This window comes from Frigoribacterium sp. CG_9.8 (assembly GCF_015751965.1).
In the GTDB taxonomy this organism is placed as follows: Bacteria; Actinomycetota; Actinomycetes; order Actinomycetales; family Microbacteriaceae; genus Lacisediminihabitans.
The window spans coordinates 1-115,343 of sequence record NZ_JADOVH010000002.1 but is presented as its reverse complement, the minus strand read 5'-3'; the positions used below and the strand labels follow the sequence as shown (position 1 = coordinate 115,343).

General features: G+C 61.9%; 102 protein-coding genes, 1 pseudogene and 1 riboswitch (1 of these 104 running past the window's edge). Of the genes and pseudogenes, 39 read left to right on the top strand and 64 right to left on the bottom strand.

The window, feature by feature from the left end; all coding sequences use genetic code 11:
* From IWX88_RS05425 to IWX88_RS05415, 3 genes are all read right to left on the bottom strand, one after another.
* A protein-coding gene (locus IWX88_RS05425; RefSeq protein WP_196828080.1) for a PIG-L family deacetylase crosses the window boundary here: on the bottom strand, positions 1-582 show its start. It extends 627 nt beyond the left edge of the window; 582 of the gene's 1,209 nt are visible here — the first part of the coding sequence; its start codon is at positions 580-582; the stop codon falls past the left edge of the window.
* Between the two features lie 124 nt (positions 583-706).
* Entirely contained in the window at positions 707-2,614 is a 1,908-nt protein-coding gene (gene typA / locus IWX88_RS05420) for a translational GTPase TypA (protein ID WP_196828078.1), read from the bottom strand.
* Between the two features lie 224 nt (positions 2,615-2,838).
* Positions 2,839-4,545, bottom strand: a complete 1,707-nt coding sequence (locus IWX88_RS05415; protein WP_196828075.1) for an ABC transporter family substrate-binding protein — start codon at positions 4,543-4,545, stop codon at positions 2,839-2,841.
* A 298-nt stretch (positions 4,546-4,843) separates the two neighbouring features.
* Here IWX88_RS05415 and IWX88_RS05410 point away from each other — a divergent pair, with 298 nt between their 5' ends.
* The 4 genes from IWX88_RS05410 (at position 4,844) to IWX88_RS05395 (ending at position 9,599) form a co-directional block, all read left to right on the top strand.
* Positions 4,844-5,827 (top strand): ABC transporter permease, encoded by a 984-nt coding sequence (locus tag IWX88_RS05410; protein WP_196828073.1) that lies wholly within the window; start codon positions 4,844-4,846, stop codon positions 5,825-5,827.
* Between the two features lie 3 nt (positions 5,828-5,830).
* Positions 5,831-6,754, top strand: a complete 924-nt coding sequence (locus IWX88_RS05405) for an ABC transporter permease (protein WP_196828071.1) — start codon at positions 5,831-5,833, stop codon at positions 6,752-6,754.
* On the top strand, positions 6,747-8,816 hold the full coding sequence (locus tag IWX88_RS05400; protein WP_196828069.1) for an ABC transporter ATP-binding protein: 2,070 nt from the start codon (positions 6,747-6,749) through the stop codon (positions 8,814-8,816). The genes IWX88_RS05405 and IWX88_RS05400 overlap by 8 nt, the downstream gene beginning before the upstream one ends.
* Positions 8,817-8,885: 69 nt before the next feature.
* A complete protein-coding gene (locus tag IWX88_RS05395; RefSeq protein WP_196828067.1) occupies positions 8,886-9,599 on the top strand; it encodes a PH domain-containing protein in 714 nt (237 codons plus the stop codon).
* Between the two features lie 50 nt (positions 9,600-9,649).
* Here the strand turns inward: IWX88_RS05395 and IWX88_RS05390 are convergent, their stop codons facing one another.
* From IWX88_RS05390 to IWX88_RS05370, 5 genes are all read right to left on the bottom strand, one after another.
* Positions 9,650-10,741 (bottom strand): ABC transporter ATP-binding protein, encoded by a 1,092-nt coding sequence (locus IWX88_RS05390; protein WP_370568188.1) that lies wholly within the window; start codon positions 10,739-10,741, stop codon positions 9,650-9,652.
* Between the two features lie 48 nt (positions 10,742-10,789).
* Positions 10,790-11,860 carry an ABC transporter ATP-binding protein gene (locus IWX88_RS05385; RefSeq protein ID WP_196828065.1) on the bottom strand — a complete coding sequence of 357 codons (1,071 nt, stop codon included), beginning with the start codon at positions 11,858-11,860 and terminating at the stop codon, positions 10,790-10,792.
* 55 nt (positions 11,861-11,915) lie between these two features.
* Complete coding sequence (locus IWX88_RS05380; RefSeq protein ID WP_196828064.1) at positions 11,916-12,926, bottom strand: ABC transporter permease; 1,011 nt, start codon at positions 12,924-12,926, stop codon at positions 11,916-11,918.
* Between the two features lie 75 nt (positions 12,927-13,001).
* Entirely contained in the window at positions 13,002-14,750 is a 1,749-nt protein-coding gene (locus IWX88_RS05375; protein ID WP_196828062.1) for an ABC transporter substrate-binding protein, read from the bottom strand.
* Between the two features lie 127 nt (positions 14,751-14,877).
* The gene (locus IWX88_RS05370; RefSeq protein ID WP_231368911.1) at positions 14,878-15,879 is read right to left on the bottom strand and encodes an ABC transporter permease; all 1,002 of its coding nucleotides are present in this window, start codon (positions 15,877-15,879) and stop codon (positions 14,878-14,880) included.
* Positions 15,880-16,223: 344 nt separating this feature from the next.
* On the opposite strand from IWX88_RS05370, the gene IWX88_RS05365 reads away from it, so the two are divergent.
* Complete coding sequence (locus IWX88_RS05365) at positions 16,224-17,009, top strand: CPBP family intramembrane glutamic endopeptidase (RefSeq protein ID WP_196828060.1); 786 nt, start codon at positions 16,224-16,226, stop codon at positions 17,007-17,009.
* A 6-nt stretch (positions 17,010-17,015) separates the two neighbouring features.
* On the opposite strand, the gene gcvP is transcribed toward IWX88_RS05365, so the two are convergent.
* From gcvP to IWX88_RS05340, 5 genes are all read right to left on the bottom strand, one after another.
* Entirely contained in the window at positions 17,016-19,907 is a 2,892-nt protein-coding gene (gcvP, locus tag IWX88_RS05360) for an aminomethyl-transferring glycine dehydrogenase (RefSeq protein ID WP_196828058.1), read from the bottom strand.
* Positions 19,907-20,293 (bottom strand): glycine cleavage system protein GcvH, encoded by a 387-nt coding sequence (gene gcvH / locus IWX88_RS05355; protein WP_196828056.1) that lies wholly within the window; start codon positions 20,291-20,293, stop codon positions 19,907-19,909. Before gcvH ends, gcvP begins: the two co-directional genes overlap by 1 nt.
* 2 nt (positions 20,294-20,295) lie before the next feature.
* Complete coding sequence (gene gcvT, locus IWX88_RS05350) at positions 20,296-21,459, bottom strand: glycine cleavage system aminomethyltransferase GcvT (RefSeq protein WP_196828054.1); 1,164 nt, start codon at positions 21,457-21,459, stop codon at positions 20,296-20,298.
* A gap of 130 nt (positions 21,460-21,589) precedes the next feature.
* A riboswitch (glycine riboswitch) is annotated at positions 21,590-21,715 on the bottom strand.
* 282 nt (positions 21,716-21,997) lie between these two features.
* Positions 21,998-23,008 carry an aldo/keto reductase family protein gene (locus IWX88_RS05345; RefSeq protein WP_196828052.1) on the bottom strand — a complete coding sequence of 337 codons (1,011 nt, stop codon included), beginning with the start codon at positions 23,006-23,008 and terminating at the stop codon, positions 21,998-22,000.
* A 33-nt stretch (positions 23,009-23,041) separates the two neighbouring features.
* Positions 23,042-23,659, bottom strand: coding sequence for an LON peptidase substrate-binding domain-containing protein (locus IWX88_RS05340; protein ID WP_196828049.1), 618 nt, complete (start codon positions 23,657-23,659; stop codon positions 23,042-23,044).
* Between the two features lie 253 nt (positions 23,660-23,912).
* Here IWX88_RS05340 and IWX88_RS05335 point away from each other — a divergent pair, with 253 nt between their 5' ends.
* Positions 23,913-25,544 (top strand): SulP family inorganic anion transporter, encoded by a 1,632-nt coding sequence (locus IWX88_RS05335; protein ID WP_196828047.1) that lies wholly within the window; start codon positions 23,913-23,915, stop codon positions 25,542-25,544.
* Positions 25,545-25,682: 138 nt separating this feature from the next.
* Positions 25,683-26,129, top strand: coding sequence for a hypothetical protein (locus tag IWX88_RS05330; RefSeq protein WP_231368958.1), 447 nt, complete (start codon positions 25,683-25,685; stop codon positions 26,127-26,129).
* A 122-nt stretch (positions 26,130-26,251) separates the two neighbouring features.
* Here the strand turns inward: IWX88_RS05330 and IWX88_RS05325 are convergent, their stop codons facing one another.
* From IWX88_RS05325 to IWX88_RS05315, 3 genes are all read right to left on the bottom strand, one after another.
* Positions 26,252-27,877 carry an ABC-F family ATP-binding cassette domain-containing protein gene (locus tag IWX88_RS05325; RefSeq protein WP_196828045.1) on the bottom strand — a complete coding sequence of 542 codons (1,626 nt, stop codon included), beginning with the start codon at positions 27,875-27,877 and terminating at the stop codon, positions 26,252-26,254.
* A gap of 124 nt (positions 27,878-28,001) precedes the next feature.
* The gene (gene ychF / locus IWX88_RS05320; RefSeq protein ID WP_196828043.1) at positions 28,002-29,075 is read right to left on the bottom strand and encodes a redox-regulated ATPase YchF; all 1,074 of its coding nucleotides are present in this window, start codon (positions 29,073-29,075) and stop codon (positions 28,002-28,004) included.
* Between the two features lie 136 nt (positions 29,076-29,211).
* Positions 29,212-29,610, bottom strand: a complete 399-nt coding sequence (locus IWX88_RS05315) for an SseB family protein (protein WP_196828041.1) — start codon at positions 29,608-29,610, stop codon at positions 29,212-29,214.
* A gap of 144 nt (positions 29,611-29,754) precedes the next feature.
* Here IWX88_RS05315 and IWX88_RS05310 point away from each other — a divergent pair, with 144 nt between their 5' ends.
* Complete coding sequence (locus IWX88_RS05310) at positions 29,755-30,375, top strand: exonuclease domain-containing protein (protein ID WP_196828039.1); 621 nt, start codon at positions 29,755-29,757, stop codon at positions 30,373-30,375.
* On the opposite strand, the gene IWX88_RS05305 is transcribed toward IWX88_RS05310, so the two are convergent.
* Positions 30,372-31,859 carry a CoA-acylating methylmalonate-semialdehyde dehydrogenase gene (locus tag IWX88_RS05305; protein ID WP_196828037.1) on the bottom strand — a complete coding sequence of 496 codons (1,488 nt, stop codon included), beginning with the start codon at positions 31,857-31,859 and terminating at the stop codon, positions 30,372-30,374. The two genes, IWX88_RS05310 and IWX88_RS05305, sit on opposite strands and share 4 nt — an antisense overlap.
* Positions 31,860-31,983: 124 nt before the next feature.
* On the opposite strand from IWX88_RS05305, the gene IWX88_RS05300 reads away from it, so the two are divergent.
* On the top strand, positions 31,984-33,318 hold the full coding sequence (locus tag IWX88_RS05300) for a DNA recombination protein RmuC (RefSeq protein WP_196828035.1): 1,335 nt from the start codon (positions 31,984-31,986) through the stop codon (positions 33,316-33,318).
* Positions 33,319-33,335: 17 nt separating this feature from the next.
* Here IWX88_RS05300 and glpX read toward each other — a convergent pair whose 3' ends face one another.
* Positions 33,336-34,319 carry a class II fructose-bisphosphatase gene (glpX, locus tag IWX88_RS05295; protein WP_196828032.1) on the bottom strand — a complete coding sequence of 328 codons (984 nt, stop codon included), beginning with the start codon at positions 34,317-34,319 and terminating at the stop codon, positions 33,336-33,338.
* Positions 34,320-34,445: 126 nt separating this feature from the next.
* On the opposite strand from glpX, the gene fbaA reads away from it, so the two are divergent.
* Entirely contained in the window at positions 34,446-35,471 is a 1,026-nt protein-coding gene (fbaA, locus tag IWX88_RS05290) for a class II fructose-bisphosphate aldolase (protein ID WP_196828030.1), read from the top strand.
* A gap of 173 nt (positions 35,472-35,644) precedes the next feature.
* Here the strand turns inward: fbaA and IWX88_RS05285 are convergent, their stop codons facing one another.
* Both IWX88_RS05285 and IWX88_RS05280 read right to left on the bottom strand, forming a co-directional pair.
* Positions 35,645-36,262 (bottom strand): DUF6264 family protein, encoded by a 618-nt coding sequence (locus IWX88_RS05285; RefSeq protein ID WP_196828028.1) that lies wholly within the window; start codon positions 36,260-36,262, stop codon positions 35,645-35,647.
* Positions 36,259-37,311, bottom strand: a complete 1,053-nt coding sequence (locus IWX88_RS05280) for a 4-hydroxy-3-methylbut-2-enyl diphosphate reductase (protein ID WP_196828866.1) — start codon at positions 37,309-37,311, stop codon at positions 36,259-36,261. Before IWX88_RS05280 ends, IWX88_RS05285 begins: the two co-directional genes overlap by 4 nt.
* A gap of 88 nt (positions 37,312-37,399) precedes the next feature.
* Here IWX88_RS05280 and xseA point away from each other — a divergent pair, with 88 nt between their 5' ends.
* From xseA to IWX88_RS05255, 5 genes are all read left to right on the top strand, one after another.
* On the top strand, positions 37,400-38,638 hold the full coding sequence (gene xseA / locus IWX88_RS05275) for an exodeoxyribonuclease VII large subunit (RefSeq protein ID WP_370568187.1): 1,239 nt from the start codon (positions 37,400-37,402) through the stop codon (positions 38,636-38,638).
* A gap of 10 nt (positions 38,639-38,648) precedes the next feature.
* Positions 38,649-38,900 (top strand): exodeoxyribonuclease VII small subunit, encoded by a 252-nt coding sequence (locus IWX88_RS13800; protein WP_370568186.1) that lies wholly within the window; start codon positions 38,649-38,651, stop codon positions 38,898-38,900.
* Positions 38,901-38,945: 45 nt separating this feature from the next.
* Positions 38,946-39,593 (top strand): DUF4245 domain-containing protein, encoded by a 648-nt coding sequence (locus IWX88_RS05265; RefSeq protein WP_196828024.1) that lies wholly within the window; start codon positions 38,946-38,948, stop codon positions 39,591-39,593.
* Entirely contained in the window at positions 39,590-40,309 is a 720-nt protein-coding gene (locus tag IWX88_RS05260; RefSeq protein WP_231368909.1) for a carbonic anhydrase, read from the top strand. Before IWX88_RS05265 ends, IWX88_RS05260 begins: the two co-directional genes overlap by 4 nt.
* Positions 40,310-40,395: 86 nt before the next feature.
* On the top strand, positions 40,396-41,799 hold the full coding sequence (locus tag IWX88_RS05255; RefSeq protein WP_196828022.1) for a class II fumarate hydratase: 1,404 nt from the start codon (positions 40,396-40,398) through the stop codon (positions 41,797-41,799).
* A gap of 54 nt (positions 41,800-41,853) precedes the next feature.
* Here IWX88_RS05255 and IWX88_RS05250 read toward each other — a convergent pair whose 3' ends face one another.
* The 4 genes from IWX88_RS05250 to IWX88_RS05235 all read right to left on the bottom strand — a co-directional run bounded on the left by IWX88_RS05250 (position 41,854) and on the right by IWX88_RS05235 (position 46,279).
* Entirely contained in the window at positions 41,854-42,669 is an 816-nt protein-coding gene (locus IWX88_RS05250; protein WP_196828020.1) for a hypothetical protein, read from the bottom strand.
* Between the two features lie 64 nt (positions 42,670-42,733).
* Positions 42,734-44,110 carry a PhoH family protein gene (locus tag IWX88_RS05245; RefSeq protein ID WP_370568185.1) on the bottom strand — a complete coding sequence of 459 codons (1,377 nt, stop codon included), beginning with the start codon at positions 44,108-44,110 and terminating at the stop codon, positions 42,734-42,736.
* A 222-nt stretch (positions 44,111-44,332) separates the two neighbouring features.
* On the bottom strand, positions 44,333-45,487 hold the full coding sequence (locus IWX88_RS05240) for an aminotransferase class V-fold PLP-dependent enzyme (RefSeq protein WP_196828016.1): 1,155 nt from the start codon (positions 45,485-45,487) through the stop codon (positions 44,333-44,335).
* Between the two features lie 6 nt (positions 45,488-45,493).
* Positions 45,494-46,279, bottom strand: coding sequence for an isoprenyl transferase (locus tag IWX88_RS05235; RefSeq protein ID WP_196828014.1), 786 nt, complete (start codon positions 46,277-46,279; stop codon positions 45,494-45,496).
* 87 nt (positions 46,280-46,366) lie between these two features.
* On the opposite strand from IWX88_RS05235, the gene IWX88_RS05230 reads away from it, so the two are divergent.
* The gene (locus IWX88_RS05230) at positions 46,367-47,071 is read left to right on the top strand and encodes a hemolysin III family protein (RefSeq protein WP_196828012.1); all 705 of its coding nucleotides are present in this window, start codon (positions 46,367-46,369) and stop codon (positions 47,069-47,071) included.
* A 10-nt stretch (positions 47,072-47,081) separates the two neighbouring features.
* On the opposite strand, the gene IWX88_RS05225 is transcribed toward IWX88_RS05230, so the two are convergent.
* Together IWX88_RS05225 and mca are read right to left on the bottom strand one after the other, a co-directional pair.
* Positions 47,082-47,345: a hypothetical protein gene (locus tag IWX88_RS05225; protein ID WP_231368908.1), complete on the bottom strand. Its 264-nt coding sequence runs from the start codon at positions 47,343-47,345 to the stop codon at positions 47,082-47,084.
* Positions 47,342-48,217 carry a mycothiol conjugate amidase Mca gene (gene mca / locus IWX88_RS05220; protein ID WP_196828010.1) on the bottom strand — a complete coding sequence of 292 codons (876 nt, stop codon included), beginning with the start codon at positions 48,215-48,217 and terminating at the stop codon, positions 47,342-47,344. Before mca ends, IWX88_RS05225 begins: the two co-directional genes overlap by 4 nt.
* 97 nt (positions 48,218-48,314) lie before the next feature.
* Between mca and IWX88_RS13795 the strand changes: the two genes are divergently transcribed.
* A complete protein-coding gene (locus IWX88_RS13795; RefSeq protein WP_196828008.1) occupies positions 48,315-48,761 on the top strand; it encodes a DUF4307 domain-containing protein in 447 nt (148 codons plus the stop codon).
* Positions 48,762-48,828: 67 nt separating this feature from the next.
* Positions 48,829-49,320, top strand: coding sequence for a transcription elongation factor GreA (gene greA / locus IWX88_RS05210; protein WP_196828006.1), 492 nt, complete (start codon positions 48,829-48,831; stop codon positions 49,318-49,320).
* 35 nt (positions 49,321-49,355) lie between these two features.
* Here the strand turns inward: greA and ilvA are convergent, their stop codons facing one another.
* The 6 genes from ilvA to IWX88_RS05180 all read right to left on the bottom strand — a co-directional run bounded on the left by ilvA (position 49,356) and on the right by IWX88_RS05180 (position 55,775).
* Positions 49,356-50,594: a threonine ammonia-lyase gene (ilvA, locus tag IWX88_RS05205; RefSeq protein WP_196828004.1), complete on the bottom strand. Its 1,239-nt coding sequence runs from the start codon at positions 50,592-50,594 to the stop codon at positions 49,356-49,358.
* Complete coding sequence (locus IWX88_RS05200; RefSeq protein WP_196828002.1) at positions 50,587-51,753, bottom strand: AI-2E family transporter; 1,167 nt, start codon at positions 51,751-51,753, stop codon at positions 50,587-50,589. Before IWX88_RS05200 ends, ilvA begins: the two co-directional genes overlap by 8 nt.
* A 63-nt stretch (positions 51,754-51,816) precedes the next feature.
* Entirely contained in the window at positions 51,817-52,899 is a 1,083-nt protein-coding gene (locus IWX88_RS05195) for an ABC transporter ATP-binding protein (protein WP_196828000.1), read from the bottom strand.
* Positions 52,896-53,717: an ABC transporter permease gene (locus IWX88_RS05190; RefSeq protein ID WP_370568184.1), complete on the bottom strand. Its 822-nt coding sequence runs from the start codon at positions 53,715-53,717 to the stop codon at positions 52,896-52,898. The genes IWX88_RS05195 and IWX88_RS05190 overlap by 4 nt, the downstream gene beginning before the upstream one ends.
* The gene (locus IWX88_RS05185) at positions 53,714-54,601 is read right to left on the bottom strand and encodes an ABC transporter permease (RefSeq protein WP_370568183.1); all 888 of its coding nucleotides are present in this window, start codon (positions 54,599-54,601) and stop codon (positions 53,714-53,716) included. The genes IWX88_RS05190 and IWX88_RS05185 overlap by 4 nt, the downstream gene beginning before the upstream one ends.
* A 46-nt stretch (positions 54,602-54,647) precedes the next feature.
* Positions 54,648-55,775 (bottom strand): ABC transporter substrate-binding protein, encoded by a 1,128-nt coding sequence (locus IWX88_RS05180; RefSeq protein ID WP_196827998.1) that lies wholly within the window; start codon positions 55,773-55,775, stop codon positions 54,648-54,650.
* A gap of 192 nt (positions 55,776-55,967) precedes the next feature.
* Here IWX88_RS05180 and IWX88_RS05175 point away from each other — a divergent pair, with 192 nt between their 5' ends.
* Entirely contained in the window at positions 55,968-57,227 is a 1,260-nt protein-coding gene (locus IWX88_RS05175) for a winged helix-turn-helix domain-containing protein (protein ID WP_196827996.1), read from the top strand.
* Positions 57,228-57,232: 5 nt separating this feature from the next.
* On the opposite strand, the gene IWX88_RS05170 is transcribed toward IWX88_RS05175, so the two are convergent.
* Positions 57,233-58,126: a M48 family metallopeptidase gene (locus IWX88_RS05170; RefSeq protein WP_196827994.1), complete on the bottom strand. Its 894-nt coding sequence runs from the start codon at positions 58,124-58,126 to the stop codon at positions 57,233-57,235.
* A gap of 10 nt (positions 58,127-58,136) precedes the next feature.
* Positions 58,137-58,703 carry a LemA family protein gene (locus IWX88_RS05165; RefSeq protein ID WP_196827992.1) on the bottom strand — a complete coding sequence of 189 codons (567 nt, stop codon included), beginning with the start codon at positions 58,701-58,703 and terminating at the stop codon, positions 58,137-58,139.
* A gap of 262 nt (positions 58,704-58,965) precedes the next feature.
* Here IWX88_RS05165 and IWX88_RS05160 point away from each other — a divergent pair, with 262 nt between their 5' ends.
* Together IWX88_RS05160 and IWX88_RS05155 are read left to right on the top strand one after the other, a co-directional pair.
* Positions 58,966-60,924, top strand: a complete 1,959-nt coding sequence (locus IWX88_RS05160; RefSeq protein WP_196827990.1) for an amino acid transporter — start codon at positions 58,966-58,968, stop codon at positions 60,922-60,924.
* Positions 60,925-61,267: 343 nt separating this feature from the next.
* Complete coding sequence (locus tag IWX88_RS05155) at positions 61,268-63,337, top strand: hypothetical protein (RefSeq protein ID WP_196827988.1); 2,070 nt, start codon at positions 61,268-61,270, stop codon at positions 63,335-63,337.
* A gap of 24 nt (positions 63,338-63,361) precedes the next feature.
* Here IWX88_RS05155 and IWX88_RS05150 read toward each other — a convergent pair whose 3' ends face one another.
* The 12 genes from IWX88_RS05150 to IWX88_RS05095 form a co-directional block, all read right to left on the bottom strand.
* A complete protein-coding gene (locus IWX88_RS05150; RefSeq protein WP_196827986.1) occupies positions 63,362-64,345 on the bottom strand; it encodes a carbohydrate kinase in 984 nt (327 codons plus the stop codon).
* Positions 64,345-65,607, bottom strand: coding sequence for a D-arabinono-1,4-lactone oxidase (locus tag IWX88_RS05145; protein WP_196827984.1), 1,263 nt, complete (start codon positions 65,605-65,607; stop codon positions 64,345-64,347). The genes IWX88_RS05150 and IWX88_RS05145 overlap by 1 nt, the downstream gene beginning before the upstream one ends.
* Positions 65,608-65,611: 4 nt before the next feature.
* On the bottom strand, positions 65,612-67,384 hold the full coding sequence (gene aspS, locus IWX88_RS05140; RefSeq protein WP_196827982.1) for an aspartate--tRNA ligase: 1,773 nt from the start codon (positions 67,382-67,384) through the stop codon (positions 65,612-65,614).
* Between the two features lie 113 nt (positions 67,385-67,497).
* A complete protein-coding gene (locus tag IWX88_RS05135; RefSeq protein ID WP_196827980.1) occupies positions 67,498-68,109 on the bottom strand; it encodes a VTT domain-containing protein in 612 nt (203 codons plus the stop codon).
* A 92-nt stretch (positions 68,110-68,201) separates the two neighbouring features.
* Positions 68,202-69,335, bottom strand: coding sequence for a glycosyltransferase family 1 protein (locus IWX88_RS05130; RefSeq protein ID WP_196827978.1), 1,134 nt, complete (start codon positions 69,333-69,335; stop codon positions 68,202-68,204).
* 85 nt (positions 69,336-69,420) lie between these two features.
* Positions 69,421-71,082 carry a CDP-alcohol phosphatidyltransferase gene (locus IWX88_RS05125; protein ID WP_196827976.1) on the bottom strand — a complete coding sequence of 554 codons (1,662 nt, stop codon included), beginning with the start codon at positions 71,080-71,082 and terminating at the stop codon, positions 69,421-69,423.
* Positions 71,079-71,825: a RibD family protein gene (locus tag IWX88_RS05120; protein WP_196827974.1), complete on the bottom strand. Its 747-nt coding sequence runs from the start codon at positions 71,823-71,825 to the stop codon at positions 71,079-71,081. The genes IWX88_RS05125 and IWX88_RS05120 overlap by 4 nt, the downstream gene beginning before the upstream one ends.
* Positions 71,822-72,820 carry a lysylphosphatidylglycerol synthase transmembrane domain-containing protein gene (locus IWX88_RS05115; protein ID WP_196827972.1) on the bottom strand — a complete coding sequence of 333 codons (999 nt, stop codon included), beginning with the start codon at positions 72,818-72,820 and terminating at the stop codon, positions 71,822-71,824. Before IWX88_RS05115 ends, IWX88_RS05120 begins: the two co-directional genes overlap by 4 nt.
* The gene (locus IWX88_RS05110) at positions 72,817-73,656 is read right to left on the bottom strand and encodes an SAM-dependent methyltransferase (protein ID WP_196827970.1); all 840 of its coding nucleotides are present in this window, start codon (positions 73,654-73,656) and stop codon (positions 72,817-72,819) included. The genes IWX88_RS05115 and IWX88_RS05110 overlap by 4 nt, the downstream gene beginning before the upstream one ends.
* Positions 73,653-74,726 (bottom strand): glycosyltransferase family 4 protein, encoded by a 1,074-nt coding sequence (locus IWX88_RS14185; RefSeq protein ID WP_196827968.1) that lies wholly within the window; start codon positions 74,724-74,726, stop codon positions 73,653-73,655. Before IWX88_RS14185 ends, IWX88_RS05110 begins: the two co-directional genes overlap by 4 nt.
* Positions 74,723-75,121 carry a 6-carboxytetrahydropterin synthase gene (locus IWX88_RS05100; RefSeq protein ID WP_196827966.1) on the bottom strand — a complete coding sequence of 133 codons (399 nt, stop codon included), beginning with the start codon at positions 75,119-75,121 and terminating at the stop codon, positions 74,723-74,725. The genes IWX88_RS14185 and IWX88_RS05100 overlap by 4 nt, the downstream gene beginning before the upstream one ends.
* A complete protein-coding gene (locus IWX88_RS05095; protein ID WP_196827964.1) occupies positions 75,118-76,098 on the bottom strand; it encodes a zinc-binding alcohol dehydrogenase in 981 nt (326 codons plus the stop codon). Before IWX88_RS05095 ends, IWX88_RS05100 begins: the two co-directional genes overlap by 4 nt.
* A gap of 81 nt (positions 76,099-76,179) precedes the next feature.
* On the opposite strand from IWX88_RS05095, the gene IWX88_RS14180 reads away from it, so the two are divergent.
* Positions 76,180-76,959 carry a CDP-alcohol phosphatidyltransferase family protein gene (locus IWX88_RS14180; protein WP_196827962.1) on the top strand — a complete coding sequence of 260 codons (780 nt, stop codon included), beginning with the start codon at positions 76,180-76,182 and terminating at the stop codon, positions 76,957-76,959.
* A gap of 604 nt (positions 76,960-77,563) precedes the next feature.
* Here the strand turns inward: IWX88_RS14180 and IWX88_RS05085 are convergent.
* From IWX88_RS05085 to IWX88_RS05075, 5 genes and pseudogenes are all read right to left on the bottom strand, one after another.
* Positions 77,564-78,802, bottom strand: a complete 1,239-nt coding sequence (locus tag IWX88_RS05085; protein ID WP_196827960.1) for an IS256 family transposase — start codon at positions 78,800-78,802, stop codon at positions 77,564-77,566.
* Positions 78,803-79,070: 268 nt separating this feature from the next.
* Positions 79,071-79,265 (bottom strand): annotated as a pseudogene (locus IWX88_RS13775) (IS30 family transposase); the annotation flags it as partial.
* A gap of 29 nt (positions 79,266-79,294) precedes the next feature.
* Positions 79,295-80,152: an IS3 family transposase gene (locus tag IWX88_RS05080; protein WP_255525913.1), complete on the bottom strand. Its 858-nt coding sequence runs from the start codon at positions 80,150-80,152 to the stop codon at positions 79,295-79,297.
* Positions 80,149-80,511, bottom strand: a complete 363-nt coding sequence (locus IWX88_RS14175; RefSeq protein ID WP_370568242.1) for a transposase — start codon at positions 80,509-80,511, stop codon at positions 80,149-80,151. The genes IWX88_RS05080 and IWX88_RS14175 overlap by 4 nt, the downstream gene beginning before the upstream one ends.
* 145 nt (positions 80,512-80,656) lie before the next feature.
* A complete protein-coding gene (locus tag IWX88_RS05075; RefSeq protein ID WP_196827957.1) occupies positions 80,657-81,661 on the bottom strand; it encodes an IS30 family transposase in 1,005 nt (334 codons plus the stop codon).
* Between the two features lie 141 nt (positions 81,662-81,802).
* Here IWX88_RS05075 and IWX88_RS05070 point away from each other — a divergent pair, with 141 nt between their 5' ends.
* Positions 81,803-82,384, top strand: coding sequence for a recombinase family protein (locus IWX88_RS05070; protein ID WP_196827955.1), 582 nt, complete (start codon positions 81,803-81,805; stop codon positions 82,382-82,384).
* Positions 82,385-82,408: 24 nt separating this feature from the next.
* Here the strand turns inward: IWX88_RS05070 and IWX88_RS05065 are convergent, their stop codons facing one another.
* From IWX88_RS05065 to IWX88_RS05050, 4 genes are all read right to left on the bottom strand, one after another.
* On the bottom strand, positions 82,409-82,987 hold the full coding sequence (locus tag IWX88_RS05065) for a hypothetical protein (protein WP_196827953.1): 579 nt from the start codon (positions 82,985-82,987) through the stop codon (positions 82,409-82,411).
* 156 nt (positions 82,988-83,143) lie between these two features.
* Complete coding sequence (locus IWX88_RS05060) at positions 83,144-84,007, bottom strand: GIY-YIG nuclease family protein (RefSeq protein WP_196827951.1); 864 nt, start codon at positions 84,005-84,007, stop codon at positions 83,144-83,146.
* A gap of 57 nt (positions 84,008-84,064) precedes the next feature.
* The gene (locus IWX88_RS05055; protein ID WP_196827949.1) at positions 84,065-86,908 is read right to left on the bottom strand and encodes an N-6 DNA methylase; all 2,844 of its coding nucleotides are present in this window, start codon (positions 86,906-86,908) and stop codon (positions 84,065-84,067) included.
* A gap of 404 nt (positions 86,909-87,312) precedes the next feature.
* Positions 87,313-90,030, bottom strand: a complete 2,718-nt coding sequence (locus IWX88_RS05050; RefSeq protein WP_196827946.1) for a TrlF family AAA-like ATPase — start codon at positions 90,028-90,030, stop codon at positions 87,313-87,315.
* Between the two features lie 339 nt (positions 90,031-90,369).
* On the opposite strand from IWX88_RS05050, the gene IWX88_RS05045 reads away from it, so the two are divergent.
* The 8 genes from IWX88_RS05045 (at position 90,370) to IWX88_RS05010 (ending at position 97,927) form a co-directional block, all read left to right on the top strand.
* Positions 90,370-91,425 carry an acyl-CoA dehydrogenase gene (locus IWX88_RS05045; RefSeq protein WP_196827944.1) on the top strand — a complete coding sequence of 352 codons (1,056 nt, stop codon included), beginning with the start codon at positions 90,370-90,372 and terminating at the stop codon, positions 91,423-91,425.
* Positions 91,419-92,771 (top strand): PIG-L family deacetylase, encoded by a 1,353-nt coding sequence (locus IWX88_RS05040; protein WP_196827942.1) that lies wholly within the window; start codon positions 91,419-91,421, stop codon positions 92,769-92,771. The genes IWX88_RS05045 and IWX88_RS05040 overlap by 7 nt, the downstream gene beginning before the upstream one ends.
* Positions 92,768-93,520: a glycosyltransferase family 2 protein gene (locus IWX88_RS05035; RefSeq protein ID WP_370568182.1), complete on the top strand. Its 753-nt coding sequence runs from the start codon at positions 92,768-92,770 to the stop codon at positions 93,518-93,520. Before IWX88_RS05040 ends, IWX88_RS05035 begins: the two co-directional genes overlap by 4 nt.
* A gap of 281 nt (positions 93,521-93,801) precedes the next feature.
* The gene (locus IWX88_RS05030; RefSeq protein WP_196827940.1) at positions 93,802-94,386 is read left to right on the top strand and encodes a recombinase family protein; all 585 of its coding nucleotides are present in this window, start codon (positions 93,802-93,804) and stop codon (positions 94,384-94,386) included.
* Between the two features lie 385 nt (positions 94,387-94,771).
* Positions 94,772-96,010 carry a DDE-type integrase/transposase/recombinase gene (locus IWX88_RS05025; protein ID WP_196827938.1) on the top strand — a complete coding sequence of 413 codons (1,239 nt, stop codon included), beginning with the start codon at positions 94,772-94,774 and terminating at the stop codon, positions 96,008-96,010.
* Positions 96,007-96,762 carry an IS21-like element helper ATPase IstB gene (gene istB / locus IWX88_RS05020; protein ID WP_196827936.1) on the top strand — a complete coding sequence of 252 codons (756 nt, stop codon included), beginning with the start codon at positions 96,007-96,009 and terminating at the stop codon, positions 96,760-96,762. The genes IWX88_RS05025 and istB overlap by 4 nt, the downstream gene beginning before the upstream one ends.
* A 288-nt stretch (positions 96,763-97,050) precedes the next feature.
* Complete coding sequence (locus tag IWX88_RS05015) at positions 97,051-97,491, top strand: DUF4383 domain-containing protein (RefSeq protein ID WP_196827934.1); 441 nt, start codon at positions 97,051-97,053, stop codon at positions 97,489-97,491.
* A gap of 100 nt (positions 97,492-97,591) precedes the next feature.
* Positions 97,592-97,927, top strand: coding sequence for a DUF1345 domain-containing protein (locus IWX88_RS05010; protein ID WP_196827932.1), 336 nt, complete (start codon positions 97,592-97,594; stop codon positions 97,925-97,927).
* A 372-nt stretch (positions 97,928-98,299) separates the two neighbouring features.
* On the opposite strand, the gene IWX88_RS05000 is transcribed toward IWX88_RS05010, so the two are convergent.
* Positions 98,300-99,508 (bottom strand): hypothetical protein, encoded by a 1,209-nt coding sequence (locus IWX88_RS05000; RefSeq protein ID WP_196827928.1) that lies wholly within the window; start codon positions 99,506-99,508, stop codon positions 98,300-98,302.
* A 361-nt stretch (positions 99,509-99,869) separates the two neighbouring features.
* Here IWX88_RS05000 and IWX88_RS04995 point away from each other — a divergent pair, with 361 nt between their 5' ends.
* Positions 99,870-100,841 (top strand): aldo/keto reductase, encoded by a 972-nt coding sequence (locus IWX88_RS04995; RefSeq protein WP_196828852.1) that lies wholly within the window; start codon positions 99,870-99,872, stop codon positions 100,839-100,841.
* A 41-nt stretch (positions 100,842-100,882) separates the two neighbouring features.
* On the opposite strand, the gene IWX88_RS04990 is transcribed toward IWX88_RS04995, so the two are convergent.
* The 5 genes from IWX88_RS04990 to IWX88_RS04970 all read right to left on the bottom strand — a co-directional run bounded on the left by IWX88_RS04990 (position 100,883) and on the right by IWX88_RS04970 (position 105,918).
* Positions 100,883-101,713 (bottom strand): acyltransferase domain-containing protein, encoded by an 831-nt coding sequence (locus IWX88_RS04990; protein WP_196827926.1) that lies wholly within the window; start codon positions 101,711-101,713, stop codon positions 100,883-100,885.
* A gap of 26 nt (positions 101,714-101,739) precedes the next feature.
* Positions 101,740-102,573: a carbohydrate ABC transporter permease gene (locus tag IWX88_RS04985; protein WP_196827924.1), complete on the bottom strand. Its 834-nt coding sequence runs from the start codon at positions 102,571-102,573 to the stop codon at positions 101,740-101,742.
* A gap of 68 nt (positions 102,574-102,641) precedes the next feature.
* Positions 102,642-103,601, bottom strand: a complete 960-nt coding sequence (locus IWX88_RS04980) for a carbohydrate ABC transporter permease (protein WP_231368904.1) — start codon at positions 103,599-103,601, stop codon at positions 102,642-102,644.
* Positions 103,601-104,809, bottom strand: a complete 1,209-nt coding sequence (locus IWX88_RS04975) for an ABC transporter substrate-binding protein (RefSeq protein ID WP_196827922.1) — start codon at positions 104,807-104,809, stop codon at positions 103,601-103,603. The genes IWX88_RS04980 and IWX88_RS04975 overlap by 1 nt, the downstream gene beginning before the upstream one ends.
* A gap of 380 nt (positions 104,810-105,189) precedes the next feature.
* Complete coding sequence (locus tag IWX88_RS04970) at positions 105,190-105,918, bottom strand: GntR family transcriptional regulator (RefSeq protein WP_196827920.1); 729 nt, start codon at positions 105,916-105,918, stop codon at positions 105,190-105,192.
* A 637-nt stretch (positions 105,919-106,555) separates the two neighbouring features.
* On the opposite strand from IWX88_RS04970, the gene IWX88_RS04965 reads away from it, so the two are divergent.
* The 6 genes from IWX88_RS04965 to IWX88_RS04940 all read left to right on the top strand — a co-directional run bounded on the left by IWX88_RS04965 (position 106,556) and on the right by IWX88_RS04940 (position 111,533).
* Positions 106,556-107,587, top strand: coding sequence for an N-acetylglucosamine kinase (locus IWX88_RS04965; RefSeq protein ID WP_196827918.1), 1,032 nt, complete (start codon positions 106,556-106,558; stop codon positions 107,585-107,587).
* A gap of 11 nt (positions 107,588-107,598) precedes the next feature.
* Positions 107,599-108,336, top strand: coding sequence for an N-acetylmannosamine-6-phosphate 2-epimerase (locus IWX88_RS04960; RefSeq protein ID WP_196827916.1), 738 nt, complete (start codon positions 107,599-107,601; stop codon positions 108,334-108,336).
* Positions 108,333-109,082 (top strand): sugar isomerase domain-containing protein, encoded by a 750-nt coding sequence (locus tag IWX88_RS04955; RefSeq protein WP_196827914.1) that lies wholly within the window; start codon positions 108,333-108,335, stop codon positions 109,080-109,082. The genes IWX88_RS04960 and IWX88_RS04955 overlap by 4 nt, the downstream gene beginning before the upstream one ends.
* Positions 109,079-109,825, top strand: a complete 747-nt coding sequence (locus IWX88_RS04950; RefSeq protein WP_196827912.1) for a sugar isomerase domain-containing protein — start codon at positions 109,079-109,081, stop codon at positions 109,823-109,825. The genes IWX88_RS04955 and IWX88_RS04950 overlap by 4 nt, the downstream gene beginning before the upstream one ends.
* A 117-nt stretch (positions 109,826-109,942) precedes the next feature.
* A complete protein-coding gene (gene nagB / locus IWX88_RS04945) occupies positions 109,943-110,710 on the top strand; it encodes a glucosamine-6-phosphate deaminase (RefSeq protein ID WP_196827910.1) in 768 nt (255 codons plus the stop codon).
* A 241-nt stretch (positions 110,711-110,951) separates the two neighbouring features.
* A complete protein-coding gene (locus IWX88_RS04940; RefSeq protein WP_196828848.1) occupies positions 110,952-111,533 on the top strand; it encodes a recombinase family protein in 582 nt (193 codons plus the stop codon).
* 158 nt (positions 111,534-111,691) lie between these two features.
* Here IWX88_RS04940 and IWX88_RS04935 read toward each other — a convergent pair whose 3' ends face one another.
* From IWX88_RS04935 to IWX88_RS04925, 3 genes are all read right to left on the bottom strand, one after another.
* Entirely contained in the window at positions 111,692-112,057 is a 366-nt protein-coding gene (locus IWX88_RS04935; RefSeq protein ID WP_196827908.1) for a hypothetical protein, read from the bottom strand.
* A gap of 69 nt (positions 112,058-112,126) precedes the next feature.
* A complete protein-coding gene (locus tag IWX88_RS04930; RefSeq protein ID WP_370568181.1) occupies positions 112,127-113,065 on the bottom strand; it encodes a restriction endonuclease in 939 nt (312 codons plus the stop codon).
* 41 nt (positions 113,066-113,106) lie between these two features.
* The gene (locus IWX88_RS04925) at positions 113,107-113,625 is read right to left on the bottom strand and encodes a hypothetical protein (protein WP_196827906.1); all 519 of its coding nucleotides are present in this window, start codon (positions 113,623-113,625) and stop codon (positions 113,107-113,109) included.
* 95 nt (positions 113,626-113,720) lie between these two features.
* Between IWX88_RS04925 and IWX88_RS04920 the strand changes: the two genes are divergently transcribed.
* The gene (locus IWX88_RS04920) at positions 113,721-114,998 is read left to right on the top strand and encodes a helix-turn-helix transcriptional regulator (protein ID WP_196827905.1); all 1,278 of its coding nucleotides are present in this window, start codon (positions 113,721-113,723) and stop codon (positions 114,996-114,998) included.
* The last annotated feature ends 345 nt before the right edge of the window (positions 114,999-115,343 follow it).

Genomic DNA, 115,343 nt, shown 5'->3' with positions numbered 1-115,343 from the left:
CGAGTCGATGATCCAAAACGGCACGCCCATGACCTCAGCGGCATGCCGAGCGATGGCGTGTGCCCGCTTGTGATCCGGATGCCCGTAGCCGCCGTTCGAGTCGTAGCTGATCACCGCACCCGGCTTCACTTCGTCGATGACGGTCGCTAGGTCAGCGGCGGCCTCACCGAAGTCCGCCGCGCAGAAAGCATCCTCCGAAAGGGTTTCGGCCGGCTCCGCGCCGTCCGGACCCCAGCGCATGCCGGAGTCCGTGTAGCGTCGTGGCTCCCGTTCGACCCAGCGGGCACCGATGGCTCCGAGGAAGCGATGATCCACGACTCCCAGAGCCGCCATCGCTACGGCTAGTTCGTCCGTGCGAACCTCCGCCAGGCGCGGTCCGTCGCCCTGCAGCCCGGGCAGGTCAGCCGGGATCACTTCTCCCAGCTCGCCCCGCGTGCAGGTGACGACCGTGACCTGTGATCCGCTCTCCACCAGAGTCGCGATGGTGCCACCGGTGGTGATCGTTTCGTCGTCGGGGTGCGCGTGAACGAAGAGCACGCGCTCCAATGGCGCTGGGACGCCGTCAAGAAGATCTGAATGCACCTGCCGAATTTACACCAGGCCAGCTGATATTCGACACACACCGCAGCTCGAAACGGGCGCGCGCCACTCGATTACCGAGTACCGGCGGTCGAGTAGTGCGCTCCAGCGAGCGTATCGAGACCCGCTACGCGTTCTGCTTCTTCAGGCGTGAGACCCGTCTGGCCCGGTCACCTGCAGCAAGCTCCACCTTGCGGATCCGCACGAACTCCGGCGTCACCTCGACGCACTCGTCTTCCCGGGCGAACTCGAGGCACTCCTCGAGAGTGAGCTTGCGCGACGGGGTCATGCGCTCGAACGTGTCCGAGGTGGACTGGCGCATGTTGGTGAGCTGCTTCTCCTTGGTGATGTTCACATCCATGTCGTCGGCGCGCGCATTCTCACCGACCACCATGCCCTCGTAGACCTCCTGGGTCGGCTCCACGAAGAACGACATGCGCTCCTGCAGCGCCACCATGGCGAAGGGGGTGGCAACGCCGGCGCGGTCGGCGACGATCGAGCCGTTGACCCGGGTGGTGATTTCGCCCGCCCACTGCTCGTACCCGTGCGATACGGCGTTGGCGATACCGGATCCGCGGGTGATGGTGAGGAACTCGGTGCGGAATCCGATGAGACCGCGCGAGGGAACGACGAACTCCATTCGCACCCAGCCGGTGCCGTGGTTCGACATGCCCTCCATGCGGCCCTTGCGTGAGGCGAGGAGCTGGGTGATGGCGCCGAGGTATTCCTCCGGGGCATCCGTGGTCAGATGCTCGAACGGCTCATGGATCTTGCCGTCGACGCGCTTGACGACCACTTGCGGCTTGCCGACGGTGAGCTCGAAGCCCTCGCGCCGCATCTGCTCGACCAGGATGGCCAGGGCCAGTTCTCCACGGCCCTGCACCTCCCAGGCATCCGGGCGTCCGATATCAACCAGCTTGATCGAGACGTTACCGACCAGTTCGCGGTCGAGGCGGTCTTTGACCATGCGGGAGGTGAGCTTATGGCCCTTGACTTTGCCGATCATCGGGCTGGTGTTGGTGCCGATGGTCATCGAGATGGCCGGGTCGTCGACCGTGATGGTCGGCAGCGGGCGCACGTCGTCGGGGTCGGCGAGGGTCTCACCGATCGTGATGTCCTCGAAGCCGGCGACGGCGACGATGTCACCTGGGCCTGCGGATTCGGTCGGGAAGCGGTCGAGAGCACGCGTGATGAGCAGCTCGGTGACCTTGACGTTGTGCACTGATCCATCGTGCTTGACCCAGGCGACGGTCTGGCCCTTCTTGATGGTGCCGTTGAAGACACGCAGCAGTGCGAGGCGGCCGAGGAACGGCGAGGCGTCGAGGTTGGTCACGTGAGCCTGCAGTGGGTGCTCATCGTCATAGCTGGGCGCCGGAATGTGCTGCAGGATCGCATCGAACAACGGCTCGAGGTCTTCGTTGTCAGGAAGCGTGCCGTTTTCCGGCTTGTTCCAGCTTGCGGCACCGTTGCGGCCCGAGGCGTAGACGATCGGTACGTTGAGGATCGCGTCGAGGTCGAGGTCCGGGAAGTCGTCAGACATGTCGCTCGCGAGACCGAGGAGCAGGTCCTGACTCTCGGTGACGACCTCGTCGATGCGGGCGTCCGGGCGGTCCGTCTTATTGACGAGCAGGATGACCGGGAGGTTCGACTCGAGCGCTTTGCGCAACACGAATCGCGTCTGCGGAAGCGGGCCTTCACTCGCATCGACGAGCAGCACAACCCCGTCGACCATGCTGAGGCCGCGCTCGACCTCACCACCGAAGTCGGCGTGGCCGGGGGTGTCGATCACGTTGATGGTGATGGGACCGTTGGTTGCGTGCACACCGGAGTACGAGACCGCGGTGTTCTTCGCGAGAATCGTGATGCCTTTTTCGCGTTCGAGGTCATTCGAGTCCATTGCGCGCTCTTCGAGGTGCGCATGTGCGGCAAAGGAGTTGGTCTGGCGCAACATGGCGTCGACGAGGGTGGTCTTACCGTGGTCGACGTGAGCGACGATCGCTACGTTGCGCAGATCATTACGGGTGGCAATAGCCATAGGTATACGTCCAGATTTGTCTCGAGAAGGAGGGAGGCCACATTCGTTCAGTGACGGCAGAATCACGACAGCGGTGCTCCGCATCAAGCAGCCTACCGTGTCGCTGCTGCTTACTCACTGGAATGCGCTGCTCATTGGAATGCGCCACTCACCGAAATGCGCTCTCGCGAGACGACTGTGGGCGCGAGCTCAATAGCTCACGCCCACGGTGCGGTTGTATTCAGTTACTGCTTGTATCCGACGTTCTGCCACTGCACGGACTGGAACTGGGTCGGACCATAGTTGACGATGCCGTCCTTCACCCCGAACACATAGGTTTCCGGAAATAGCGGAAGCGTCGTCGCGAGCTTGACCAATTTTTTGTCGATCGCCTTGGCGAGGATGATTCGCTTGGCCGGGTCTAGTTCGGCATTCGCCTTGTCGAAGTCGCCACCGAGAGATGCATCCGTCACGCCCGGGAAGTTCTGCCCGGAGTCCGCCGGGTAGAAGATCGACTTGACGCTCGAGATCGGGAACGCAGTGCCCTGCCAGGCGAAGAACGTCGCATCGAAGTCACGCGCCTCGACGTTGATGTACTTCGTGAAGAAGTCAGCCGAGGGGACGACGTCGATCTTGACCGCGATGCCAGCAGCCTTCTCCTGTGCCTGAACCTGCTGCGCAACCGCTGCGGAGTTCGGGTTGTCCGACGGGATCACGAAACGCACGCTGAGCTCCTTGCCGTCCTTGGCGTACATGCCATTCGAGCCCGCTTTGTAACCGGCGCTCTCGAGCAGCTTCTTCGCAGCGGCAGTGTCATAACCGATGACGCTCTGCGCGTCATCGGCGTAGCCATCCTGGCCCGGCAGGTAAATCAGGTTACCGAGCAGCGTTACCGGGGAACCAACCGGAGACAGCCGTGATTGAGCGATCACAGTTCGGTTCAGCGCCTTGGCAAAGGCGGTACGAACCTTGACGTCCTTGAATACACTCGAGGTGCCATTGAGGGTGATGTGGCGGTAGGTGGTGCTGAGCGATCGCTGGATCTTTCCATCGGAACGCTTCTTCGCCGTGGCAAAATTATCGGCATTGCTCTGAGTGTTGAGTACGTCAATCTCTTTGTTGGCATAGGCCTGGGCGAGACCTGCTCTGCTGACCGCCTTGAAGGTGATCGTATCGAGCTTCGGTTTGTCACCCCACCACTTCGGGTTCGGTGCGAACGAGACAACTTGCCCCGTGCTGTCGAACTTCGAGGTGATGAACGGTCCACCCGAAACAAGGGTCGTGCCGTCGGCCGCAAATGTGCCGGTGGCCCATGACTTATTGAAGTGCTCTGGAGTGTCTCCGAGCCACCGCGGCCAGATGGCCCCGAGGATGGACGGCCAGTCGGCATTCTTGTTCTTGAAGGTGATCAGAACGTCCTGGTCGTTTGTGCCGGCCTCGACGGAAGAGATGTCCGACCAGACGTTGGTGGATACCGGCGCGTAGGCGGCTTCCGCGCCATTGAGCGACTTCCAGGTCGCGGCAAAATCCTGATATCCCATCGGGGTACCGTCAGACCAGACCGCCTTCGGATTGATCTTGACTTCGACCACCTGAGGATCATCGCTTTTGAGTTTGACCGACTCGGCGAAGTTTTTGTCGGCCTCCCAGGTTCCATCACTCTTGATGGTGATGAAACTCGGAAGGAAGAGTGTCGACAGCAGGTTGTCATCGACCGTTCCGGAATCTAGGTTGTTCAAGTTCCAGTTCGCCGGTGTCGCGTCAACTGCGAGAGTGAGCGAGCCACCCTGCTTGATGGCGGCGGGGTCAGCCGTCTCCCACCCGGTTGCGGCTACTCTCGTCGATGAAGATGCTGACGGCTGAGCGTTTCCGCCCCCGGTGCATGCGCTGAGCGCAAATACCGACAGTGTTGCGGTCGCGAGGATCAACCCGCGCTTAATAGTGGTTTTCATGCAGATTCGCCTTTCGTGAAACGAAATCATGCACGCCGCGAAAAATCGACGCGCGTATAAAAGTGACACTTTTTTTCACTCTAGACCGCACCACTGCAGCCAGACAAACTCGATCTCGTATCGTTACCACCGGCAGATCATTGCCGCTTGAGACGATCAAAATCTCCCATCGGAGTGGGGTTCACGCCTCGGGCTTGATTACAGAACGACCGTGCGGGCGAGTTACAGTCATTTCCACGAACTAATTTCCAGCTCACATCTCACTCCACATTCCCAACGATGAGAAAGAGGAAAAGGCGTGATCGGTTTTATTGCGCGAAGACTCATCAACTACATTTTCTTGAGTGCGTTTGCGACGATGCTCGCCTATGTTCTTGTCAGCGCGACTCTTCAGCCCGGGGCACGTTTTTACGGCCGCAACCCGCCCATCCCGCAGGGATCGATCGACGCGGCGCTAAACAAGCTCGGCGCCAATCCGAACATTCCGATTCTTGAACGACTGTGGACCTGGGTCACGCAGTTGGTGACCACCGGATCACTTGGCATCAGCACCCGCGGCACCGAGGTCACCGCGGACATCGCCGCGCGGGCCGGCACCAGTCTTCGCCTGTTGATTCTGGGCTCGATCCTCGGTGCTGTGATTGGGGTAGCCCTCGGAGTGTGGGGGGCGGTGAAGCAGTATCGGACAAGCGACCAGGTGATCACCTACGCGTCGTTCGCCGTGCTCGCGACACCGGTATTCGTCATCGGAATTGTGCTCATGATCATCGCGACCACGCTGAACCAGGCAGTCGGAACCAACGTGATCAACTTCACCGGTGAGTACACCGCGGGACTCGAAGGTGGCTTCTGGACCCTGTTCGCAGACCGGGCCGCTCACCTCTTGCTCCCCACGATCACCCTCACCGTCACCGCAGTCGCCGCCTACTCGCGCTACCAACGAAGCGCAATGCTCGACGTGCTGTCGGCCGACTACATCCGCACCGCGCGCTCCAAGGGCAGAACGCGCGGGTCAGCAATCATTCGCCACGGTGTGCGGGTCGCCCTCATTCCGATGTCTACATTCTTCGCCTATTCATTCGGCCTGATCCTGGTCGGAGCAAGTGTCACCGAGACCGTTTTCAGCTGGCATGGCATGGGTGAGTATCTGTTCAACAGCGTCGGTAATTCCGATATCAACGCGGCGACCGGAACCATCCTTTTCACTTCGATTCTCGTGCTCATCGCTGGCACGCTGTCAGATGTGGTGTATGCCGCCCTCGATCCGAGAGTTAGGGTTTAGACAATGGCGCTCCTCCAGCCGCTCCTTCCGAGCACCGAAATCAGTGAACCTGACGTGGCTCTCGACTCCCGCAATCGCTCACGAGCGAGTCTCATCCTTCGCCGGGTTTTTTCAACGAAACGCGCCTGGATCGGCTCGACCGTGCTTGGTTTTATCATTCTCTGGGCGTTCATCGGCCCCTACCTGTACCAGTGGAATTACCTCGACCAAGACGGCCTTGCCTTCAGCGTTCCACCGAGTGCGAGCCATTGGTTTGGCACCAACGATATCGGACAGGATGTCTACGCACAGACGCTCATCGGGTTGCAGAAGTCGCTCATCATCGGCCTGATCGTCGGGCCCCTTGCCGCCCTCATCGCCGGCTTCGTCGGTGCCACCGCCGGATATCTCGGTGGTATGTGGGACCGAGTGATCGTGTGGTTCATCGACCTGCTACTCGTGCTTCCCAGTCTCTACCTTCTCGTATTGCTGAGCCCACTGTTCAAGTCGCTCTCCTGGCTCGCCCTCGTTGTCTTTCTCGCTCTGTTCGGATGGATGGTCCTCGCTCGCGTTATCCGCGGTCAGACCATGTCGCTCCGAGAGCGCGAATACGTAAAAGCAGCACGCTTCATGGGCGTGTCGGGATTCGCGATCATCCGGCGTCACATCCTGCCGAATGTTGCATCGCTCCTCATCATCGACGCAACTCTTGGCATTGGAGCGGCGATCCTCGCGGAGACAACGCTGAGCTTCTTTGGCTTCGGCGTCCAGCCGCCGGATGTCTCGCTCGGTACTCTTCTCGCACTCGGCAGCGGTTCTGCGATCACGCGACCGTGGCTCTTCGTCTTCCCAGCCGCCATCCTCGTAATCACGGTGCTTGCATCGAGTCTTCTCGGAGACGCGCTTCGCGATGCGATCGACCCAACCTCGGGAGCCACCAATGAGTGAGCCGCTTCTCGTCGTCGACAACCTCTCGGTAACCTTCAGCAATCAGGGTAAATCGGTATATGCCGTTCGCGGCATCTCGTACACCGTCAACAAGGGCGAATTCCTCGGGATCGTCGGCGAGTCCGGCTCGGGCAAAAGCGTGTCGTCTACCGCGGTCGCCGGGTTACTCCCGTCGAGCGCACACGTCGAGGGAAGCATCCGATTCAACGGGCGAGAGCTTCTCGGCCTGAATGACCGTCAGCTTTCGGAAATCCGCGGCAGTGAAATCGCGATGATCTTCCAGGATCCACTGTCGGCCCTCACCCCGGTCTATACAATCGGCCAGCAGATTGCCGAGGGATTGCGGCTCCACGACTCAAAACTCACCCAGAAGTCAGCGGAAGCGCGGGCGGTCGAGCTCCTGAAGACGGTCGGAATCCCCAACGCCGAACGGCGGGCGAAGGGTTTTCCACATGAATTCTCGGGCGGGATGAGACAGCGGGCAATGATCGCGATCGCGATCGCGAACGATCCGCAGCTGATCATCGCCGACGAACCGACGACGGCACTTGACGTGACGATCCAGGCCCAGATCCTGGAGCTACTCCAGACGGCGAAGGAGATCACGGGAGCCGCGGTCGTGCTGATCACCCACGACCTGGGCGTCGTGGCCGGTAACGCCGATCGTATCGCGGTCATGTATGCCGGCAAGATCGTCGAGAACGCGCCGGTGCTCCCGCTGTTCAGAACCCCGGTCATGCCGTACACGATTGGCCTGCTTCGGTCGATGCCGAATATGTCCGATGCCAGTACGACGCGACTGGTACCGCTCGAGGGACGACCACCACTGCTGACCACGCGTCCGACCGGATGCCCGTTCGCCGATCGCTGCCCGGCCGTTAAAGCGATCTGTCGCACGAGCGAACCGCCGCTCGCCCAGGTGCACTCCCCTACCGGTGAGCGTCATGTCGCCTGCCACCGAGCGGATGAGATCGTGGCCGGGACCCTCCGCCGGGACGAGATATTCCCCATACCGGCGGCGGTTCCGTCAAGCGAGAAGAGCACTGTCGACCCCGATATCGTGGTCGAGGTCACGGATCTGAAGCGCACGTTCCCACTCACCAAGGGCGCGATATTCCGCCGCCGAATCGGCACCGTAAAGGCTGTCGATGGGGTGTCGTTTACAGTACGGCGTGGGCGAACGCTTGGGCTCGTCGGCGAATCCGGCAGTGGAAAGACCACCACCATCCTGGAGGTGCTCGAACTCGCCGGGGCGGAGTCCGGCTCGATACTTCTCGACGGGGTCGACACCGCGACGCTCACAAACAAGGCTCGCAGGGCGATCCGCGGCAACATTCAGGTGGTCTTTCAGGACCCGATGGCGTCGCTCGATCCGCGCATGATCGTCGAAGACATCATCGGTGAACCGCTGACGGTGCTTGGCGCCCCACGCTCAGAGATTCGGAGGAAGGTCGCGAACATTCTCGAACTCGTCGGTCTCGAGCCATCCTTCGCCAGCCGCTACCCGCACGAATTCTCCGGCGGCCAGCGACAACGAATCGGCATCGCGCGCGCACTCGTCGTCGAACCGAAGATATTGGTACTTGATGAACCAGTGTCCGCACTCGATGTCTCGGTGCAGGCGGGAGTGATCAACCTGCTTGAGGACCTCAAGGAGCGCATGGGGTTGTCGTACCTGTTTGTCGCGCATGACCTCGCCGTCGTGCGGCGGATCGCGGATGACGTGGCAGTCATGTACCTCGGGCGGATCGTGGAGTACGGACCGTCAGATCTGATCTTCAACGAGCCGCGGCATCCGTACACCCAGGCGTTGCTCTCGGCTGTGCCGATTCCCGACCCGGAGGTCGAGCAATCGCGCCAACGCATCATGTTGACCGGCGAGTTGCCCTCACCCACCGACGACATCGTCGGCTGTAATTTCCGGGCCAGATGCCCGCTCTATCAACTTCTACCGGATGATCGCAAGGTTCTCTGCCAGACAGATGACCCTGCGGAACGCCCGGTCCTGGGACGCCAGGTCGCGTGCCATCACGCGGAGAGCAACCTCCTGGTCGGCCAGTGATCTCGGCGGGTAATCTCGGCCTGTGACCTCGGCGTCTGACTTCGCCCTGCAGAAGGAGACAGCGCAATAATGAATGTACGCGCAGGGTTCGGTGACTCAGCGTCGCCCAGCCCAACGGCAGACGATCGAATGGTCCTCCGCTCGACGAGCAGCGTCTGGATCTTCGTCGTGCTTAGCGCGTTTCTCGCATTCCTCGTCGGAGATGCCGTGTTGCGCGGTGCCGTGAGCTTTGCATTGGGTGCCAGCCCGTGGATTCTGCTGGCAATCTGGAGTGCGTACATGCTGCTCCTTCGGCCGTGTGTCGTGGTGCAGCCAGCCGGGTTGACCATTGTGAATATCGTTCGGACCCACCGGGTGCCGTGGGCTCGAGTCACCGACTTGACGAGCCGTTTCCAGCTCACCGTCCATATCGATAACGGCCGGAGAATAACCAGCTGGGGAGCACCATCCATCGGCACCGATCGCCCGTCGGTGGCGTCGGCTTATTCCCGCCGTGACGCCGACCAGCAATCCATGAGAGCGTCCGGAGTTCGACGGCGCAACGTGCGGGCGATACCCTCCCTGCCGACATCACGCCTCATCGAGCGTGCGCGTGATGCCTGGGAACTACGCGAGCTCTCTCGCGAAGGTGCGGATGTGGCAGCAACGGTCGCCACGGGGCCCGCTGCACCGCAACCAGCCGAAGCGGCCCGTGTCTCAACGCGGATCGCCACTGTGCCAGTTGCCATCGGGGTGATCCTCGTCGCGCTCTGTGCGCTTCAGGTTCTCAGCCCAGGATGGTGATCCATCACGCTCAATGAATACTCCTAAACACTGCGAGCCGAAGTAGCACCTCAGGTCGCGGCACCGGTCTTCAGGAGGTCTGTCAGTCCGGCACGTGGCGCGGGGAAGTGGCAGTAGACCTCGTGGCCAGGCGCATTCTCGGTGACCACCGGAACCTCGGTGCGACACCGGTTCTTCTGCACGTCAGTGAGCTCCTCGCGGAACTTCTGGCATCGGGTATGAAAAACACATCCGGTGGGCGGATTGCTGGGGCTCGGCAGATCGCCGGTGAGCAGGATCCGCTCCCGACGTCGTTCCTTGCGAGGGTCGGGAACCGGCACAGCAGACATCAGCGCGTGAGTGTACGGATGCAGCGGCTCGGAGTAGAGCGTGTCACGGTCGGCGATCTCCATGATCTTGCCCAGGTACATGACCGCGACCCGATCCGCGATGTGTCGGACGACCGACAGATCGTGCGCGATGAAGACGAAGGCCACACCGAACTCGCTCTGCAGGTCCTCGAGCAGGTTGACGACCTGCGCCTGCACTGAGACGTCGAGGGCCGACACCGGCTCGTCGCAGACGATCAACTTGGGGCGCAGAGAGAGCGCACGCGCAATGCCGATGCGCTGGCGCTGTCCACCGGAGAACTCGTGCGGGTACCGGTTGTAGTGCTCGGGGTTGAGCCCGACCCGCTCCATCATGGACTGCACCTCGGCTTTGATACCGTGTTCGGTCTTCACCCCCTGGATGCGGAAAGGTGCACCGACGATTGTTCCGATGGTGTGCCTCGGGTTGAGCGAGGAGAACGGGTCCTGGAAGATCATCTGGATTTCGCTGCGATACGACTTCATCTCGCGCGGCTTGAGCCCGGCGATATCGCGCCCGTTGAAGCGGATCTCTCCAGAGGTCGGCTCGAGGAGCTTGCTGATGACTCGCCCCGTCGTCGATTTTCCACATCCGGACTCCCCGACAAGACCGAGAGTCTGGCCCTGGTCCACAGAGAAACTCACGCCATCGACGGCCTTGATCGGTGTGCCTCGGCGCCCGAGAAGGCCTGAATGACTTCCCGGGAAGTACTTCGAGACGTTCCGCACGCTCAGAAGCGGCTCACCTCGCGGTGTCGATGCTGGTGCGGGTACTGCGGTGGTTTCATTGATCACGGCGAGGGTTCTCTCTGTGCGAGACGTAAAGGAGCGTATCGGGCGGGACTAGAGACTTGGCGAGATCTCGGTGAGCCAGATTTCCTGGCGCTGTGCGGCCGGGATGTGGCACCGCACCGCATGGCCGGGCGTCGCACCCTGCTCGAGATTCGGATGCACGGTGCGGCATTTGTCGCCGTCCACCCGGTCGGTGAACGGGCAGCGCGTGTTGAACACACATCCGCTCGGAACATTGATGAGCGACGGCGGGGACCCAGGAATCGGGGTGAGACGCGTCTGGCGGTCACGATCCATTCGCGGCATCGAGCGCAGCAGTCCCCAGGTGTACGGCATCTCCGGGGCATAGAAGATCTCGTCGACCGGGCCCGTCTCGACGCACTGGCCGCCGTACATCACCAGCACCTTGTCACAGGTCTCGGCGACGACACCGAGGTCGTGCGTGATCAGGATGACGGCCGAGTTCAGCTCGTCGTGAAGCTGCTTGATCAGCTCGAGGATCTGGGCCTGCACCGTCACGTCGAGAGCAGTGGTCGGTTCATCCGCTATCAACAACCGGGGTTTGCAGATCAGGGCCATCGCGATCATCGCGCGCTGCCGCATCCCACCGGAAAACTGGTGGGGATAGTCGTTGTAGCGGCTCGGTGCATTCGGAATCCCGACTTTTTCGAGCATGCGGATGGCCTCGGCCCGTGCTTCCTTTTTCGACACCTTGGTGTGCACGAGGTACGCCTCGCTGATCTGTGCGCCGACCGTGTAAAACGGGTGGAGCGACGAGAGCGGATCCTGGAAGATCATCCCCATCTCGCTACCGCGAAGATCGCGAACCTCCTCTTCCGTTGCAGCGATGATTTCGCGCCCGTCAAGCCAGATCTCGCCGGTCACTTCGGCATTCGAGCCCTTGTGCAGGCCCAGAATCGCCAGGCTCGTCACCGATTTGCCTGATCCCGACTCCCCGACGATGCCCAGAATTTCACCGCGCTCGAGTTCGAACGACAGCCCATCGACGCTCTTGACGACGCCGTCTGCAGTTGGGAAGTGCACGCGAAGGTCGTTGACCTCGAGGAAGGCGCGCTTTCGGCCGTCAGGGCGAACGGCCGGTGAGGGAAGAGTGGTTGACATGAGAAGCCCTTTTCGATGCTGGACGGTGCGACGTGAGACGGCTGTTAGACGGCTGTTAGACGGTGACGCGGGGGTCGATGACGGCGTACAGAATGTCGACGATGAGGTTGGCCACCACGAGGGCGACCGCCGCGATGATCGTGACTCCAAGGATTACCGGCAGATCCAGCGATTGAATCGATTTGATGGAGAGATAGCCGATGCCCCGCAGATTGAAGACTGTTTCGGTGATGATCGTCGAACCGATGAGCGTTCCGACGTCGATTCCAAAGATGGTCACGATCGGGGTGAGCGCTGCTCGCAGTCCGTGTTTGACGACGACGGTTCTTCGCCCGAGCCCCTTTGCCCGGGCTGTTCGAATGTAGTCCTCTCCCATCGTCTCGATCATGTTCGAGCGGGTGAGGCGCGCATACAGCGCCGCAAACAGGAAGGCGAGGCTCACCCAGGGCAGGATCATACTGCGAAGCCACTGAGCCGGATCCTCGGTGATCGGTGCGTAGGAAGTATCCGGCAGCCAGCCGAGCGTGTATTCGAAGATGAGGAGCAGCAACGGCCCGGTGAAGAAGATGGGCAGCGATACCGCGGCAAGCGAACTCGTCATACCGACCCGGTCGACGAACGACCCCGGCTTCAGTGCCGACAGCGTTCCAACGGCGACCCCACCAACGAGCCACAGGATGGCTGCCCCAACGAGGAGGCTGATGCTGACCGGTGCGGCATTCAGGATCATTGTTCCGACCAGTTCGTTCTGGCGGAAGGAGTAGCCGAAGCAGGGTGCGGGGCAGACGATCGGGGTACTGACTCCATCGGTGATGTTCTGCCCTAACAGGATTCCCGAAAGAAAATGCCAGTACTGGGCGTACAGCGGAAGATCGAATCCGAAGCGGTGAACCAGCGCCTTGAACTGAATCGAGTCCGGTGGGAATGGCACCTTGCCGATGTAGTAGTAGACCGGAGAGGTATCCGTGAGGGTGGGAACCACCTGGAAGATGAGAAACGTCACGACGCTGACAATCCACACGACAACGATCGCGCCCAGCAGTCGGAAAGTGATGAATCGGACCATAACCTGATTTTCAGTAAGGGAAAGTGGCCGACCGGGTCAATCCCGGCCGGCCACTGATGGGGAAAAAACGCGGTGTTACTTGCCGCCGGTACCCACGTTTACGAAGTCATAGATGCCGAACGCGAGTGCGTTGTTCGACGTGACGTTCGTGAGGCGAGCGTTGCGGTAGTACAGCGACTTGCCGAACAGGATCGGCAGGTACACGGCATTTTTCATCACCTGGTCATCGAGGGCGCGGAAGTCCGAGTCCTTCGATGTTCCGGCCGGGGCGGCGTCAAGGATTTTATTGACAGCCGGATCGTTGAGGCTCGGGTAATCGGTGTTGCCCGCGGGGATGATGGTGGCCCCGTTGGCAATCGAGTTCCAGAAGCCATACCCGGTTGGGAAGTCTGCTCCCCACGCGGCAACCGCGATGCCAAGACCCTGGCTCTCGATGTTCGCCGGCGAACCGATGAACGAGCTGTAGTAGCTCGAGGTGGCCGATGTGGCTGCCGTGATCTTGATTCCGACTCGGGCAAGGGCCGTCTGCATTGCGGCGAACACCTTTGGCCCGGTCTCACTCGGAGTGCTGTACGCGAGCTTCGTGGTGAAGCCATCCGGCTGGCCGCACTTCTTCAGTGCTTCCTTTGCCTTCGTGAGATCTCCCGTGTTGTCTGCTCCGGTCGAATACATGTTGGCAGTGGCGCTGTACCCGGCAATTGTCGGAGGCGTCATCGAACCGGCTGCGGTGCCGGCAGTCGTTCCACCGAATGCCTGAACGAGTTCGGCCTTATTCGTTGCATAGAAGATCGCCTGGCGGCAGTACAGGTTGGGAATCACCGACGGCATGACCGAGAAGTAGCGCGTGAACGCCGTTGTCGGGTTATCCGCATTTTTCTTCAGTTTCGGCTGAGTCAGCACCTGGGACTGCAGGGTGGTTCCGATCGAGTTGTCGGCCTTCGCGTCTGCGGTTCCGGCTTTGAGCTTGCTGTCGATGTCGTTCACGTCTGAGTTGATCGTCAGGGTGATCTTGTCGGCAAGGGGCTTGCGGATTTTGTCCGTCGACTGCTTCCAGAACTCGTTACGAACGAAGGTGATTTCCTGGGTGGGCGTGTACGACTCGATCTTGAACGGTCCGGACGACAGCGGGCGCTTGGTGTAATTCGCTCCGGTGAAGTCCGCGCCACCCTCGACCTTGTACGGCACAGGGGCTGCGGCAGCCATGGCCATGAGGTAGTTGAAGTCGGAGTACGGGGTCGACAGGTTGAAGGTGATCGAATCGGCCGTGGTCTCGATGCTCGCCAGATCACCGCTGGTGTACGGGCCGAGGTAGTCAGCCGGGTGAGAGATCGTTGCGATGAAGTACGAGGCCGGACCGCCGTTGATCACGTCGGTGGCAAAGAGTCGCTCGATGCCGTACTTGACATCCATCGGGGTGATTGCCGTTCCGTCTGACCACTTGAGGTCTTTCTGCAACGTGTAGGTCCACTTGGTGAAGTCGGCGTTGTGGGTTCCCATGTCTGTCGCCAGGTCGGGTGCGAGCACTGGCTTCGTGCCATTGACCGTCTCGTAGCCGATGAGAGAGCGAGTGAAGATGCGCTGCATGTTCCAGCACCAGCCGTAATAGGTGCGCTGAGGATCCCAGGAATCACAGTCGTCAGCCGCGAGGAGCTTGACTGTTCCGCCTTGCGCTGTCGATGGGTTGACAATTTTGCTGACTGCGTCGTTGAAAGCCGCGGTGCCTGTTGTTGGGGTGCCCGAAGTGCCTCCGGTGCATCCGGCGAGTGCCAGTGCGGCCGTCAGCACAATGCCGACGGCGACTACTCCCCTTCGTGTGATCTTCATAAAAGATGCCTTCTCTGTGTTGGTGGTGCGTGTGCGGCCTCAGCCGCGTGGGATCGAGCCCGTAGGGCCCCGTCGAACCGTCCCGAGAGAGGTGCCTCTCGAGGCGGATCGGACGTCAGTGGGAGATTCATCGTGTTGATTTCGGATCGAGCGCGTCACGCAATCCGTCGCCGAAGAGATTGAACGCGAGTACTGAGATGAAGATTGCCAGGCCGGGCAGCACCAGGTACATCGGGTCGACCTGAAAATAGTTGCCGGCATCCGAAAGCATCTGGCCCCAGGACGGGGTCGGTGGCTGGATCCCCACACCGAGGTAGGAGAGCCCAGCCTCGCCGAGCATGTAGTTCGGAATGGTCAGGGTCGTATAAACGAGGATCGGCCCGAGGAGGTTCGGCATGATTTCCTTGGCCATGATCCAGCCATTGCTCGCGCCAAGACTGCGTGCGGCATCCACAAATTCCTTCTCCCGCAGGGAGAGCACCTGGCCACGCACAATGCGACCGATATACGGCCAACCGAAGAAGCCGAGCACGAAGATGATGATCGCGTAGCGGGCTCCCGGCGAACTGTTGACGATTCCCACGACTGCGATCAGGGAGAGCGAGAAAAGCAGGGTGGGAAAGGACAGGAGCACGTCCATGATGCGCGAGATCACTGTGTCTCGCCAGCCACGGTAATAGCCGGCGATGAGACCGAGGGTCACACCGAGGACGAGAGACAGTGCGGTCGCGAGCCCGGAAATAATCAACGAGGTGCGCGCACCGTAGATGAGTAGCGACAGGATGTCCTGGCCAAGCACCGGGGTCACTCCCAGCCAGTGAGTGGAGCTGATTCCACCGAAATCGCCGATCGGAAGGTTCGTTGCGCTATCGGTCAGTGCATTCGGCGGCAGGTTGTGGTGAGTGAGATAGTTCTGGCCGTAGAGGGCGGTGAGCGGCCCCGCGAGAGTCGCTATGAGGATCAGCAGCACGATCACCACGCCCGCGGTCATGGCCACTTTGTCTTTGCGAAGACGACGCCATGCGATCGACCACAGCGACCGCCCGACGATTGAGGATCCCGTAACGGTCTTGTTCGTGAGCGGTGCGCTTTCTCCGACGACCTCGAGTTCACCCATGGGTAGAGACATCGACTGTGACCTCACTCTTTTTTGGATACCGCTATGAACGCCCCTCCCAGATGTGCAGGGCAGGCAACTCATTGACCGTGTAGCGCTGTTCGTAAACTCTTCTGCCGCATCTTGCGCCGCATCTTGCGCCGCAGAGACTTATCGAACTCTAAGCACGACCGCACCGATGTCCAAATTGACACGACCCAATTAACATTTCCTTAATATTGCCGACTGATTGTTGTTGATTTAGAAAATATCTTGCGCTCAGCTTGCTACTTTCACAATAAATTTGCGCGCAAAGCTGCACCGCACTGCAATCGTGCTGGGAATGGTCCCGGATCAACTACCGTACGATTCTCGATATGGACGAAAACGGTTCGATCCCTCGTGCCTTCCGGAGCAGGATCAGGGCTGAGATCCTGCTCGTTCTCGGGCTGTCACTCGGGGCATCCGCCGTGTATTCGATCGTGTCGATCGCTGACAGCCTCTCCCGGTCCACTCCCCTGTCCAGGCAGGTGCAATCGCTCAATAACTCTCTGAACAATCGGGCGATCTTCGACCTCATCTACCAATTCCTCGCCCTTTTCTTCGACCTCGTGCCCGTCGCTCTCGTCTGCTTTCTGCTCTGGCAGGGTGCACGACCACATCTTGCGCGTCTCGGACTGGGTTTCGACCGCCCTGTGCGTGACGCGCTACTCGGCCTCGGGCTCGCACTGGTAATCGGAATTCCCGGCATCTTCGTCTACCTGGGCGGCAAGGCACTCGGACTCGGTGTGACGGTCTCGGCCTCGCCGCTCGACACCTACTGGTGGACCATCCCGATTCTGGTACTTTCGGCGTTGCGCGCAGGGCTCCAGGAGGAAGTGATCGTGATCGGCTACCTGTTCGCCCGGCTGCGGGACCTCGGGTGGACGACCTGGCCGATCATCCTCTCCGCCGCCCTACTGCGAGGCACCTACCACCTCTACCAGGGCTTTGGGGCGTTCGTCGGCAACTTCGCGATGGGTCTGCTGTTCGGCTGGCTTTACTCGCGCTCCGGCCGAGTGCTCCCCCTGGTGATTGCCCATTTCGTGATCGACACCGCGATCTTCGTGGGCTACCCGTGGGCGGCATCCGCGTTTCCCGGGCTCTTCGGCATCGCCAGGTAGCAGCCGCTACTCGAAGGCCTCCGGCGGCGGGCAGGCGCAGACCAGGTTGCGGTCTCCGTACGCGTTGTCCACGCGGCGCACCGGCGGCCAGTACTTGGAGCGGATGAGGCTGCGCACCGGGTACACCGCCTGCTCGCGCGAGTACGGGTGAGTCCACTCGCCCTCAATCACGGACTGCGCGGTGTGCGGGGCATTGTGGAGCGGGTTGTCGTCGAGCGGCCAGGTGCCCGCCGCCACGGCATCCGCTTCGAGGCGGATCGCAATCATCGCATCGATGAAGCGATCGATCTCGGCGAGATCCTCGCTCTCGGTCGGTTCGACCATGAGAGTGCCGGCAACCGGGAACGACATCGTCGGAGCGTGGAATCCAAAATCAATGAGCCGCTTGGCCACATCGTCGACGGTGACACCGGTGGTCTCGGTGAGCGGACGAAGGTCGAGCACGCACTCGTGCGCGACCAGGCCGTTCTCCCCCGCGTACAGCACCGGGAAGTGATCACGCAGTCGCACAGCCACATAGTTAGCGGCGAGAACCGCGGCCCCGGTTGCTGCGGCAAGCCCGTCGGCGCCCATCATGCGCACGTAGGCCCAGCTGATCGGAAGGATGCTCGGGGAGCCGTACGGAGCCGCCGAAACGGGAGGACCGCTGTGCAGTTCACGCTGAGCCATCGGATGCCCCGGCAGGAACGGCGCGAGATGCGCCTTCGCCGCGACCGGCCCGACTCCGGGTCCGCCGCCGCCGTGAGGGATGCAGAAGGTCTTGTGCAGGTTGAGATGCGAGACGTCGCCGCCGAAGTCGCCGTAGCGGGCGAATCCGAGCACCGCGTTGAGGTTCGCCCCATCGACATAGACCTGGCCACCGGCATCGTGCACGGCCTTGCAGATCGTGCCGACCTCGCGCTCGTACACCCCGTGTGTTGAGGGGTAGGTGATCATCAACGCAGCGAGAGAGCCTGCATGCTCGGCGATCTTGGCCCGGAGGTCAGTGACATCCACGTTGCCAAGCTCGTCACAGGCGACCACGACTACTCGCATGCCGGCGAGCACAGCGGAGGCCGCGTTCGTGCCGTGTGCGCTCTGCGGGATCAAGCAGACGGTTCGCGAGCTGTCACCACGGGAACGGTGATAGCCACGGATGGCGAGGAGCCCGGCGAGCTCGCCCTGGCTGCCCGCGTTCGGCTGCAGCGACACGGTGTCATAGCCCGTGACATCCGCAAGCCAGCCCTGCAGCTGGTCGATCAGCTGAAGGTAGCCTTCGACATCCGACTCCGGTGCGAAGGGATGGAGCCCGGCGAATTCGGGCCAGGTCACAGCCTCCATCTCGGTAGCCGAGTTCAGCTTCATCGTGCACGACCCGAGCGGGATCATGCCGCGATCCAGGGCGTAGTCGTAGTCGGCGAGGTGCTTGAGGTAGCGCATCATCGAGGTCTCGGAGCGGTGAGTGTTGAACACCGGATGCGTGAGGTAATCGCTGGTGCGCTCGAGGTCGACCGGGATCCAGTCGAGGTCCTCGGGAATCGAATCGTTGGAGAGGTCCTCGCCAAGAATGCGCGCAATGGCCCGCACATCATCGAGCGTGGTGGTCTCATCCGCCGACAGTTGCACGTGATCATCATCGACGAGGTGGATGAGGTAGCCGGCCAAGTGAGCCCGCTCGACGAGCCGCGCGGCATTCGTCTTGGTGTGCAGTGTGATCGTGTCGAAGAAGTTCGCCGACTCGACGGTGTGGCCAGCCTCGGAGGCCGCGCGAGCGAGCACCCGGGTGAGCTTGGTCACTCGCGTGGCGATCTGCTTGAGCCCCTGCGGACCGTGATAAACGGCATACATCGAGGCCATCACCGCGAGTAGCACCTGCGCGGTGCAGATGTTGGAGGTCGCCTTATCGCGACGGATGTGCTGCTCGCGCACCTGGAGCGAGAGCCGGTAGGCGGGATGCCCGGCCGCATCCTGCGAGACACCGACCAGGCGTCCAGGAAGCTGGCGTTCGAGTCCCGAGCGCACGGCCATGTAGCCCGCGTGCGGACCGCCGAAGCCCATCGGAACGCCGAACCGCTGGCTGGTGCCGACCGCGACATCCGCTCCCAATTCACCCGGAGAGGCGATGAGGGTGAGGGCGAGCAGGTCGGCCGCGACCACCGCGAGGGCGCCAGCGCTCTTCGCCGCGGCGATGACCCGACTCGGGTCCCAGATCCGGCCCGAACGGGAGGGGTACTGCACGAAGATGCCGAACGCTTCGGGAAGCTCGATGCGATTGGAGGCGAACGCAGCGAGGTCGATATGCACGAGGTCGATGCCGACGGCGGCCGCACGGTTCTCCAGCAGCGCGAGGGTCTGGGGTAGTGAATCCCTGTCCACGATGAAGGTGTTGCTCGTCAGCTTCGACGCGCGCCGGGCCAGCATCATGCCCTCGACGACGGCAGTGCCTTCGTCCAGCATCGAGGCATTGGCGGTGCTGAGTCCGGTGAGGTCAGTGATCATCGTCTGGAAGTTGATGATCGCTTCGAGCCGGCCCTGCGAGATCTCGGGCTGGTATGGCGTGTAGGCCGTGTACCAGCTCGGGTTCTCGAGGACGTTGCGTTTGATCACTGCCGGGGTGATGGTGTCGTAGTATCCGAGCCCGATCATCGACCGGTTGACGGTGTTTTTGCGGGCAAGCACGCGCAACTCGGCGAGCGCCTCACGCTCGGTGGCTGCGGGAGGCAGCACCGAGTCAGCCGCGGCACGAAATCCGTCGACATGGATGGATTCCGGCACCGCTGAACGCACGAGAGCATCGACGCTCTCGTAGCCGAGGGCGTCGAGCATCGTGGCCTGGGCCGCGTGATCCGTTCCGATGTGGCGCTCAGCAAAACCGCCGTGCGCAAGTTGCTCCTTGGTGAGCTGGTCTACCCCGGCCATTACTCGCCCACCAGCGCGGTGTACTCGTCAAAGCTCAGAAGGGGTGGTAGCGCGGTGAAACTGACCTTGATGAGCCATCCCTCACCAAACGGATCGCTATTGACCAGCTCGGGGTTCGCAACGACAGCGTCATTGACCTCGGTGACGGTGCCGTCGACCGGGGCGAAGAGCTCGCCAACCGACTTGGTCGACTCGATCTCGCCCACGATCTTGCCGCTCGCGACGGACGCTCCAACGGCGGGAAGATCGACAAACACCACATCGCCGAGCTTCTCGGCCGCATAGGCCGTGATGCCGACAGTGGCGATGTCATCCTGCACGGAGATCCACTCGTGTTCGGCGGTGTATTTCAGGGTGTCCTGCGTGGTATGTCCGTGCTCTGCCATGATCAGTTGGCCTTTCTGGTGTAGAAGGGAAGTGCGGTGACGGATGCTTGCACGCTGGTTCCGCGTACATCCAGAAAAAGCTCTGTACCGAGTTCCTGCACGGCGGGGTCGACGTAGGCCATTGCGACCGGGTAGCCAAGCGTGGGGCTGAGAGCCCCGCTGGTGACGACTCCCACCTGAACGCCGTGCGCATCACGCACGGGATAGTCCGCGCGACCGGCACGCTTGCCGTCGGCGCGGAGGCCGACGAGAACGCGGGCGCCATCGACGGGGCCGGTCTCTACTGCGGAACGGCCGACGAAATCCCCCTCCTTCTTCAGGTTCACGACCCGGCCGAGGCCGGCCTGCACCGGGAATGTCGTGAGGCCGAGTTCGTGGCCGTAGAGCGGCATCCCCGCCTCGAGACGAAGGGTGTCGCGGCTGGCGAGTCCTGCTGGCACCAGGCCACTCCCCGCCCCGGTTTCGGCGATCGCCCGCCACAGTGCGGGCGCGGCGTCCGGGGCAATGTAGATTTCAAAGCCGTCTTCGCCGGTGTAGCCCGTGCGGGCAACAAGGATCTCGTGCCCCTCGAACTGACCGGACGTTGACCAGTAGTACTTGAGATCGGCGAGCCCGGCGGCGGCGACGCCCGGCACCTGGCTCAGGATCTCGAACGACTTTGGCCCCTGGATCGCGATGAGCGCGATGTCATCGCTCTCATCGAACACCTCACATTCGAAGGGTGCCGTTCGCTCGACCAGCTCGGTTGCGACCGATTCCCGATTCGACGCGTTGGCGACCACGATGAAGCGGTCTGCTCCCGTGCGGTAGACGACGAGGTCATCGATGATGCCGCCCTCCCGGCCGAGCAACAGACTGTATTTGGCCTGGCCGATTGCGACGGCGGAGATCTTGCCGGCAAAGGCGTAGTCGAGGGCATCCGCGCTCTCCGGTCCGATCACCACGATCTCGCCCATGTGCGAGAGGTCGAAGAGGCCCGCGGCGGTGCGCACGGCGTGGTGCTCAGCAAGGTCGCTCGAGTAACGCACCGGCATCTGCCAGCCGGCGAAGTCAGTGAAGCTGGCCCCGGCATCCACGTGCTGCTGATGCAGCGGCGAGAACCGTTCTGCCGGCTCGGTGCTATCGGTGCTACTGACGCCTTCGGTGCTATCGGTGCTATCGGTCAAGAGTTCTCCAGGCGCGTGAGTTGGCTGTTAGAACTCCCCCTCTGTTGTGCACGGTATGCCGATGAAGTGTGCAGCCCTGTAAATCTTTTTTTTAGAGAGCTGCGCTGGGCGCGTGACATTTCAGAGTGGCCTGTTCGATGCGGTACACGTACCTGAGAGATTGGCGGGGAGGCTTGCTCCTTCGGTGCCGGTCTGCCTGGCGTGCACAGCGAATATCGCTGTGCGCACTGGCGTCCGGCTCTCCCGCATCGCGTTGATGGGCCCGATATTTTGTTGTGGCAGCATCTTATCAACTTGCCGCGGCATCCACCCGTTACCGGCGGATGTTGCGCAAGATATTGCGGGCGGTGCGAGCAGGTGCAGGCAGGTGCGGCTGCGGGCGGTGCCCAGAGCGGAGATTTGCACGCCACGCCGCACTGGGATCGGCCCAGGCGGCGCGCCATCCAGCTCATCCGCTGTGAGCACCGTGCTGCCAGCCGTGCTGCTGGGCACAAGTGACGGGTGCGCGAAAGTAACAGGCGCGGCGCCCGCGAAAGGCCTACGCCTCGCGAGACTTCGGTGAGCTTTCCAGCGTCCTGGCCGGGTCGCGCTCGACACTGTCGCCGAGAGCATCGTCGATGCGCGTGAGCAGTTCTGCGGGAATCGAGACTCCCGCGGCCTTCACGTTCTCGTGCACCTGCTCCGGACGTGACGCACCGATGATTGCGGATGCCACATTCTCGTTCTGCAGGACCCACGCGACCGCGAGCTGCGCGAGTGTGAGCTCGAGCTCCGCCGCGATCGGCGACAGGGCCTGCACCCGGGTAAGCACCTCGTCGTTGAGGAAGCGCTTGATCATGTTGGCGCCGCCCTTCTCGTCGGTGGCTCTGCTGCCCGCCGGCAGCGCAGCACCCGGCGCGTACTTGCCGGTGAGCACGCCCTGAGCGATCGGCGACCAGACGATCTGCGAAATGCCGAGTTCCCTGGATGTCGGCACGACCTCCGCCTCGATCACCCTCCACAGCTGGGAGTACTGCGGCTGGTTGGAGATGAGTTGCACGCCGAACTCCTTCGCCAGAGCGGCTCCATCGCGCAACTGCTCGGCGGTCCATTCGCTCACGCCGATGTAGAGCGCCTTGCCCTGCCGCACGACATCAGAGAACGCCTGGAAGGTCTCTTCCAGCGGCGTCTCGTAGTCGAAGCGGTGGGCCTGATAGAGGTCGACATAGTCGGTCTGCAGCCGCTGCAGCGATCCATCGATCGACTCCATGATGTGTTTGCGTGACAGCCCGACATCGTTGTGCCCCTTCGGCCCGGTCGGGCCGAAGACCTTGGTGAAGATCTCGAGCGACGCACGGCGTTGGCCCTTGAGCGCTTCGCCGAGCACGGTCTCCGCAACGGTGTTCGCGTAGACGTCAGCGGTGTCGAAGGTGGTGATCCCGGCGTCAAGAGCCGCGGTCACACAGGCTTTCGCGGTGTCGTTCTCCACTTGGGATCCGTGGGTCAGCCAGTTGCCGTAGGTGAGCTCCGAGATCTTGAGGCCTGAGTTTCCGAGGTATCTAAATTCCATACAGTCAAGCCTACGCCGGGCTACTACGCCGGGTTATTCCCCGGGCCAGGGCGTGCTCAGCGACTGCTCCACGGTATCCATCAGCTCGATGAGGGCAGTGAGAAGGGCTTCCATTGTCTCGGACCGCAGCAGAGCGATCTGGTCCAGTTCGCCGAGGGGAGCCACCGCGGCCAACTGCCAGGCCGCGGCTGTGGGGTCGTCGGAGATCTCGACATCCGCTGACCACAGCTGGTCGCTGGTCTCGCTCGCCAGCCGTAACGTGCGGCGAACGGCGTCCTCCGCACGTTGCCGCAGGGGCAAGAGTTCGTCGGTCCACGTGAGGTCAGGGATGTCTCGCACCCGCGCGACCGGATGCGGATCCTCTTCGAGCCATTCGAGAATCTCGATGCGACGCTCCCCCTGCGCAACCAGCACGACGAAGTCCTCTGTCGCATCCAGTTGCTGCACTTGGGCCACGGTACCGACGGTGAAACGCTGCTCCCCTCCGCCGACCTCCTGGCCACGTTCGATAAGCACGACTCCGAACTCAGATGGTTCATCGGGCAGGATCCGCGACAGCATTACGAGGTAGCGCTCCTCAAAAACCCGCAACGGTAACGGCATGTGAGGAAAGAGCACGGAGCCTAAAGGGAACATCGGAATCTCGGTCATACCTACAGGCAACCACGAAGGTTTGTGCTGGACCACTGAGCACAGCCTGTGAATTCGCCGGACACCCCTATTTGTGCCCTGTCGGCTCACTGCGGGGTGCGCTGCACAGGAGTCTCGTGAGTGTGGTTTCGATACAGCCGAACAGTCGCTGGGACGCGTGCCGGGACCAAAGACCCGGGACCTATGACCCTGCAGAAGTATCGTTGAGGTAGATACCGGCTTCCGAGACTTCGGTACTCGTGGAGGAACCCCGATGGCAGCCAGCACTTCGATGCGTGCACTTTTACCCAGCTGGCGAGACTATTCCTCGGTGAAACGTACGTGGCGCGGTGACCTTCTGGCCGGTATCACCGTCGGTATCGTCGCGCTGCCACTGGCACTGGCATTCGGAGTGAGTTCCGGCGCCGGGGCAGAAAGCGGCCTCGTGACGGCCATTATCGCGGGAATTGTGGCCGCGGTCTTCGGAGGATCGAACATCCAGGTCTCCGGACCGACCGGGGCGATGGTGGTCGTTCTCGGACCGGTGGTCATCGCTCACGGCACCGCTGTCGTGGCGCTGGTCAGTCTTGCGGCGGGGATCGTAGTCGTCGTTGCCGGGGTGCTGCGGCTCGGCCGGGTCGTCTCCTACATCCCGTGGCCGGTGATCGAGGGGTTCACCTTCGGCATCGCCGTCATTATTTTCCTCCAGCAGGTACCCGCCGCAATCGGCAGCGCCGCCGGAAAAAGCAGTAACGCGTTTCTCGCCGCGATCGAGTCATTCGCGACCGTGAATCCGGCCACTCTCGCGTGGGCAATCGGTGCCGTCGTGCTGGTGGCGGTCATTATGGTGCTCGCACCACGCATCCATCCAAAGATCCCCGGATCGCTGCTCGCCATCGTCATTGTCTCTGCTATCGCTGCCGTCGGTAACCTGCCCCTTGCGCGAATCGGCGCCCTGCCCAGCTCCCTTCCCGCCCCGAGCCTTCCCCCTCTCGACCCGGCAATCTTCGGCTCGCTCGTTGGCCCGATTCTCACGGTGGCAGCGCTGGCCGCCATTGAATCGTTGCTTTCCGCACGGGTCGGTGCCGCGCTTGCCGACACCGGTACATACGACCCGGACCGCGAGCTCGTTGGCCAGGGGCTGGCATCGGTTGCCTCGGGCTTTTTCGGGGGAATGCCCGCGACCGGAGCCATCGCCCGCACCGCGGTGAACGTGCGATCTGGCGGACGCTCCCGTCTCGCCGCAATCATCCATTCGATCGTGCTGCTCGGGATCGTCGCCCTCGCTTCCGGCGTGGTATCCGAGATCCCCCTCGCGGCCCTCGCCGGAGTTCTCATGGTTACTGCAACGCGCATGGTCTCTCTGACCACGGTGCGCAGTGTCGTGGGATCCACGCGATCCGACACGGTGGTCTTCATACTCACCGCCCTGATCACCGTGTCATTCGACCTGATCGTGGCCGTCGGTATCGGTATCGCCGCCGCCGCCTTCTTCGCCCTGCGTACCCTGTCGAAGTCCGGGGGCGTGCATCGCGAGCCGATACCGGCACCAGCCCTCCCCGGTGACGAACACATCGCGCTGTTCCGCTTCGAGGGCGCACTCTTCTTTGGTGCAGCGGAGCGGATGCTCGATAAAGTAACGCAAATCACCGGAGTCGACGTCGTGATACTGCGCCTCTCTCAGTTGCAGGTGATGGATGCCACGGGGGCACGCGTGATCACGGAGATGATTGACGGCCTCGAGGGACGCGGGATCACCGTGCTCGTCAAAGGCATCCAGGAACAGCATCTGCGGCTCGCGACACGGGTGGGCGTGATCCGCTCCCTGCGCCACGAGAATCACCTCTTCGATGATCTCGACGCGGCGATCGTGCACGCCCGCAGCCATGTGGGGGTCACGACCTGAGCACGAGCCTCGGTGGGTGAGCCGGCGCCCGGTGGTCCTGCGCCCGGTGCTGAGACGGCTCGGTGCTGAGGTGCTGTTTAGGATTATGGGGTGACCCCTCCAGCCGAGTCCCGTCCTCCTGCCCTACGCAAATCTGTGCTGCTCAAATCTGTGCTGCAACCCTCCGCACTGCGCACCTCCGTGCCCCGCACCATCGGCCGCCTCCTGCTCGGAGCCTTTCTTCTCCTGGCTGGCATCAGCCATCTCACGGTGAGTCGAGTGGCATTTCGCGCCCAGGTGCCACCCTGGCTACCTCTCGACACAGACTTCGTTGTGGTCGCATCCGGAATCGTCGAAATCACGCTCGGACTCGCGCTTGTTCTTCTCGCCAGGCGAAGGGTCCTTGTGGGCCTGGTCGTCGCAGTGTTCTTCCTGCTGATTCTGCCGGGCAACATCTCCCAGTTGGTCACGCAGACCGATTCCTTCGGCCTCAACAGCGACCTGTCGCGTGGCATCCGGCTACTGTTCCAGCCGATCCTCGTCATCTGGGCGCTCTGGTCGACCGGGGCGTGGAAGGCGATACGGGCTAGTCGCTCGCCCGGCTAGTGGTCGACGTCCAGACTGGCTCATCCGATCCGGGCGAGTTCGGACAGTGTGGGCCGGCATGCCGGCCCACAAAGGCCGAATTCGCCCGGATCATGAGCGCAGGTGGGCGCGGCTGCACACAATCAGGCCGCGCGCACCTGCAACTCACCGGGCTGCGCGCCATCCGAACCAAAAATAATCCGGCAGTTGGCAATCTTCTCGCTGAAGAATCGATCGTGACTGACGACGACGATCGCTCCGGGGAAGTGCAGCAGTGCCCGCTCCATCACCTGGGTGCTGGCCAGGTCGAGGTGGTTGGTCGGCTCGTCGAGCAGGAGCACGGATGCTCCGGACAGCAGGCACTGCGCCATGGCGACCCTGGCGCGCTGGCCACCGGAGAGATTGCCGATCCGGTTCTTGAGGTCGGCTTCGGAGAACCGGAACATTGCGAGGAACCTGCCAACCGACTTGCGGGTCGCCGTGAGGGCGAGGCTGTCGGGGTAGGCGTTGACGGCGTGGGTGACCGTGTCGGTGTCGTCGAGTTCGGCGAGCACCTGGTTGTACGAGACGACCTTTGCGCCAGCGGCCCAGGCGACCGCTCCACCATCCGCTTTCTCCTCACCGGTGAGCACGCGAAGCAGCGTTGTCTTGCCGCTACCGTTCGCGCCGCTCACCACGATGCGATTACCCCGTCGGATTTCGAGTGAGAGCGCCTCGAAAAGCACCCGGTCGCCAAAGGATTTACCCAGTCCCTCGATGCGGCACAGCACATCCTTGACGTGAAGACCGCCGTAAATCTCGGTGATGATCTGGTCGACGGGCCGAGGAGCGCGCGACTTCTTGATCTGCGAGAGCTGCTTATCCAACCCGCGGCTCTCCGCCTTCGCGGCATCCCGGCGGTCGGCGATGCCCTCCGCCTCGAACGCCAGCAGCTCCGACTCGTGCTGGAACTGAGCCTCGAGGGTCTTCAGGCGAAACTGCTTCTGGATGATGTACTCGCCAAAATTGCCCGGATACTCGTGCAGGTGGTAGTTCTCGATTTCGATAATGCGGGTCGCAACGGCATCAAGGAACTTGCGATCGTGCGAGACGATGACCGCGGCGCCCTGGAAGGTGCGGAACCAGGTTTCGAGCCATTCGACACCGGCAACATCGAGGAAGTTCGTCGGTTCATCGAGCAGAAGCACATCCGGATCTTCGAGCAGGATCTTCGCAAGTGCTGCGCGGTTGCGCCATCCGCCCGAGAGTTCATCGATCGCGCAGAGGCGGTGTGCGGCGGTGAAACCGAGAGTCGTGAGTGCGGTGTCGATGCGGCGGTGATAGTCCCAGCCATCCAGCCGGTCCATCTCGCCGAACAGCTCCGATTGGCGATGGATGAGGGCGTCGAGGTCGGCGGTCGGGCTTGCGACAGTCTGAGTGGCGGTCACAGTGGCGGTGACAGCGGCGATCTGCTCATCAATCGAGGCGAGCTCGGTCTCGATGTCCGTGATCTCACCAAAAAGGCCCTCGAGCACCTCGATGATCGTCGCGGTGCCATCGAGCTCGGAAAACTGCGAGAAGTAGCCGATCCGGGTGCCGGGATCGACAGTGACGGTGCCGGCATCCGGGGTCACCTGTTCGACGATGAGCTTGAGGATGCTGGTCTTGCCCGACCCGTTGCGTCCGATCATCCCGACGCGGTCTGTGCCGTCGAGCCGGAAGAATGCCTCGCGCAGGATCGGCGTGTTCTCGTAGCGGAGTTCTACGTCGTTCAGTCGGACCAGGCTCATGCTGTCCTTTCGAAAGTGGCTCGGTGGATGCTCGCGAACTGCGGCGAAATGTCGGTTGAACCGCGTAATGGCGACCATTTGCCGCAGTTCGCAGCACCGTGTGCGGCATCCATCAGGCTCAGGGTCAGTTATTGAAGCGGAACTCCACGACATCGCCGTCCTGCATCACGTATTCCTTGCCCTCGATGCGGGCCTTGCCCTTGGCGCGAGCCTCGGCGATCGAGCCAGTATCGACGAGGTCCTGGAAGCCGATCACCTCGGCCTTGATGAAACCCTTTTCGAAGTCGGTGTGGATGACGCCCGCCGCCTGCGGGGCTTTGGCACCCTTCGGGATGGTCCAGGCACGCGCCTCCTTCGGTCCGGCGGTCAGGTAGGTCTGCAGCCCGAGGGTGTCGAAGCCAATGCGGGCGAGTTGGCTGAGTCCGCTCTCCTCCTGGCCGGTGGAGGCGAGCAGTTCCGCAGCATCCTCCGGGGAGAGGTCGATGAGCTCGGACTCGAGTTTGGCGTCGAGGAAGATGGCCGTGGCCGGGGCGACCAGTGCCGCGAGAGTGGCCAGAGCCGCGGCATCCTGCAGCACGTCCTCGTCCACGTTGAACACATAGATGAAGGGCTTTGTGGTGAGCAGACCGAGCTCCTGGATGAGCGAGATGTCGATGGTGGATGACGAGAGCGGCTTGCCAGCGTCGAGAAAGATCTGAGCCTCGACGGCAGCGGCGAGCACGGCCGGCTCGGTGCGCTTGGTTTTGACTTCCTTCTCGTAGCGCGGCACGGCCTTTTCGAGGGTCTGCAGGTCGGCGAGGATGAGTTCGGTATTGATGGTCTCCATGTCGGAGGCCGCATCGACTTTGCCGTCGACGTGCACCACATCCGGGTCGGCGAATCCGCGGATCACCTGGGCGATGGCATCCGCCTCCCGGATGTTGGCAAGGAACTTGTTGCCGAGCCCCTCGCCGACCGAGGCGCCCTTGACGATGCCGGCGATGTCGACGAACGAGACTGGGGCGGCGAGGATACGCTCGCTTCCGAACAGCGCAGCGAGCGTGTCGAGACGCGGATCTGGGAGGCTCACGACCCCCACGTTGGGCTCAATCGTGGCGAAGGGATAGTTCGCTGCCAGCACCTGGTTCTTGGTGAGCGCGTTGAACAGGGTGGACTTGCCGACATTGGGCAGACCGACGATTGCAATAGTAAGAGCCACGACGGGTAAGTCTAACGAGCGCGTCGCATTGGACTGTTACCGCAGCACCGTCCGGAAGCAGAGCGTGCGGCTCGCGTGCATCGTCCACGGCTCAACCTCACGACGAGACCTCACGACGAGACCTCACGACTCAACCTCACGCCTCAACCTCACGACCGTGCAGCTCGGTCAGAAACAGACCGATGCCCTCCGGCAGCAGCTCGAAGCCGATCGACCGGCTGGGATTTACGACGATCCCAGCACCGGGTGGGATCGATGCCAGCAGCGAGCGTCCGACTATCGACACCCCGAATTCGGCGAGCTGACCGAACTCGGCGATCTGGTCGTCGTGGGTGAACACCGCGAGCATCGAGATGCCGTCGACCTCGAACAGCACCGGCTGCAGCTGGTTGAGGTTGTCGACGACTTCGGTCGCACTCGGCACGATCACCTGACTCACCGCGAGCGATTCGAGCACGTTGACAGTGGTCGCACGCCCGGACTGGGCCAGCACGATCGTGCGCTCAAGATCGGTGGGGTCGCGCACCTCAGACATGCCTTAATCCTAGGGAGGCGAGCAGACCGGGAACCCGAAAACGCGAAAAGGGGGCGCCGCAGGTCCGTGAGGCGCGAACCCCAATCGTGCGGATCGCCAGCGCACTCCGCTGGCACCGTCGCACGTCCGTGAGACGATGACGCAATGGCTCTCAACTTCACCGCAATCGACTTTGAGACCGCTAATTCCTCGGCCGCCTCCGCCTGCTCGGTGGGGTTGGTGAAGGTGCGTGACGGCGTCGTCGTCGACCGGGTGGCCTGGTTCATCCGCCCGCCAGCCGGGTTCGATCACTTCACCGAGTGGAACACCCGCATCCACGGCATCATGGCACCGGATGTCGCGGACGCGAAGCTCTGGAGTGAGCAGCTGCCCGACCTCGTGGCCTTCGCCGGCGATGACCTGCTCGTCGCCCACAATGCCAGGTTTGACATGGGGGTGATCTCCGCCGCCTGCCGAGCCAGCGTCATGGACATCCCCGGTTTCGGCTACCTCTGCAGCCTCCAGGTTGCCCGCAAGACCTACACGCTCGACTCATACCGGCTGCCGGTCGCGGCGATGGCGGCAGGCTTTGAGGACTTCGCCCACCACGACGCACTCGCCGACTCGGAAGCCTGTGCCGCGATCATCGTCCACGCCGCCCGGCGACACGATGCGGGCTCGATCGAAGAGCTCGCGCGGATCACGGGGGCACGCATCGGAGCGATCGGTCCTCGCGCAACGGACTCGGCCCAGGCCTCGGCCCCGGCCCCGATGTTCCGCGCCTAGTTCTGCGGGAAGCCCAGGTTGATGCCGCCGTGGCTCGGGTCGAGCCAGCGCATGGTGACCGCCTTCTGCCGCGTGAAGAAGTGGATACCGTCGGCCCCGTACGCCTTCGTGTCGCCGAACAGCGACTGCTTCCAGCCGCCGAACGAGAAGTAGGCAACCGGCACCGGGATCGGCACGTTGATTCCCACCATGCCGACCTGCACCTGGCGCTGGAACCGCCGCGCTGCCCCGCCGTCGTTGGTGAAGATCGCGGTGCCATTTCCGTAGCGTGACGCATTGATCAGCGCAACGCCCTCGTCGTAGGAGGCCACCCGCACCACCGAGAGCACCGGGCCGAAGATCTCGTCCGTGTACACCCGGGAGTCGGTCGGTACGGCATCGATGAGCGTTGGGCCGAGCCAGAAGCCGTCGGCCGCGCCATCCACGTTGATGCCGCGACCATCCACGACCACCGTTGCTCCATCCTCGATCGCGATGTCGATGTAGCCGACGACCTTGTCGCGATGCTCCTTCGTGATCAGCGGGCCCATGTCACAGTTGCGGCGTCCGTCGCCCACCGTGAGCTGCGACATCCGTGAGGCGATCTTCGCGATCAGCTCATCGGCGACCGGTTCGACTGCGACGAGAACACTGATGGCCATGCACCGCTCCCCCGCCGAGCCGAAGCCCGCGTTGACCGCAGAGTCGGCGACGAGGTCGAGGTCGGCATCCGGCAGCACCAGCATGTGGTTCTTCGCCCCGCCGAGCGCCTGGACGCGCTTGCCGTGCTTGGATCCGGTCTCGTAGATGTAGCGGGCGATCGGAGTGGAGCCGACGAAGGAGATCGAGGCGACATCCGGATGCTCGAGCAGTGCATCCACGGCCACCTTGTCACCGTGAACAACGTTGAATACGCCGTCGGGGAGCCCAGCCTCGGTGAACAGCGCGGCAAGCCAGTTGGATGAAGACGGATCCTTCTCGCTCGGCTTCAGCACCACGGTATTGCCTGCTGCGATCGCGATCGGGAAGAACCAGAGCGGGACCATCGCCGGAAAGTTGAACGGGCTGATGATGCCGACGACGCCGAGCGGCTCACGGGTCGAATACACATCGACCCCGGTCGATACGTTCTCCGAGTACTCGCCCTTCATCATGTGCGGAAAGCCGGTGGCGAACTCCACCACCTCGAGTCCGCGGGCGATCTCGCCGAGCGCATCGGAGAGCACCTTGCCGTGTTCTGCGGTAAGGACCTCGGCAAGCTCCTGCTTGCGGGAGTTCAGCAGTTCGCGGAAGGTGAAGATGATCGACTGTCGTTTGGCGAGGGATGTCTCGGCCCACGCCGGGAAGGCGGCTTTCGCTACGGCAACGGCCCCGTCGACATCCGCGGTCGTCGCCAGTCGCACTTCGCGGGCGACAGTGCCGAGCGCCGGGTCGAATACGGGAGCGGTGCGGGTCGAGTCGCCTGCGACGGATGAGCCGCCGATCCAATGATTCACGATGTCCATGCCGCCATGCTAGCCGCGCGATTTGCTGCGATCCAGCCGATCAGGCACACCGTATTGTTCTCGAAATGTTTTGTGCCGAGCGGGTGATGACAGCAGTGTCGGAGCTCGCTGCCAGACTGGCCGGATGGATCCCATCGCATCGCTCATCGTCGGACTGGTCATCGGAATCGTGCTCGGCACCGTCATCGGGCTGTTGTTTGCGCGCGCGCGGAGGGCGGATGCCCCACTCGGGGTCGACCCGGCCCTCCTCGCATCCCAGAACGAACTCGCTCTCGGTGCCGTGCGCGCAGAGGAAGCGACCGTGAGAGCACAACTCGCAGCCGAGCTCGCCGCGATCCAGGCCACTGCACTCGCGCTGAAGGAGCAGGTCGCCGCGCAACAGCAGCAGTATCAGGATCTGGTTGATCGTCAGCGCCAAGACCAGCTAGCCGAGGCCGACCGGCAGCAGCGGGAGAGCAAGGTACTGCAAGCGCTGACCCCGGTGCAAGAATCCCTCCGCAGCATGCAACTGAAGGTCACAGAGCTCGAGACCCAGCGCAGCCTGCAGCACGGCGAACTGACCCAGCAGCTGCGCAACGCCACGGAGTCGGAGGAGCGCCTGCGAAGCACGGCAGAGTCGCTCGCGTCCGCGCTGCGCAACAACGCCACGCGCGGCGTCTGGGGCGAGACCCAACTGCGCAATGTGGTGCAGGCAGCCGGCCTGATCGAGCGGGTCGACTTCGACGTGCAGTCATCCATCTCCTCGGATGCCGGTGCCGGCCGACCGGATATGGTCATCCACCTGCCCGGCGGCAAGAACATCGCCGTCGACGCGAAGGTGCCGTTCACCGCCTACCTCGAAGCGAGCCAGATTGCCGTGACCGCGACCGGGGAGGAGGGTGCGCGACGGCAGTCCCTCATCAAGCAGCATGTGCGCGCGATCAGGGCCCACGTCGACACCCTGAGCAGCAAGGCGTATTGGGATGGGCTGGATGCGTCGCCGGAGTTCGTGGTGGCGTTCATCCCCTCCGAGTCGCTTGTCTCGTCTGCGATGGAAGCCGATCCTGGGATCATGGATTACGCGTTCTCCAAGAAAGTGGCACTGGTCTCCCCGGTGTCGCTATGGTCAGTGCTGAAGACCGTGGCCTTCAGCTGGCAGCAGGATGTGGTGACGCAGGAGGCGAAGATGCTCTTCGAGACCAGTCGCGAACTGTACGGTCGTCTTGCCACCCTCGCCGGCCACATCGAGAAGCTCGGTCGTTCGATCGAGAGCACGGTGAAGAACTACAACGGATTCGTCGGTTCACTCGAACGCCAGGTGTTGCCCTCTGCTCGAAAACTCAACCTGCTCGAGCCGTCGAAAGTGCTCGGTACGCACGCCGAGATCGAGGAACTCCCCCGCGACCTCACCGCTTTCGAGCTCGTCGAAGAGCTCGAGATCGTGAGTGCTCGTGAGGTGAAGCCGGGCTTGTCCGACTGACAGTCAGAACTGGGCGCCTACAGCCATTTCTCGGCGAGGTGATCGGCCACGACCCGTCGAATCGTGCCCGAGCGGCCCCGCAGCACAATGCTCTCTGTGCTGATGATCGGACCTTTTTTGCGCACCCCGCCGACGAGCTGGCCGTCGGTGACACCGGTCGCGACAAAGTAGGTGTTATCGCTTGTGACCAGGTCGTTAATCTCGAGAATGCGATCGAGATCGTGCCCGGCGTCGATTGCCTTCTGGCGCTCGTCGTCACTCTGCGGCGCGAGTTTGGCTTGGATGAATCCCCCGAGTCCCTTGAGGGCGCAGGCGGTGATGATGCCCTCCGGCGTGCCGCCACGGCCGACACACATGTCGATGCGGGCGTCGTAGCGCGCAGCGTTGATGCCGCCGGCCACATCCCCGTCGAGCAGCAGTCTGGTGCCGGCTCCCGCCTCGCGGATGTCCTCGATGAGCTGGGCGTGACGCGGACGGTCGAGCACTGCTACGACCAGATCCGCAACATCTTTGTGCATCGCCTTCGCGAGGGCGCGGATGTTCTCGCCGATCGGCTTGCGGAGGTCGACGACCCCGTGACCCTCGTGACCGGTGACGATCTTGTCCATGTAGAAGACGGCAGAGGGGTCGTACATGCTGCCGCGGTCCGCCACCGCAATCATCGACAGGGCGTTCTGCCGGCCGGCTGCAGTGAGTGAGGTGCCGTCGATCGGGTCGACCGCGATGTCGCAGGCCTGCCCCTGCCCCGTGCCGACACGCTCGCCGTTGTAAAGCATCGGGGCGTGATCCTTCTCGCCCTCACCAATGATCACCAGTCCATCGAAGTCGACGGTGCCGAGAAACTTGCGCATGGCATCAACGGCGGCTCCATCGGCAGCGAGCTTGTCGCCGCGCCCGATAAAGGGCACCGCACGAATCGCGGCAGCCTCGGTCGCTCGCACCAGCTCCATTCCGAGGTTGCGGTCGGGGTGCTGGAAGGTCGATCCGGTGGCAGTGTCCATGCCACAAGGGTACCCAGCGACGGCAACCATCACACTCGCGAACAATCTAAAGATCCGGGGTTCTTTAGTTCAATAGACTCGAGTGCGCTCCGGATCCGGATGTGCTGCGCGACCGAAGGAGATCCAATGCCCATCGCGACCCCCGAGCAGTACGCCGACATGCTCGACCGGGCGAAAGCCGGCGGCTTCGCCTACCCGGCAGTCAATGCCTCGTCGTCATCAACGATCAATGGCATCCTCCAGGGGCTCACCGCGGCCGGCTCCGACGGGATCATCCAGGTCACAACGGGTGGTGCGGACTTCTTCGCCGGGCAGAGCGTGAAGGCCCGCGCATCCGGAGCTCTCGCCTTCGCCGCGTTCGTCACCGAGGTGGCGAAAAACTATCCCATCACCGTCGCGCTGCATACCGACCATTGCCCGACCAACGCGCTCGACGACTTTCTGCTGCCGCTCATCGCTGCTTCCGAGTCGGAGGTCGCTGCCGGTCGTGGCCCGATCTTCCAATCGCATATGTGGGACGGCTCGGCGGTGCCGCTCGAGGAAAACTTGCGTGTCGCCCAGCAGATCCTGCCGCGGATGAAGGCGATCTCCTCGATCCTCGAGGTGGAGATCGGTGTTGTCGGCGGCGAGGAAGACGGTGTCAGCCACGACATCAACGAGCACCTGTATACGACCCTGGATGATGCGATCGCCACTGTCGAGGCTCTCGGCCTCGGTGAGAATGGCCGTTACATCGCGGCTCTCACCTTTGGCAACGTGCACGGCGTCTACAAACCGGGCAACGTGAAACTGCGTCCCGAGCTGCTCGGTGAAATCCAGGCCGGCCTCCAGTCGCGATACGGCACCGGGGCGATGCCCCTCGACCTCGTTTTCCACGGCGGATCCGGGTCGAGCGACGAAGAGATCGCCATCGCGGTGGCGAACGGCGTCGTGAAGATGAACATCGACACCGACACCCAGTACGTCTACAGCCGTTCGGTCGCCGATAGCGTTCTCAAGAACTACGACGGTTTTCTCAAGGTCGACGGCGAGGTGGGCAACAAGAAGGTCTACGACCCGAGGTCCTGGGGCAAGCTTGCCGAGTCGGCCCTTGCCGCTCGCGTCGTCGAGGCCACGAAGCAGCTCGGATCCGCCGGTCACTCGAGTAGCTAGCGAGCACGGACCGAACTAGCGCCGGGGTAACTCGTCTCGGGCCGTCGATCCCCTCTCACACGGGCGAGTTCGGACAGTACGGGCCAGCACGCCGGCCCGGAATGTCCGAATTCGCCCGTGTTGGAGATTCGGGTGGGTGCGAGCAGCGGGGTGGTGCGGGCAGCGGGGTGCAGCTAGCGCCGGGTGCGATCGAAGAATTGCACGAAGGTCGGGTCCGACTGCAGCAGGATCACGACGAAAACCAGTGCCACGATGGTCGCAACGACCCCACCGGTGATCGGCACCCAGAAGGCGATTCGGCCGCTTCGCAGCATCCACGTGGTCACCAGTAACGTGATGACGAACAGCGCGAGCGTAATCACGTTGAGGGTTGTGCCGAGACTCGCGGTGAGCGCCGTCGGGGTGTAGTCGCCGATGCCCTGCGCGACGAAAAACTGCTTCGCGATCGTTGCAAGGGTGTCACGCGCGAGCAGTTGTGCGATCACGTTGATGGTGGCATAGCCGAGCAGCCCGGCGGTGAGGATGACGTCCCAACGGCGGCGGCGACGGCCCGCCGCAGGCTTCGGCACAGGGGGAACAGACGCGGGCGCAACAGGTGTGTGTGGAACAGGCGCGTTCGGAACAGGCTCATTCGGAACGGGCACAGGGGAAACAGTCTGAGAAGGCACACTCAGCGGTGACACTGCCGGGAAAGAATCGGCGATGATCTTCGCCTGCTCCTGCGCCGAGGCATATTCACCGTACTGCGGCTTCGGGCGCTCGGGTTGCGGACGCTCGGGCTGATCGGTCACTTCTGCTGCCAATCGAGCTGGCGGGTGCGGCCCCCGAGCCCCCGAGCGTCGTCCTTACCGTTGACGTCGGTGCGCAACTCCTTGGGCAGCGAGAACATCAGATCCTCCTCCGCGGTGACGACCTGGCGCACGTCGGTATAGCCCGCATCGGCGAGGTCGTCGAGCACTTCCTGCACGAGCACTTCCGGTACGGATGCCCCGGAGGTGACACCGACGGTTGCGACGCCGTCGAGCCACTCCTGCTGGATCTCACTGGCGTAATCCACGCGGTAGGCGGTCTTCGCGCCGTTCTCGAGGGCGACATCCACCAGACGAACGGTGTTGGAGCTGTTGGCTGAACCGACCACGATGACCAATTCCGCCGATTCGGCCACCTTCTTGATAGCGACCTGGCGATTCTGGGTGGCGTAGCAGATGTCGTCACTCGGCGGATTGTGCAGGGCGGGAAAGCGCTCGCGTAGCAGGCGCACCGTCTCCATCGTCTCGTCGACACTCAGGGTGGTCTGGCTGAGCCAGACCAGGTTGTCGGGGTCGGTGACCTCGAGGGTCGCGACATCCGCCGGTCCGTTCACGAGGGTCGTGCGCTCGGGCGCGTGGCCCATGGTGCCTTCGACCTCCTCATGGCCAGCATGGCCGATCAAAAGGATCTGGAAGTTGTCCCGGGCGAAGCGCACCGCCTCGCGATGCACCTTGGTCACCAGAGGGCAGGTGGCATCGATGGCCTCGAGGTTGCGCGCGGCCGCAGCCGCAACGACCGCCGGCGAGACGCCGTGTGCGGAAAAAACGATATGAGCACCGACAGGAACTTCGTCGACCTCGTCGACGAAAATGGCACCCTGCTTTTCGAGAGTCGACACCACGTGGATGTTGTGCACAATCTGTTTGCGCACGTAGACCGGTGACCCGTAGTGCTCGAGCGCCTTTTCTACCGCGATGACCGCTCGGTCCACTCCTGCACAGTAGCCGCGCGGGGCCGCGAGCAGCACCCGTTTGCCTCCCGCGACAGGGTTGTCCCGTAGCCTGTTGCGTACCGCGGGAACCCGCGGCATGTTCAGGCTGACGGCCTCGCCGTTGGTAATGATGCTCACCTCGCAGATTCTACGGGGGTGCGCTGGCGACGCACTGGGAGGGCTGACCGTGACGATCGAAGTCGGGCCATCCACCGTCGATGCGCCGTGGCCGGTCGCGCTGCTCTCCGCCAAGATCAAAGGCTGGATCGATCGGCTCGGTGCGGTTTGGGTGGAGGGCGAAATCACCCAGTGGGGGCTCTCCGGCAGTAACGTCTACGGAAAACTCAAAGACCTGGATACCGATGTGACGGTTGGTTTTACCGTTTGGTCATCGGTGAAGTTGAAGCTGCCGAATGATCTCAAGCAGGGTGATCGGGTCGTCACTCTGGTCAAACCGAATTACTGGGTCAAGGGCGGCTCACTCACCATGCAGGTCATCGAGATGCGCCATGTTGGCCTCGGAGACCTGCTCGAGCGCCTCGAGCGCCTTCGGCAGACGCTTCGTACCGAGGGACTCTTCGACCTCGATCGTAAGAAACCACTCCCCTTTTTGCCCGGCTGCATCGGACTCATCACCGGCAAGGATTCTGATGCCGAGAAGGATGTGCTGCGCAACGCCCAGTTGCGCTGGCCCGCGGTCGAGTTCCGCGTGGTGCACACCGCAGTACAGGGCGATCGCGCTCCGGGTGAAGTGACTGCGGCGCTGAAAAAACTGGATGCAGACCCCGATGTCGATGTGATCATCGTGGCCCGCGGCGGTGGCGATTTCCAGAATCTTCTGGTCTTCAGCGATGAAACGCTCGTGCGCACGGCTGCCGCGTGCGTCACGCCGATCGTCAGCGCGATCGGGCACGAGGCCGATCGGCCACTTCTCGATGAGGTAGCCGACCTGAGGGCATCCACTCCGACGGATGCGGCGAAGCGCGTCGTACCGGATGTCGCGGACGAGCTTGCCCGCGTGCAACAGGCCCGCGCCCGCATCGGTAGCCGCATGACGACCCAGGTGCGCACAGAGATCGACCGGCTCGAACAGCTGCGGTCGCGCCCGGTGCTCACTGCATCCGCCTGGATTGTGGACTCCCGCGCTGAGGAGCTCGGGCGCTATATCGGCCGGAACGAAGAGCTCATCGGACACCTGCTCGAGAAGTCGCGCTCTGGTGTGCTCGACCTGCGGTCCCAGTTGCGCGCGCTCTCGCCCCAGCGCACCCTCGATCGCGGCTACGCCATCGCCCAGTTGCCCGGCGGTGCGGTGCTGAGGAGTTCGGCGGATGCCCACCCGGGCGCTCTCCTCCTCCTCACCCTCGCTGACGGCTCGACTTCGGCGACGGTCACACCACTGCCGGACGCACCCGGCATGGCCGAGTAGAATCTTCACCGTGGCATCCACCCCCTCCACCTCGCGCGCTGACGCTTCCGCGACAGGTACCGCCGAGTTATCGTACGAACAGGCTCGCGACGAGCTGATTCGGGTGGTGAACGAACTCGAACAGGGTTCGTCGACCCTGGAGCAGTCGCTTGCCCTCTGGGAGCGCGGCGAAGCGCTCGCCCGCCGTTGCGAGGAGTGGCTTATCGGTGCGAAGGCACGACTGGATGCCGCTCGCTCCACCGCGGTCGACCCCGGTGCCTGACACCGTGCAGAACAGAGCAGTGTCGAGCAGAGCAGTGCAGAGCTAGTGGCCGCCGAAAAAGATCGTCAACCCCGCATCGTCGCGGAGCTCGGCCGGCCGGAGACGGCAGACGAAACCGCCGCCCGCAAAGCGGAGAACTCGCGTAAACACCGCGCAAACCAGACTCTGCGCAACCTAGTTTTCGCGCTGCTTGCGTGCCTGGCGGTCGTGCTGGTTCTCGTCCTCGTCGTCGTGCGACCGGATGGAGCGCCGCGAGCCGCCGTGGACTACCGCGCAGATGCCTCAGCATCTGAACCCCGGGCCGGGCACACGCTCGCCGCCCCTGAACTGCCCACCGGTTGGAGTGCGAACGATGATGGCCTCACGACCGGCTCCGACTCGGTGCTCGCCTGGAAGGTGGGGTTCATCACACCGTCGACCCAATACATCGGCCTGGTACAGGGCATCAACGCCAACCCCACCTGGGTCTCGAACGAGCTGGTTAACACCCGATCCACCGGCTCGATCTCCATCGGTGGCCAGGACTGGGCAGTCTACGATCGACGCACCGAGCAGGATCCAGGCAATTACGCCTACTCGCTGAGCACGGTGATCGGAGTCAGCAGCATCGTGTTGCACGGCACCGGGTCCGCGAAAGAGTTCACCACCCTTGCTTCGGCGGTTGTCGCCCAACTCGCCGGCAGCACCGGATGACCGGCGCAATGCACCCGCCAACCGGCCCACCACCCGATCAGCCCCACAACGCTGCTCATGACGATGGTGCGCACGGCAACGATCGGTCTCCGGCGCATGCCTGGGCCGAGCTGCATCTCGGCAATCGGCGTTTCGTCGAGGGAACGCCGAGCCATCCGAGACAGGATGTCGAACGGCGCGAGCAACTGGTCGCTGCGCAGGCTCCGCGCGCCGCACTCTTCGGCTGCAGCGACTCCCGCCTTGCTGCCGAGATCATCTTCGACAACGGTCTCGGCGACCTGTTTGTGGTGAGAAACGCCGGCCAGGTCATCTCCGATTCGGTGATCGGCTCTCTCGAATACGCCGTCGCTGTGCTTCATGTTCCGCTCATCGTGGTGCTCGGGCACGACGAATGCGGTGCGGTGAAGGCGGCGATCGACTCCCAGGCGCCGGATGCTCCGCCCCTACCCCCGCACATCCACCAGCTGATCGAGAAGATCATTCCCGCCGTCACGCGCGTCACCCTGCGCACTGGCACCCCGACCATCGGCCCGGACTCGACAGAGGTGGGGCGCGAACACCTGCGCGACACCGTCGCTGAACTCCTCCACACCTCCGAGTTGATCAGCGACGCGATCGCCGCCGGTACGCTGGCTATCGTCGGTGCGAATTATCGGCTGCTCGAGGGTACGGCCGTTCCCGACATCATCGTCGGTGCGATCCCCAACCCGAACTGAGCACATCACACCGCGCCGACCTCACCATATGAGCCGCTTACGCCACGTGAGTGACTCCACCACGAGAGCTAAGGAAGCACATCGCCGTGACTGAATCTGACTATCGCATCGAGCACGACACAATGGGCGAAGTGCGCGTGCCGGTGTCCGCCCTCTATGGAGCACAGACGCAGCGTGCAGTCGAGAATTTCCCCATCTCCGGAAGCGGCCTCGAGCCGGCCCAGATCGTGGCACTGGCGCGGATCAAGCGCGCTGCCGCGATCGTCAATCTCGAGCTCGGTATCCTCGACGCGCCAGTATCGAATGCGGTCGTGCTCGCAGCCGATGAACTGATCGCCGGTCGTCATCACGACCAGTTTCCGGTCGACACCTACCAGACCGGCAGTGGCACATCGTCGAACATGAACATCAATGAGGTGCTCGCCACCCTCGCCACCCAGTTCGCAGGGGCTTCCGTGCACCCCAACGACCACGTCAACGCTTCGCAGTCCTCCAACGATGTCTTCCCCACTTCCGTGCACGTCGCGGTGACCGGAGCCCTCCTCGGCGACCTCGTTCCCGCCCTTGACCACTTGGCTGTTGCCCTCGAGGCGAAAGCCGAACTGTGGAAGACCGTGGTGAAGTCCGGCCGCACCCACCTGATGGATGCCACCCCGGTGACACTCGGCCAGGAGTTCGCCGGGTACGCGGCCCAGGTGCGCTACGGAATCGAGCGAGTGCGCTCGACCATCGTGCGCGTCGCGGAAGTGCCGCTCGGCGGCACTGCCGTCGGCACCGGTATCAACACCCCGGCCGGCTTCTCGCAAAAAGTCATCGCCGTGCTGGCTGCCGACTCCGGACTGCCGCTCACGGAAGCGCGTGACCACTTCGAGGCCCAGGGTGCCCGGGATGCCCTGGTCGAAGCATCCGGCGCCCTCCGGGTGATCGCAGTGAGCCTCACCAAGATCTGCAACGACCTGCGCTGGATGGGCTCCGGTCCGAACACCGGACTCGGCGAGCTCAGTATCCCCGACCTGCAGCCCGGCTCATCGATCATGCCGGGCAAGGTCAATCCGGTGATTCCCGAGGCTGTGCTGATGGTGGCCGCCCGCGTGATCGGCAACGATGCGACGATCGCCTGGGCCGGCGCATCCGGCTCCTTTGAACTCAACGTAGCGATTCCCGTCATGGGAACCGCGCTCCTGGAATCGATCCGCCTTCTTGCCAACTCCAGTGTTGCCCTCGCTGACAAGACCGTCGACGGCCTCGCCGCCAACGTGGAGCACGCCAGAGCTTTAGCGGAGTCCTCACCGGCGATCGTCACCCCGCTCAACCGAGTGATCGGCTACGAGGCTGCCGCGAAGGTTGCGAAGAACGCGGTCGCCAAATCGATCACGGTACGAGAATCGGTGATCGATCTCGGCTTCGTCGAGCGCGGCGAGGTGTCGATTGAATTGCTCGACAGTGCACTCGATGTGCTTTCGATGACCCGTCCGCCCGCCCGCTCCTGAGCCAGACCTTCCTGAGCCAGACCATCCCGAGCCAGACGCCTGGTCAGACGGGGACTACTGCCCGACCTGCGCGCGTGAGATCGGTGTTCCCTCGAGGTTCAGCACGGCACGACCGCCGAGATCTGACCCGAGGTCGATCGGGATAAGCACCGAGGTCGACGCTGCACCCGCCGCACCCTGGTCGCAGGGGGCGGCGAGAGCTTTCGCGTCAAGTGGCTCACCCACCGGGCGCCCGTAATAGACCGCGAGAGAGATGGCGGTGTCCGAGGCGACCACGAGCACCTGCTGTGGAACGCAGCGACTGTCGGCGCGCACCTGCACGACGATATTCGCGGTGTCGAGGGCAGTGAACCCAACCGTGGGATCGGCACCAAGGTAACCATCGGTTGTGGTCGCATACGGCCTGGCATAGGTGTTCAGACCGAACAGATAAGCCGGACTGCGGTTTTTGGGGCTCAGCGACTGGTACCGCAGCACCGGAACCCGGGTGAGGTCGAGCGACGGAGTGCTCACCGGCACAAACACTCGGTTGACGACCGCCGGGTCGGGCGCACCCCAGAGCAACCGGACGGGGTTGCTGATTTTCGGTGCCCTGGCCTGGCTGCTCGGGCCTGCCATACCCCCGATTTCAGAACTGCCCCCGGCGACCGGCGCGCCTGAGATCACCGTCAGGCCAACGACGACGAGCGCCGCAACGGCGACGCCGGCAACGAGGCGATGGATTCGGATGAGTACCGCTGCCGGCTCGGCACCGGCCCCCTCCCGCGTGCTCCAGCCACTGAGGGTGCGCCACTGGGAGCGTGGCGCGACGAGCCCCCACAGAGTGAGAATCGAGAGTCCACCGATCACGATGACGAGGGGGAGATTCACCTCGCAAGCCTAAGCTGTCTACCTTTCGTCATCACGCTCACCGGAGCCAATCCGCCGTGCAGAATCAGGTCAATTCATACGATTCGAGCATCTCGGTGACGAGGGCTGCGATCGCCGAACGCTCCGACCTAGTCAGTGTGATGTGCCCGAAGAGAGCGTGTCCCTTGAGGGTCTCGATCACCGAGGCAACACCGTCGTGGCGACCGACTCGGAGGTTGTCGCGCTGGGCAACGTCGTGAGTGAGTACGACCCGCGAATTCTGGCCGATCCGGCTGAGCACGGTGAGCAGCACATTGCGTTCGAGCGACTGCGCTTCATCCACGATCACGAAGGCATCGTGCAGCGAGCGGCCGCGGATGTGGGTGAGCGGCAGCACCTCGAGCAAGCCACGCTCCACAACTTCATCGAGCACGTTCTGCGAGACAACGGAACCGAGCGTGTCGAATACGGCCTGAGCCCACGGGTTCATCTTCTCTGAGGCATCACCGGGAAGGAAGCCGAGCTCCTGGCCTCCCACGGCATAGAGCGGACGGAACACCATGATCTTTTTGTGCTGCTGCTTCTCGAGCACTGCCTCGAGGCCGGCGCAGAGTGCGAGGGCTGATTTACCGGTTCCGGCCCGACCGCCAAGCGAGACGATTCCAATCTCGGGATCGAGCAGCATATCGATGGCGAGACGTTGTTCGGCCGAGCGCCCGTGCAGTCCAAAGATGTCGCGATCGCCGCGCACGAGTCGCATTTCCCCGCGCGCGGTGACCCGGCCAAGTGCTGAACCGCGGTCGGAGTGGATGACGAGCCCGGTGTTGATCGGAGTGTCCCCGATCGCTCGGGTGGTGAGCTTCTCGGTGTCGTACAGCTTCGCCATCTGATCCGACGCGAGCGTGACATCCTCCATGCCGGTCCAGCCGGAATCGACGGCAAGCTCCGCGCGATATTCCTCCGCGGCGAGACCGATCGACGCAGCCTTCACCCGCAGCGGGAGATCCTTGGAAACGACGGTGACATTCAGTCCCTCGTTCGACAGGTTGAGGGCGACGGCCAGGATCCGCGAATCGTTGTCGTTGAGCTGCAGTCCGGAGGGCAAGACCGACATATTCGAATGGTTGAGCTCGACTCGAAGTGATCCCCCATCGCCGACAGCGATCGGAAAGTCGAGACGCTCATGCTGCACACGCAGTTCGTCGAGATTGCGAAGAGCTTGGCGTGCGAAATATCCGATCTCCGGATCATGTCGTTTGCCCTCAAGCTCCGAGATCACGACCACCGGAAGCACGACCGCGTGTTCCGAAAAGCGGAAGATGGCTTTCGGGTCAGAGAGCAGCACCGATGTGTCGAGCACATAGGTGCGTTCGGCTTGCTTGGCCTGTCTGTCTGCCGCCGTGTCTGTCGCCCCAAGTTTCTGAGAACGGCGTGCGGGGCTGGTCTTGTCGAAAGCGGCCACGTGAGCTCCATCCCCGGATGCATTACGCATCCGGAACTAGTCCTCGTGACGGCCACCACACGTTGTGCCAGTGCAGATTGCTCAGACGAACTTGCGTGGCCGTCTCGATCAGGCGCCATACCTGATAGCTCGTACGCTACCGCTGTGGACGGCCGGTCCATCACCGACACACCCTTCACCGCGTCACCCGAAGATTAACGTTTGCCGAACTGACGGTCGCCCTCAGACGGTGATGGTCGAGGCATAGCTGATGAAGGCTCCGCGCAGCGCAGCGAAGGTCTCTTCAGTGGTCGACACGTGGGGGCTCAGGCGCACCGTGCCGCCGATCGTAGTCGCGGTAATCCCGTGGTTGAAGAGGGATGCCGTGAGCGGCGTGAGCTGGTCGGCGGCCGGCTCCAGCACGATGATTCCCGCCCGCTGGTTCTCGGCCCGGGAGGATGCCACCGGCAGAGCAAACTCGTCCGCGAGGTCGATGACCCGCGACACTTTCTCCGCCAGCCTGGCGCTGATCGCTGGAACTGACACTGCACCGATTTCCTCGAGGGCCGCAGCGAATCGGGCCTGGTCGATCGGGCTCGCCCTGCCGATGCTGTAGGCCGCGGCATCCCGTGCGGGCGGTGCAACCCCATCGTCGGTCAGTTCACACGAGTCCCGTTCACAGGAATCCCGTTCACACGAATCCATGGCCGCCGGGCCGCTGAATACGGGAGTGAGTCGTTCGAGGGCACGCTCGCTCAGCGCGAGAAAGCCGGTGCCCCATCCGGCCCGCACCCAGGTCTGCCCGCCGCTCGCTACGATATCCGCCAGGTGAAACGGCGCGTCCACGATGCCGAAACCCTGCGTCGCGTCGACGATGAGCAGTCGATCACCGATCACCTGCCGGATGCCCTCGAGGTCGGCGAGGTAGCCGGTGCGCACATCGACAAGGCTCACGGCCACCGCAACGATGCTCGGAGCGAGCTGGTCTCGGATCACTCCCGGGGTCACCGGCCCGCCGTCGGTATCGAGCCAGTGGGGCACGAGTACTGACAGGGCATCCGCGGCACGCACTGCGGCAACCGGGAGTGCGGGGAATTCCGTCGCGGAGAGCAGCACTCCCCCGGTGATGCCGAACATCGCCTGCATGAGGCCGGAACCCGTGTTCGGCTGGAGCACCACCTGTTCGGCGGGGAAGCCAGTGAGTGTGCCGACCGCGGCGCGCACTCGCGCATCCTGCCCGAAAAGACTTGCGAGGCTGCCGAACCTGGCGCGACGCATCAGTTCGAGAACAGCCAGCTGCTCCTCGATCGCGGCACGGCCGAGTGGGCCGAACGAGGCGAAGTCGAGGTAGCCGGCTTCCTCGGCGAATCCGGAGCAGAAGTCATCAATCGTTGTCATGGATCACTAACTTCCAAAGCGTCGCTGGCGGCGGGCATAATCGCGCAGCGCACGAAGAAAATCGACCTCACGCAGGTCTGGCCCGAGTGCCTCAACGAAGTAAAACTCGCTGTGTGCGCTCTGCCACAGCATGAAGTCACTGAGGCGCTGCTCGCCCGAGGTGCGGATGACGAGGTCGGGATCGGGCTGACCCCCGGTGTAGAGGTGGTCACCGATGAGCTCGGGGGTGAGGATCTCCGCGAGTGCATCGAGCGTGCCGCCCTCCTCCTCGTGCGTGGTGACGATGCTGCGCATCGCATCGGCGATCTCTCGCCTTCCGCCGTAGCCGACCGCGAGGTTGATGTGCATCCCGGTATTCGCGGCGGTGCGCTTTTCTGCCGTCGTGAGGGCGTCGATGAGGTGGGGTGGCAGTGAGTCGATGGAACCCACATGCTGCACCCGCCAGTCACGAAAGTGGGAGAGGTCCTCTGCGAGCTCGGCGATGATCTGAAGTAACTCGTCGATTTCTTCCGTCGTGCGACCGGTGAGGTTATCGGTCGACAGCAGGTAGAGCGTGGCTGTGGCGATCGACAGGTCGTCACACCAGACCAGGAACTCACGAAACTTCGCCGCTCCGGCACGATGCCCGTGGGCCGCTGTTTCGAGCAGCCGTTGCCTGGCCCAGCGCCGATTGCCGTCCAGGATCATCGCGACGTGCTTCGGCAGTTGCTGGGTGGCCAGAAAGCGACGGATCCGGTTTTGGTAGAGCCCGTAGAGGATGCCGCGTCCGAAGGGAACTTGCCGCTGTGCCACACCAATACGCTACTGCACAAGCCGCCGTAACCAGTTCCGTCTAGAACCCGGGCCGGGCCCGATCGGTCGACACTAAACTTGGGTTTTATGGCCACGGAATCGGACAACATCCCGCTGTTGGATGACGCGATCGCAACGCGAGCCGAACTGCTTGGCCGCACACCCACCTGGCGCGGCTGGATCCATGCGGTCACTTTCCCGGTGGCGATCGCCCTCGGTGCTGTTCTCATCGTCCTGGCCGACGGCGTGCCGGCACGGGTGTCGAGCTCGGTGTTCGTGCTGTCGTCGCTGCTGCTGTTCGGTGTCTCCGCGCTGTATCACCGCTTCCGCTGGAGCGACCGCACGAAGCGTGTGCTCAAGAGGCTCGATCACGCCAACATCTTCCTGCTGATCGCGGGGTCCTACACCCCCATCACTGTGCTGGCTCTGCCGCACGACAAATCAGTGCTGCTGCTCTGGCTCGTCTGGATCGGTGCAGGGCTCGGTATCGGATTCCGAGTGTTTTGGATCGGTGCACCGCGCTGGCTCTATGTGCCGCTATATCTGCTGCTCGGCTACGCCTCACTCGCCTTCATCGTGGACTTCTACCAGGCCAATGCTGTGATGATGACACTCATCCTGCTCGGGGGTGTCTGCTACACGATCGGCGCGGTGATCTACGGATTCAAGCGTCCGAATCCGGTGCCGGGGGTCTTCGGATTCCACGAGATCTTCCATGCACTCACCCTGCTGGCATTCCTCTGCCACTGGACCGCGATCTTCCTGGTGGCCACCAACCCGCCGGTCTTCTGACGCTGAGCGGCTAGGGGGCCGTCGGCGGCGTGTCAGTCGCCGCGGCATCCCGCTCCGCCTCCAGCTGTTCGCGGATCTCCCCGCGATAGCGCACACGCCGCACCCGCCGCACCATGTCGATGCAGAGCAGCACGACGATCGCTGCCACCCCGAAGGTCGCAGCGAAGCCCACCCAGGTGGGCGTGACCGAGTTTTCGTTGAAGTTCGGCTGGGGTGTCGGGGTCGCCGCGAGCATCACGATTGCGGTGTACAGGCCACCGACCAGACCGCTCATGCGCTGACCTCCTCGGCGATGATTCCCGCAAAAAGATCGGTCTCGGGCAGTGGCGAATCCACACGGGACAGAGCGAGCTGGAAGTCCTCGAACGGCCAGGCCTCACGCTGCAGGTCGTTCGGCCAAAAGAAAAATGCGCTATCCGGTGAAACCTGGCTGGCGTGGGCCCGGAGTGCCTCGTCACGAGCGTCGAGGAAGTCATCCACGCGCACTTGCGTGGTGGTGAGATTGGGGCGATCCTTCATGCGCTCGCGGATCTCCTCCAGCTGGGCGAGCTGCGGTGTCTCGGGGGTGTTTTCCACCAGAAACTGGTACATCGCCTCGATCTTCGGAGCGTTGAAGATGCGGTCGTAGTAGACCTTGGAAATCTGCCAGGGCTGGCCCGCGTTCGGATAGCGCGTCGCATCCGCCGCTGCCTCGTAGGCGTAGAGCGAGATCTCATGGGTGCGGATGTGGTCGGGATGAGGGTATCCCCCCATCTCGTCATAGGTAATGAGCACCTGCGGTCGAAACTCGCGGATGATCTTCACGAGCGGCTCGGCGGAGGTCTCGAGCGGGATGACGGCGAAAGAATTTGCGGGCACCGACTCCCCCTCCTCTGGCAACCCCGAGTCCTCATACCCGAGCCAGCGATGCTCGAACCCGACGGCCGCCTGAGCGTTCGCCATCTCGATGCGCCTCAAGCCGGCCATATCGCGATTCGCCATCGCCTTCGGCTCGAGTAATTCGTTCTGGATATCACCGCGCTCACCGCCGGTGCAACTGATGACAAGCACCTCAGTGCCGATGCTGCGGTAGTGGGCATAGGTTGCGGCGCCCTTGCTCGACTCGTCGTCGGGATGGGCGTGCACGGCAAGCAGGCGCTGTGTCACCGAACTCCTAGGGGTTAGCGGGCATGACGGGGTTAGCAGACATGCAGGGTTTGGCAGATAGCCTTGGAGTACAAGAATAGGCTTTCCGGGATGTGACGTGACTGCGATAGATGAGGAAGCACCCGAGGTGCGGGAAGTCTCTGCGCCCGAATCCTCGCGCCTGGCCGCCCGCTACGGCCGCACTCCAGAGAAGAAACGCCGGGATCGTCTCATCTACCTTGTCGCGGGCGCGGCTGCGGCGATTGTCGTGACCGCGTGGGTGCTGTGGGCGGGTCTCGACCAGGCCGGCGCAACACTTGACGCCGAAGACAAGGGTTCCACGATCGTTAATGACCGTGAGGTGAGCATCAGCTTTCAGGTGTCGATGCCGGTCGGCAAGACGGCGAGTTGCGCGCTGCAGGTGCAGAACGAAGCCCACGGGATCGTGGGATGGCGCATCGTCAGCGTTCCGGCATCCACCCGCTACACGACCTCCTACACCCACACGGTATTGAGCTCAGAGATGGGCGTCACCGGCTTGATCTACCGGTGCTGGCTGACCTAAGCTGGAGGTCACTAATGGGAGACCGGCCAGGCGGCCGGTCTCATTTGCATTTTCGAGGGAGCGAATCGTGTCTACCGAGACCACCGAAACCTGGCTGACCCAGGAAGCCTTCGAGCGTAGGAGCGCCGAGCTCGAGTCGTTGTCGACCACCGGACGCATCGATATTGCCAAGAAGATCGAGTCCGCGCGTGAAGAGGGTGACCTCAAGGAGAACGGTGGGTACCACGCCGCCAAAGAGGAACAAGGCAAGATGGAGGCCCGCATCCGGGTGCTCACCGAGCTGCTGCGTCACGCCACTGTGGCCGCGGCTCCGACCAGTACGGGAGTGGTGCAGTCCGGCACGGTCGTGAGCGCACGCATTCTGGGGGACACGAGCGTCTTCCTGCTCGGAAGTCGCGAGATTGTCGGCGAAGACAGCGTCCTCGATGTCTACAGCGAGGGCAGCCCACTCGGTACTGCCATTCTCGGCCATTCGGTCGGCGAAACTGTGTCATACACCGCGCCGAACGGCAAAGAGATCACCGTGCAGATCGACAAGGTCGAGACATATCTGCCGTAGACACTGACCTGTCGTAGGTCAAATGCGTACCAGCGTCAGAAGTCGATGCGGGGCTCGTAGCCCGCCTCGACGAGAACGCCAAGTACGCGCTGCACGTGTTCCGGCCCTCGAGTTTCGATGCTGAGCTCGAGCTCCACGTCGCCGAAAAGGGCGTTGCGACCGTTGCGAGTATGCAACACCTCCACAACGTTTGCGTTCGCCTCGGAAACAAGTTCGGCGATTCGCGCGAGCTGACCCGGACGGTCTGGCAACATCAGCCGCAGTTTGAGGTAGCGATCGGACACCGAGAGCCCGCGTGAGATCACGCGCTCCATCACGAGCGGGTCGATGTTCCCTCCGCTGAGCACTGCAACAGTGACGCCGGCATCCGTCACCTGGCCGGTCATGATCGCTGCAACGGCGGCGGCCCCGGCGGGCTCGACCACCAGTTTTGCCCGCTCGAGCAGCACAAGCATTGCGCGCGCGATGTCGTCATCCGAGACGGTGATTATCTCGTCGACAGCATGCCTGATGATCTCGAAATTGAGGATGCCCGGCTTGCTCACCGCAATCCCGTCAGCGATTGTCGGCAGCAACTTGATTGCTGTCGAGACACCATTGAGGATCGAGAGTGGATACGGTGCGGCATTCTCTGCCTGCACGCCAATGATCCGAACCGAGCGGCCAAGAAGCGCGAACTTCTGCTTCAGCGCGCTCGCCACCCCGGAGATGAGGCCACCGCCACCGATGGGCACAATCACGGTCTGGAGGTCGGGAACCTGATCGAGCATTTCCAGACCGACTGTGCCCTGGCCTGCCACGACATCCGCATGGTCGAACGGAGGGATGAAGACGGCACCGGTATTCGCCGCGAACTCGGCTGCCGTGCGCAACGCCTCATCGACCGCATTGCCTCGAAGCACGACCTCTGCGCCATAGTTGCGGGTCGCTTGCAGCTTCGGAAGGGCGACTCCGACCGGCATGAAGATGGTCGCAGAAATACCGAGCTCGCGGGCCGCGAAGGCCACCCCCTGGGCGTGGTTGCCTGCCGATGCCGCGACCACGCCACGGGATTTTTCTTCGTCGGTGAGTCGCGAGATGAGGTTGTAGGCCCCACGGATCTTGTACGAACCGGTGCGTTGCAGGTTCTCGCACTTGAGGTAGACCGGAGAGCCGAGCAGCTCAGCAAGAAAACGAGAGCTCTCCATCGGAGTGATCTCGGCAACCTGGGACACAACGATGCGGGCCGCTTCGAAGCCGGCGAGCGTCGGGCCAGCGAGGGTGAGTTCAGGCATTCGTCTCCGCGCGGGTTTCGACGGTGCTGTGCCATCGCCCGCTGGCCACAAATTTGACCATCACATTGACGGTGGCAACGACCGGCACCGCGAACAGGGCTCCGGGGATGCCCGCGAGGAATCCGCCGGCCGCGACAGCGAAGACGACTGCGAGAGGATGCACCCGCACCGCCGTGCCCATGACAAAGGGTTGCAGAACGTGACCCTCGATCTGCTGCACGCCGATCACGACGGCCAGCATGATCAGTGCCGCAATGGGGTTGAGATAGATGAGCGCGATAAAGACGGCGAGCGCTCCAGAGAACAGCGCACCGACGACCGGGATGAACGATCCGAGGAACACCGCGACCGTGATCGGGATCACCAGGGGGAATCCTCCGAAGAAGAGCCCGATGATCCAGGCTCCGAGTCCGATGCCGACGGCATCAACAAAGGCCACGAAGATCTGCACCCGAACGAAGTTGGTGAGGGTGACCCACCCGGCATGCCCGGAGCCATCAATGGCTCCACGCGCCTTGCGGGGGAACAGCCGCACCACCCACGCCCAGATGCCGCCCCCGTCGATGAGCAGGAAAAGCGTGGCGAAGAGCGTAAGTAGCGTTCCCGCCAGAACGTGTCCGGCCGTTGTTCCAAAGGTCACCGCGCCAGAAACCAGAGCCTGGCTATTTTTCTGGATCGCCGCCCACGCTTGGCCCAGATAGGCGGTGATGTCCGCGCTGGTCAGGTGCAACGGCGATGCCAGAAGATACCGTGTGAAGTTGTCGTATGCCTCGATGCTCTGCTTTTGCAGATCGGGGAACCCGCTGCGCACCTGGACGACCACGAGAAAGATGAGGCCGAACACCACGGCCAACAGCCCGATCTCCACGAGAGCAACGGCAAGCCACTTGGGCCAGCGGTGGCGCACGAGAAATTTCACGAGCGGCACGAGCAGCGCCGCGAGCAGGATGGCGACCATGAACGGAACCACGATCTCGCGCAGCGTGATCACAAGATAAATGAACAGAGCGATCACGGCGGCGATCGGAAGTATCCGCCACGACCAGGCTCCCGCGATCCGAATGCCGACCGGAAGTGTCGCATCGGCCTGCTGCCTCGCGGTATTCGCCTCTGCCGACGCGATCACCGCGGGGGTGCGTTTGGGCGATCCGAACTTCATCGAGTCAGTCTATGCCGGTGCACTTGCGCAAATCCCGAATACATGCACTGGCGAGTATGTGTCTCAGCCGTCGATGCTACTCACTGCGACGGGGTTTCCGCGCAACCGCACTGCCACACTTTCGCCGGGCTGCGGATGCTCCGATACATCGTGCTGAACTGACACGAGGATGCCGTCGGCGAGTGCCAATTGGGTGCGCCGCAGTGATCCGAGGAAGCTCGACGCGACGACGGTCGCCGCGATACTGCCGGGGGTTGCGGAAGAAACCAGAAGCAGGTCCTCCGGGCGCACGAGGGCGAGCACCGGACCAGTGAGAATTCCGGCCGCGGATGGGGAGCCGAGCACCCCAAGGGTCTGGCCATAGAGGGTGACCTGCGCACCCGACAGTGTGGCGGGCATCCGGTTGCTCAAGCCGACAAATGCGGCCACGAACGCGGTGGCGGGGGCGGTGTAGAGCTCTTCCGGTGTGCCGATCTGCTCGATGTTGCCCTCCCTCATTACAGCAACCCGGTCGGCGACCGCGAGCGCCTCTTCCTGGTCATGGGTGACGAAGAGCGTCGTGATACCGAGGTCGGTCTGGATGCGTCGGATCTCATCGCGTAGCTGCACCCGAACCTTGGCATCAAGAGCAGAGAGCGGTTCGTCGAGCAGCAGAACCCGGGGTCGGGTCACCAGTGCCCTCGCGAGGGCAACCCGCTGTTGCTGACCTCCAGAGAGTTGGTGTGAGTACCGCCCGGCGAGGTGGCCGAGACCCACGAGATCGAGCGCCTCTGCCGCGCGAGTGCGGCGGGCGGCAGTCGGAATTTTGCGCATCCGCAGCCCGAACTCCACATTCTCGACCGATGTGAGATGGGGAAAAAGCGAATAGGACTGAAAAACCATACCGATGTCCCGTTTGTTGACAGGCACATCGACCACATTGACTCCATCGATGAGGATGTTGCCCGCGTCTACCCGCTCGAGTCCCGACAGAGCGCGCAGCACAGTGGTCTTGCCGCAGCCCGACGGCCCGAGCAACGCCACGAATTCGCCGGGCCGCACCGAGAGGTTCACTCCGGTGAGGGCGCGGTGTGCCGCATAGTCCTTCACGACATCGATCAGCTCGACTGCCGCGCCAGCCGGAGTGGAATGCGGGGTAGAGGTCATGAGGCCTTCCTGTGGTCGCGAGTGCGGCGGTCGGACGCGAGGCGACCGATGAGAAGCAGCAGAACGAACGCAAATAGGAGAGCGAGCAGGGAGAAGATCACGGCGACGAACGGATCACTGCGGGAGACCTGAACGAGGGCGGTCTGCAGGTTCACCCGGTTGAGAAGGGAGGCGATAGTGAACTCACCGAGCACAACGGCCACCGTGATGAATGCGGCTGCGAGGGTCCCCCGGCGCAGATTCGGCAAAATAATTCGCCACAGCACACTGCCCCAGCCCGCGCCGAGCGAGCGAGCGGCCTCAGACAGAGTCACCACATCTACCGCGCTGAGATTGGACTGGATTGCGCGATAGGCGTAGGGCAACACGGTGATCCCGTACGCGAAGGCGAGCGTCCAGATCGAGGAGCCCGCGAGTCGCGCCACTACCGAATAGACCGGTGCGAGGCCCACGACCATCACGATAGCTGGCACCGTGATCGGGATGATGCAGACGAACTCGAGCACCCGCCGCAGACGCGGAAACTGCAGTTGCACGAGCACCATTGTCGGCAGCAGGATCACCAGGATGATGATGACCGTCACCACCGCAAGCACAAGCGAATTGCCAAGGCCCGTGAAGACGATGGCGTAGGTGACGGTGGCCGTCGGCGAGAATACTCCGGCCCAGTGGGCGATCGTGTAGCCGCCGGCGAGGTTCCGGAGGCTGAATTCGACCATGGCGATGATCGGGATGGCAAACACGATGCCCACGACACTGAGGATCACGGTGCGAGCGAGACGTCCGGGGGCAGCTCCAACCGTGGGATTGCCGCTCACTGCTGCCACCGCGTCGTGCGGGATTGCAGGGCGGAGTAGCCCCACATCAACACGATCATGACCACGATCATGCCGAGCGCCAACGCGCCGGCGGTGCTGCTGCGGCCGAGCACGGTCTCGCTGATGAGGGCGGCGCGAATCCGCAGCGGCACGATCTGGGCGCCCTGGCTGATCAGGGTGGCCGCGGTGGCGTAGGACGAAAATGCATTGGCGAACAACAGAAGCAGGCTCCCGAGGAAGGATGGCGCAAGCACGGGGCCGGCAATGCGCACCCAGTAGGTGAGACGAGTGCCACCCAGGGTCGCGTTGGCTTCGGCCCACTGCGGTTTCAGTCCCTCAAGCGCCGGCATGAACGTGATGATCATGAGCGGCACCTGGAAATAGAGGTATGGCAGCACCAGTCCGGGCACCTGGTAGAGCCAGACGCCGTTGGCGAAGATGTTGATGCCGAGATCCCGGAGGATCACGGTGACGAAGCCCTGGAGCCCGATCGTTGCGATGAACGCGAAGGCCAGCATCGCCCCACCGAACTGGGCGAGCACGCTCGCTGCGGAGTCGACCATTGAGCGCAGGGTGCCCTGCGGATTCATGCCGAGGAGGGCGTAGCAGACGAGTGCGCCGACCACGGCCCCTCCGACCGCGGTGACGGCAGAGATCCAGAAAGAACTGGCGAAGATCTTGAGAATGTCGGGGGTAAAGAGTGCCACGACATTGGCGACCGTGAAGTTGCCGCGGGCATCGAACAGCCCCGAAAGCACCGCGAGCAGGGTGGGGATGACCAGAAATAGCAGCACGTACGCTGCAAAGGGCGTGAGCCCGATGACCGAGGGGCGCACGGAGACGAGCCGCCGCGCATTACGCGGTCGACTCGTTCCGGTGGTCACAGCGATGAGCTGTTCATTGTGATGGGTTACCGCGGTGAGGTTGCGATTACTGGCTGACCGCCGCGGCCCACTTTGCGGTGAGCAGTGCACCCGCGGCTGTTGTCTGGGCCTCGGTAGGCGAGACGAACTGCGAGGGCATCTTGCCGGCGACTGCCAGCGCCTTCGCGTCGGTCGTGCCGGCCTTATCCATCGCGGCGATCTGCACGGGGAAGGCGCCTGCAGCCAGGTACAGGTTCTGCGCGGTGGGGCTGTAGATGAATTCCTGCCAGAGGCGGGCGGCGGCGGGATGCGGAGCACCCTTGTTGATCGCCTGGCTGTAGTAGCTGCCGTAGGCACTTCCCGAGAAGACGACGGTCTTCCAGTTCGGCGTGGTCGTGGCCTGTGCCAGGTTGTTATAGCTCCAGTCGAAGACGACCGGTGTCTCCCCGGAGGCGATCGTGGCTGGTGTCGGGTCGAGCGGAAGGAAGTTGCCCGCCTTAGCCAGCTTGGAGAAGAAATCGACGCCCGGCTGGAAATCGGCGGCAGAGCCGCCGCTCTGGATCGCCGCAAGACCGACGGCGGCGAACGCTGCTCCGGCCTGCGTCGGGTCGCCGTTGATCGCGACCTTGCCCTTATAGGAACTACCGAGCAGGTCGGAGAGCTTCTTCGGCGCGGTCTTGATCACCGAGGAGTCGTACCCGACCGACATCAGTCCGGTGTAGTCGTTGACCCAGAGCCCGGTCTTCTCTTTGTTCGCCGTGGGCACGTCGGCCCAGGTCGCGACCTTGTACGGGGCGAACTTCGCGGTGCTTGCGAGAGTGACGGCGGGACCGAGGTCGAACACATCCGGAGCCGTGTCTTGGCCGGCGAGGTCATCTGCTGCCTTAATCTCTTCGGCGCTCGAGCCGTCGGGAAGCGCCGAGTTCACGGTGATTTTCGGGTACTTTTCCTTGAACGCGGCGATGATCTTGCCGTAATTGGCCCAGTTGTCGGGCAGGGCGATCACGTTGAGCGCACCTTCCGCGTTCGCTGCCTTCACGAGCCCCGCCATACCGCCGAAGGCGGACACGCTGGTTGCGGTCTTCGCGTCGACAGCACCGGATGCCGCTGGAGTGGGCGTACTCGAGCATGCGCTGAGTGAAATGGTGATCGCCGCGAGAGCCGCAACTGTCACAATGATGCGCTTATTGAACAATTTTCCTCCGTTTGGCCGCGTGGCCGCCTGCGCTGTGAGCAGACAGTGGGTACCGTCACGACCTCCGGTGAGGCTATGCAACAGCGCTGTCCGCCATTAGTCCCGTCGGTGAACGGGAGACTAACTAACGATGACCATACGGCACCCCACCGTGGCCGTGGGGAAGTCGGTTGGTCTCCATAGGGTCAAGGGATGACAGCGCACACGAAGACCGCGCACACCAGGACCGCGCACACGCTGTCTGCAGCCCAGGCTCGGCGCACTGCTCTCGCTGCACAGGGATTCGGGCGACCTGCTCCCACCGCAGTGGGCAGCAGGCAAATCAGTGGAGTTCTCGACCGCCTCGGTCTCGTGCAACTCGACTCGGTGAACGTGTTCGAGCGAAGTCACTACCTTCCGCTGTTCGCTCGGCTCGGCGCCTACGACAAGTCTGTGTTCGACCGGCTGGTTTTCGACCGCCGAGGCAACTACGTCGAATACTGGGCCCACGAGGCCGCAATCATCCCGGTAGATGCCTGGCCACTATTCCGCTGGCGCATGGACGATAACTGCGCGCGATACTCAACACCCGGCAGCTGGGTGGCCGAGAATGGCCCGATGCTCAACTGGTTGCGTGCCGAGCTGGTCGACCGCGGTGCTGTCGCCGCGAGTGAGATCGAGCACGATTCCGGTAAGGGGGCCGGCGGCTGGTGGGGGTGGTCGGAGGTCAAGACCGGGCTCGAGTGGCTCTTCCGTTTCGGCGAGGCAGTGTCGGCCGGTCGCTCACGGTTCGAGCGCCGGTATGCGCTCGCATCCACGGACCTCCCCCCGGCAGTATCCGAGCGCAAGGTGACACGGTCCGACGCCATCCGCGAGTTGCTGCTGTTGTCGGCGCGCGCCCACGGTATCGGCACCCTCAGCGATTTTGCTGACTACTACCGGATCGGGATCGAACCTGCCCGGGCCGCGGTGCACGAACTGGTGGATGCCGGGGAGCTGCTGCCGGTGACGGTGCAGGGTTGGAATCGCCCGGCCTACCTGCATCGTGACGCCCGTTTCCCGCGCCGCATCGGGGCGACGGCGCTGCTCTCCCCCTTTGATCAGGTGGTGTGGGAACGTAACCGCGCCGAGCGCATGTTCGGCTTTCACTATCGAATCGAGATCTACACGCCAGCGCACAAAAGAGTGTTTGGGTATTACACGCTGCCGCTGCTGATCGATGATCAGCTGGACGGTCGGGTCGACCTCAAGAACGACCGCCAGAATCGAATCCTCCGGGTGCAGTCGGCATGGACTCAGACGGATGCCCCGGCCGAGACAGCAGCGCGCCTCGCCATCCTGCTGCGCGAGACCGCCGCCTGGCAGGGGCTCGAGCGTGTGGAGGTGATGGGGCGCGGGGACCTCGCAGCCGCTGTCGCCGCCGAACTCGGCGTGTCAGTACAGAACAGCGCAGTGCAGAACAGCACGGTGTAGAGCCGCTAGAACTCACCGCCGATCTTATGCAGGCGGGCGACCCGGTCTTCGATCGGCGGGTGGGTGCTGAAGAGGCGAGAAAGGAAGCCCGGCCTGGTCGGGTCGGAGATCCACAGGTGGGCCATCGACGAGTTCTGTTTCTGCATGGGGCGGCCGTACTGGCCGAGCTTCTCGAGCGCGCTAGCCAGAGCGTCCGGGTTTCTGGTCGTCATCGCGCTGGTGGCATCGGCGAGGTACTCGCGCTGGCGTGAGATTGCGGCTTGCACGCCCGCGGCGACCAGTGGCGCGACGATCATCGCGGCAATGCCGAACACGATGACGATGGGGTTACCTCCGCCACCGCCGTTACGGTCGTTGCCACGCCCGCCACCGAAGAAGGCGAAGCGCAGGAACAGGTCGGCGATGAAGCCGATTGCCACGACAAGCCCGAAAACGATCATCGACACCCGCGTGTCGTAGTTCTGCACATGGCCCATCTCGTGGGCCATCACGCCTTCGAGCTCCGAGTCATCCATGAGGTCAAGCAGGCCGGTGGTCGCGGCGACATAGGCGTGCTGAGGGTCGCGCCCGGTCGCGAATGCATTCGGTGCCGGGTCACTGATGATGTAGACCCTGGGCATCGGCAATCCGTTGGTTATCGACAGGTTTTCCACGATGCGATATAGCCGCGGGTTATCGGCCTTCTGGATCTGCTGGCCGCCAGAGATGGAGATTGCCAGTCGGGACGCGGCGAAATACTGAATCGTGGCGTAACCCACCGCGATCACGACCACGGTGATCGCGACCGAGGGGCTGTTGTAGACGTAGGCCGCGAGTGCACCCAGACCGCCGATGATCAGCAGAAACAGCAGGATGATGAAGACAGTGTTGCGTTTGTTTTTCGCTATCGCGCGATACATAAGGCTTCAGCTAGAACTGCACGCGGGGCGGTTCCGCGATCGCGGCAGAGTCTGCTACCTCGAAGAAGTCGCGTTCGGTGAATCCGAGGCCGCGCACGAACAGCGTGTTCGGGAAGGTCTTGATATTGGTGTTGAGCTCGCGAACGCCACCGTTGTAGAAGCGGCGCGAGGCCTGGATTTTATCCTCGGTGTCGACGAGCTCGCCCTGCAACTGCAGGTAGTTCTGACTGGCCTGGAGTTGAGGGTAGGCCTCCGCTACGGCGAAAATGCTCTTCAGCGCACTCTGGATGTGGTTCTCGGCGACCGCGGCGTCTGCCGGTGACGACGCGTTGATCGACTCCGCGCGCGCCCGGGTTACGGCCTCGAAGACTCCGGACTCGTGGGCGGCATACCCCTTGACAGTCTCGATGAGGTTCGGAAGCAGGTCGGCTCGTCGCTTGAGCTGGACGGTGATGTCGCTCCATGCCTCATCGACCCGCACATTGAGGCGCACGAGACCGTTGTAGGTCGTCAGCAGATAAATCCCGATGATGGCGACGAGTACGACAATGACGCCGAGGACGATAAGGATTTCCATGACCGATCTTTCACACAGTGGGTGTTGCGAGGCGGCGAACCGCATGACGCGATAACTATAGCCGCGGCGGATTCCTGCGCTGACGGTTCGATGCACACTCCGAGCCAATACTGAGGCAGCACAGTTATCTCGTCAGCACAGTTATCCCTCCAGCACAGTCGCTGCCGCGATTCAGGAAGACGGGTGCATTCGCTACTCAGCATCCGACCGTTATTCTTATCCACCGAGACACGACCCCCACAAGACTTCACCTGTCGAAAGAATGGCACCAATGGCTCTCACGCCTGCAGCACTGCGAAGATCCGGATCGTTCCGCCGGTGGATGTTGCACGGGCTCGCAGACCGAACCGGGCTGTTCCAGGGTCCGCACGCGGCCGTCGTGGAGAATACCCACTCCTGGTGGCGGGTGATGTGCCTCACCGGTGTCGACTACTTTTCTACGCTGGGATACCAGCCAGCCATCGCCGCTGTCGCTGCGGGGTTGCTCTCCCCCTTCGCCACCCTCGTGCTCGTGGCCCTCACCCTGTTCGGTGCTCTGCCGGTCTACCGCCGGGTGGCCCGCGAGAGCTTCCGCGGCTCCGGCTCGATCGCGATGCTCGAGAGACTGCTGCCATGGTGGGCCGGCAAGCTGTTCGTGCTGGTTTTGCTCGGATTTGCTGCCACCGACTTCATGATCACAATCACCCTCTCCGCAGCGGATGCTACAGCTCACGCAATCGAGAACCCCTTCGCACCCGCATGGTTTCAGGGTCACCAAGTGGCGATCACACTCGTACTCGTCGCCCTGCTCGGGGGAGTCTTCCTCCGCGGGTTCAAAGAAGCAATCGGCATCGCAGTCGTGCTCGTCGCCGTCTACCTGGCGCTCAACCTCGTCGTCATCCTGGTGTCGATGGGCCAGATCTTCACCCACCCGATTGCCGTGACCGACTGGTGGAGCGCGGTGAATACGCAGCATGGCAATCCCCTGATGATCATCGGGATCGCACTCATCGTCTTCCCGAAGCTCGCGCTTGGCCTCTCCGGCTTCGAGACCGGCGTCGCCGTGATGCCCCAAATAAAGGGGGACCCGGGTGACACCGACGCGAACCCGGCCGGACGCATCCGCGGTGCACACCGCCTGCTCACCAATGCCGCGATCATCATGAGCGCCTTCCTCATCTCGTCGAGCCTGGTCACGACGATTCTCATTCCACAGGCAGCATTCCAATCCGGTGGACCAGCCAATGGCCGTGCCCTCGCCTACCTCGCTCACGAGTATCTCGGGCCGATCTTCGGCACGGTCTACGACATCTCGACCATTTGCATCCTGTGGTTTGCCGGGGCGTCCGCAATGGCCGGACTGCTCAACCTCGTGCCGCGCTACCTGCCCAAGTATGGAATGGCGCCGAACTGGGCGAGGGCCGTGCGTCCCCTCGTGCTCGTCTTCACCGCCATCGCGTTCCTCATCACGGTGGTCTTCCAGGCTAACGTCGACGCCCAGGCCGGAGCCTACGCAACCGGAGTGCTCGTGCTGATCACCTCGGCATCCGTCGCGGTCACGCTGTCCGCCCGGGCGAAGAAGCAGCGCAAACGCACCATCGGGTTCGCCATCATCGCCCTCGTGTTCGTCTACACGACCTTCCAGAACATCCGAGAGCGCCCGGACGGCATCCGCATCGCCGCACTCTTCATCATCGCGATTCTCGTCATCTCCGTCGTCTCCCGCATTCAGCGGGCGCTGCAGCTGCGGGCTACGTCGGTCGTGCTGGATGCTGCGGCCCTCGAGTTCCTGACCGCGGACGCTGCCAGTGGCCACATCCGCATCATCGCGAACGAGCCGGATGACGGGAGCAAGTCGGAATATAAGAATAAGAACTCAGACGAGCGTCGCTTCAGCCACATTCCGCAGCGGTCGAAGACCATCTTCCTCGAAGTGCACCCGTCTGACTCCTCCGACTTCGAGGAGGACCTGATCGTGCGCGGCATCGATAAGCACGGCTATCGGGTGCTCGAGGTGAACAGTGGCACCATCCCCAACACGATTGCCGCGGTGCTGCTGCAGATCCGTGACGAGACATCGATCGTGCCGACGATCTACTTCGAGTGGAGCTCAGGCAACCCGATCTCCAACATGTTCAAATTCCTCGTCACTGGGGTGGGCGACATCGCACCGGTGACCCGCGAGATCCTGCGTGAGTCGGAGCGAGACTCGAAGCGCCGGCCCGCCGTACACGTCAGCTAGCCAGGCACGTCAGCTAGCCAGGCACGTCAGCTAGCCAGGCACGTCAGCTAGCCAGGCACGTCAGCTAGCCAAGCACGTCAGCTAGCCAAGCACGTCAGCTGAGGGCACATCAAGTCTGTTCTGGTGCACAGTTCATTACAACGCACATCATTACAACGCACACATATTTGACACCGGTGACGATGCCGTGCTGAATGGAGTCACAGTGCAGCCCTCCCTCTCGAACGTTTCCCCGCGTTTGTTTCGCGATCGCGGAGCGAGCGCACGCCGTCGACCACCTGCATCGCAAAAACAGTCGCATCCAAAAGAGTGGCGGCGAGAACAGTGGCGGCGCAGCCTCCTGGTGACACTCGCGATCACCGGCTTCGCAGTCCAGTCCGTTGTGCTGATAGGTGCGGCTGAAATTGCGCCGGGCGCGAACTTCAGCTTCGATGCGCCCACGTTCTCCCCCACCAACGCTGTGCAACTCACCGGCACCAAAGACGCGGGAAGCAGCGTGGTGGTCACCCGCCAGTCCACCGGGAGTACCCCGCTCTGCACGATCCCCGCATCAAGCGATACCGACTTCAGCTGCATCGCCGCGCTGGCTAACGGTGGCGCGATCACCCTTACCGCGGTGCAGACCCGCGACGGCGTGGCATCCGACCCCCGTTCTGCCACGATCGACGTGCTCGGTGCCCCCACCATGGATGGCGCGGAAGGCTTCCATACGACGGGAATCGTCTCCGGCTACGGTTTCGCCGGCAGCACGGTGACCCCGGTCTTCGACGACGGAACGATCGGATGCTCCTCGACAGCCACCGACACGGGCTTCTGGTCCTGCCCGCTCACGGTGCCCTCCGGAGACTACGTCGTGCGGGTGCAACAGTCGCGCGCCGATCTCGGCGGAGGAGCGTCGTCGTCGCTCTCCGGGTCAGTAACGCTCGTGGTCGACCGGGATGCCCCGGCCAGAGCCGTCATCACCTCGCCTGCGGCAGGCAGCCGGGTGACGAGTGCCACGGTGACCATCACGGGAACCGGAGAGACCGCGCCCTCCCGGTTCGTCGGAGTGGCAGACCTGTACCTCGACAACGCTCCCGCCTGCCAGTCCAGGATCGTCGACGGGGCGTTCAGCTGTGCGCTGGAAAGGGTGACACCGGGCGCCCACACCCTGCGAGTGATCCAGCGCGATGCAGCGGGCAACTACAGTGCGCCGAGCCAGCCGATCACGGTCTACTTCGGGGTCAAAAACGGGTCATCCTCCTCCCCGCCGAACTCGTCAGGCCCATCCGCGTCACCCCCATCCTCATCAGACCCACCCTCATCAGACCCGTCCGCATCGCCCCCATCCTCATCAGACCCATCCGCGTCGCCCCCGTCAGAGCAACCGAGCGGGCCGCCGAGCGCGGGGCTAGGTCCGTATAATTTCTCACCGGCAGCTCCCCCCGGCGGTTCGGGGGACAACTGGGGCACCCCCACGGCGTTCGGCGCCATGCTCCCCACCCTCTCGAGCAGTGCAACGGCCGGCAATATGCTGCTGGTGCCTCTCCTCGCCCTGGCCTTCGTCGTGCTCGTAGCCCTCCCGCTCCGGCTGCTCACCGGTGCTCTTGACGGACACTTTCGGATCCCCTCGATCCAGTTCACCGGTCGTAACCGTTCGCGCATCACGGCCTCGGCGGCGGCGGCCACGTCGACACCGGTGAATCCCTGGCTCGCGGGAGCCATTCCGCTCGCCGCCGCGGCCGGGCTCATCCTGATCGCGGGCGGAGTAGACAACCAGGTGCGCTATCTGAGACTTGCCATTGCCGTGGTAGTCGGCCTCGCCGTGCTCAATGTCGTTGGCGTTGCGATCGCCACCCGGCTGGGGTCCACCGCGCAGGGGGTGAGCGGTCGACTGCGGTTCGTGCCAATGTTGCTGCTCGCCGTACTCCTCGCGGCGGTGCTGTCACGCGTCAGCGGCATCCAGCCTCCCGTCATCGCCGGAGTACTGATCGGGGTCAGTTTCGCTGAGACCGTCGGGGTTCGCGCGCGGGCGATCGTCAGTCTGGTGGAGATCTCTGCGGTGACCGCCCTTGCGTCAGTCGCGTGGCTGCTTCACGCACTGTTCGTGTCGCCCGAGGGCTTCTGGCCGCTCCTTGCCACCGAGTCCCTCACCACGATTGCGCTTGCGGGACTCGGCTCGGTGGTGGTCCTTGTTCTGCCCATCGCCACACTTCCTGGACGAGCAGTATTCGAGTGGTCCCGACCGGCCTGGCTTGCAACAGTCTTGGTGGTGGCACTCCTCGCCTCTGCGGTGATCCTCGGCCGCGCAGGGACGGCGTTCCCGATCATCGGTGCCGTACTCACTGCCGGCGCCTTCGCGGCGCTCAGCGTGGCGGTCTGGGGCTGGCTGCGCTTCGTCGATCCAGTCGCCGCTAACACTGGTGCTGGCTAACACGGGTGCTGGCTAACACGGGGTCTACGCGAGCGCTTCGGCCAGTGTTGGCGGATTCGATCCGATACGCGAGACGGTGATTGCCGCGCAGGAGACGGCGAATTCCCCGATGTCGCGCAGCACAGACTCGTCGAGCGCACTGCCGTCGGTGAGGGCTGCAGCATCCGTTCGCGACAGCAGCAGTGTGAAGAGTTTCTGCACAACCGCACTCATAAAAGAATCACCGGCACCAATCGTGTCAGCGACGGCAACCGTGCGGCCCGGCAGCCGCACCCGGTGCCGCGCGGTTGCCAACAGTGCCCCAGATGCCCCGAGTGTGACGATCGCCAGGGTCGCCCCGAGCGCGAGCAGTCGGTCGGCCACCCTGTCGGCAGTGAGCTCCCCGAACAGCCAGGCCGCGTCTTCATCACTCACCTTCACCACCGTTGCCAGAGCAGCCAATCGCTCCACCACAGCCAGGGAGAGCGCTTTCGAGCCGATGATCGAGGGGCGGATGTTGGGGTCGAAGGTGACGATCGCGTGACGCCCAACGGCAGCGCGCAGCATGGTCTCGAGCTGGGATGCCCCCGGCTCCAAAAACGCGGCGATCGAACCCGTGTGCACGATCGAACCCGTCTGCATGATCGAACCCGCGTGCATGATCGAACTCTCGGGCAGCTCCGCGACCGTATCGAGTGACCAGTCGATCAGAAACTCGTAGCTCGCCGATCCGTCGCTATCGACGGTGGCACGGGCGGTGGAGGTGCGGCCCGCCACGATCGAGCCGGGGACGAGGGGCACACCGACCGACGCCAGGTAGTCGGCGATGACGGCGCCGCGAGCGTCCGTTCCGATCCGGGTGAGCAGCTGCACCGGACAGCCGAGACGCGCGAGACCGACGGCGACGTTCATCGGCGATCCGCCCGCATGCTCGTCGGTGCCGGTCGGCGAGTGCACGATATCCATGAGTGACTCCCCAATCACCAGCACGCCAGGCCCGCTCGGCTGTGGCACGGTGGGAGCGCACATCAGTCGGCCAGCCCAAGCACCCGCTCGAGATAGCTGTTACGGAACCGATGCTGCGGATCCATCCGCTCGCACAGCGCTGCGAACTCGGGAAGCCTCGGGTAGAGCGGCGCGATCTCCGCCGCGGTCATCGTGTTCACCTTGCCCCAGTGCGGACGAGCGCTAAACGGTTCCAGAGCAGCCTGAATCTGTGGCACGAGCCTGGCGACCGCTGCGGGCTCGTTCTTCCAGGTGAAGTGGATGGTGAGGCTCGGGCGTCCCGTCGCGGGACTGAGCCACAGCTCATCCGCCGCCATTGTGCGCAGTTCGGTAATCAGCAGGTGCGGAGCAATGGACGCGCCGAGCGCACGAACAGCAGCCAACGCGTCGGGGGCCTGGCGGCGATCCACGAAGTACTCGGTCTGCAGCTCATCCCCGTTACTCGGCGTCGAATCGAGCCGAAAGTGCGGCAGGCGTTCCGACCACGGGCCGGGGATGCCGCCCTGTACCGTGGTGTTGTCCTCGCCCTCCACCAGCGATGTCTCTGTGGTCGCCGCCGTCGCACCGAACATGCTCGGCGGCATCGATCCAGTTTCACCTGCTGCCAGCCGGGTCTTGAACCATGCGCCCTGAATGGTGTCGCCGAGCCAGTCGGTGAACAGGCTCACGCTATACGCACTCGATGTGATGGCCTCGAACTCGGTGAGCGCGATATCCCAGGGCAGGCCTTCGTAGACATCCTGGCGCACGTCGAACGTCGGCTGGATGTCGAGCGTCACGCGCGTGACGATGCCGAGCGCTCCGAGTGAGACAACCATTCCGGTGAACTCGGGATGGGTGCGGTCGATCTCGAGCAGCTCCCCCTGACCGGAGACCAGCTGCAGCCCGGCCACCGCGGTCGACAGGGTTCCGAGGGCATTTCCGGAGCCATGGGTGCCGGTCGCGATCGCACCGGCAACCGAGATGTGCGGGAGGGATCCCATGTTGTGCAGGGCGTATCCCCGCGCGTGCAGCCAGCTGGCAAGCACCCCGTACCGGGTGCCGGCGGCCACCGAAACGGTCATCCGCTCGGTATCGAGACGCGGCTCCGGGGCGCGATCGACCAGCGACACGAGAGTGCCGGAGCTATCAGCGAGATCGTTGAACGAGTGGCGCGTTCCGAGGGCGCGGATCCGCGGGCGCGCACTCACCAGCTCCTGCAGCTGTTCCACTGTTTCGGGAGTGCGCAGCTCCGCCGCACCGAATACGGTGTTGCCAGCCCAGTTGACGCCAACTACCCCGTTCACGCCCTCAGCCCCTCGCTACGGCGCGCACGCCGAGCGTGCGGTACAGCTCAGTCTGCTGGGAAGGCTCGAGCTCGGCTGGCGCGCCGGTGAGCGGATCGTTGCCGCCGCCCGACTTGGGGAAGGCGATCACGTCGCGGATCGATTCCGTGCCAGCAAGCAACGCCACGACGCGGTCGAAGCCCATGGCGAAACCGCCGTGCGGAGGCGCTCCGAACGCAAAGGCCTGCAGCAGAAATCCGAACTTCTCCTGTGCCTCTTCCGGCGAGATCCCCATGACCGCGAAGACACGTTCCTGCAGCTCACGAGTGTTGATGCGGATGCTGCCGCCGCCGATCTCGTTGCCGTTGCAGACGATGTCGTAGGCCCAGGACAGCGCGGATTCCGGATGGGTGTCGAAGCTGTCGAGAAACTCGTCCTTCGGTGAGGTGAAAGCATGGTGTACCGCCGTCCACGCACCAGCGCCGACCGCGACATCACCACTGGCAACGGCCTCACCGGCCGGCTCGAACAGTGGGGCATCGACGATCCAGGTGAAGGCCCAGGCTGTCGTATCGATCAGGTCGAGGCGTGCAGCGATCTCACCACGAAGAGCACCGAGCAGTCCGCGGGATGACTTGACCGCTCCCGCCGCGAAGAAGATGCAGTCGCCCGGTTTCGCCCCGGTGTGGGCGGCGAGGCCGTCCCGCTCCGCATCCGAGAGGTTTTTGCCCACCGGGCCACGCAACTCGCCATCTTCGCCGACAAGCACGTAGGCGAGACCCTTCGCGCCGCGCTGCTTCGCCCACTCCTGCCAGGCGTCGAGGGTGCGTCGGGGCTGGTCCGCACCGCCGGGCATGACCACTGCGCCCACATATGGCGCACAGAATACGCCGAAGTCGGTGCCGGCAAAGTAGTCGGTGCACTCGACAAGCTCCAGTGCGAATCGAAGGTCTGGCTTATCGGATCCGTAGCGCCGCATCGCCTCGGCGTAGGTCATCCGAGCGATGGGAGTGGTCAGCGTGACCCCGATCGTGCTCCACATCGCCGAGAGCAGCTCCTCGGCGAGCGCGATGACATCATCCTGTTCGACGAAGCTCATCTCCACATCGAGCTGGGTGAATTCGGGCTGGCGGTCGGCACGAAAATCCTCGTCACGGTAGCAGCGGGCGATCTGGAAGTAGCGCTCGAAGCCACCGACCATCAGCAGTTGCTTGAATAGCTGCGGGCTTTGCGGAAGGGCATAGAACGCGCCGGGCTTGAGGCGGGCCGGCACGAGAAAGTCGCGAGCCCCCTCCGGGGTGGAGTGGGTCAGGGTGGGAGTCTCCACCTCCACGAAATCGCGGTCGACGAGCACGTTGCGCACCGCGGCAGACACCTTGGAGCGCAGCTTGAGCGGATACGCGGCCGACTCCCGACGCAGGTCGAGATAGCGGTAGGCCAGGCGAGTCTCCTCGCCCGGTTCATCGTCAAGTTGGAACGGCAGCACATCACTTGCCGCGAGCACGGTGAGCACGGTGGCTTCGATCTCTACCTCACCCGAGGCGATTGCCTCGTTCACGTTGCCCTCGGGACGCTCGCGCACGACGCCGGTGATCTTCACGCACGACTCGACCCGCAGACTATCGGCTGTGGCCACCTGGGCGTCGCGAAAAGTAACCTGGGCGATGCCGGATGAGTCGCGCAGATCGATGAACACCACCCCACCGTGATTGCGGATCCGGGCCACCCAGCCGGCGAGCGTGACGTCGCTTCCGGCATCAGATCGCTGGAGGGCGGACGCGTAGATGGTTCTGTACATGTGGGTATCCCTGGGCGGTCGCAGGCCGCTCCAGACAGGGCTGGCCTGGGTCGCGACGCTCGCTCTCGAGACCGTTTACCAGCCTAGGACACGCGTCACTTGCCCGTTTGCGTTCATCTGGACGTTCGCGCCCTCCGCAGGGTCACCAGCCGGTGGACACCACCGATCACTGCCCCGGACAGCACCCCGAACGCGATGGACGCCGCCAGGGCGAGAAACGGATTGGCGGCGAACAGCCCTCCCGCCAGTATCGCGACGGCAACGTGGTATCCGGTGTACAGGGTCGCGGCGAAGAATGAGTAGACGAGGTACCTCTTCACGGGGAGGGCACTCGCCCCCGCTGTCATCGTCACCGCCACGCGAACGAAAGGCAGAAACTTCGCGCCGACGAGGATGACACCGGGATTGTGCTCGATGCGGGCGGATGCCCATTCCAGACCGCGCTGCGCCCTCGTTCCGCGCATCCAGACCCACCGCGTCGGATGAACCGAACGACCGATCAGAAAGGCGATTCCGTCTCCGACCATCGTCGCGGCGATCGCCACCAGCAGCACAATGACGGGCTCAGGCCCGTGGCCGGACGCGCCGAGGGCCGCGAGAGTGACCACCATCGTTTCTCCCGGAACAAGGGGGAAGAATCCGTCGACGACAAGCAATCCCACGAGTGCGACAAGTGCCCACGGTGACCGCGCGATCGTAAAGATCAGATCCGCGAACTCAGTCACCGGCGCTCTCCTTCCACTCCAGCACGAGCCGACGAGGTGTCATCCGGTGGCCACAATACCCCAGCTCGCGCCCGGTGTTGCGGCGGTCCTCGTCACCGCCGCAGAAGCAGCGCGTGCTGGGTGATCGCGCACTCGAAGTGGTGGATGAGCAACTCGCAGACTACGGGCCAGGTGCGCCCCTGCACGCTCTCGAAGGCGGCCTCACCGAATGCCGCCCGTTTCGCGTCATCCCCGATCAGATCCATGACGTGTCGCCGAAGTTGCCCGAGATCGCCAGGGGTGTGCAACCATCCGGTGCGCGAGGAGTCGACGAGATCAACCGGTCCGCCCCGCGCAGTCGCGACCACCGGCACTCCGGATGCCATCGCCTCCTGGATCGTTTGGCAAAAAGTCTCCAATTCACCGGGGTGCACCAAGAGATCGACGGTGGCGAGCGCGATCGCGAGCTCTTCGCCACCCAGGAGTCCGGTGAAGTATGCCTCCGGCAGCAGGGCTTCGAGCGTCTCGCGCTCGGGTCCGTCACCGACGATCACCAGCCGGGTATCGCCGATTCCGGCGAGCGCGGCGAGATCTTCCACCTGCTTCTCGACGGCGAGGCGGCCGACATAGCCGATCAGCAGTTCTCCGTTCGGCGCCACCTCAGCACGGAATGCGGCGCTTCGCTTGCCCGGGTGAAAGCGCGTCGTATCGACTCCGCGGCCCCACAGTTCGACTCTCGGGATGCCGTGGAGTTCCAGCTGCCGCGCGGCAGAAAGAGATGGTGCGAGAGTGCGGGTTGCGCACTGGTGGATTGCGATGACCCGCTGCCAGGCCCACGCTTCGAGAAACGCAAGACCGTACTTTCCGAGGTACCCGGGCACATCCGTTTGATAGACCGCCACGGTCGGTATGTCCAGTTGATCGGCGGCCCGCATTGCTCGGCGCCCGAGCTCGAACGGAGACGCGAGGTGAACGACATCCGGTGCGAAGTCAGCGAGGAGGCGACGCACTCGCGAGACTCCACCGACGGCGAGCCGGATATCGGAATATCCGGCGACAGAGACGGATGGCAGGCGCACGACCCGCACGCCGTCACCGGTGTCGAGGTCGTTTGCCCCGACTGCCGACGGGGCGATAACCAGCACTTCGTCGCCCCGACGGACGAGATGCTCGAGTACGCGCTGCAGCGAATGCGTGACTCCATTGACGAGGGGAAGGTAGGTCTCAGCGACTATCGCGATCCTCATGCGAAGACTTTCTCACCCTCGGCTTTTTACCGATCCGCAATCGGGTGTCCGGGGGCTGAGGGACAGGTGAATGTTTGGGGGCCTGCTACCGCTGGAAAGCCGTGAGAAAACGATCGCGGAATTCATCCATCCGCCACAGCGGCGCGTTCGGCGAGGGAAGCATCCCGGGATCCCACGCCCACGACGAAATCCGATCGATGACCGCAGGATCTTTGGAGATGACGCTGATGGGCACGACGTGGTTGGCGTCCGCCCCGCTGACCACCGCAGCTGGCTGGTGGTCGCCGAGCACAACCAGAACCAGATTGGGGTTGTCGTACGTCGTGAGGAAAGAAAACAGGGTGCTCATCGAATACTCAATGGATCGGCCGTAGAGCTGCTGCACGCGCTGTGCGCTCTGCCACACCTCGCTCGGTGCCAGCCCCTGCGCGGGCTGCGGGTCATAGATCGCGCCGTCCCCAATCGAGTCCCAGGGCACCTCATTGGGCAGGGGGGTCCACGGTGTGTGCGATGACACGAAGTCGATCTCCGCCATCAGCGGTCGGTGTGGTTGAGCAAGTTCGGTTTTCTGCACGTGGGCCAACGTGAATTGGTCCGGAACCCGCGCGTAGCTGAATCTCGGGCCCCGGTATCCCATGTTCGTTGAGTTGATCTCGGCGTCATAGTGATAAAAAGATTTGCCGACTGGCCAAGGTCGATCGTTCGAGGGGACGACGCTCACCGTGCGCCAGCCCGCTTTCTTGAACGCCGAGCTCAGGGTGAGTCTGTTCCCCGAGGTCACCTGGTCGTACTTGTGTTGCGAGTCGATCCAGAGACCGGTTTGGAGGGTGGAATGCGCGAGCCAGCTGATTCCCCCGAACGTGGATGAGGTGAGAAAGGCACTGCGTTGTGAGTAGCCGTGCGCGGCCAGATCCGCGGTTCCCTTCACGAGCACGTCGTTGACACCCTTCGAGAACGCCGTGTTTTGCACGGCGACCTGGCCGTAGCTTTCGACGAACGCGACGATCACGTCTTTGCCCTTCAGCCCGCCAAGAAGATCGGATGCTGGCACGTCCGCGAAAGCATCCGTTGCAGCCGCGCGCTCAAATGCCGCCTGCTCTGCCACCGCGGTCGTCACCTGATCGGCCTTCGTCACGGTCATGCGCACGGTATCTGCCGCAGCGACCGGTTGCCCTGGCACGATCTGGACGCCGACCAGCGCCAGCACGATCCAGGCCGCCGCGACGGCGCTTGCCCCGATGCGGGTTATGCGCGCTCGCTGACGGATGACCGCAGCAAGCTGGAGCAGCGCTCGAGTGAGGACGAGAGCGACGACAGCAGCGGCGATCCCGAGGAGCCCAACGATCACGGGCGCAACCGCGGCTCCGGTCGAGTCGCTCATTACGCCATACGCACTGGCCAAATCCGGCCAACCGGTGACCACGTTGAACGGTTGACCCACGGCCAAAACGAACCCACGATCGAGTGCGGCACCGAGGATGGTGGCGATGAAGACCAGAGCAGCGAGGCTTGCAACGATCCGACGGACGGGAGTCCAGGGCAACACTGCGAGAATCACCAGCGCGAGAATCGCTTCCAGTGGCACCCGCAGCAGCGCGAGCGCGGATCCGGAACTGATGACACCTGGAGCGTTTACGCCGAGCAAAACGATCACAGCGGAGCTCGCGACACGCACCGGAGTTCGCATCGATGCTCGCACCGCTCGCAGACGGTCGGTGCGCGGGCCCCGGGTAAAAAATGCGGTCACGGTATTCCAATTCCCACCGGCGGCCCACTGTGCCACGGCGTGTGTGCGGCATCATGGGCCGCGAATCGGGTCGAAAGCGCGTACCGCATCAGCACAACATCCCCGATCTGCCGCACGTCGGCGAGAGTGGCACGACGGTCGCCAGCCCACGGGAACGCGGCATCACCGACGAAACGCGGGGCCCGGGAGTCGCCAACGAACAGTGGCGCCACAACCAAATGAAGTTCATCGGCAAGATTCGCAGCCAAGAACTGGGTGTGCACGGTCGCCCCTCCCTCGACCATCAGCTCGCGAATGCCACGATCCGCCAGGTCAGCGACGAGCTCGCGCATCTCGACTTCGGCGCCGAGGCCGACAACCAGCGCTGAGTCACCGAGGTTCTGACGGATGCGTGCCGCTGCCGAGGTTGGGCAATACACGAGTTTCGGTATCTCGCCGGTCGTGAAAAATGCCGCGCGCGGATCAAGATCGCCTGTGGTGGTCACCGTCACTTTCCACGGCGAGTGTGGCAGCCCCGCGGCCTCTCGCCGCGTCCGGTGCGCGGGGCTCCGCACCAGTAAGCGCGGGTTATCCCGCCGCACGGTGCGTGCGCCAACCAGAATCGCATCACTGTGCGCGCGCACACCGTCGACCCGGTCGCTGTCCTCTTTATTGGACAGCGTAAGGCGCGGGGGATCCGCCGTATCGAGATATCCGTCGAGAGAAGTTGCACTACTCAGAGTGACGTAAGGCAGCTCGCTCACGGTGACGTCTCCAGGTCTGGTGTGACGAGCACCGGCCTCGCCTCCAAGCGGTCAGAGGCGCGCCTCCGGATCACCGAGACCAGCGTCATGACTGCACCGGGTGCGACGGCGATGATGGTCAAAACTCCAAACAGTGCGGATGCCGCGACCCCGGCCGAAGCGCCGAGCCCGGCCACGGCGAAAGACCAGCCGGCAATCCCCTCGCGGGGGCCCCATCCGCCGATGCTGAATGGAATCGATGCTCCGAGCAGAACCAGCAGTGCGAGCACGAGCAGTTGGCTGCCAGACACGGTCACTCCAATGGCCGCCGTCGCAATGGCAAAGGTCGCCACATGGCAGGAGATCACGATGACCGACGCGACAGAGACCTGGGCCAGTGCGCGTGTCGATCCGAGACCCGCATGCAGCTCTCGCACTTCCCGCATCACGGCGGCTCTCCCGCGCGGGTAGGGCAGTACTGCTACCGCAAGTGTGACCACGATGATGCCGAGCACGACCGCGACACCCGCGAGGAGTAACCCGACGAACTGTGCACCGACAAAGAGGAAAATTATCAGCGAGAGGGATATCTGCACAAGTTGGCCGGCGGTGCGCTCGATCACGACCGCGCGAGCACTCTGCGTGATGTTCCCGGCGCTCTGGCCGTGCCCGACCGCGCGGTGCACATCCCCCACGATCCCACCCGGGATGACCGTGTTCAGAAATTGGGACTGGTAGTACCGGCCAAACGCGGTTGCCCAGGAGAGGTCGAGCCCGAGCCGAGTGGCGATGACGCACCAGCGCCATGCTGCGGCAGCTGTGGCGACTGCGGAAAGCGCAAGGGCCGCAGCGATTGTGCCTGCATCGATGCTGAGGATGCCCGTGAGCAGCGGCCCGGTTCCCACATACGCAATCACTGTGAGCAGCGCTGCAAGGCCGACGACCAATCGAATGGTCACGCGAAGCCAGCGCGATCGCAGTGCCGCGCGCAGGCGTGAGGGTTCTGCGGGCGTCATGGACTCGGCCAGGCCAGAACATCCACATGATCGACGAGAACGCTCAGTCCCCCCAGTTCGCCCTGTTCTCCCAGTTCGATCTGGGCCAAGCGATCTCGGCGGTAGCGGTCGGCTTCGGTGCGCAACTGGGGGTCCTGTTCCACGGCAGCATCGACCCACCCGCAGAACCATTCGCCCAGCAGCCCGGACTGGTGGTGGTCGAGCCGCCACTGGGTGGTGGTCTTGCACACCTGCCAGCCGGCCTCGGCGAAGAGTCCGCTGGCAATCGGTGCGCCGTACCGGCCCAGCTGGCGTCGTCCATTCGCGTCACGCAATTGATGCGCGTTGAAGGCGCTCTCGAACGCCGCGTCACGCTCGTCTGCCGGGTCGAAGTGCACGCCACCGGTCACACTGAGCAAGAACAGCGCGGGAGCCCTGGCTGCGATGCACGCGCCGACGATGGTGTGGATCTCCGGCGACGTGAGCACATCGAGAAGTGCCGATGCGGTAACGAGAGATGCCCCGGCCAGGTCTTCCGCGCTCAGGTCGACGAGATTCCCGGTGCGGCCGAAGACGGAGATTTCGGCGTTGTCACGGTCGGATGGACGCGCCTGTGTGATGGCCTGCCCGGTCAGAAGCGAGCTCCAATCGTGCAGAAACCAGCTCTGCGGTCCCGGAAGAAGAGGTGCGAGCCACCGCATCATCGAACCGGTTCCGCTGCCGAGGTCATGCACTACGACCGGGCCTTCGGTGAGCAGTGCGGCGGCGGCACGGGCGAGGTCCAGCGATCGGGCCACCGCGTCTTCCGGCTCACGCAGGTCGAGCCAGTCACCACTGGTCTCGAGGATTTCACTCATGCCCACACCGCCGTTCTGCTGTGCGACACGTCTGCGCTTTGCGACACGTCTCTGCTATGCGACACCTCATGGAGCACCGATTCGATTCTCGACACGGTCGAACGCCATGATCTGACAGTGGCTCTGGCCTCCACCGCGGCAGCGGTAAGTTCGGTTCGAACCGCTTCACTCACCCACCATTCGCGCAATGCGGCTTCCAGCGCTTCGGCATCGTCTGCGGCAACCAACATTGCCGCACCGCTGCTCGACACTGCCTCGGGTATGCCACCAACGCGGGACGCAATCACCGGGATGCCCCGCGCCAACGCCTCGGCGATGACCATGCCGAAACTCTCCGAGCGCGACGGCACAACGACGAGGTCCGCGCGCCCGTATGCCGCATCCAGCGCCGCGCCCTCGAGCGTGCCAGCGAAATTCACTCTCGTCGCCAATTGCGCATCTCGCACGGTGCGCCTCAGGTCGGCCACAAAATCCGGTGCTGTCGTGACGGATCCCACGAATGTGCAGGTCCAGTCGCTCACCCCCGTGAGGTGCGTCAGCGAAGCAATGAGAACGTCTTGACCTTTGTGCGGTGCGACGACTCCGACGCACAGCAGTCGGCCACCGGCCGGTGACACCTCCGTCATCGTCGCCGGATCGGTCCCCGGATGGGCGGTGACAATATCTTCAGGGCGCACGAGGATGCGCGAAATGAGCTCGGAGCGAGTCCACTCACTCGTCGCAATGACACGATCTGCCCACGTCAGAGCGGCTGATTCGACCATGTGCGCGAGAACGATCATCCGCAGCCTCGGCGACTGCACTGCGAGGGCGACTGATTCGCGCACGGCGATGAGTCCATCGATGAAGACCAGGGCACCATCGGGCAGCTCTGCCAGCACCTGCGCCGCGAGTAGCCCGCCCTCCACGATCGGAACCATCCGCACGTCCCAGCCGGCGCTGCGAAGTCCGTCGCGCACATGCCGGTCATAGGTGTTGCCACCGCTCACCCTCTGCGGATCGTCGATCGCGTCGGGGACGACGAAATGAACCGCGGTGGCTGCTTCACTGACGGTGGCTGCTTCACTCACAGTGATCTCGAATAGCTCGCCCACGCGATATGGGATTCATGCAGCGTGACGAGGAGTGATTGCAGCTGCTGGCCGGCCCCCAGAGTTCCGTCGTGCACCCGTTCGGCGAGCCGGTCAGCGATCACTTGGCAGAGCACTTCGGTGGTCGTGTTGCTGCCCTGCAAGTCGGGCTCGTCGTCAAGGTTGCGATAGGTGAGCGATCCGGTGATCTCGCCGAGGATTTCGGCCGCTCGACCGATGTCGATCACGACACCTGACGCATCGAGGGCTGCTGCGCCGAAGGTGGCATCGACGATGAACGTGGCTCCGTGGAGCCGCTGTGCGGGCCCAAAGGATTCACCGGCAAAGCTGTGGGCGATCATCATGTGGTCTCGAACGGTTACCGTGAATGTCATGCGGCGTCTCTCCAGTCGATCGTGTGGCACAGGTCAGTCCGCGATCCGTCGGCGAGGCTCGCCATCACCTCGGGCAGAGCACGCCATGAGGATTCGCCCGTGAGCAGCGCATCGAAGGCGGGGTCGCGCAGGAGTTCGAGAGCAAGCAGGAGCCGGTCGTGAGTGGTGCGGGATCCTCGTCGCGACGGCGCGACAGCTCCGACCTGACTGGATCGAATCGTCAATCGTCGCGAGTGGAAGTCTGCACCGAGCATCAGCGTTGCCTGGCGATCCCCGTACCAGCTCGCCTCGATCACCGTGCCGTCGGTCACCACCGTCTCGAGAGCGAGCTGCAGCCCGGAGCCGGAGCCGCTCGTGTTGATCACGATGTCCCGGTCCGCCGGTGCATGTGCCGCGTCTGAGAAGCTCACGCCGAGCTGGTCGGCGACCACTTTCCGTGCCGGGTCAACGTCGACGAGCGTGACGGAGACACCCGGGATGCCGCGTGCGAGGCGTGCCACGCAGCATCCGATCATCCCCGCACCAACGACTGAGATTCGGTCGCCGAGCATCGGGGCGGCATCCCAGAGCACGTTGATAGCCGTTTCGACGGCACCGGCAAGAACCGCACGCCGCGGCGGGATGTCGTGAGGCACTGGCGTGACCGCGGTGGCTGGCACAACAAACGCAGACTGGTGGGGATAGAGCGTGAAGACCGTAGATCCCACGAGAGAGTCGGGACCAGTGTCCACCACCCCAATATTGAGGTAGCCGTACTTGACCGGCCCAGGGAAGTCGCCCGCCTGGAACGGGGCGCGCATACGTTCGCGTTCGCTGTCCGGCACGTGCCCGCCGAAGACAGATGCCTCGGTACCGCGACTCACGCCGGTGAAGAGAGTGTTCACCAGCACATCGCCCTCGTTTATCGGCGGAAGGTGCTCGAGGCGAAGTGCTCCCACCCCCGGTTTTTCGATCCAGAAGGCGATTGCTTCGAGCATTTTTCCTCGCTTTCATGAACGCCGGTTTCTGAATAAGGCCTTCTCAGTTAACAAGTGTCCCCTCATAGACTCCTGAGAGGGATGGCTCAGATTCAATTCGCATCGACCGTGACAGCCGTGGGCGGCGCAATTTTCGTGAGCCTGCTTGCGGCGCTCAGCTACCTCGTAGCGTCAAACATCCTGCTCGTGCGTGCACTGAGAAAACGACCGGGCACCCGATTCGGGCAAGCCAATGTGGTTACTGCGGCGCGGTCTACTCTGGTGGGGGTCATCACCGGGATTGTCGTTTTATCGTTCTTCGCGCCAGTGCCAGTCTGGATCGTGCTCGCTCTGGTCGTGCCTACCCTGCTGCTCGACGCGGTGGATGGCTGGGTCGCCCGGCGCACGGGATCCGCGAGCGAACTCGGTGCGCGGTTCGATATGGAGGTCGATGCCTTCCTTCTGCTCGTGCTGAGCGCCTACGTCTCGCAGACCCTGGGAATCTGGGTGCTGTCCATTGGGCTCATGAGGTACGCATTCGTGGCCGCCGGATGGATTTTCCCCTGGCTGCGTCGACGACTGCCATTCCGATACTGGCGCAAGGTCGTCACTGCGGTGCAAGGCATAGCGCTGTCCATCGCCATCACCGCGGTACTGCCCGTCGTCAACGCGGTATGCGTTGCTATTGCGCTTGCGCTTCTGATCGAGTCGTTCGGTCGAGATGCCCTGTGGTTGGTCGCACAGCGAGTGGCGGAGTCACGCCGCGCGGCGGTCGCGCACCACGAGGGCAACGGTGACGGCGAGCACAATGATGCCGATGCCCTCGATCACAAAGGTCTGCGGCACCAGGAAGAGGCTCCAGATCGCGGCAATACCGAATAACCCGACGGTCAGAGCGAGCAGGAGTGCGAAAAAACTCGCGGCGATAAATAGCAGCCCGAGAACCGATGTGAGCAGCAGCAGTCCATTGCGGAGGGCGAGCATCCCGACCCCGAGCACGATCCCGGCGATTCCGTTGAGTACGAAGAGCACTCCGAGCACTCCCCCGGTGCCGTCGAAGACGAGAAGCAGATGAATACCCCCAGCCGCAATGAGGATGATCGCGCTGAGGATGCGCATGACCCGCGAGAGGCCTTGGCTAGTGTCGGTCATCTGATCCACCGGTTCCCATCATGTTGTTCGCCAGCGTAAGTCACATCGTCCGGATGTGGGCCGTATTGGACGGGATGTGGACCGCCCAGAGCCAGGGAGACAGCAGCACCAACCACCCGGTGCCCCCACAGGGACTCGAACCCCACTGCAACTCCTGACAGCATACTGAAATCGATCAAAACTCCTGGAAACAAGGGGTTCTTGGGTGATTGGGACCATGCTTGATCTGGCTCGTTTGCCCACGAGTGTGGGCAAAATGTGGGCAGATAGTCGATGTCCTGTGGGTCAAGTCCTTTTGCGTGGTGTATCTGAATCGGTGTGATCCTTCGGTGGGTCAGGCGGTGAGGGCGAGGTCTGGGGTGGCCTCCTCGGTGGTGTTGGTGGTGCCGGCGGTCTGTGATTTCTGGAGGGCGTCGAGGCCGAGGTAGCGGCGGGATTCCGCCCATTCGTCGTGTTGCTCGGCGAGGACAGCGCCAACGAGGCGGATGATCGCGTCACGGTTGGGGAATATCCCGACGACGTCGGTGCGGCGTCGGATCTCGCGGTTCAAGCGCTCGTTGGGGTTGTTGGACCAGATCTGTCGCCAGAGCTCTTTCGGGAACACGGTGAACGCGAGGATGTCGGCACGGGCGGCGTCGAGGTGGGCGAACGCTTTCGGCAGTTTGTGTTCCAGAGCGTCGAGGACTCGGTCGAATTGGGCGTGGACTGAGTCCGCGTCGGGTTGGTCATAGACGGAGTGCAGCAGTGTTTTCACCCAGGGCCAGGAGGACTTCGGGACGGTGCTCATCAGGTTCGCGGCGTAGTGGGTTCGGCATCGTTGCCAGGACGCTCCGGGCAAGGTCGCTGCTGTTGCTGCGACAAGTCCCGCGTGGGCGTCGGAGGTGACGAGCATCACCCCGGTGAGTCCTCTCGCGGTGAGGTCGCGGAAGAACGCTAACCAGCCGGCCCCGTCCTCGGTGGAAGCGACTTGCAGCCCCAGGATCTCGCGATGCCCGTCACTGTTCACGCCGGTGGCGACCATGACTGACACGTTCACGACTCGGCCTCCTTCGCGCACTTTCATCGTCAGGGCGTCGCAGGCGACGAACGTGTAGGGGCCAGCGTCCAGGGGCCTGGTGCGGAAGTCTGCGACATGCTCGTCGAGCTCTTTCGCCATCACGGATACCTGTGATTTCGACAACGAGGTGATCCCGAGGGAGTCGACCAGTTTCTCCATCCGACGGGTCGAGACGCCAAGTAGGTAGCAGGTCGCCACAACCGTGGTCAGGGCCCGTTCCGCGCGGCGGCGGCGCTCCAGTAGCCAATCGGGGAAGTAGGTGCCCTGCCGCAACTTCGGAATCTGGACATCGATCGTTCCCGTGCGGGTGTCGAAGTCACGGTGCCGGTAACCATTGCGCCGGTTGATTCGATCGTCCGACACGGTGCCGTAAGCGGCACCGCAGACCGCGTCAGCATCCGCCGACAGCAGGGTATTGATGAAGGTGGTGAGCATGTCCCGAAGCAAGTCCGGGGACGCCTGCTCGAGGTGGTCGTCAATGAAGCGGGCAGGGTCGATACTGGGTGCGACGGTCATCGTCGTAGTTCCTTTCGAGATGGGTTTAGAAGGTTCTTCTCGAAGGATCACGCGGTGACCGTCGCCATCTCTGACGACACGCTCGCCCGGATCCGATACACCACGTTAAAGGACGCAACCATCCCCGACCTAACCCATCTCGGGTCCAGCGCGGCGGCGGCCGCAGTTTACGTTGTAAGACGTGCTGGAGCCGATTCGCTTTGGACGACAAATCGCAGCGAACCCCTATAGCTTTCGTAACGCACACAGGACTTGATGCTTGGCGAATTCAGGCGGTGGTCGCAACACCATTTTGATTTGTTGGGTTCGAGAGTAGCTCGGCGAGGACTTCTGCGGGAGTGCGGTAGCCGTGGCGCTTGCGTGGCCTGGCGTTCAGTTCCGCGGCAACATTGTCCAGGATCCCGGGCCCGTGGAAGGAGAGGTTGGTGCCCTTCGGGAAGTACTGCCGCAGCAGTGGAGTGGTCCCCGAAAGTTGGACTCGGTAATGGAACTCTATGTGGTGGCGGTTGTTTGGGCGCGGTACTCGTCGGGGCTGAGGTAGCCGAGCCGCTGTTGAATTCGGGTGGTGTTCCACCATCGGAGGTAGTCAGTGAGACCTTCGTGAAATTCGTCGAGAGTTTCGGGTTTCTGGATGCGGAACCATTCCTCCTTGAGATGACTGAAGAATCCCTCCATGACGGCGTTATCCAGGCACGTGCCCTTGCGAGACATCGACTGGGTGAGCCCGGCGCCGCGCAATGTGTCTCGCCAGAGGGTGTGGCGATACTGGAATCCCTGGTCGGAGTGGACGAGGGGTTTCTCGCCGGGGCCGAGAGCGTCTATTGCCGTGCGGAGGCCGTCGGTGACCATCTTCACGCTCGGAGAGGGCCCCGCCGTGGCAGAGATGATCCGATTGTCGTGGAGATCCAGGACCGGCGAAAGGTAGACCTTGGTAGCGCCGATGTTGAACTCGGTCACGTCCGTGACCCACTTTGTGTGTCTGGATTCTGCGGCGAACTGGCGGTTCAACACGTTGTCGGCTGCCTCCCCGACCTCGCCTCGGAACGAGTTGTACCGTTTACGCCGCCGCACCGGGCACTGCAACCCAAGCTCGCGCATCAGTTTGAGCACCGTCTTTTTAGACACCGTCCACCCCTGTCGGAGCAGAACAGCACGGACGCGCCGGTGCCCGTAGGCACTCTTGGCCGCCTCGAATGCGCCACGGATAGCTTCCTTGATACCGGCCCGAGTGTCGCTGCGGTTAAGCCTGCGCCGGTGGTCGTAGAACGTCGACCGGGGAAGGTCCGCGAGCTGCGGCAACAGAGGTAACGGGTAGTGCGCCTTGAGATCATCGACAGCTTGAACTTTCAGCGTCGTTCCTGTGACCTCAAGGCCCGCAATTTTCCCAAATAGGCGACCTCAGCGCGAAGCCGTTCGTTCTCGACCCGCAGCGTCTCGATCTCGGACTTCGGAGGGGAATCCCTATGATCGGTTGGCGGTCTGCCTCGCCGCTTCGGGAGGAGCCCATCTTCCCCGTCACGCCGATAGATGCCCGTCCAGGTCGCCACGGTATTGGGCGACGGAAGGCCATACTCCTCTGCCAGAGCCCTCCCGGACTCACCCCTGACATGGCGGCGCACAATTTCGAGCTTGATCTCGAAATCGTACTGTTTTCGGCCTCTCGTCACCAATGCCCCCGAACCTCGTAGCTGCCATCGCTGATACAACATTTGGACCGGAGACCGGGCAAGGTCAAGAGACATGGCCACCGACTTCGCAGTGAACCCCTGCTCAAACATTTCGACCGCCGAAACGGCGTCGGAATGACTCAACGTGCTTTTCAAGTACATCTGACTACTCCCTGAAGATGGAACCCTAAATTAGGTGTCCAACTTTCGGGGACCACTCCAGCAGCCCGTTCGTATTCTCGTTGCTGCCCCGTTGCCAGGGCGAGTGCGGATCGCAGAAGTAGATCGGCATCCCCGTCGCCATCGTGATCTGTTGATGCTTGGCCATCTCTCGTCCCTGGTCCCAGGTCACCGACTGGCGCAGCTGCTCCGGGAGAGTGTTCATCGCCTCGATCATCGCCTCGATCATCGCGGCGGAGACAGTGGCTGCGGTGTGATCCCCGGGTAGATGCAGCAGCATCACGAAACCGCTTGTCCGCTCGACCAGGGTCCCGATCGCCGACTTGGTCGACGTCGAGCCGATGATCAAATCTCCCTCCCAATGCCCGGGAACAGCGCGGTCTTCGATCTCGGGCGGCCGGTCGGAGATCATGACCATGCCCTTGAGCCGTCCCGGACGTGGGCCGTCCGGTTTCTGTGGGCGGCGCCGCGCACGCCCAGATCGCAGAGCGGTCGCGATTTCCAGGCGCAATGAGCCGCGGCCTTGCACGTAAAGGGCCTGGTAGATCGTCTCGTGGGACACCTGCATCTCCACATTCTCCGGATGTTCGAGCCGCAACCGGCCCGCGACCTGTTCGGGGCTGAACCGTTCGGTGAGCATTGATATGACCTGTCCCCGTAACGCTAACCCGTCCAACTTCCGGGCTCTCGGCCGGCGGGCTCGCGCCCACGTCTGCTCCTGCGCGAACGAGGGGACATACCGGTCATAGACGCGGTTCCTTGCCACCTCGCGGCTGATCGTCGACGGCGCCCGGCCCAGCACCACCGCGATCTGCCGCACGCCTTGGCCGCGGGCGAGTTGGAAACCGATCTCCTCCCGCTCCCGCAACGACAAAGACCCGGGACGAGTGACAGCGAAATTCTGAAAAGGTGATGGCAGCACTTGCCGATCTTCGCCGAGCCACCGATACGCGGTCGCCCGCGACACCCCCGCGGCTCGCGCCGCGGCCGACGTTGGCAGCCCCTCATCCATTCCCTTCCAGAACGCCAACCGAACACTCAACGGCGACCACGGTCTACCCATCGACAACACCCACTAGAACTCAGGGCGTTGCACTCACCACCTGAATTCGCCTTCAGTACTCACTGCTAGTTACGAGACACCTGGAGCGTTGTGACGAAACTGATCGGTTACGCGCGCCTATCGACCGGGCCGCAATCGACGGATCGGCAAGAAACCGATCTGCTCGCCGCCGGCGTCCGGCGCGATGATCTCTACATCGACCAGGGCGTCTCAGGCGCTCGTGCCTCCCGCCCGCAGTTCGATCGCGCCCTCACCGCGCTCGAAGCAGGAGACACCCTCGTCATCACAACTCTGGACAGGCTCGGCCGATCAACGCAGAACATGCTCGACTTCGCTCAAGGGCTCCGCGACCGTGGCGCGGGCCTTCGCGCGTTGAACCTCGGCGGTGGCGACGTGGACACCTCGACCCCGATGGGATCGATGCTCTTCACGATCATGGCGGCTCTCGCGCAGATGGAGCACGATATCAAGCGCGAGCGGATCATCGACTCCGTCAGCAAGCGCCGCGACGCCGGGAAGGATCTCGGCGGACGCCCACAACGCGTCACCGACAGCCAGATCCGCAGCGCCATCCGCCTCGTCGAAGGCGGCGACCCAGCCGCTCAGGTTGCCCGTGATCTCGGAATGTCGCGAGCGACGTTCTACAGAAGATCTCGAGCTCTCGCCGGTTAGCAGAACACTAGCGACGTGGAGCTATTACCAGCTCGGCAGGGCTTTGCTCCATGGGTGATTAGGTCGCAGCCCAACCCGCGCGGCGTCTTCGGCGTAGTCATGGAACTTTGGCGGCAACAAGATCGGAACCTGGTCGGTAGGTTCACCGAGTGTCGACCAGGCGTTCTCGTAGCGGGCGAAAGTCGGTAGCGTCACACGGGATCGCTCAGGCCCGACATTTCTTACACCGGGGGCTATCCCGGGTTCGGTTAGCCAGTTCATGTGTTCGATCCATGCCGCGGCCGCGACGTGGTCCCTCGGCACGATGAAGAAGCGCAGTGGCTCTGTCACTAGCTCGTCGATTGCCACCATCACGAACCACTCTCGAGGGTGGAGGGCTGGCTGCTGAGACTTCTCTCCAAGGGGCCAAGACAATCGGTGCCCACGGCCGCGAGCGGCCTTCACTTGCACCTCCACCATGGTCCGGTTTCCAGACAGCTCGACTGCCAGGATGTCAGTTCGTTCCAGGCCATCTCTCGTCAACGCCGGTGCCCACCCATGCCGCGCAAGCTCCGCGGCGACGGCGTGCTCACCGATCGTCTTCGTCTGCTTCGTATCAGCCATGAGGGAAGCCTCTCACGTCGCCCCACGGACGATGGCAGCGTTACTGGGACCCACTTTGGAAATCTAAGCCGGACCCACTTCGCGTAAGTCGAGCTGCCGCCAGCAATCTGCTGGCCGAGCACCCACAGGGATAACCGGCCGATTTTGGTTTCGTCGTCAGTTGTGATTCATTCCGTGCTTGCCGGAATCTAGAGCGAGCTTCCAGAAGGATTCGCGCTTAAGAATTACTTCGGCCTTCGTCTTCGGATCGAAGATTTCCAGGATGGAATATTGGAAGTTCTCGATTATATGTGCGTCGCCTTTTTCGGCTCGAAGGCGAACAAGTTCCTTATTGCCACCCGTCAGGTTGCGAAGGTGAGCGTAGCCCGCCCATCTCTGCCAGAGCCCGCTTGCCTCGCCGGACGCGGACCCGACGTATAGCCGACCGTCGCTGAGGTCTGTGATGACGTAGACACCCTTAACGCTCGAAAGGGCGTCTTTCCAGCTCGGCTCATCGTTGGCAATGATGCGCTGGAGTTCGTGGTGGCGGAGTCGAACGTTCTGGAAGCCGGAGAAGGTTCCGAGCTTCACATCGGATGCCAGCTCGTAAATTTCCGGATTGAGTTTGCTTCCCTGCAATGACTCGTACCAACGAAGATAAACATCGCGTCCGACGGGTCGCTCCAACTTGATGATTAACCGTTTGATGTATTCGGAGTATCGATCGAGCTGCTCGAGGTCGTAGCCGTAACCGTGGTCCACCTCGGGGATCGACTTCTCCACCCGAAAGAACCCACCGAAGATGAAATATTGGGGACCGTAAGGGTAGTACTGCGCAAACGAGAGGACGTACTCAGCTCTATCCAGGTTGTTGTTTGTGCTCCCCGCTTCGCGGTGGCGAGTCATATTGAGCCACTCGTCAAGGTCGCTTCCTAAGAGGAGGTCCCATGCTTCCGCGCCGCCGATACCCGCGCGGATATTGAACTTCACCTTCGTCAGCTCAGGTTCGGCCACTGGCAAAAAATCAGTGAAGCGAATCATTCGAACTCCTCAAAATAAAGCTGGACACTTCTCCGTTGGGCTCCCGGCCTTAACGCGTCAGTTTACCGGGACAGCCACCTCGAACAGCGTCGTCACCGCCTCATCGATGGAGAGTGCGGTGCCGCTGGCAGAAAGAGCCTTTCGAACTGCGGCGCGTCCTTCTGTGAATCGTGTTGTCGCGGTGAGGTCTACAGACGCGGCCAACTTTGTTGCTTCATCCCCGAGCGACGCGAGTAGTGCATGAGTTTCGTGGTCGGGATCGTATCGAGGTATCGGAAGACGCCACGGAATCATATGTATGTGGCGAGCACCGAACAGACCTCGCGACTGTAGCTTCCCGATCCGTTCAGCAACGACGCCACTATTCAGGATCGCACAGAGGAAGTGCCCCTCCGCTCGGGAGGAAACGGGCAGCCAGTACAGGGTGTTGTCCACGATGGCGGAAGTGTCGCTGCAGATGGTTGCAGCAATCCTGTTCCCTGAACTCGAATAGAGGACTCGTATTGGCGGGGCGGGGAACTGCCGGTGAAGTTTCCCTTGCCAGTCGACCTGCTCGAGAAGAGATATAGCGCCTTGTTTCTTCCGGTCGCTCCACATTGACCCGAGCAATGACCATCTCTGGTGGAGCAGCTCGTGCTTGCGGATCTCGGTCGCATTCAACAAGCGACCGGCTCGTACCGGAAGCACGGTCTGGGCTGGCCATGCGATGCGGTGAGGGACGATCGATGACCCGAGGAGTATGGGGTGTACGAATTCTGACTCAATTGTGGTGGTGAAAGTCTCGACCTCGGACCATGGCTTCTTCTCGAGCGTCGACCGTGCACTTACGACAGCGGTGGTCCCAGCCGGCCGACCTAACGGGCCGGCTTCCTCTTCATTAACCATGAAGAGAACACGCGGCACGATCGTCGCGCCCTGAATTGGTGCTGTGGCGTAGGGCGACAGGTAAGTATCCTCGCCAGTCAGCTGCTGAATCGAGGCGCGCGTTTCAAATAGCTCGTCATGGCGTCCGGCCAGCTCTAGGACGCTCGAGGGAAGGGCTGTCGCATCATTGTTTGTCTTGACCCCGAATACGACGGCTGACGGAACAGGGAAAAGCGCCGGTCGGATTGCCGAGAGGTCCCATGATTCGCTGAACTTGGCCGTCACTTGGTCGGTCCCGTTATGCAGCCATTTACCGGCGCGGAATCCTGCGTATTGCATCCGAGAGAGGACAGCGAAGGGTGTGACGAAAGCGAAGGTTCCACCTGGTCGAAGGAACTGTTCGACCGTGCGGGCGATGAAGAGCCCAACAAGATCTTGATGGGTGGCAACTTTGCCACCCTCCCATAGGTTGCGGGATTCGCTCATGAGCTTGAACTGGGCCTGCATGCTCTCGGACATGAAACGGTAAGACAACCAAGGGGGGTTGCCGATCAGGCGATCGAGTTGGCGATCTGGCCGCGATAACCAGATGGGGCGAATCTGGTTGCGCACGAAGTAACCCCAGATGTGGTCACGGCCGGCAGCGTTCAGGTCGCAGAGCGTGTGGAAGGTCTCGGTCAGAATCGTTCGGTCTGCTGCGTCAGTCACTTCGTATCGCGTCAGCGTGTCACTTAGGAGCGGATATTTTTCGCTGGTGTCGGTATACGTCTGCGCGAGGGTGGCCAGTTCACTGACAAGAAGATCGAGAGTCGCCGGATCGCTGATAGCGGAGACGGGGATCCGTAGCACTTGACTGTCCGTGAAGAGAGCTTCGTAGGCTTCCGTGTCCACGGTAGCGAGGTCTTCAGCGTCGACGGGGATGCTGATCACGTCGCCGTCGAAAGCGCGTGAGCCTCGGCCCCACTGGATTGAGTCGCCTAAGTAGATGGGCACCGTTAGCCGGCGCCGGTCGCGGAGCCTGTCCGCACCGATCGCCAACAGGTATGTGACACGTGCGAGTACGACCGACACGGGGTGGATGTCCATGCCAAACACTCGGTCCTGGAGTTGGTCAATTGCATCTGCGTTCCGGATGCCGGCCGCCGCGGTGGCTTCAAGGTACCGACGGACGGCATGAAACACGAACGTCCCCGACCCACAGGCCACGTCGGCTACACGTTGGTTCAACGGATCGTCGACCTGTAGGTCAACTATCCGTTGGGCCAACCAGTCCTCGGTGTAATACTCCCCCAAATTTTTTCGGACCTCGGGGGTAATGACCGCCTCATAAAGTGCTTTGAGAACGTCGTGCTGCACGTGTGACCATTCGAACTGGCTAATCTCTCGAACAATGTCCATCACAAGCTCGGGGCCACCATCGACTTCGGCGGGCCAGTCGAAGAAGTCGGCCTCGACCACATTGGTAATTCCCGCTGTATGAAATTGGTCGCCGGCCAGCACAGCTTTGGCGCTCAGCGAAGCTGGTTCAAGCCCAACCACCAAATGAGCGATGACTTCTGCTTCGATAACAAGCATGGTGTGGTCGAGGAAAAGTTTCTCGTCGTCAGTGAATGCTGTTCCCAGCGCTGTGCGCAAAAGCCGAGCCCACAGTTCTTTCTTCAGGGAAACTTCCGGGCTGTGCCGGTTTTCTTCATAAAGCTTTTCCAGACGCGCCCGGTCAAAGAGAAATCGTGGCGAGCCGGAGCCGAGCCGCTCAATGATCCGCGGTTTTGTGGCTGTGAGCTTAGGGCCTGTGAGCAGTATTGCGTCTAGCCAAGTTTGCAACCGGTCGACAGAGTCATGGTCCCCGCGCGCAAGTTTGAATTCAGTGACAAACGCAAGTCCGTCACGGTGCAGAGCGTAGAGCCGCCACAGGACACCATCGGTGATGATGCCAGCGAAAACATCTCCTGTGGTGTCCATCTTGTTCTGCAAGTAACCCGCGAGTTGCGGTTCAGCATTCTCAACCGCATTCTTGACGGTCAAGTCCTTCTTCACTTCGATAATTAGCCGACCATATGAAATGTCGATTCGGCGCCGAGTTCCGTCCGCAGTCGGATCCTCAAGCTTGGCGACAGCCCCAACCAACAGCCCCAGATCTGCAACTGTGAGAAAAGACGCGATCGCGGAGTGAACGTCCGCTTCCGCTCGCCCGACGGTTCGTGATGCAAACACTCGCGCGAAGGTCAATAAAGGGTTTTCAACCACGTGATTCGCGCTCATTCCTGATTGACGATCCTGGGCCCGCTTTTCTACGAAGGGCATACCACAGATTAGTAGTGCAGAGTTTCTAGGCGGGCATGGGGCGATGGGGGTCTGCTGTCGATTTGATTCACTAACCCGATAAGTGGGAGCGTGCGAGCTTCCGCGCGTCGTGGAGATCGCAGTGTGTCCCAGGAAGGCTACGCGCGAACAAGCTTCTTATATCGCGCGACAAAGGCAGGTTCGCCGCCTTCCATAATCAAACAAATCGCCTCCCTGACGAGGTCAGACTGAATTGATCCGATGGCCGATGGATGAGGAACATTGGCGCCGTGTTCCATGACACAAACCAACTCCGCGTCAGCATTCACGACAACATTTGCGTTGTGAGTCACAACAATCACTTGTCTCGAAACTTTAGATTGTTTCAACGCACTCACCACGAGCTCAGAAATTAACTTGTTGTCGAGATCATCTTCCGGCTGGTCCAAGATGAGTGGGTCACTACTCATCTTCAAGATCACGGCCAACAGTGCGGCAGTCTTTTGCCCGGGCGAGGCTTGGTCGATGCTTTGAAAGGGGCCCCCCGGCGCCTCACGGTAGCGCACCTGAAGCCGATCTTGTGGGAACCAGAGATCAATTTCAGTTTCGAGATTGTGCGCATCCAGTGCGGCCAAATGAGGAAAGAACCGACCTTCGATTGTTCCCAACCAACCAATGAAGCTCGAGTCCGCTCCGTTGGTCCGAAGGTCTTTGAGGGCAGCCTTCAGCTTGTCGATCGACGCCAGGTAGTCGTTGTGCTGTGGATGAACGAGACCCGAGCGAAGTCCCGAACCTTTGGCGTATATCGCGTCGAATAGGGTCGGCTTGTTACTGAGAACCCGTAGATCGCTTTCGAGAGAGTCCTCGTCGGCCTGTGCGTACAGATCGAGTTTGATCTCAGAGCTTTCCAGCTTCGAGAGGGCAGCCTTTCGTGACCAAGTCAGGTTTCCCCGATGTGTTCGGATCTCTAGCAAGAGCGCTTTCGCCAACGCGACCTCTGAAACCTGTCGGGTTCGTGCGGATTCGACTTCTCGGAGCGACTGCTCGAGTGCAGTCTTTCGCTCAGCGAGCACCTCGCGACGCGATGCAGGATCTTCGGCGGTCTCTGTAGCTTCCCCATCCGAGTCCGGTGGCCTCAGCGTTGTTCGAATCTCTTCAACCCGCACCGAGCTTGGTGAAGGTGTAGTTGCCGACTCTAAGATCCACGTCTCGCGCGACGAGACGAGTCGAGCCAAGGCCGTCCTTGACTCCGCGACACTCGCTTCAACAGCTGCAACTCTGGCGACGACGGGCGCCCAGTTTTCCGTCAACGGTTCCTCCGGCTGCAGGGAATCGAAATCTGATAGCGCCTCCGAAATCGCGACCTCCAAACGGACAGCTGCCCGTTCTTGCACAATCGTTGCTTGTTCCTGTTTCACCAAGCCATCGAGTTCGCTGATGAGTGGTGAATTTATGATCACGTTGAGTTGAGCTAATTCAGCGTCAGCGTCAGCGAGCTCGCCACGAAGTCGCGCTTCAGTTTCGATAACACCGTCGAGCATCGAAATCTCAGACCTTCGAGTGCGGTACTCGTTACAGGACTGCGCGAAGCGCTCGTTCCAGCTCGGATAGTCAACATCTGGCTGCTGGTCCAACATCCGCAGCAGGCTTTGCGGACGCTGTGCAGTCTCGTAAATTTGCTTTTGGCTGTACATAACAACCGGGAACCTTTCGGTAGCAGATCCCGGTTCAGTCGCCCATGCGCCCTCACTCAGTACCGAAATTGTGGATGCGCCCGGGACGCTCCCCCGCCAAGCGATTTTGTACTTGCGTCCTAACTTTGAGAAATGCACCTCTATCTCCGTGGAGTTGCCCCAGAAGCGAGACTCGTCCGTCCGCCCCGGAGCCGGTGAAAAGTATGACTGATCCTCTTGAAGGCGGCTAGGCAACTCCTCGAATCGACCGAGCGCGAGGCGGACCAGTTCCAATATCGTCGACTTGCCAACACCTCGACCACCGATGATTGCGGGCATCCACGGACTGAATACCTGCTCGAATCTGGCCGAATCCTTAATGACGACTACCCGCGTAATGACGCTGTGCGAAAACGTATTTGGATTGTCCCCGCTTTCCGACGAGAGGCGTACCGAGTCGTCACCGTCAGAAATCGCCACCCTAAGGCCGCTGAGATTGGGATGCTCCATCTTGATCCATGAGTAATGGCTGCCGGGGAATTTCGCTTCGAGACCATCGGGTGCACCGTCACCGGTCAAATGGTGTGCATCTGATCCCAGAAGCGCCACCCATTTGAGTCCCCGTACCTTTAGCAGTCCGGCCGGCGTCGTCGCCTCGGCCGCGACAACGTGGCCGCTCTCGACGATTGGTCTCCGGCTGCGCTCATCAATCTGGAGGTACCCGCGAGTCTCGACGTGGGCCGGCACCGCCAAGCCACCGTCACGCACGATCTCACCAACCGCCTGCTCAAAGTTCAAAGTGGAGGTGGCATCGCTGCTGCCGGGACTTCCTTGAAAATTGCAGCGCGCGAGGAGGCGATCGACTCGTGAGGAAGGGGTATCGACGTCGAAAATGGCAAGCAGGTGATAACCGTCATTGACCGTCAATTCAACGCCTGAGAAGATGACAAGCTCACGGAAGCTTGGATCTCGTGTTTCCCTCAACGCTTGAAGTCGGCTCCTTGCAATCTCGATTCCTTCTCCAGTGTTGTGATCTGCCAAAACTAGGCCATCGATTCCCGCGTCCATGTAGGCCTGCAGCCATTCGTCGACGGTCACCGTCGACTCCGAACGGTGCCCTTCCTCAGCGCCAAAATCGAAGGACGAAGGCGAGTGAGCATGAATGTCGATCTTCCTCCACGAGGCGCCAGCTGGACGTTGCATGAGGTAACCATATCGAGAATGTCCAAGCGCTAAATCGCGATTGATCACACACGCTATTTACCCGTGCAACCGCGAGCAACCGCGCCGGTTCTCAGCCCAAATGGCAGCGACTCGCGGGGTGTCAGTAAGGGGAAGGCCCACCGCGACAGAATGCTCGTGCGGTGAAAGTCCTTTGCTTATTGCGAAATCGCGTGCCAACATGAAAACGTGAGCGTCTTCGTCGCACCCAGGACATGTCTGAAACAGCATTGTTCTCCACATTACGGCTGGGCTGAACCTACGCTGGTCGCGCAGGTCAACCCCTAGTCGCTGAGGTTGCCGCCGCCTAGATTGATCAGTGTGACGATTAGCGCACCTACTGAGCGCGCGGTTTCGCTGCTCGATCAGCGATCCGCGCATCCCTCCGTCTGGGCTGCTGCGGTGCTGAAGTCGTCTCCGACCGATGTCGAGCAAGCGCTGAAAGTCGCTCGCGAGCTGGGCGAGATGGAAGCAGTTCCCGGTGGTGGTTCAACGCGGGAGCTCTGGGAGGCGCTGGCGACGGCCGCGTCAATTGATTTGGGCGCGGCGCGTGCCCTCGAGCCGCATCTCGATGCGGTAGCGATTCTCGATCAAGCGCGGAGTGCGGGGCTGGACAGCGTGGATGTCGGTGACGCCACCTGGGGTGTTTTCGCTTCAGAAGGGGGTGATCATCCGGCCATCGCGGTGCACGGCTCGGGCCGCTGGACCCTGAAGGGCGATAAGCAGTGGTGTTCGCTTGCTGCGTCGCTGGATTCGGCATTGGTTTCGGCAGCACTCCACGATGGACGACGGATGCTCTTCGCGGTCGACCTCCACGCTCCCGGCGTGCAGGTGATGGCGGGCACCTGGCAGGCGCGGGGTCTCGTCGAGGTACCAAGCGGTCCGGTGCGTTTTGGCGCGGTCGTGGCGCGCCCGGTCGGAGATGCGGGGTGGTATCTCGAACGCCCGGGTTTTTCCTGGGGCGGAATCGGTGTGGCCGCGTGCTGGTTCGGGGGGGCCGTTGCACTTGCCAGGTCGCTGTTCGCCGCCGCAGAGGTAGATCGCACGCTCGTTGTGATGCATCTTGGCGCAGTTGATGAACTTCTCGAAAGCGCTCGTCGAGCTCTTCTCGAGGCCGCGTCGGTCGTCGATGCGGGCGAGTCGCTCGGAGCGAACGGTCGTCTACTTGCTAGGCGTGTCCGCGCGACCGTCGCCCGCGCCGTTGAGGAGATCATCCAACGAGTCGGCCACGCGCTTGGCCCGGGCCCTCTCGCTCTCGACGCTACACATTCGAAACGTGTCGCGGACCTCGAGCTGTACGTACGGCAGCATCATGCCGAACGGGACCAGCTGTCGCTTGGCTCATCGATTCTGAGCGGCCAGATCGCGCCGTGGTGACATTCGATTCAGCCACGGTCGGCACGGCCGCATCCACCTGGCGAAGTGACTCACGGCTAACAGATCAACCAGCTCTCGACCTCACGAAGGTGAAACAACTGGTCGTCGTCTCTGCTCACCCGGATGACGAGACCCTCGGCACCGGTGGACTTATCGCTACCTGTGCGACGCTAGGCATCGACGTGACCGTCGTAGTGGTGACTGATGGCGCGGGCTCCCACCCCACATCGGCGACGCGCAATACAGAGGAGCTCGCCAGCATCCGCTCCGGGGAAGTCCTCACCGCGGTGGCTGCGCTTGCGCCAGATGCCCGCGTCATCCAGCTTGGATTCGTCGATGGCGGCACGCGGGAGAGCCGCGGGGAGATCACTACCTGGCTCAGGGAAATGCTCATCGAACTCCCGTCCGAATTGACGCTTGTCGTCGCCCCCTGGAGCGGCGATGGTCACCGCGATCACCGAGTCGTCGGTGAAATCTGTGCAGAGCTGACTGAGCAGCTCGCGCTTCCGTTCGCCGAATATCTGATTTGGTTCTGGCATTGGTCGCACCCCTCCGACGGGCAGATACCGTGGACCCGGCTCCGCTCGGTCGCGCTCTCCTCCACAGCCTTTCAAGCGAAAGCTGCGGCGATCCAGGTATTCAAATCCCAGATTCTTCCGATCTCCGACGCAGTTGGAGACGAAGCGGTCCTCACTCCCAGTTTCCTCGAACATTTCACCAACCCGATCGAGCTTTTTCTCATCAAACAAGAAACTCTGAGAACCAGCTATTTCGACGACCTTTATGAGCGTCACGATGACCCCTGGGGATTCGCCTCACGGTGGTATGAGCGGCGGAAGCGTGCTATCACCATCGCGGCGCTCCCCGACGAGCGTTACGGCTCGGCGCTCGAGATCGGGTGCTCGCTCGGACTACTCACAGTCGACCTCGCCGAGCGGGTCGACCACCTGCACGCTGTAGACATTTCACAGACCGCGGTGGATCGCGCCCGAGAGAGGTCGACTTCCGAGAATGTGACGATCGAACGAAGGGATGTAACCACGTCGTTCCCGGACGGGCCGTTCGACCTCGTCGTACTTAGCGAAGTGGGCTACTACCTCGACGTACCCACGCTGAGCACCCTTCTGGACACGATTGTCACCTCCCTCGCGCCGGGCGGAACGGTCCTGCTGTGTCATTGGCGGCATCCCGTCACCGACTATCCGCTGTCTGGTGACGAAGTGCATGCCCTAATGGACAGTCAGGCCACACTCACCCGACTCTCCCGCCATGAGGAAAAGGACTTCCTTTTGGATGTGTACTCGCTCGATAATCGATCGGTTGCTGAGCGAACGGGGCTCGCGTGAGACGCATCATGGCCGTCGCCGTGGTCATCCCAGCCAATAACGAACAAGACCTTGTCGGCGCATGCCTGGAATCAGTAAAGGAAACAATCGACGCGGCCCAACGAGCACACCCAGCCCTCCCAGTACGCGTCGTCCTTGTCGCTGACAGCTGCGAGGACAACACTGTCGCGATCGCACGGAGCGCGGGCGCGACTGAGGTGCTTGAAGTTGCCCTGCGAAATGTCGGCGCGGCCCGGAGAGCCGGGGTCGCCCACGCTCTGGCCGCCCTCGATTACTCCGCAGATCAAATCTGGATCGCGAACACTGATGCGGACTCTGTCGTGCCATCGAACTGGATCCTCGAACAACTTGAGCTCGCGCATTCCGGTTTCGACCTCATGATCGGCACCGTACATCCGACCTTCACGGATTTGAGCCGAGAGCAGCTCGCAGCTTGGCGGCACAACCACCGCCACGGTGTGCCCAATGGCCATGCGCACGGCGCGAATCTCGGCATCCGAGCCAGTGCTTATATACGCGCGAGTGGCTTTCCCGCGATCCCGGAACACGAGGACAACAACCTGGTAGACCAGGTGAAGGCGTCGGGCGCGCGCGTCGTCGCATCCGATCGATGCGATGTAGAAACATCAGGACGACAGATCGGGCGCACCAACGGAGGCTACGCACGCTTTCTGCACGGCGGCGAACTCGAATCCCAAGCCAACAACGATAGAACAGTTGCCCGACACCAAGCCCGAACCGGCCCGTAAGCCGGACGTCATACGGGCATTCCCCGCCGTTACTGGCATCGGGACATCAAAATTTCCGAGGGTGCCCGTTTAGGTGTTTCGACATTAAGCCCGATGACGGGGCGTCTTACGCAACAAGTCACTGTCTCGAAAACCTAATGATTATCAAGACACTCAAGCTGGACCAATTTTACAAATGGCATTCCTTATATATAGGGAGTAGTTCGCCGTCTCGGTAAGTCGTCTCATAGAGCGGAGTGTCTTACTGTTCGGTTTAGGACTTTCTGAGGCACACTGATCGAATGGCACTCCTTGGTTACACCCGCATCAGCACCGTCCATCAAGACGACCAACTCCAACGCGACGCGTTACTCAAAGCGGGCGTCCTGTCTGAGCACATCTACTCAGACGTGGTCTCCGGTTCCAAAGACGTTCGCACCCGTCCCGGCATGATGAAACTGCTCCAGTTCGTGCGGGCAGAGGACACCATCGTGGTGTGGCGCATCGACCGGCTGGGTCGCTCTCTTCTGGATGTCCTCGCTACTGTTGCTGATTTTCGTGCCCGCGGAATTCAGGTTCAATCAATCTCAGACGGGATCGATCCCTCAACAACCAGCGGCCGGCTTCTGCTGCATATGCTCAGCACCCTGGCCGAGTACGAACGCGAACTCATCATCGAACGGGTCAACGCTGGGATTGCGACCGCTCGCACTTCCGGCGCGATCTTCGGCCGACCACTCTCGGACCCGGAGCTGATCGCACAGAAGCTCCAAGTTGTGCAGGCAGCTCGAGCCGGCGGCAAAAGTGCCACCGCCGCAGCGCAGCTGGTCGGATGGAGCCGAGCCACCTTTTACCGCCACCAGGCCGGACTTTCCCCCAGCCAATAGCGCGCATGGTCACCACATGGGAGGAAATCAGCGAATCCGTCCGGGAGCGCTATGAATGGGTTATGCCCAGCGAGTTGAGAATATAAGCACGCTCGGCGTCGACGTTCGGATCGATATGGTGCGTCGGTAGCAGCACCTTTGTCTCAACCTTGACACGTAGGGGTGAGCGGTTTTCGCACTGATCATCCAAGCGAACCTGTGAGGTGATGTGTGTCGGAGGTGAGCGGGTCGGCGTCCAGTGGCCTCAATACCGACAGCAGATGACACCGGTGTTCAGTTCCGTCGGAAAATTAAGAACCCACGCTGAATGTTAACGCCGACCGAAAACAGGACCATTAACGCCGATTGAAAACAGGACCACCGACCAGTATGGAAGGTGATTAATATGGACGATTGGGCGAAGATACGCCAACTGTTTTCGACGGGTGAGCATTCGAAGCGGGAGATCGGCCGGCTCGTCGGCGTCTCGCGGGGAACGGTGGAGCGGGCGCTGGGAACAGACCGGCTGCCGAAGTACCAGCGGGCCGCGGTCGGGTCGGGTTTCGACGCGTTCGCGCTGCAGGTTCGGGCGTTGTTGGCCGTCACGCCGACGATGCCAGCGTCGACGTTGGCCGAGCGGGTCGGCTGGCTCGGGTCCGCGTCGGTGTTCCGTGACAAGGTCGCCGGCGTCCGGCCGGAGTATGTCCCGCCGGATCCCGCGGACCGCCTCGTCCACGAGCCGGGCCAGCAGGTCCAATGCGACTTGTGGTTCCCGCACAAGCCGTTGCCGCTGGGACACGGGCAGGAGGGCATGCCGCCGGTGCTGGTGATGACGTCGACGTTCTCGGGGTTCTTCCAGGCGCTGATGTTGCCGTCGCGGACGACACCCGATCTGCTCGGCGGGATGTGGTCCCTGTTGCACGCCGCGCAGGCGGTTCCGAAGCGGCTGCTCTGGGACAACGAGACCGGTATCGGTCGCGGCAAACTCACCGAGCCCACAGCGGCATTCGCTGGGACGCTGGGCACCGAGATCAAGCTCCTCAAGGCCAGGGACCCGGAGTCCAAGGGCATGGTCGAGCGCCGCAACCGGTTCTTCCGCTCGTCGTTTCTGCCGGGCCGCGACTTCGCCTCACCGCAGGACTTCAACGAGCAGATGGCGGCCTGGCTGCCGATCGCGAACGCGCGGCACTCCCGCTCCCGGCGGGCCAGGCCGAGCGACCTGATCGCCCAGGACCGGGCAGCGATGCGCCCGCTCTCGCCCGTGGTTCCGGACGTGTTGTTTCGCAACACGGTTCGGCTGCCCCGGGATTACTACGTTCGGGTGCACTCGAACGACTACTCCGTCGCGCCGGGCCTGATCGGCCGGCTCGTGGACGTGACCGCTGACCTTGAGCGCATCTACGTCACTCACAACGGTGTCACCGTCACCACCCACGAGCGTGCCTGGGCCAGGCAACTGACCGTCACCGACCCCGACCACGTCGCCCAGGCGGCCGTGTTGCGGCGCCAGTTCCAGACACTGCTCCGCCATCAACGACCCCAGGCTCACGTCGCGTTCGTGGAGACGGCCAGCCTCTCCTCCTACGACGACGTGTTCGGCGTTGACACCGGTCGCGGCCTGACTGATCTGAGCCTGATCGCATGAGCACCGCAGCATCTCAGATCGAGTACTACGCCCGCGCACTGCGCGCCCCGAGGATCGGGGAGGCGTTCCGGCGTCTGGGCGACCAAGCCCGCGACGCCGGCTGGTCACACGAGGAATACCTCGCCGCGGTCCTCTCCCGCGAGGTCTCCGAACGCGAGGCCTCCGGCGCCGCCCTGCGGATCAAGGCCGCCCGGTTCCCCGGGCACAAGACCCTGGAGGACTTCAACTTCGATCACCAGCCCTCCGCCGACCGGAATCTGATCGCGCACCTGGGCACGAGCACCTTCGTGACCGAAGCGAACAACGTGGTCCTCCTCGGCCCACCCGGCACCGGGAAGACCCACCTCGCCGTCGCACTGGGCGTTCAGGCCGCCAAACACGGCCACCGGGTCCTCTTCGACACCGCGCCAGGCTGGGTCGCCCGCCTTCACGACGCACACTCCCGCGGGAAACTCGCCGCGGAGCTGACCCGGCTGCGCCGCTACAGCGTCCTGATCTGCGATGAGGTCGGCTACATCCCGTTCGATCAGGACGCTGCGAACTTGTTCTTCCAGCTCGTCGCGTCCCGCTACGAACACGCGTCGCTGATCATGACGAGCAACCTGTCATTCGGGCTCTGGGGCGGGGTGTTCGGCGACCCCACCGTCGCCTCCGCAATGATCGACCGCATCGTTCATCACGCCGACGTCATCAGCCTCAAAGGCACCAGCTACCGGCTCAAGAGCCACCAACCGGCACCCGATACGGCATAGTAGAAACACACATAGTGGTCCTGTTTTCAAACGGCACTATTGGCCCTGTTTTGGGTCGGCGTTAACAGCTGAAGCGGAGGTTTTGAACCGGGGCAACGCACCCAGCTACGCGGAGGTTTCTTCTGAGTCAACGCGGCACCTTTCGGAGAAACCTCAGCAGGGCTACGCTTCGAGAGAAATGATGTTTGCACAGAAAAGTGTCAAAGTTCGATACTGCTTCGAGAAAGCGGGAACTCCGAACAGTTATCAACGCACGTGTGAACCGTGGAATCTAAAGGAGATATCACAATGACTAAATCGCCCAACAGGTTGGTTGCAACAGTATTCGGGGCCGTGTATCTCCTCACCGGTCTGATCGGCTTTGCCGCGACTTCCGGCGTCGGGTTCGCCGCGATCAAGGGTGGTTTTCTCCTCGGAATCTTCGAGCTCAACCCACTGCACAACATTGTTCACCTGCTCATCGGCGCGGTCCTTCTGATTGGTGGTCTCTCAAACGTGTCTGCGGCGAAGGCTGTGAACACGCTCGTCGGCGCGGTGTACCTGCTTCTCGGAATCGTCGGGTTCTTCATCGTGGACTCGACCCTCAACATCCTGGCCCTGAACACCGGGGACCATTTTCTACACCTGGTCAGTGGGGTGCTTCTGCTCGGAGTCGGGCTCGCTATGGATCGGTCCGGAAGCGCGGCTTCGATGACTTCCCCACGCAGGACGAGATCCGACACCCCATAAGCCTCTTACGTGCACCGGAGCCGCGAGTTGCCAGAGCGGCACCGGCCGTCGACATTTGGTGCGGGCAGCGCAGGGCCAAACACCGCTGCGGTGAAGGGCTTTGGGCCTGCTCTGGCCCGACCCAACCCTGACACGTAGGGCCTGGGCCGACGCCCCGACTGTTGGTTGGTGCTTTGCTGCAGCCCTGTACCCATCCTGGGTGTGGATCGTCATCGGTCGCCAAGACGCCCAACAGACAAAGGCGTACTCCAGCCGCGAGGAACCGAATCGGGCGGCAGCGGATCTTCTCCTGCTGATCCTCAGCATCGTCGCGCTGTTCTCCGTCGCGTTCGTGCTGGTGCAGGCTTCCAGCGCGCACGGGGTGACGAAGTTGCTGCTCGTGTTGCTGGCACTGCTGAGCATCGCATTGTCGTGGCTGCTGCTACACGAGGTCTGAGTAGTAATGGAACGAAATCGTCCGCTAAGGGCTCGGTGGTTCAGTCTTGGCTGTTGGGGTCACGCAGTGGGCGGAGCTGATTAGGTGGTAGCTCGGGCATGCTGAATTGGTATCGACCTAGGAAGTTAATGTGTTCGTGGCTGAGCGGAGAGAGCCGTTTCAAGTCTTCGTCGGTTATCGATTGCCACCTGATGCTGCCTTGAGATGGTCGGTCGCAGGCCCGATATCCGGGCAAAGAAAGCGCCCTCGGCCAGGAGCGAAGGCGGCCGAGGGCGTTTCCTTTAGAGGACCATCATCGTAAGTTTGGCATCCATTCCCGCCCCGAAGGACTTAGATTTCACCGGTCTAGAACATCGTACTTTTGCTAAAAAATCACGATTCAACGCGAGCTAGCTTTTTAGGATGCTCGATGGGTTCGCGGCTTTTTTTCGTATTTGCCGATCTTTTAGCGTTACTTGAGGCACTAGCGAGGATGAACCAGCCCGCTTCATTGTCGTACCACCTTCCGCAGACAGCAACAGCGCAGGTTGTCGGTAACGTGAATCCCGGAGCATAACGCGAGTGCACATTTGTGAGGTAGCTGTCCGCATTGGCGGTCTCGCCCATCATTTGTGCTGCACGTGAGACCGATACCCAGGGGTACCCATCCGGTATCGAACCGTTGAACCATGCTGGATATGAGGCGGAGAACTGGGTCCAAGCAGAAATTGCTTTCGGATCGTTGGGAGCAACGACGCCGTAGAGTGTGGGCCAGAGCTGAGCGGTTGCCTGCGCGTAAAATACGTTGGTATTGCTCATGTTCCCGTAAGCCCAGTCCCAATTCTGATTCGTGGGGTTCCACAGCTTTGCGAGAATGGTGTCTTTGGTCGAAGACGCCCAGCCGCCGTAATATGTGGCTTCCGAGCCGCGGCCCAGCGCGCTTTCGAGCAACGCAAATTCGGCAAGGCCTGAATAGACTTCGGCGTTGTCCATCGTGTACGCAATGGCGTAGCTCGGTTTAGCGATCGTCAGACCAGCGTCAGGACCGCTTTGGATCCGTACTCCGACTGGCGCTCCGAAGTTCAAGATGTTGGCTATCGCTTCGTAGGTCAGAATGTTCGCAGTGACGAAGCTCTGCAGGGCGGGGTCCCCGCTCGAGTAGGCCGCGTAGGCAAGGTTCAGGGTTGTCGAGGCGTAGCTGTCGACGGAGTCGAAATCACCGGTCGGTGTCTCCGTCTGGGTTCCTGGGTCGTAGCTGTAGTCGAACACGCTGTTGGCCGGCACGTTGGTGGCGGCCGCGTTGAGGTGATTGAGATACCATCGCATCCATTTCAGCGCTCCAGCGCGCGCGGCTGGCGTACCGGCCTTAATGAGTCCGAGGGCAGCAATATTGGCAAAGTATGGGGTGATTTTCGCGCCGCCCACGCTGAGAATCGCTCCGCTGCTGAGCTGCTCGGAGAGAATGAAATTGACCTGTTCGTCGACCCAACTGGTCGGCACTGCTGCGCTTGCGGAAGACACAGGAACCAAGGGACTCGCAATTGCCGCAACCGCGATAATCATGCCTCCCCAGCGTCGATACGACTTCGATGATCCTGCCATGGCGGAACTCCTTCTCGTCAATTCAAAACCCCGACTTGAGCGCACTATTGCGCCTACCGCGCAAGCTTCCCCCGGTCTATACCTTTAAGTCAAGGATTAGAGCGCCAAGGCCCAAAGACCGCGGCCATGATCAAGCATTATTTTTCTCTATTACTCAACTGTCAGCTCAAAAAAACTCTGAATGTATGGGCTTTTAATGCCCAAGACTCGGATCGGACGTATCTGAACTGCTGAAACTATGGCGCGCTCGCTTCCATTTGCCTGCATAAGCGCCCGAAGTATCGATTGGTGATGATAAATGGTCTAGGGCAATTAGGAGCTCGGAGTGGACACAACTGTCCGACTGCGACATCCTGAGACGATGGAATACACCCAGCTTGGTCGCTCCGGCCTGAAGGTTTCGCGTCTGTGCCTTGGCACGATGAATTTTGGTGAACAGACCGGGGAATCCGATTCCCACTTCATCATGGATTCCGCCCACGAAAACGGGATCAATTATTTCGATACAGCCAATTCGTACGGGGACAGTCTGGGGCCAGGTGCTACGGAAGCAGTGATTGGCAGGTGGTTCGAGCAGGGTGGTCAACGTCGTGAGCGCACCGTCTTGGCCACCAAGGTGTTTAGCGACATGGCGGACTGGCCTAACAATTCCAAACTCTCGGCCCTCAACATCCGCCGCGCTCTCGACGCGAGTCTGATGCGACTGAAGACGGACTATGTAGACGTGTACCAGTTTCACCACGTCGACAGGGCCACACCGTGGGATGAGATCTGGCAGGCCATGGAGACGGCGGTTAGTCAGGGCAAGATAATCTACGCGGGTAGCAGCAATTTCGCCGGATGGCATATTGCTACCGCTCAAGCCGAGGCTCGGCGGCGCAACTTAACTGGGCTCGTCAGCGAACAATCAATTTATAATCTACTTTCGCGCGACATCGAGCTGGAGGTCATCCCGGCTGCTGAGAGTAATGGCCTCGGAATCGTGCCGTGGTCGCCGCTGGCGGGTGGCCTTCTCTCTGGCGTGCTTGGGCACGAGCTCGACGGTAAACGCCGCCTTACCGAGGGGGTTGTCCGCAGACTCGTGAAGCATCGGGACGCCATCGAGATGTACGAAAACCTCGCCGCGGAAGTTGGTCACGCACCCGGTGAAGTCGGCCTGGCCTGGTTACTTCATCAGCCCGCCGTCACGGCTCCGATCATCGGGCCACGCACCCGGGGCCAATTGGACGCAGCAATCCGAGCGCTGGATGTCAAACTCGACACGGAGACTCTCGATCGACTCGACATGATCTTTCCCGGGCACAGGCCGGCACCGGAGGACTACGCGTGGTAGCTACGAAATCTGGCGTGACGTCCTGCGCCAGCAAGTCCGGGTTACAGCCTCAGGTAACCCGAACCGATCTGCCACGGGTCGCCGGTGAGCGCCCGGTCGAGGACCAATCGACGCAGCGTGCTGTCTCGCGGCAGGTCAGGTAGTTTGCGCAGATCGCGGGTGCGAAACATGAAGAACAATGCCGCTGTAGCGTCATCGTAGGGTCTCCCGAGAGCGGTAAACCGGCACACGAATGAAACGATATTTGTGTCCTCTGGTAGGTGCTCAACCAGGTAAGGGTCCAGCAGCCAGGAGACGCAGGCCGCGGCTGCGACGGGCTTGTCAGGAAAATGAGTGGAGAAGAAAGCTCGAGCCTGGACGAGACTATCGTCGACGGCCTGCGGGGTGAGCGGGCCGGATTCGGGGATATGGATACCAGGCACCCAATCCCCTGCCACCATCACTCCATCCACCGTCTCTTTCGTGGGGTGCAGCATGTAGTTGAGACGGCCAAGCGCGAACATCATGCCGGTGTAGTGAGGAATCAGCCAGTCCCAGGTCTCGAGACCGAAGCCTCCGTGCGCACGCCTGTGGATGGTGATATTACGACCGACGTCGGCAAAGGTAGCTCGAGTGACCTCCAAACTCACCCCGAGACGCCGATGCCAGTTCACGAGTATGGGGGTGAGCCGAAGAAAGGCCGTGAGCCATACCAGCGGATCTTGCGTGATGGCTCCAAGGGGATCCTGACTGTAGCTGCCCAGACGAGCGGTCAGCGTCTCTATCGCGTGGTCCACATCGGCGGACCGTGTGCTTTCAGAGAGTAAGTTCGCGCATTCCACACGATCCTCTACTGCAACATCTAGGAGCCGGAATAACTCGTCGAGGCCCATCACTTTATTGTAATCCGGACAAGAATCTATTTGAGAGAACCGCTCAGCGCGCCACTGACAAAGAATCGTTGGAAGATCAGGTAAACGAGAATGAGCGGCGCGGCGACGATCAGGGTTGCGGCCGCAAGCAGTGCCCACTCGTTGTTCCCGTTCTGTCCGTGGAACGCAAACAGGCCCTGCGAAATGGTCTTCAGCTGAGGCGAGGATAGGTAGATGGTTGCTCCGATGATGTCATTCCACACTGCAATGGTCTGCAGGATGAATACCGTCGTCAGCACAGGCTTGCAGAGGGGCACCACGAAAGTCCAGAGGTAACGGAAGTACCCGCATCCATCCATCGCCGCAGCCTCGTCGAGCTCCTTGGGAAGTGATCGAAGGTAGCTGATGATGAGGAGCGGACCAATACCCAACCCCGATGTCAGCAGCAGCATGTACCCGATCCTTGAGTTGTAAAGCCCGAGCTGCAGGATCAATTGAAATTGCGTAATGATGACGTTGGGGAGAAAGAGCGAGAGCACGAAAAGCACAGCGATTACTTTGGAACCACGTACGTACCCTCGTGCGACAGGAAATGCAATGAGCAACGACAACGCTGTGCTGGCCCCTGCGCAAACAAAGGCGTAGACGACGCTATTCAAAATCAGTCCGCCAAACCCCCCCTTCTGCCAAGCATCCACGAAGTTCTGAAGAGCGAATCCCGGAGTCAATCCGGATGGGTCGCGTATGAACTCAGCCGGCTGCTTCAGCGCAGTGTTGAGCAAATAAAGCAACGGGAAAACATACAGACCCGCGAGGCCAACAACCAGTGCGTAGTTGAGCAATCGACCACCAGTGATCGGCTTACGGCGTCGATGCTGCATGACGGGACTCTCGCCCCTGAGCCCCGAGTTCAGGGTGTACCGCACAACGCGAGGTTTGTCCTGAACTGTCATAGCTGAGTTTCCTTTTTTCGGAGGTAGCGCAGGGCCACAAGGGTGATCGCTGAGATGAGCACGAACTGGATCATCGAAATGGCTGCCGCGTATCCCTGCTCAGACGATCCACCGAAACCAAGTGAAAAAATCTGCATGGCCAAAACCGATGTTGTAGGGCGGTCGCCCGTGAGGACGAAGATAATTTGGTAGGTCTGAAGCGACCCGACGATAGAGATGAGAACGTTTACCGTGGTGGAGGAGGCAATCATGGGAATTGTCACGTGTCGGAATCGCTGAATTACCGTGGCGCCGTCGACAATTGCTGCCTCATATAGGTCAGAAGGAATTGCCATGAGGCCGGCGTGGTAGATCATCATCGAGTATCCGAGCGACATCCAAATCTGCACGAAGATGATCAGCGAAAAGGCAAGACGCGGATCGCCAAGAAATGCTGACGAACTTCCGAATAACCCCCAGAGCGACGCGGCTGGCCCGCCCGTGGGGTTGAAGATCAAGGACCAGATAAGCCCGACGACGGTCACCCCCAGCACCACCGGCATGAAGATAATTGCCCGGTAGATATTCGCCCCTCGTATCCTGTTGTTGAGTAGGACGGCAAATACCAGGGCGAGCGCGTTCAAAATAATTGTCACACTGAACGCGAAAATCAGCGTTCGTGAAACAATTGCGAAGTTCGCAGTGGTACTTCCTGAGACAAAGAAACGTGTGTAGTTGTCAAGACCAATCCACCTCCACGGGACTCCTGGTATGCCCGAGATGTCCGTGAAGGATAAGAAAATCACCGTAACGGCGGGGACCAAGGAGAAGACGACGAACAGCAGCAGTCCTGGCGCGATGCCGAGCCAAGGCAGAATTCGCCCACGTCGCGAAGATGCGAAGGGATTCAGGTTCCCTGCCGACGTCTTCCTCGCGGCCCTGCCCGCTCCCAACGTCACGCCAGGACTTGCGCTCATTACTTCAACCCGGCCTTCCAGTCGACGTCCATCTTCTGTGCCAGGCCTGCCATGTCGGTTTCAGTTCCCAAGGGTGCCACTGAAGAAAACGCGAATGGAATCATTGCCAGTGGCCCCGCCTTCGTGTTCGGGTGGAATACCTGGTCCCAGCCCGGTGTGAATCCAGACGGGGGCAGGTACTGCTGAATCTCGGAGAGAACAGCAGGCAACTTCAGATCAGGTTGTGCCGGGCCGAAGCCGGAACCGCCGATGAAGTCCGCATAGACCTTCGGGTCCGAGTACAGTGCAAGCCACTTTTTTGCGAGGTCCTGATTCTTGGAACTCGAGGGAATGGAAAGACTGAACTCCAATTTCGAGGCGATGTATTTGTTATTCGCCGCGTTGTCGCTACCCGGCATCGGGAAATAGCCGAATTCGAACTTCGGGTCAGCTGTCTGAATTGCAGGGATCTCCCACCCACCATCGGGGAGCATCGCGCCCTCGCCTTTGACGAACCTGGACGGGATCGACGCATAGTCCATTCCGGCCCAATTCGAAGCAGTGTTGGCGTAGATCGTCTTGAGCTTGTCCATTACCTCCACGGCCTTAGGATCGGTCAGGCTTACCTTTCCCTCCCAGAGGCCCTTATCCAGTGCAACCGGATCAGGATAGATCGATTGCACCAATCCGGCGATAGGCAGTGATGCCGGCCAGGAATCCTTGCCGCCGATGATAAATGGAGCGACGCCGTTTGCCTTGAGCGTCTTCATCACGGTTTCCAGCTTGCCCCAGGTGGTCGGGACGGCGAGATTGTATTTAGCAAATAGCGCCTTGTTGTAAAAAACTCCACTTAAGTGGCTGGTGCCAGTTGGCACTGCATATTGCTTGCCTTTGAACTCGTACTTTTTGAGAATTCCGCTCGAGAAGTTTTTGAGGAAGCTTTGATCGGTGAGGTCGACCCAGTTCCCAGCCTGCAGGCCCTGTACCCAGGCGGTCGGCTTTTGATCTTTGGCCCACGCAGGCAACTGCGACGTCCCCCCCTGTTCGGATCCCTCGGTGATATCAACGTCCTTTGCGGTCATCCGGGTGTTTCGAGTAGTTGCAAAATCCGCCCCGACGGCCGTCGTCATCTCGACCTTCACGCCTGGGTTCTGCTTTTCGAACAGTGCGTTGATCTTCTTGAAACCAGCGTCGGTAGGACCGTTGCTGTGGACGAAAATGCGAAGCAATTTCGAATTGGATGCTGCTCCGGTGTCTCCCCCGAGGTAGCTGCACCCTGTTGCGAGCAGTGCGATGGATGTAAGGGTGGCTGCGACGGCAATTAGCCGACGCCTTCGACCTGAATGATTGCGCAAAATGGCCTCCTTGGTAACTCGAGAACAACACTGTCCGGGCGTCTGCCCATCATTAAAAACGCATTCCTCAGCTCCGATGTCGTGGAAAGCACCAGAGTGCGGCGCCGGCTGTGCGCTGATTTTGAATAATAATGCACCGGTCTAGACATCTATGTCAATAGTTCATGCTGGATTTTAAGAAAAGCCCGGTTACGGTGGCTTTACTTTCTTAAAATTGTGAGCTATCGCATAATTGGATCGGACCTTTACTCGTTCTATTCTCGGCGCTTGATTACCAGACGAATGTCGTATCGGTCGCCTCGATAGATCGAGATCGCGTGCTCAATAGGGCGCCGTTTTCGGTCGAATCCAATCCGTTTTACGATAAGGGCCGGGCTGTGGATTGGCACTTGGAGAAGTCTTGCCTGTTCCTGGTTGACAACTGTTGGGGTAATGATTTGGTCGGCTTCGAATAATTCAATGCCGTAAGTCGTGGCGAGGATTGCATACAGGGACTTCTCCAGCGGTTGTTGATCGAGATCGGGTGTGAGGTCCGCAGGAAGGTCGATCGTTTCCAGACACATCGGGATTCCGTCCGCCATACGGACGCGCTCGATGTGGAAGACCATTTCTTCCGGGCTCAATATGAGTTCATGCCCGAGAAAGGCCCCCGCCGCGACGCGCTCGACCTTGAGAAGGCGCGATGACGCGTTGAAACCGCGCGCAGCCATATCTTCGGTAAATCCGGTGAGTTCGGTGTTCTTCGAGATGGTGCGGTCAATGACGAATGTGCCGGCACCTTGGAGCCGTGATACATACCCGGCGCGAGCGAGGCTTGAGATGGCTTGTCTAAGGGTCATGCGGCTCACGCCGAACTGTGCGGCGAGTTCTCGTTCCGATGGCAGCTGGTCGCCAGTGTTCATGGTCGCGATGACCTCGATTAGGCGAGTGCGAACTTGCTCGTGTTTCGCGGTGTCCGAGTCAAACTCAAGGACGGCTGACATGTTAGCTGCGGAGGCAGTCTCCTCGCCTTGCATCGTGCTTCCCATTCCCCTTTGTTTCCAATCTCTGTTGCTTAGATCAGCGCTGTGCGGGAGTCGTTGTCGCTTTCACGCAGAAGCCACGGTTGGCACCCTTCGCTTACTTGCGCACAATAGCATCTCATTGGTCTATCCATTGGCGCACGCTGCCGGAAACTACTCTCCACATTGGTAAGGACCACTTATGGAATCTAAGACCACGCCGCGCTGGGTTTAATAGCGGCACAGCGCAACAGCATAAATCAAAAAATGAACTTCTCGCTTGCTTGACACCATTCGATATGCGGGTTAGAGTCTCCTGAAAGGTCCGTACCTTACTGGAAATTCCAGAGGTACAGACTTTATATTCCCAGACCGGTGGTCCGTACCCGGTTTCGTATTCATTGAGAAACCGAGGACTCAGAGCGTGGTCGAGGTACATCGCGGTGTCGGAGTTAGAACATGCATGGCCAGACTTCGTCTGTCTGCCCATTCTTGGGGTAGTCACTACTAGGTGCACGGAAAAGGTCCGCCGCTGCGCTATTCCAGCCTCAGCATGGCGGCCCGAAAATGAGATAGCTGAAATTGATCCAATGATTTCTTGACGAGGAAGTGCGGAAGAATGACTGGCCTGTTCTTGGCGATTGACGGAGGCCAAACCGGCACCGTCGCCGTTCTGCTGACCGCGGACGGGACAATTATGGGAGTGGGGCGTGGCGGCCCAATACGCCACCACGAAGAACCAAACGCCGAACGATTCGCTCGGGATGCACTGACCTCCGCGGTGACCGAAGCCATGCTCGGCGGTCTCCGCGGCCAGATCCGGGTCTGCTGCGTCGCGATGACTGGGTCTGCAAGAATCGCCGAGCTTATTATTCGCGACTTGGTGACGGTGGATCACTACCTTGCTTTGGAAAGTGACACTCTTGCCGCACTCGCCAGTGGAACCGCAGGCGGAGGGGGCATCGGCCTGATCGCCGGGACCGGGACGGTCGCGCTCGCGCTGGGACGGTCCGGTGATCAAGTGATTCTTGGCGGGTGGGGGTGGCTTCTCGGCGACGAGGGCGGTGGCTTTTGGATCGCCATGGAAGCCCTGAAGGCTACCGTGCGCGACGTTGACGGGACGGGTCCACACACGACCCTCACCCGTGACCTGCCGCAAATACTCGGGCAGCAGGATATGCGTGAGGTTTACAACTTCGTCACTGGCCAGCGACTCGATCGCACGGCGATTGCCGCGTTAACCCCACACGTGGTTGCGCTAGCGGAGTTGGGCGATCGTGTCGCGGCGGACATTCTGGGCAATGCCGCGACACGCCTGGCAGATCTGGTAGTCGCAATGATTGCCGCAGCACCCTTTCTCGATCCCGATGAACGCATCATCGTCGCGTGCGGAGGGGTTTTGGATGCCCAAGGCCGGGTTTTTAGCCGCTTGGCAGTGGAACTTCAACATCGTGCTCCTGGATTTGAGCTTGTTGCGCCAGCTGTGCCGCCGGTCATCGGCTCCTATTATCTCGCGCTCAAATCAGCCCAAATCCCTGTCGACGATGCTCTTCAAAAACGAGTTGCACATCAGGTTCGTTCATTGCCCGCTCTGGTCTCCAAAAGAGCACCCACAGCACCCACACCATCCATATCGAACCAATTGCTTTGAGGAGAAAAAATATGCCCAACACGATTACTGAGTCCGAGCAGATTCGAGGCGCACTCGTCACTAGCCTTCACGGCGTCGTGGTCGCCTCGTGCCAGGCCGGCCCAGGCAGCCCGCTGAATCAACCTTCGATGATCGCGGCACTGGCACGAAGCGCCGAGCTCGGCGGAGCGCAGGGCTTTCGAGTTGATGGCCCAGCAAACGTGGCAGCCGTGCGTGCCGTCAGCGAGCTTCCCATCCTGGGGATCAACAAGGTCGACCGTGACGGCTTTGACGTGCGAATCACCCCGACCTTGAAGGATGCTCTTGACATTGTGGCAGCCGGTGCAAATATTGTCGCGCTCGATGGCACGGAACGCGCACGACCTTATGGTGAAACGCTTAGCCAAATAATTTCGGCGCTCCACGAGCTTGGCATCCCCGTGATGGCTGATATTTCCACACGACGCGAGGCTGAAGCAGCGGCTGAGGCCGGGGCCGACATTGTCGCGACGACGCTCGCGGGCTACACGCCTTACACCTCTGACGTGGACAAGTTCGGACCAGCCTTCCCTCTGCTGGAGGAAATACGTGAATTACCGGTGCCTGTCGCCGTAGAGGGTCGAATTTGGACGACCGACCATGTGACTAGGTGCTTCGAGGGGGGCGCCTACTTTGTTATTATCGGCTCGGCGATTACCGTGCCCGAGCTCATCACCCGCCGTTTCGTCGCGGCTGCTCACGCTGCCGGACTGATCGATGCCGCATCATGAGTGCTGTAACAGAGTATTTCTCTGACGTTCATACGCGTCTAACAGAACTGGAGGAGTCGCAGCGGGTCACCATAGCTGCGACGGCAACGCTTGGCGCCACGGCAATCTGTGATGGCCGTCCGATACACATCTACGACACTGGCCACCTGATCAGTCATGAATTCATCGCGCGCACCGGCGGCCTTGCGGCCTACACGGCACTCACATTCGGGGCATCGCTCTCGCGCGAAAACGAATGGGTCTCAGCCCACCGCCGTCCAGTCGATCCCAGCGGCGGTAGTTCCGCTCGTTTGCTCGTGGAATGGCTATTCGAGCAGGGGACAATCCAGCCCAAAGACCCACTCATACTCAGTTCGGTTTCCGGGACCAACGCACTCATCGTGGAGCTCGCCCTGCAGGCACGTGAACGTGAGGTCTCGGTCATCGCGGTCACGGGCGTCGACTTCTCGAGCGAATTGCACAGTAATCACGGATCGGGAAAGCGGCTATTCGAAGTCGCGGACATCGTGCTCGACAACCGTGTGCCCTACGGAGATTCCGCGTTAGCAATCGACGGGCTTGCTATGCCTGCGATCGCATGGTCCGGCCTGGCGGGTGCGGCGCTGATGTGGGCCGTCACCGCAGGAATTATCGAACGGTGCCTTGCCGCTCAAACGGTTCCAACGGTTTACACCAGTTATAACCTGCCCGGGGGCGAAGAGACCTACCGCACATCCCGTGAGACGTACCGGATGACCGGACGATGACGAGCCTTGACGGATACAAGCGATATCTGGCGGTAGTGCAATCACAGCTCGTTGATGCCCTAGCTGATCATGTGAGCGTTGCGGTCGTTACCGCGGCGCACTTGATCGCTGACCGCATCCAGGATGATCGGGTCATCTACGCGTTTGGGGCCAGTCATGCCGGGTTGCTCGTCCAGGACCAGTTCTATCGCGCGGGTGGTCTGGTTCCAATCCAGCCAATACTGCCGAGTTCTCTGATGCTGAATGTCACGCCGATTACTGCGACGAGCACACTCGAACAAACTCGAGGGATAGCGCAGGAAATCCTGGCGGACGTCCCAATCGGGAAGGGGGATTTACTCCTCATCGTTTCGGTATCGGGTCGGAACGCGGTCCCGGTGGAAATGTGTACTTTAGCGCAGCAGCGTGGGGCCACAGTAGTGGCACTAACAAACATCACCTACTCCTCGTCGGTAAAGGGTCGCGGCGTGCCTCGGCTCTTCGAAGTGGCGGATGTGGTGATAGATCTCCCCGGGATGGCCGGTGACGCCGTGGTGGCTCTGGGCGAGGGAGTGCCACCTGTCGGTCCGACCTCATCAGCAGTCGGTGCAGCAATTCTTCATGGTCTGATGGTGGAAACGGCAACGGTCCTCATCGAACGCGGCACCATCCCGCCCGTCTTCGCAAGCGCCAATCTTGACGACTCCGCGGCGTGGAATGATCGCTGGATCGAGACCTACCGTGAACGGCTGAACTATCTCTAGCGTGACTCCCACCTGATTGCGAACCTCCAAAAATCTGCATGACACCGCACTCACGAAAAGGGGCGGTGGTAAGCACATTGGTCTTCCGCATGCACCACTGAATAGAGAAGAGCTCCCATGCAGGTCATCATCTTCGATAATGCAGACGATGTCGGCGAGTACGCGGCAGACATGATTTCTCGCGGCGTGGAACTCGGTGAAATAAAAGTCCTCGGGATTGCCACGGGGTCATCGCCGCAACCGATCTATAATTCACTCGTGAAAAAGAGGACCCCCCAGCTCGGCTCTATCAGCGCTTTTGCCCTGGATGAGTATGTCGGCCTGCCATATTCGCATCCGGAAAGTTATCACGCCGTTGTCCAGCGGGAGGTGACTGGGCCGCTCGGACTCGACCCGTCCAGAGTTCACGTTCCAGACGGAGCAGCACAAGACATAGTGCGAGCATGTGCAGACTATGAAAGAGATATCGCAGCGGCGGGCGGTATCGACTTGCAAATCTTGGGAATTGGGGCATCTGGACACATCGGGTTCAATGAGCCAACCTCGTCACTCGCCTCCCGCACGCGGATCAAGACGCTCACCGACGCAACGCGAGCAGACAACGCGCGATTCTTCGATAGCGTCGACGAGGTACCGCGACACTGCATCACCCAGGGGTTGGGAACCATCATGGAGGCAAAAAATATCCTCCTGATTGCACAAGGCAAGGGGAAAGCGCACGCAATCGCTCAGGCAATCGAGGGACCGCTCACCAGCATGTGCCCAGCATCCCTCCTGCAAATGCATCCACGTGTGACGGTAGTCCTCGATCCCGAAGCAGCATCAGAACTGAGACTCGCCGACTACTACCGTCGTGTGTTCGAGGACCGACCGACAGAACAGTAACCGCAATTCAAGAAACGATGTCTGGATCCTTCGGGACTGCCCCCCGTTTGATTGACTCCTCGACGCGCCCTGAAGCGGACCGGACAGTCTCATCAAAGGATCCTTTGACCAGACGCACTGGCCGGCGTCCTCACACCTAATTTTCTCGGCGTGTCCGGGCCGTATCTTGTCTCAACAATGTGTCTCGCGCTGATATTCTCAAATCCGGTCGAGAATAGCCTTTGACGAGAAACCGGGAGTGATGACGAGTCTCGGATACGCGCGGGTGAGTACGGCGGACCAGAACACGGAGCTGCAGATCCGAGAATTGGAAGCTGCCGGCTGTGAACGGATCTACCGCGACCAGGGAATCAGCGGGACCAAAGCCAGCCGACCCGAGCTGGACAAAATGCTCGACCGTCTCAGCCGGGGCGATGAAGTGGTTGTATGGAAACTCGACCGGCTCGGACGCAACACCCGCCACCTCCTGGAACTGCTTGACGGGTTCGCGGAACAGGGTACCAAGTTCCGTTCCCTCCGCGATGGAATCGCTACCGATCCGGACAGCGATCTGGGTGGCGCGATGGCGAAGGCCATGGTCACGATCATGTCTGCGTTCGCGCAGCTGGAACGCGATCAGCTCTCGGAACGAACACGGGCCGGCATGGCCGTCGCTGCCTCCCACGGGCGGAAAGCCGGACGCCGCGAAGTCACGGCTAACGATCACGCAGTCAAACGTGCCAACGAATTAAAGGCCCAAGGCCTGAAACCGGCAGACATCGGGAAAATCATCGGGACTAGCCGCGCCACCGTCTACCGATACCTCACTATGACCAACATCTGAATGCAAGGGCTCGGACTGGATGGTCGATAGTGAACTCCCGACGTGTCCTTGCCATGATGAACATTCTCTCTTGTGAGATGTCCACCAAACGGGGTCAAGGCCACTCATATGTCGCGAGCCAGGACGGGCGCACGGCGGGCTCACTACGCCACAGCCATTCACCTGTCCCGCACGAGTGTTTCGATTTGTTGCCAGGGTAGGACGCGCCGTATGGCTGCGCACTGAGTCGCAGGGCGACCCACGCCTGCAGCTGCATCCGCAGCAAGTTGGACGAGCACGGGATCCACCCCGACCGCCTCGGCGATCCAGAGAAGGCCGGGCGCGCATTGGAAGTGTATGTAGCCGTGGCGGGCTCCGAGGCCGCGGCTACGCCGCTTGTATGCGCCCGGCCCGTCGATCTCGTTGAACCAGGCGATGACATGCTCGTGCTGGCTGGTCCACCAATGCTCCCCCGGCAGATAATCGAGCTCGTATCGGTCGGAAATCGGGAAGTGCTCGGTGGCGGGTTTCAATTTCTGAGCCATGTCCTCCCCGCTTACTTCATGATGACTATGGGGCCGTCCCCAGGCGGCGTGCTTCATTTGGTCGGATTCCTACTCGAAGAAATCTGCGTCGATTTCCACTGTCGTGTAGGTCCGTTGGACCTGGACGCCGACTCGGTACTTGATCATGAGACCAACGAGCCGCTGTCCGTCAATGAGAATCACCCGCGATTGCACGTTCTGTGCGTAATCGATAGCGCCGGGAGTGAAAGCGCTGGTCGTAAGGAACACCCCTCGAGTAGCTCCAAGTCCATGAAGCGCTCCGACGAATGCTTGGATCGTTTCTCGGCCGATGTTGTTGCCCTCTTTGTAGCGCTTCGCCTGGACGTAAATTCGATCTAGGCCCAAGGCGTCCTGATCGATGATGCCGTCGATGCCTTCATCGTTTGGGCCACCGATACGTTTGCCGCGCTGTTCCGCTCCCCCGTACCCCATCGCAAGCAGAAGGTCGACTACAGCCTGTTCGAAGAAATCTGGATGGCTATCTCGGAGCCGGCTAAGTAGTTCACTTCCGACCTCTTCCTCGATACGGTTGATCCCGTCTTCGATTTGTTCCACCGGGTCGAGGATCTCCACCGCCGCGGCGACGGCGTCAGCGACCGCGGCATCTGCTCCAGGACTTCGAATCGGATCTGGCCAGTATGGCGCGAAGATTTCGCGCGCCTTGGCATAGTCGAATCCGTTCGGGTAGCGGCGGAGCGCCTCGCGACCGGCGTCATTTATTGTGTAGTAACCACGCGCCGGCCGATCGATCCAGCCAGCCTTCGAGAGATGGCTCAGTGCCCACCCCATTCGTTGTTCGTATCGATAGCCCCCTGACGTGAGCGTTTCCGCTCGAGCTAGCGCGGTGAGTCCGGCGATGTCCGATGCAGCGTCGAACACATCTTTCCGATGAAGGATTTCGCCCTGCAGCAAGGCGGTCAGAACGGGAACGACGAGCGCTGGCCAGATAGGAACGATTGACACCGTCTGTGCTTGTGGAATGGTCACGACACCACTCTGCACCACGCGGATCGTTCTCGATCCTGCTTCTACTCAGAAGCGCGTTCGGCCTTCACCCGCTTTATCCGCGCAACCCCTCTGTAGATGCCGTAGCTCACCCCCACTACGACAACGACACCGGCAACGACCATCAGCACCTTGACTGGATCTATGCCTTTATCGGGAGCCACCGCCTCCTTGCTAGCCATGAGTTGTTTGAAGGTCTTCTCAGCTTCGGCTCGCGCGAGCTGACTTGCGGCACTCTGCGCTTGTTTCCGCATCGTGATGGTCTCGCGCACCTTTGCGAGGTTTTCGGGCGCGAGGTCGAGCGCTTCGACGATAGCCGGGTCGTAATGCGTCGTTTCAAACGATCGGCGGGCGATTCCGCCATATCCGTTCCAGTGCTCTCTTTCGGAACCAAACTGTTCACCCTTCGAGGTGAGCCCATAAGCACCGGGCTCTCCACGAAGGAACTCTTGGCTTAGGAGCAGCTGATTCACCTCCATCGCGCTCGCTCCAATGCGTCGGCCAATTTCCCGGGCGGAAATTCCACGAGCAGATGTATCCATTGAGTGTTCCGTTCTGTTTAGAATATGTATCTATCAGTCATCATAAATGTACTACCTGTACTAGTACAAGTACAAGTACCAATCTAGGGAGATTTATGACAGATCGATCTGCCGGTGAAGCACTCGCTGAGGCGCGGAAGGCTGTTGGTTGGAGCCAGGCAAAGCTCGCGGAGACCCTCGGCTTCAGTACGGTCCTTATCTCGAAGATCGAAAGCGGTGTCCGCGCCCCGTCGCGAGCGTTCATCCAAGCGCTCTCGTCGCATCTGCCGGAGAAGGTGGAAGCCGTCCAGGCAGCTGCCGCCGCTGAGGCACAGTCAGATAAACGAAAGACCGGAAGTCTGAAAATCGTCGAGGCGATGAAGCTTGCGAAGAAGAATGGTGAGCGCGCTAATCAGCTGAAGTCGCGAGTCGAGTATGTTTTACGGCAAGCGGACGAGGTGGCAAAGCTCCTTGACGAGAAAGTCAAGGAGTTCGATCGCGAAGTCGTTGAACCGTTCTCGCGCCTGGCAAGTCGAGTCAGTGACCTGCCGGAAGATGTAATCGTGCCTGCGGACATCGACCCCTCACGCACGAACCCTGAATTCGCTGAAGCGCTCACGGACGCCCAACTGAAGACAAGCAAGAGCATCTTCTCGCTCCTAGGTGCTGGCGTCCTCGGAAGCGGAGCCGGCGCAGCAGTCGGGGCCGGCGCCGCAACTGCGACTTACATGACAGTCGCCAGCATCGCCACGGCGTCGACAGGTGCGGCCATCTCCGGCCTGTCGGGTGCAGCCGCCACCTCCGCCACCCTCGCCGCCATCGGCGGAGGGAGCCTGGCTGCCGGCGGTCTCGGGATCGCTGGGGGGACCGCGTTGCTCACCGGGATCGTCGCTCTACCGGTGATTGCAGCCGTCGCAGGTGCGATGTTGGCAAGCGGCGGTCGCATATATGAGAAGCAGAAGTCAGTCGAGCGAGAGATTGAGCAGGCGGAGAGCGAGTTCGACGCCAACGAGATTATCGTGCGCCGCTTCGTCGCTCGCGCGATGCGAATTAACGAGATCCTCACTGTGGCACTCCTCGCTGGCAGCAATCACCGACGCGCCATAGAGCACGCCATGCCGGGCCTCGACGATGTTGCCTGGTCGGAGCAAGCCGCGTCCACTAAAGCGTCCGTGCGACGCACAGCTGAAATTGTTCTTGCGTGCCTGAGTGTCCTGTCGCTGCCGATCGGTATGAACCTAAAACAAGGCGCCCCAAAAGACGCCATGAATGCCTTATACGAAGACGAAGAATCTGTACCCAAATTCGCGCCGGAGCTGGAAGAGGGATCCGAGCCCACCAACGAGTTCATCGACTACGCGATCGAACAGACCTTCAGCCAAGTCGCTCGATAGCGCAAGCTATTGCGTGAACGGCAAAGCGTGACGTGCGCTCACTGGCAACTGCGGACAGCCAGCCACTCGGTTAGGTGGGGCCTGCTGCACGAATAGATGACATCTGAGTTGGCTTTATTCGTAGGCATCTGTCATTGCGGTAAACGGAACGGTTTACGGGGTGGACTGCCGCCTTCTGGAAGCACGCGCGTAGCCGATCAACTTCGTTATTGGCCCCTCGAGGTGTCTCGTGAGCAATCGTTTGCACCCTGGCGAATTCAGGTGGTGAGTGCAACACCCTGAGTTCTAGTGGGTATTTTCGATGGCAAGACCTGTTTCGCCGTTGGCTGTTCGGTTGGCGTTTTG

Excerpts from the sequence above, each read along its gene's own strand:
- typA (WP_196828078.1), bottom strand. The coding sequence starts at position 2,614 with ATGGCTATTGCCACCCGTAATGATCTGCGCAACGTAGCGATCGTCGCT.
- IWX88_RS05415 (WP_196828075.1), bottom strand. The coding sequence starts at position 4,545 with ATGAAAACCACTATTAAGCGCGGGTTGATCCTCGCGACCGCAACACTG.
- IWX88_RS05405 (WP_196828071.1), top strand. The coding sequence starts at position 5,831 with ATGGCGCTCCTCCAGCCGCTCCTTCCGAGCACCGAAATCAGTGAACCT.
- IWX88_RS05400 (WP_196828069.1), top strand. The coding sequence starts at position 6,747 with ATGAGTGAGCCGCTTCTCGTCGTCGACAACCTCTCGGTAACCTTCAGC.
- IWX88_RS05395 (WP_196828067.1), top strand. The coding sequence starts at position 8,886 with ATGAATGTACGCGCAGGGTTCGGTGACTCAGCGTCGCCCAGCCCAACG.
- IWX88_RS05385 (WP_196828065.1), bottom strand. The coding sequence starts at position 11,860 with ATGTCAACCACTCTTCCCTCACCGGCCGTTCGCCCTGACGGCCGAAAG.
- IWX88_RS05380 (WP_196828064.1), bottom strand. The coding sequence starts at position 12,926 with ATGGTCCGATTCATCACTTTCCGACTGCTGGGCGCGATCGTTGTCGTG.
- IWX88_RS05375 (WP_196828062.1), bottom strand. The coding sequence starts at position 14,750 with ATGAAGATCACACGAAGGGGAGTAGTCGCCGTCGGCATTGTGCTGACG.
- IWX88_RS05370 (WP_231368911.1), bottom strand. The coding sequence starts at position 15,879 with ATGTCTCTACCCATGGGTGAACTCGAGGTCGTCGGAGAAAGCGCACCG.
- IWX88_RS05365 (WP_196828060.1), top strand. The coding sequence starts at position 16,224 with ATGGACGAAAACGGTTCGATCCCTCGTGCCTTCCGGAGCAGGATCAGG.
- gcvP (WP_196828058.1), bottom strand. The coding sequence starts at position 19,907 with ATGGCCGGGGTAGACCAGCTCACCAAGGAGCAACTTGCGCACGGCGGT.
- gcvH (WP_196828056.1), bottom strand. The coding sequence starts at position 20,293 with ATGGCAGAGCACGGACATACCACGCAGGACACCCTGAAATACACCGCC.
- IWX88_RS05345 (WP_196828052.1), bottom strand. The coding sequence starts at position 23,008 with ATGGAATTTAGATACCTCGGAAACTCAGGCCTCAAGATCTCGGAGCTC.
- IWX88_RS05340 (WP_196828049.1), bottom strand. The coding sequence starts at position 23,659 with ATGACCGAGATTCCGATGTTCCCTTTAGGCTCCGTGCTCTTTCCTCAC.
- IWX88_RS05335 (WP_196828047.1), top strand. The coding sequence starts at position 23,913 with ATGGCAGCCAGCACTTCGATGCGTGCACTTTTACCCAGCTGGCGAGAC.
- IWX88_RS05325 (WP_196828045.1), bottom strand. The coding sequence starts at position 27,877 with ATGAGCCTGGTCCGACTGAACGACGTAGAACTCCGCTACGAGAACACG.
- IWX88_RS05315 (WP_196828041.1), bottom strand. The coding sequence starts at position 29,610 with ATGTCTGAGGTGCGCGACCCCACCGATCTTGAGCGCACGATCGTGCTG.
- IWX88_RS05310 (WP_196828039.1), top strand. The coding sequence starts at position 29,755 with ATGGCTCTCAACTTCACCGCAATCGACTTTGAGACCGCTAATTCCTCG.
- IWX88_RS05305 (WP_196828037.1), bottom strand. The coding sequence starts at position 31,859 with ATGGACATCGTGAATCATTGGATCGGCGGCTCATCCGTCGCAGGCGAC.
- IWX88_RS05300 (WP_196828035.1), top strand. The coding sequence starts at position 31,984 with ATGGATCCCATCGCATCGCTCATCGTCGGACTGGTCATCGGAATCGTG.
- glpX (WP_196828032.1), bottom strand. The coding sequence starts at position 34,319 with ATGGACACTGCCACCGGATCGACCTTCCAGCACCCCGACCGCAACCTC.
- fbaA (WP_196828030.1), top strand. The coding sequence starts at position 34,446 with ATGCCCATCGCGACCCCCGAGCAGTACGCCGACATGCTCGACCGGGCG.
- IWX88_RS05280 (WP_196828866.1), bottom strand. The coding sequence starts at position 37,311 with ATGCCGCGGGTTCCCGCGGTACGCAACAGGCTACGGGACAACCCTGTC.
- IWX88_RS05260 (WP_231368909.1), top strand. The coding sequence starts at position 39,590 with ATGACCGGCGCAATGCACCCGCCAACCGGCCCACCACCCGATCAGCCC.
- IWX88_RS05240 (WP_196828016.1), bottom strand. The coding sequence starts at position 45,487 with ATGACAACGATTGATGACTTCTGCTCCGGATTCGCCGAGGAAGCCGGC.
- IWX88_RS05230 (WP_196828012.1), top strand. The coding sequence starts at position 46,367 with ATGGCCACGGAATCGGACAACATCCCGCTGTTGGATGACGCGATCGCA.
- IWX88_RS05225 (WP_231368908.1), bottom strand. The coding sequence starts at position 47,345 with ATGAGCGGTCTGGTCGGTGGCCTGTACACCGCAATCGTGATGCTCGCG.
- ilvA (WP_196828004.1), bottom strand. The coding sequence starts at position 50,594 with ATGCCTGAACTCACCCTCGCTGGCCCGACGCTCGCCGGCTTCGAAGCG.
- IWX88_RS05200 (WP_196828002.1), bottom strand. The coding sequence starts at position 51,753 with ATGAAGTTCGGATCGCCCAAACGCACCCCCGCGGTGATCGCGTCGGCA.
- IWX88_RS05195 (WP_196828000.1), bottom strand. The coding sequence starts at position 52,899 with ATGACCTCTACCCCGCATTCCACTCCGGCTGGCGCGGCAGTCGAGCTG.
- IWX88_RS05175 (WP_196827996.1), top strand. The coding sequence starts at position 55,968 with ATGACAGCGCACACGAAGACCGCGCACACCAGGACCGCGCACACGCTG.
- IWX88_RS05170 (WP_196827994.1), bottom strand. The coding sequence starts at position 58,126 with ATGTATCGCGCGATAGCGAAAAACAAACGCAACACTGTCTTCATCATC.
- IWX88_RS05165 (WP_196827992.1), bottom strand. The coding sequence starts at position 58,703 with ATGGAAATCCTTATCGTCCTCGGCGTCATTGTCGTACTCGTCGCCATC.
- IWX88_RS05160 (WP_196827990.1), top strand. The coding sequence starts at position 58,966 with ATGGCACCAATGGCTCTCACGCCTGCAGCACTGCGAAGATCCGGATCG.
- IWX88_RS05150 (WP_196827986.1), bottom strand. The coding sequence starts at position 64,345 with ATGTGCGCTCCCACCGTGCCACAGCCGAGCGGGCCTGGCGTGCTGGTG.
- aspS (WP_196827982.1), bottom strand. The coding sequence starts at position 67,384 with ATGTACAGAACCATCTACGCGTCCGCCCTCCAGCGATCTGATGCCGGA.
- IWX88_RS05130 (WP_196827978.1), bottom strand. The coding sequence starts at position 69,335 with ATGAGGATCGCGATAGTCGCTGAGACCTACCTTCCCCTCGTCAATGGA.
- IWX88_RS05115 (WP_196827972.1), bottom strand. The coding sequence starts at position 72,820 with ATGACGCCCGCAGAACCCTCACGCCTGCGCGCGGCACTGCGATCGCGC.
- IWX88_RS05110 (WP_196827970.1), bottom strand. The coding sequence starts at position 73,656 with ATGAGTGAAATCCTCGAGACCAGTGGTGACTGGCTCGACCTGCGTGAG.
- IWX88_RS05100 (WP_196827966.1), bottom strand. The coding sequence starts at position 75,121 with ATGACATTCACGGTAACCGTTCGAGACCACATGATGATCGCCCACAGC.
- IWX88_RS05095 (WP_196827964.1), bottom strand. The coding sequence starts at position 76,098 with ATGCTCGAAGCAATCGCCTTCTGGATCGAAAAACCGGGGGTGGGAGCA.
- IWX88_RS14180 (WP_196827962.1), top strand. The coding sequence starts at position 76,180 with ATGGCTCAGATTCAATTCGCATCGACCGTGACAGCCGTGGGCGGCGCA.
- IWX88_RS05085 (WP_196827960.1), bottom strand. The coding sequence starts at position 78,802 with ATGACCGTCGCACCCAGTATCGACCCTGCCCGCTTCATTGACGACCAC.
- IWX88_RS14175 (WP_370568242.1), bottom strand. The coding sequence starts at position 80,511 with ATGTTGTATCAGCGATGGCAGCTACGAGGTTCGGGGGCATTGGTGACG.
- IWX88_RS05075 (WP_196827957.1), bottom strand. The coding sequence starts at position 81,661 with ATGGATGAGGGGCTGCCAACGTCGGCCGCGGCGCGAGCCGCGGGGGTG.
- IWX88_RS05065 (WP_196827953.1), bottom strand. The coding sequence starts at position 82,987 with ATGGCTGATACGAAGCAGACGAAGACGATCGGTGAGCACGCCGTCGCC.
- IWX88_RS05060 (WP_196827951.1), bottom strand. The coding sequence starts at position 84,007 with ATGATTCGCTTCACTGATTTTTTGCCAGTGGCCGAACCTGAGCTGACG.
- IWX88_RS05050 (WP_196827946.1), bottom strand. The coding sequence starts at position 90,030 with ATGCAACGTCCAGCTGGCGCCTCGTGGAGGAAGATCGACATTCATGCT.
- IWX88_RS05030 (WP_196827940.1), top strand. The coding sequence starts at position 93,802 with ATGGCACTCCTTGGTTACACCCGCATCAGCACCGTCCATCAAGACGAC.
- IWX88_RS05025 (WP_196827938.1), top strand. The coding sequence starts at position 94,772 with ATGGACGATTGGGCGAAGATACGCCAACTGTTTTCGACGGGTGAGCAT.
- istB (WP_196827936.1), top strand. The coding sequence starts at position 96,007 with ATGAGCACCGCAGCATCTCAGATCGAGTACTACGCCCGCGCACTGCGC.
- IWX88_RS05015 (WP_196827934.1), top strand. The coding sequence starts at position 97,051 with ATGACTAAATCGCCCAACAGGTTGGTTGCAACAGTATTCGGGGCCGTG.
- IWX88_RS05000 (WP_196827928.1), bottom strand. The coding sequence starts at position 99,508 with ATGGCAGGATCATCGAAGTCGTATCGACGCTGGGGAGGCATGATTATC.
- IWX88_RS04995 (WP_196828852.1), top strand. The coding sequence starts at position 99,870 with ATGGAATACACCCAGCTTGGTCGCTCCGGCCTGAAGGTTTCGCGTCTG.
- IWX88_RS04990 (WP_196827926.1), bottom strand. The coding sequence starts at position 101,713 with ATGGGCCTCGACGAGTTATTCCGGCTCCTAGATGTTGCAGTAGAGGAT.
- IWX88_RS04985 (WP_196827924.1), bottom strand. The coding sequence starts at position 102,573 with ATGCAGCATCGACGCCGTAAGCCGATCACTGGTGGTCGATTGCTCAAC.
- IWX88_RS04980 (WP_231368904.1), bottom strand. The coding sequence starts at position 103,601 with ATGAGCGCAAGTCCTGGCGTGACGTTGGGAGCGGGCAGGGCCGCGAGG.
- IWX88_RS04970 (WP_196827920.1), bottom strand. The coding sequence starts at position 105,918 with ATGTCAGCCGTCCTTGAGTTTGACTCGGACACCGCGAAACACGAGCAA.
- IWX88_RS04965 (WP_196827918.1), top strand. The coding sequence starts at position 106,556 with ATGACTGGCCTGTTCTTGGCGATTGACGGAGGCCAAACCGGCACCGTC.
- IWX88_RS04960 (WP_196827916.1), top strand. The coding sequence starts at position 107,599 with ATGCCCAACACGATTACTGAGTCCGAGCAGATTCGAGGCGCACTCGTC.
- IWX88_RS04955 (WP_196827914.1), top strand. The coding sequence starts at position 108,333 with ATGAGTGCTGTAACAGAGTATTTCTCTGACGTTCATACGCGTCTAACA.
- IWX88_RS04950 (WP_196827912.1), top strand. The coding sequence starts at position 109,079 with ATGACGAGCCTTGACGGATACAAGCGATATCTGGCGGTAGTGCAATCA.
- nagB (WP_196827910.1), top strand. The coding sequence starts at position 109,943 with ATGCAGGTCATCATCTTCGATAATGCAGACGATGTCGGCGAGTACGCG.
- IWX88_RS04940 (WP_196828848.1), top strand. The coding sequence starts at position 110,952 with ATGACGAGTCTCGGATACGCGCGGGTGAGTACGGCGGACCAGAACACG.
- IWX88_RS04935 (WP_196827908.1), bottom strand. The coding sequence starts at position 112,057 with ATGGCTCAGAAATTGAAACCCGCCACCGAGCACTTCCCGATTTCCGAC.
- IWX88_RS04925 (WP_196827906.1), bottom strand. The coding sequence starts at position 113,625 with ATGGATACATCTGCTCGTGGAATTTCCGCCCGGGAAATTGGCCGACGC.
- IWX88_RS04920 (WP_196827905.1), top strand. The coding sequence starts at position 113,721 with ATGACAGATCGATCTGCCGGTGAAGCACTCGCTGAGGCGCGGAAGGCT.